The following is a 113,849-nucleotide window of genomic DNA, read 5'->3' as shown; positions in this document are numbered from 1 at the left end:
CTGGAGTACCGGGGGTTGTCGGTGTCGGGCACCGTGGTCGCGGCCAGACCCGTCAGGGCGCGCGCGGCGCTGATCTTCACGCCGGGAGCGGTGATGTCGGGGTGTACCAGCGTGTCGCCGGGCCGGCCACGCGAGCTGAAGTCCGCCAGGTAGCCCTTCTTGTCGCCGGCGGCCACGCTGATCACGCAGGGGCTGGCCGAGTAGGGGTTCAGGGTGTTGGCGTCCGGGCCCTCGTTCCCGGCGGCGAACACGACCACCATCCCGGCCTCGTAGGCGCGTTTGGAGGCGATGCTGATCGGGTTGTACGGCGCGAACTCGCCGCTGCTGCCCCACGAGTTGCTGATCACGCGGACGTTGTAGGTCTCGCGCACCTCGGGTTTCATCAGGTAGTCGAAGCCCTGCAGCGCGTACAGGATGCTCAGGCCGTCGCCGGCGCCCACGCCCACCAGGGTCGCGCCGGGCGCCACGCCGCGCCGCATCCGGCTGCCGGCCGAGGCCTCGCCGCTGCCGCCGATGGTGCTGGCCACGTGCGTCCCGTGCCCGCTGCTGGTGTCGGTGTTCGGCAGGTCCACGAACAGGTACCCGCCGGCCGGCGTGTCGGTGATCGGCCCCACCAGCTTGACGTTCTTGGCGGTGTGCGCCAGGTCCGGGTGGGTGGCGTCCACGCCCGAATCGATGATGCCCACGCCGATGCCCTTACCGGTCACGCCGTAGGAACTCTGGGCGGTGTCGGCCCCGATGAACTTCACGCTCTCGGCCAGCTTGTACTGCAGCGGCGCGTCCTGGTAGATCGAGGCGAGGCCCGGCAGGTTCGCCTGGAGGGTCTCGACCAGGGCGGGCGTGATCAGGGTCCTGAGCGCCACGATGGGCAGGTGTTCGAACGCACCCAGGCCGCTGCCCAGGTCCACGTCCAGCGTGGAGTCCATCCAGGTGATGGCGCGGCCCTTGCTGGTGTCGTCCAGGAAGGTCAGCAGCAGGGTGCCGGTCTCGCCGTACCGCAGCGAACCGTCCACCTGAACGCCCGTCGGTTCCTGGGCGTACAGGGCGCTGCACGCCGACAGTGTGGGCGTGCCCTGCGCCGTCAGGCCCTGCGGCGCCGCCGCCTGCAGGGAAGACTGCGGGGTGCTCTGACCGCACGCGGCGAGAAGGACCGTCAGACCCAGACCAATCGTGGACACTTTCTTCATCGTGAGCTCCTTGGTGTTACGTGGGGTGGAACCGGTGAGGCGTACCGTCATTGAAGCAGGCGCGCCTCAAAAAAATCGCAAACACCCCCGTCCGGGTCGGTCGCCGCCCCGGCACGGCCGTCCGGGGGAAGCCGCCCTGAAGGCCGCGCCCTATACTTCAGGGATGGCTCCACTGCCCCAGCGGCTGCTTTCCAGACTGGACCGGGCCAGCGGCGTGGTGGCCCCGGTGGACGTCGGGGCGAACCAGCCGGCCCTGCGCACCTGGGCGGCCGAGCGCGGCTGGAGTGTGCAGCGCACCCCGCCCGTCCCCGGTCAGCGAGACTGGCTGTGGTGCCCGGAGCGGCGCGGCGAGCTGGGCCAGCTGCCCGCCGACCAGACCGGCGCGCTGATCCTCAGCGGAGCAGACCTGCTGCTCGCTGAGGCCGACTGGAGCGCCGCGCTGCCGCAACTGAGCGCCGGACAGCACGAAGCGACCCTGGCGTACAGCGGCGGCTGGCCGGCCGCGCTGCCACTCGCCGCCCGGCTGCCCGACGACCCGGCCCCCCACCTGCACCCGCTGGCGACCGCGCTGCTCTGGCCGCTGCTGCCGCCCGAACCGCTTCTCGCCAGCGCCGCCCGGCTGGCCGTGTCCACCCTGATCACCCCCGCGACCGCCGCCCGGCTGAACGTGCCGCGCGCCGACCTGGACGCCCTGCACGGCGGCGGCTGGCTGTGGCCGGACCCGCACGGCTGGACCTTCCCGGAACCGCTGCGCCGCTTCCTCGCCCCGCATCCGGACCCGCATGACGCCCGGCAGGCCGCCCAGGCCCTGGCCGACACCCACCCGGACGCCGCGCTCGACACCCTGGCCCACGCGGCGCTGTGGGAGGAGCACCTGACCCTCCTGGCCCGCGTCGCCCGCGCCGGCCAGGGCGAGGCCAGCCTGCGCGCCGCGCTGCGCCGCCTTCCGGAACCCTGGCGGGCCGCGCCCCCGGCCCTGTACCTCGCCGGACTGCTGGCCCGCGCCGCCCACGACCCCCCGCACGCCGAGACGCTGTACACCCGCGCCCTCAGCGGCCCGCTGGACGCCCCACTGCGGGCGACCGTCCACAACGCCCGCGGGGTGGTGCGCGCCCTGCAGGGCGACACCGACGCCGCGCTGCGGGACTTCGGCCGCGCCGCGCAGGGCCAGGGCGTCACGGCCGGCGAGGCCGGGTACAACCGCGCCACGCTGCTCGTGCAACTCGGCCGGCACGCCGAGGCGGAACGCAGCCTGCAGGGCGCCGTCGCCGCCTTCCGCGAGGCGGGCGACCTGACCCGCGAGGCGCAGAGCCTCGAAACCCTCGGCGCGCTGCACTTCGGGCGCGGCCTGCTGCGCGAGGCCCTCGGCCCCTACCGCCGCGCCCTGCTGCTGTTCACGCCGGACCACCCGCACGACGCCGCCCTGACCCACCTGAACCTCGCCGAATGCCACGTGTACCTGGGAGAACTCACGCAGGTCGCCCACCACCTCGACGGGGCTGCCCGACTGCATGAACAGCACCCGTCGGCCCAGACCTTCGGGTGGCTGCGCCGCGTGCAGGCCGTCATGGCCCTCCAGACCGGCGATCCCGCGCAGGCTCTGGCGCTGCTGGGCCACGTCCAGCACGGCGACCGCAGCCTGCAGGCCGAAGCGGCGCTGCTGCGCGCCCGCGCCCACCGCGAACTGGGCCAGCCGGACGCCGCGCAGGCCGCGCTGCGCGGCGCCTCCCCACTGGGCCTGCGCGCCGAACTCGAAGGCGCCCTCCTGAGCGGCGACCTGGACCCGGTCATCACGGCCGCCCGCCACGAGGAGGCGCGACTGGAACTCGTGACCGCCCTGCTCAGCCGCGCCCACCCCGACGACCTGACCGAGGCCCTCGACCTGATCCGCACGCACGGGTACCTGTCGCTGCTCGGCAGCCGCGCCGCCGCGCCCCTCGCCAGCCTCGCGCAGGACCCCGCCACCCGCGCCCTGTTCCCGCTGCGGATCCAGACCCTCGGGCCGCTGCGGTTCACGCACGCCGGCCGGCAGGTGCAGCTCGGGGATTTCCCGACCCGCAAGAGCGCCGCGCTGCTGGTCGCCCTGGCCCTCAGCGACCACCCGCAATCCCGCGAGACGCTCGCCGACCGCTTCTGGCCCGGCGCCAAGAACCCGCTGGCCAGCCTCCAGACGGCCGTGTACCACCTGCGCGCCACCTTCGGCGTGCCGGTCGTCGGCACCGAACGCGGACTGCTGCACCTGCTGTTCCCGGTCATCAGCGACCTGGCCGAACTGCGCCGCGCGCTGCGCAGCCAGGACCTGACCGGACTGGCCGAACTGCTGCGCCCCCTGACCGCCCCGCTGAGCGTCCTGCCGGACCTCCCGGCCGAACTCGGTGAGGAACGCGCCCAGGCCGAGCGGCTGCTGCACGACGCCCTGCGCGTCCACGCCAGCGCCCAGCCGGACAGCGACGTGCGCCGGCGCGACGCCCTGCGAATCCTGATCGCCGCCGACCCGCTCGACACCGACAGCCGCGAGGACCTGATCCGCTGGCACGAACTGCACGGCGAACACGACCTCGCCGAGAGCGAACGCGCCCACCTGCGCGAAACGCGCGCCGCGCTGGGCCTGGACTGACCGCCGTCACCAGTCGCGGCCAGCGCGGGCCGGAGCGGAGTCCGGATCAGCTCTCGGCGGCGTAGGGGAACAGCAGGGTCGCCAGGATCACGGTCCCCAGGTCGAACGCCGCCAGGAAGGTCAGCCACGTGGCGACCTCGGCGCTCCAGCCGTCCGTGAGCAGCAGGGCGGTGGCCTTCACGGTGGCGATCACGGCCGGCACCAGGATCGGGAAGGCCAGGGCGGGCAGCAGCGCCTCGCGGGCGCGCAGGCTGACCGTCACGCTGCCGTAGAAGGTCGTGCCGGCCGCGAACCCCAGGATGCCCAGCGCGGTCGTCAGGACCAGCGCCGCCCAGGGAACGGCGCGCCCGGCGGCCGTGACCGCCTCGGCCGCGCCGAACAGGATCAGGCCGGCCGGCACCGTGAACGCCGCGACCAGCAGCAGGGGCGGCAGCACGCCCAGCAGCTTGCCCAGGTACAGCGCGCCGTGCGGGCCGGGGTACAGCAGCAGCTGTTCCAGCGCGCCCGCCTCCTGCTCCTGCGCGAAGGCCCGCTGCGCGCCCACGGCGGCCGCCAGGGCCAGCGCCGTCCAGATGGCCCCGGCCGCCAGCGCGGCCCCCTGGTCGGGCGTGCGGACCGAGTTGCTCAGCGCCAGCCCCAGCACCATCAGGACCAGCCCCGCGAAGAAGGCCGTGGCGAGCAGCGTGTCGCGGGTGCGGCCCGCCACGCGCAGGTCCTTGCCCGCCACCGCGCGGATGACCGCCCACGCGCCGCTGCGGGGGCCGGGGTTTCGGGGGCCGGGTCGGGACTGGCCGGTCACGCGGACTCCGGCGAGGCCGGCGTGAGCTGCCCGGCGTGCAGCCGCAGGGCGCGCGGCGCGACCTGACGGGCCAGCGCCGGTTCGTGCGCCGCGACGACCAGCGTGCCGCCCCCGGCGCGCAGCTCGCCCAGCAGGTTCAGGACCAGCTGCCGCCCCGCGTCGTCCAGGTTCGCGAACGGTTCGTCGACCAGCGTGACCGGCCGCGCCAGCAGGTGGGCGCGGGCCAGGGCCAGTCGCTTGCGCATCCCGGCCGACAGGAAGCGCGCGCGGCGGGTCGCGGCCCCGTGCAGGTCCACGCGCCGCAGCGCCGCGCCCACGTCACCCGGCTGGCCGTGCATGGTGAGCGCGAACCTCAGGTTCTCCTCGCAGGTCAGGTCCGGGTACAGGCCGCCGTCGACCGGCATCAGGTGCACGTTGTCCCGCACCGAGCGGCTGTCGCGCAGGTCGAAGCCCAGCACCCGCCCCTCGCCACGCGTGGGCCGCAGGCCCGACCCGAGCAGGCGCAGCAGCGTGGTTTTCCCCGCGCCGTTCTCGCCGAGCAGCGTCACGCCCTCACCGGCCGGCACGTCCAGCGTCACGCCGCGCAGGATGACCTCGCGGCCCAGGCGCAGCCACACGCCCCGCAGTTGCAACGCGAACAGATCAGGGGTGGCGGGCGTTCCCGGCGTGCCGGTCATACGGACTCCGATTGAATGGGCTTTACGGCCCGTTCAATCCGAGCGGATGCGAGTGAGAGAGAAACGGGTTCCGGACGTGGAGCCAGCAATCCGGTGACGTTCCGGATTGTTGGCGAAACAGACGGAATCCGTATCACACCTGCAGCCACTCGGGCATCACCTGATAGAAGAACGTCGCCAGCCGCGTGAACTGCCCGGTCAGCATCAGGATGCCTACCGCGACGAGGACCGCGCCGCCCACCCGCTCGAACACGCCGGAGAAACGGTTCAGGCGCCGCAGGTTCAGCCGGTGCCACAGCAGCGCCGCCAGCAGGAACGGCACGGCCAGTCCCAGCGTGTACGCGCCCAGCAGCGCCACCCCGCTGCTCAGACTGGCCGTGCTGGCCGCCAGTCCCAGGATGCTGCCCAGCGCCGGCCCCAGGCACGGCGACCAGCCGAACGCGAACGCCGCGCCCAGCGCGACCGGCCCGTACCCGCCGGCGTCGGCCAGCGCGCGGGTGTCGCGCATCAGCCATGGCAGGCGGATCACGCCCAGCATCACCAGTCCGAAGAACACGATCAGCACGGCCGACACCTGCCCCAGCAGCGCCTTGTGCGGCGCGAGCAGGCTGCCCAGGCTGCTGGCCGTCGCGCCCAGCGCCATGAACACCAGCCCGAACCCCAGGATGAATCCCAGCGCGCGCGGCAGTGGCGCCCGCGCGCCGCCGATCACTCCCAGGTAACTCGGGACCAGCGGCAGCACGCAGGGGCTCAGGAACGACACCAGCCCCGCCAGAAAGGCCACCGCGAACGTCGGAGAGGCAGTCATATGGCCGGCAGTCTAGCCTCCGGCACGCCCGGCGCGGCAGAGGCGCGCGTCCCGCCGACCCTGGACCGTCACTCGAGCTGACCGGCGAAGGTGCCCTCCCAGGCGTTCAGCACCCGGCCGTCCTGCACCAGCAGCACCGCCGGGTATGTCCCGACCCGCAGCGCCCGCGAGAACCGGGTGGCGCCCTCGCCCTGCCACGCCTTCAGGCCGCCCGGCGCGGGGGTGGTCACCCCCTCGGCGTTCACGGCCCGGACCGGCAGACCGCTGCCCAGCAGCGCCGTCCACAGGTCGCCCAGGTCGCCGCAGTCGTGTGTGTACACGACCACCACCTCCCGCCCGGCCGATACCCAGGGGTGCGCGGGCAGCGGCTCGCCCAGTCGCACGCGCGCCCCGGCCAGCGGGGCACCCAGAATCAGCAGCAGGGACAGCAGCGGCGCGCGGCGCAGAATCATGCCGCCCATCATGCCCCGGCCGGCGCGGCCCCGCATGACGCCCGCATGAGGAAGCGGCCACCGGCGACACGCGACGACCCCCAGCCGGTGGCCAGGGGTCGGTCGTGAACCGCTGCGGTGCGGAGAGGTCAGGGCGGAGAGGTCAGGGAGCGGCGGGCGTGGGCGTGGCCGGACCGGGCGTGGTGGGCTCTGGTGTGGCCGGCGCCGGCGTGGTCTGCGGCGCACCTCCCTGACTCTTCGCGGCCTTCAGCGCGTCCGGGTCCGGCGGCTCGTCCTTCAGCGGGGTGGGGGAGGGGTCCGGGGCGTAGGCGGGCAGCGCCCCGATCTCCACGCGGCGCTCCACGATGTTCTCGGGCGGCGTGAACTCGGTCGCCAGGCGGTTGGTGACACGGTCCAGGCTGACCAGCACGGTGCGGGGATCGCTGCCGCCCGGCGTGAAGTCCGACTCGCGGTACTGCACGGGGGCCGGCGCGTCCGCCTGAAGGTCCGTGTTCGCCGCGTCGCGGTAACGGGGGTCCAGGACGGCCAGTTTCACGCCCGGCAGGTACTGCTGGTCCGGGGCGTCCACGTACTGGATGCCCGGCGGTTCACTGAACTGCCGCAGCGGCTGCCCGGCGTGCGCGAGTTCCATCATGCGCCGCCAGATCGGGGCGCTCACGTAGCCCGAGTAGTAGTAGACGGGCATCTCGCCGCCCTGCTGCCGGCCCACCCACACGGACCCGGTGTACAGCGGCGTGGTGCCCACGAACCAGAAGTCCTTGGGGCCGTTACTCGTGCCGGTCTTCCCGGCGACCGGCCAGTCGCCGAAGCGGGCGCGGGTGGCCAGTCCGCCCTGGTTTTCGTTCAGGTCGTTCACGACGCCGCGGATCATGTCCAGACCCAGCCACGCCACCTGCGGCGTCCAGGCGCGCACGGGCCGCACGGCCTCGCTGGCGGCGTCGTACAGGATCTCGCCGCGCGCGGTCGTGACCTTGCTGAGGTACCGGGGCGCGCGGTACAGGCCGCCGTTCACGAACGGCGCGTACGCCGCCGCCATCCGGATCGGCGTGGTTTCCACGGCGCCCAGCGCGGCGGCCAGTCCGGTGCCGTCGTTCGTCTGCAGGCCCACCTCGCGCAGCTTCCCGAAGAAGGTCTGCAGGCCGATCCGGTCGGCCAGCCGCACGGTCACGAGGTTCAGCGAGCGGTCCAGCGCCTCGCGGATCGTCATGTCGCGGTACGTGGTGGCTCCCTCGAAGTTCTGCGGGGAGTACACGCCGTCGCGGCAGCCGGTGCAGGGGTAACTGACGGGCCGGTCCTCCTCGCGGTGCGACTGGTCCAGCCCGGTGGACAGCGCCGTGGTGTACAGCAGCGGCTTGATGGTCGACCCGATCTGCCGCTGGCCCTGCGCGGCGTTGTTCCAGGCGGCCGGGGGTTCGCTGCCGCGCAGTTTCTGCCCGATCATACCGACGACCTCACCGGTGTAGGGATCGAGGATCGTGGCGGCCAGCGTCGCGCCCGGCGGCAGGCCTCCCGCCTCGCGGCTGGCGGTCTCCACGGCGTTCTGCACGCGCGGGTCCAGCGTGGTGTACACGCGCAGGCCGCCCGAGCCGTACACCTTCTCCCGCCCGAAGCGGCGGATCAGTTCGTTCTCGACCTGCCCCATGAAGTGCGGCGCGCGGGTAGAGGTCACGGCCTTCAGTTCCTTCTGGGTGCGGTCCACCAGCCGGGCGCTCGTGATGTCCCCGGCGGCGTTGTAGGTGACCTTCCAGCCGCGCGGCTGCAGGTTCTCCTTCCAGGCGGCGTCCATCTGCGCCTGCGTGATCCAGCGGTCCTCGACCATGCGGCTCAGCAGGACGCGCATCAGCGGACGCATCTCCTTGTAGTTGAAGTACCGCCCGGCGCTGGGGACCAGCACGGTCAGGTACGCGCTCTGCGCCAGCGTCAGGTTCTTCGGGGTGGTCCGGAAGTACGCCTGCGCCGCCGAGTAGATGCCGTACAGCTCGACCGGGCCGCCGTCCCCCCAGTAGATGGCGTTCAGGTAGTTCTGGAGGATCTCTTCCTTGGTGAACGACCGCTCGACCTGCACGCTCAGGATCCACTCCTTGAACTTGCGGTCCGGGGCGCGCGACTGCTGGTACTCCTCGAGCAGCAGGGTGTTCTTGATCAGCTGGTTGGTCAGGGTGCTGCCGCCCTGCACGGAATCCCCGCGCGCGACCCGCTGGAACTGCCGGCCCAGGCCGTAGGGGTCCAGGCCGTAGTGCTCGAAGAAGCGGCGGTCCTCGTTACTGACCAGCGCCGCGACCATGAACGGACTGATCTCGTTCAGGTTCACGATGGTGCGGCTGATCGCCTGCTCGCCCACCTTGGGAATCAGGCTGCCCAACGGCGTGTTGTCACGCGCGTAGATTTTCGTCTCGGCCCCCAGGGACCGGGTCAGGTTGTCCAGTTCGCGGTAGTCGGGCAGTTCCCGGCCCCACTTGATCGCGAAGGTGGCCGCCACTCCCACCCCGGCCACCAGCGCGGCCAGCAGGAACGACGTCAGGAATTTCAGGAAACGGCCGATGAAGATCATACGGACCCCGGTCGTGCGGCGCGCTTCAACGGCGGCGCGCCTCGATCAGCTGATTGACGCGGCCGCGCAGGTTCTTGCCGGACAGCGGCTTGTACACGATGTCGTCCGCGCCGACCAGCTTGGCGTGGTCACGGGTCTGATCGTCGTCGAAGCCGGTCAGCAGCAGGACCGGCGTGTCCCGCAGCCGCTTGATGCGTTTGACGCGCGAGCAGATCTCGAATCCGTCCATGTGCGGCATCTTCACGTCCAGCAGCATCGCGTCCGGAGTGTGTTCACGCAGGTAATCCAGCGCCGATTTGCCATCAGAAACAGCCACGATGTCGTGCCCGTCCGCCGACAGAATGACCTCCAGCATGGTCCGGATGGCCGGTTCGTCGTCTGCGACGAGAATGGTATACGCCATGCGGCCCATGATAGTGCAGCGGCCATGAAAAGTCCCACACCCACCGGCCGCTCGCCCGGACCGCCCCCGCACGGCGTTCCTCGGCCGATCCGGGGGCGGCGTTCCTCAGCCGATCTGCGTGCGGCGCAGGTCCGCGAGGTGAACGTCGTTGCGGCCCTTTTCCTTGACGGTGTACATGGCCGAGTCCGCCCGGCCCAGCACCCGCTCCGGATCCTCGCCCGGCGTGGCGGTCGCCACCCCGAAACACGCGGTCACGCCACTGACCTTCCCATGCCGCTGGTGGCGCAGTTCCAGTCGCAACGCGTCCAGCATGCCGCGCACCTGCCGGTCACTCTGCTCGGGCAGGATCAGCAGGAACTCCTCGCCGCCCCAGCGGGTCGCCACGCCACCCGGCGGCAGGTGCCCCAGCGTCGCCTGCGCCACGCCCTTGAGCACCAGGTCGCCGGCCGCGTGACCGTGCATGTCGTTCACGCGCTTGAAGTGATCGAGGTCGAACAGTACCAGCGTGTACGGCTGCCCCGCCCGCGTCAGTTCCGCCAGCCGCTCCTCGGCGGCGCGGCGGTTCCCGATGCCGGTCAGGGTGTCGGTGTGTGCCGCCGCGTGCGACGCCAGCAGCTGCATGCGGTGCACGCCCAGCGTGGCCTGCATGACGGTCATGACCGTGCCCATCAGCAGGAACTGCACCGACGCGCCGGTCAGGTGCGTGCGGGTCAGCGGCGAGACCGTGAAGGTCAGGTGATACGCGCAGATCACCGACGACAGCGCCAGCAGCCCGGACGCCAGCCACGTCGCCTGCCGGGGCGGGAACACCAGGAAGGCCGCCGCGTACAGCACCGCGAACCAGTAGGTGTTCTCCATCAGGGTCCAGTTGGTGCGCGGCATCACGCCGAACTGATGGTTCAGCGCCAGCAGCACGTACACGGCCGCCCCCACGAACGCGCCGGTCACGGCCGCCTGAAGCGTGATGCGCTGCGCCGAGAGCAGCAGTTGCAGCCCGATCAGGTTCAGGCTGAGCAGCGGCAGCGCCCAGCGGTCCAGCGGATCGAGGTCCGGGTACTGTGCCAGCAGCGCCGCCCCGCAGGCCGCGCAGGCCAGCCACACCAGCAGCGTGAACATCCTCCGCTGCCCGGCATGCCAGGAGGCCGGTTCAGGCAGCACTTCGGGAGCGGAACGGAAAAAATGCAGGGTACGCAAGGGGTCTCCGTGGCAACACAGACGAACAGGTGGACATCCACGTGCCGGACGGCACACCAGCAGCTCAGGCGTGGCGGGCGCGGGCAGGAACCGGGAAGAGACGGACTGAAGACGGACTGAAGGTAAGGTGCGGGCGCAGGGACGGTGAACCGGGAAACTGTGGGCTGAGTCGCCTGAATTCTACCGGATCGTGCCCCCGGCTGCGGGGGGGCGCAGCTCGTGATGCACCCGGCAGCGCGCCTCGTAGCTTTCCAGCGCGCCGACCAGCACCACCGGGTCGTCCGCGCGGGCCGGCTGACCGCCGATCAGGCGCTGCGAGCGGGTGGCGGGCGCGCCGCAGACCGTGCAGATGGCCGTCAGTTTCTCCACGCTCTCGGCGCGGGCCAGCAGGTCCGGCATGAACCCGAACGGCTCGGCCCGGAAATCCAGGTCCAGTCCCGCCAGGATGACCCGCACGCCCGCGTCCGCGAGTTCCAGCACCAGCGGCACCAGATCCGGGTCCATGAACTGCACCTCGTCGATGCCGACCACGTCCGGCAGGTCTGCCGCGCCCGAGGGCAGCAGCGTCCCCTCGCCGCTCAGGTGCGCGCGGATGTCGGCCGCGCCGCGCACCGCCACCGCGTGAACGCTGCGGCCCGCGTGGCTGGCCACGGCCGACTCGTGGTACCGGTCGTCCAGGGCGGGCTTGAACACCTGCACGTTCTGCCGCGCGATCACCGCGCGGGTCAGGCGGCGGATCAGTTCCTCGCTCTTGCCGCTGAACATCGGGCCGACGATGACCTCCAGGTGACCGCCGTGGTAGGGGGACTTCAACACACGCGCGAGCATACCGCAGTCCGGCCCGCCGCCCCACAGCCCGCCGCCTCCCGGCCCGCAGGCCGCGCCGCTGCAGAAGAGCAAAAACCCCCGTCCACTGGGAACGGGGGCGAGCAGACCGGGAAAGGGTCTTACTTCTTCTTGAGGCGGTAGCTGTCGCCGAAGCGCTTGTTGAACTTGTCGACGCGGCCCTCGGTGTCGACGAAACGCTCCTCGCCGGTCCAGAAGGGGTGCACGCCGCTCCAGACGTCCACATGGATCTCGGGTTTGGTGCTCAGGGTCTCCATGACGACCTTGCCCTGGTAGATGATCTTGGTGGGAACGGCTTTCGGGTGGATGTCTTTCTTCATATGCGCCTCCTCCGCCACGTCTGCCACCACCGGGGTGGGTGTGCGTAGCGGGCAACCCTGGCAGTATACATGCCCGCGCCCCGGCTGAACAGTGCCGTGCCCGCCTGCACTCAGGACATGGGCGGCACCAGCGGCGGCAGGTGCTCCGCGCCGGGCCAGCCGCGCTCCCAGCCGGGCCAGGAGTGCCCCAGGCGCAGGTCCGGGCGCAACCCGGCCGGGACGGTCAGGCCGCGCGCCCCGATCAGCGCGCCCACCACGCAGGCGACCGTGTCGCTGTCGTCGCCCAGCAGCGCCGCCGGTTCCACGCACGCCAGCCAGTCCGCGCCGCGCGCATGCACCAGCGCGGCCTCCAGGGTGTCCAGCACGAACCCGCTCTGCGAACTCAGCTTCCCGGCCAGCCCCTGCCGGACCCGCGAGCGCACCTGCGCGCGCGCCTCCCGGTCCCGCTCGCGGAACGCGCGGTGCGCCGCCTGCGTCTCCAGCCCCAGCACCCCGGCCCCGACCAGCGCGGCGCGGGCGTCCAGGCCCTCCATGACCCGCAGGCCCGCCGCGGCCGCGTCCGGCAGGTCCTGACCGGCCGCCAGCGCCTCCAGGCAGCCGGTCAGGAACACCGAGGCGTGCACGCAGCGCGGGTCGGCGTGCGTCAGGGCCGTCACGACCGCCGCCTCTGTCGCCAGTGCCTCTCCCCGGAACCCGGCGATCCACACCGCCGCCACGCGCATCAACCCGCCGTTCCCGGCGCCGTCCAGGCCGCCCTGCTGCCACGCCAGCGCGCCCCCGTCCAGCCGCCGCGGGTCGTGGGCCGTGACCCGCAGCGCCAGGCGGGTCAGGTTCCCCACGTCCGGCGGGGCCGCCGACAGCCAGTCCCGCAGCGCCGCCAGCACCGCCCGGTGGCGGGACTCCGCGTCGGCCGGGCCGGCCTGCCGGTAGCCGAGCAGCGTGGCGACCGTCATCTGACTGTCGTCCGTCGCCTCGCCCGGCGCGAAGCCGAACACGCTGCCGGGCTGGTAGGTCAGGATCCGCTCGCCGTACTGCGCGCGGATCGCGGCCGGGGACTTGAACTCGGTCGCGGCGCCCAGCGCGTCGGCGGCGCACAGCGACAGCAGCGCCTCGGTGCGGCGGTCGGCTCCGGTGCGGCGGTCGGGGCCGGGCGCGGCCGGAACACGGGAAGGCGGGTCGGTCATGCCGTGATCCTGACACGGCGCCGCCCGCCGCCGCGCCGCAGGTCGCGCCCGACCACCGCTGGGGGGGGAGGGGAACCCGGGCGGGCCGGAGCGCGCTAGACTGAAGCGCATATGGTGCGTGGCGACCTGAACGTGTTCCCCTTCCTGTCCGTGATGCAGATGTTCCTGACCAGCGGACGCTCCGGACGGCTGAGCATCGACCACGTGCGCGGCGGGCAGCTGTGGATCGACCGGGGCGAGATCATTCACGCCGAGGTGGGCCGCCTGCGCGGCGACCCGGCCCTGCAACTCCTGTCCAGCCTGGACGGCGGGACCTTCACCTTCGAAGCCGACCAGCACCCCGCGCAGCGCACCCTGAGCCTGCGGCGCGACTCCGCGCTGCGGCGCATGCTCGAAGACAGCGAGGCCTGGACGCCACTGCTGCGCGCCTTCCCCGACTGGAACCAGCGCCTGCGGTTCACAGCCCGCTGGAACGAGGCGCAGCCCGTCACCCGCCCCCAGTACCGCATGCTGCACCTGATTTCCGACAGCACCAGCGTCCGCGCGCTGCTGGAACGCACCCAGGAACCGCCGCGCACCGCGCTGGACACCCTGCGACCCTTCCTGCTGGCGGGCCTGATCGAACTGGTCTGACCGGACCGATCCGAACGCCCGCCCGGCACCGCCACCAAAAGTGACTTCCGGTCAGGCATGATGGAAGGCGCAGCGGAGGACCCATGAGCGCGATCACGCGAACGAACAACAGAGGCACCACCCCCGACAGCGACACCGGACGGGACGCCCAGCCGCGCCATGAACAGCGCCACGACCCGGCGGCCCGCAGCGCCGCCACCCTCCCCACCCACCCCAGCTGGCGCTTTCAGGACCGCTTCGAACTGTGGGCCGACTGGCTCGAACGCGACTCCGGCGGCCACTGGAAACCCCACCAGAGCGTCCTGCAACGCAGCTTCCGCACCCGCGAGGACACCCTGCTGCACGCCGAACGCTTCATCAGCCGCGGTGACTTTCCCATGAGCGGCGGCAGCGCCACGCCCGTCACGCTGCTGCGCAACCGCCGCGACGCGCTCCTGGCCGCCTTCCGCGAGGCCGAAGGTGACGGCGTCACCCTGATCCGCGAGGTGATCTTCCCGGTCGGCGAGTACGCCCTGAGCCTGAAAGTCACCCGCGAACGCCTCGCCGACCCCATCCGTGCCACCTTCGGCAGCGCCGCCAACCCCCTGCGCAGCCTCGCCGGGCAACCCGTGAAACTCACGGTCCTGATCGAACACCCCTACGACGTCCTCGAACGCGCCAGCGGCCACCTCGACCTGGGCGACCGGGCCGCGCAGGTCGGCGCGCACACCCAGGAATTCGCGCCCGGCACGCCCGTCACGGGCGTACCGTACCGCCACGCGACCGTCAGCGTCCCGCGCGGCCTGCTGAAAAAACCCCTGCTGTACCGCTACGAGGTCGTGGAACCCGGCCCCGAAGACACCCAGGCCCCCACCGGCCCCTGAGCGTCAGGCGCGCAGTTCACCCAGCGCCCCCAGCGGCACCGACCCCCGGTACAGCACGTGCGGCACGTCCATCCACAGGATCAGCGGCGCGCCGGCCGGCAGAGCGTGCAGGCGCGCCAGCGTCCCGGCCGGGGGCACACGGACGGCCCGCAGCGTCCGGGTGTCCAGGGGCCGCTCGTCGGCCGGGTCGTGTTCCGGTTTCACCCCTCCCGGCCAGGGCCGGGGCAGATGCACGCAGGCCCGCGCCGGGTCCAGATCGGCCGCGTTCAGCGTCCAGAACCGCACGGGCGGCACCTCGCGTCCAGTGGCCCGCACGGCGTCCAGCAGTGGCCCCGGATGCACCGGGGAGAAGAACAGAACGTCGTTCCACAGGCAGTCCAGCCGCTCCACCCGCTCCTGCATCAGGGCCTCTCGGCCCACGTACTTGGCCGCCTCACGGGCGTACACGTCCGGGTGAAGCTCCCGCAGGACATTCAGGGGCTGCAGGGAGTCGCCGCGCACGTCCCGCACCGCCCGGTGGTACAGCGTGAACGGGCGCAGGGCCTCAGGGTCACTCGATTCCGGCATCGACCCATCATGCGGCTCAGCTGTCCCGGTGACCATGCGCCCTCTGGCAGATGCGCCGCCCCCCCGCCCGCCCTATACTGCGGGAGCAGTGACCGGGAAGAGTACCCGCGGAACGCGCCCACAGGAAGCCCGCCCCGAGACTGAGAGGGCGGCGCGGGAGGCACCCGGCGAACGTCGCCCGCGAGCAGGTCGGCAGAAATTCCCCACGCCGGGGGAGAGTAGATCCGTCCGGGTGCGCCCGACACAGCGCGAAGAGCGCCCCGCCCGCAGCGGGGAACAGCGGTGGTACCGCGGGACAGTCACTTGACGTCTCGTCCGCAGGAGGCCTGTTCAGCAGAGGCCCGGCGGACGGGACGTTTTTCTGATTCCCGCCGCCTCGTTCCCACCGGAGGTGCGTTCTCGTATGGTCACGTTCTACCCAACCCAGCCAGAAGCCCGCGCCGACGCCGCCGCGCGCGGCCTGCGCGAGAAGGTCGTGTGCTTCGTAATGCGCGGCGCGGCCCACCCGGAACTGCTGGTGTTCGATCACGTCCCGGACGACAGCGGCGTGCAACTCCCGGCAGGCGGCGTGGAACCCGGCGAGACGCCAGAGCAGGCCGCCCTGCGTGAACTGCGCGAAGAGTCCGGCCTGAACCTCACCGGCCCGGAGTTCCTGACCTCGTACCTGTGGGAGGCGCGACTGCCGCAGCGGTTCACGCGGCAGGTCTGCCACGCGTACGCCCTGACCGCGCCCACTGGCACGCCGGATACCTGGGATCACCTCGCCGAGGGCCGGTCACCTTCCGGTTCCGCTGGGCCTCCCTGCACGCGCCCGCGCTGGACTGGGAGATGGACGCCGCCCTGCCGTGGGCGCACGCGGCCCTGCGCCCCGCCCCATCGTCTGCCCCCCCGGATGGCGCGGAATCTGTCATCCTACCGAATTGACTGCCGACTGGCGCCCGACCTGCCGCCCCTGACCGCCCCCCGTTTCAAGGAGATCCGAGCATGACTGACCACACCCCCGATACCACCCCCGACCTGGACACCACCCCGGATCAGACGCCCGAGAACGACGCCGGTACGCTGGCGAAGGCCTTCGATCCGCAGGCCATCGAGCCCGCCTGGGCCGCCAAGTGGCGCAGCGAACCGTTCCGCGCGGACGCGACGAGCGGTAAGCCGCCGTTTACCATCGTGATCCCGCCGCCCAACGTGACGGGCAACCTGCACTTGGGGCACGCGCTGGACAACACGCTGATCGACACGCTGATCCGCTTCAAGCGCATGGCGGGGTTCGAGGCGCTGTACCTGCCGGGCATGGATCACGCGGGCATCAGCACGCAGGTGGTCGTGGAGCGGCAACTGCGCGATCAGGGCGTGAGCCGTCACGACCTGGGCCGCGAGGAGTTCCTGAAGCGCGTCTGGGACTGGAAGGCCGAGTCCGGCGGGATGATCCTGAACCAGCTCTCGCGCCTGGGTGTCAGTGCCGACTGGACCCGCGAGCGGTTCACCATGGACGAGGGCCTGAGCCGCGCCGTGCGCCACCAGTTCGTGCGGCTGTACCACGACGGCCTCGCGTACCGGGGCGAGCGGATCGTGAACTGGGACGTGGCGGCGCAGACGACGCTCTCGGAACTGGAAATCGACCGTGAGGTCCGCAAGGGCAAGATGACGACCCTGTCGTACAAACTGCGCGACCCACAGGCAGCGGCCAGCAACGGCGAGGCCGGCGAGATCCGCATCGCGACCGTGCGGCCCGAGACGATCTTCGCGGATCAGGCGATCGCCGTTCACCCCACCGACCCCCGGTTCGCGCATCTGGTGGGGCAGGAGGCCCGCATTCCCCTGACGGACCGCTGGGTGCCGATCATCGCCGACGAGGCCGTCGAGATGGAGTTTGGGGTGGGCGCGCTGAAGATCACGCCCGCGCACGACCCCACCGACTTCGAGGTCGGGGAACGCCACGGTCTGGCGCGGCCCAGCGTGATCGACCTGCATGGCAACCTGACGTCCGACGACCTCGTGCCCGAAGCCTTCCGGGGCCTGGAACGCTTCGCGGCCCGCAAGGCGGTCGTGAAGGCCCTCACCGAGAGCGGCGACCTGATCGAGGAGAAGGACCACGACACCGCCATCGGCCTGAGCGAACGCACCAAGGTGCCGGTCGAACCGATCATCAGCGAGCAGTGGTACGTGAAGACCAAACCCTTCGCCGAGCAGGTCCTGGCCGGACTGGAAAACGGCGACATGACGCTGGTTCCCGACCGCTACGGCAAGGTCAACCGCGACTGGCTGGAGAACATCCGTGACTGGAACATCAGCCGCCAGCTGTGGTGGGGTCACCAGATTCCCGCGTGGTACGACGAGGACGGCAACATCTACGTGCCGGACCCCGAGAACCCCGACCTGGACTGCGACCAGGACCCCCGCTACGCGCACCTGAACCTGCGCCGCGACCCCGACGTGTTCGACACGTGGTTCTCCAGCAACCTCTGGCCGTTCAGCACCCTCGGCTGGCCCGACACGGACAGCGAGGACTTCCGCAAGTTCTACCCCACCCAGGTCCTCGTGACCGGCTACGACATCCTGTTCTTCTGGGTGGCCCGCATGCAGATGGCCGCCTACGGCCTGACCGGACAGGCCCCCTTCGGCACGGTCATGCTGCACGGCCTGTACCTGGACGCCAAGGGCCAGAAGATGTCCAAGAGCAAGGGCAACGGCATCGACCCCCTGAACCTGTTCGATCAGTACGGCGTGGACGCCAGCCGCTTCGCCTTCGCGTACCTCTCGACCGGCGGGCAGGACATCCGCCACGACCCGCGCCGCTTCGAGCAGGGCCGCAACTTCGCGAACAAACTCTGGAACGCCGCCCGCTTCGCCCTGCTGCGCCTCGGCGAAGCCCTCCCCAACCTGGAAACCAGCGGCGCCGAGGGCGACACCGACCTGATCCGCTACGTGCAGAGCGCCCTGGACGACACGGCAGGCGAACCGGTCCGCAGCCGCGACGCCCTGAGCATGCTGCGCGCCCGGACGGACCTGAGCCTCGCCGACCGCTGGATCCTGTCCCGCCTGAACGCCGTGACCGCCGAGGCGACCGCGCAACTGAACGCCTTCGACATCGGCGCGGCCACCCGCACGCTGTACTCGTTCACCTGGGACGAATTCTGCGACTGGTACATCGAGGCCGCCAAACCCGCTTTGAGTGAAGGCAAACTGTCCACGCTGGTCACCCTGAAAGCCACGCTGGAGCACATCCTGAAGATGCTGCACCCCATCATGCCGTTCATCACCAGCGAACTGTACGCCGCGCTCGGCCACCGCCGCCAGCTGGCCGTGCACACCTGGCCGGAACCCGACGCCGCCCTGCACGACGCCGAAGCCACCCGCGCCTTCGACGCCCTGCGCGCCGCCGTCGCCGCCGCCCGCAACCTCAAGAACGAACTCGGCATGGCCCCCCAGGAACGCCTGAACATGGCCGTCGAGGGCGACCTGGCCCCCACCGTGCTGGAAAACGCCCGCGTGGTCGAGAGCATCGCCCGCGTCACCCTGACCACCCTGGAAGGCCGCACCCTGAGCGCCGTCGAGCAGGGCGTCACCCTGCGCGCCCCGCTGGAAGGCACCGTGGACATCGCCGACTGGCTGGGCAAACAGAAAAAACGCCTCGCGGAACTCGACAAGCAGATCGGGCAGGCGCAGAACAAACTCGGGAACGCCGGCTTCGTCGCCCGCGCCCCCGCCGAGGTCATCGAGGAAGAACGGCGCCGCGTGACCGACTTCAGCGCGCAGAAAGAGCGTCTGGAAGCCGTGCTGGCGCAGTTCCAGTAACCCCAAGGAGAGAAGGCCGGACCCTGCACCGGGGGTCTGGCCTTCCTGCTTGCCGTGACTCGGCGTGACTTCAGGTCAGGCGCGGCTCCAGGCGGCGGCCTGCGCCAGCGCGTGCACGGCGGCGTCCACGTCCTGCTCGGTGGTGGCCGCCCCGAAGGAGAAGCGCAGGGTGGCGCGGGCGTCAGCGTCGTTCAGGCCCACGGCGGTCAGGACGTGGCTGGGCTGCATGGTCCCGGCGCTGCATGCGCTCCCGGCGCTGGCGGCCACGCCCAGCATGTCGAGGTTCATCAGCAGGGCCTCGCCGTCCGCGCCGGGCAGGGTGACGCTGGCGACCTTGGGGCTGCCGTGCGGCGGGTGGTTCAGGCGCAGGTCCGGGATGGCCTGCGCGCCCGCCTCGAACCGGGCGCGCAGGGCGCTCAGGTGGGCGTGCGTGGTTTCGCGCGCCTGCTCGGCGTGGGTGAGGGCCACCCCGGCCGCGTACACCCCGGCGGTGTCCTGCGTGCCGGGGCGGGTGCCGCCCTCCTGCCCGCCGCCGAGCGTGACGGCGTTCAGGTGCGTGCCGCGCTGCACGTACAGGAAGCCCACGCCGCGCGGCCCGCCCCACTTGTGCGCGCTGAACGTGGCGAACGTGACGCCCCAGGTGCCCAGGTCTACCGGCAGGACGCCCGGGGCCTGCACGGCGTCCGTGTGGTACGGCACGCCCCGCGCGGCGGCCAGCGCGGCCAGGGCGGGGGTGTCCTGCACACTGCCGAGTTCGTTGTTGGCGTGGTGAATGGACACCAGCGCCGTGTCGCCCCGCAGCGCGCCCGCCAGTTCGGCCGGGTCGTACTGCCCGTGCCGGTCGGGGGTCAGGAACGTGACCTGCCAGCCCTGTGCGGCCAGGGCGCGTGCCGGGGCCAGCACCGCCGAGTGCTCGGTGGGGGTGGTGATCAGGTGACCGGGGCGGCCGTGCGCGTCCTGCCACGCGCGGGTCACGCTCAGCAGCACGTGGTTGTCGCCCTCGGTGCCGCCGCTGTTGGCGATCAGGGTGCGCGGATCGGTGTGCAGCGCGGCGGCCACGCGGGCGCGCCCTTCCTCCAGGCGTTCGCGGGCGGCCTGCCCGGCGGCGTGCACGCTGGCCGGGTTGCCGGGCAGGGCCGCCGCCTGCGCGTACGCGGCGAGCGCCTCGGGCGTCATGGGGTGCGTGGCGGCGTAATCGAGGTAGATCATCTCCGGTCAGCGTGTCACGCGGTTCAGGGCGTGACCGTGGCGTAATCCACGCCGTCACGGCGGATGATGAACACCGCGTCGCCGCGCACGGGAATGTCACCGGACGCCCGCTGGTTGGCCAGGGTGTCGGCGGGAGCGGCCGACCGGACCACCCGTTCGCCGTCGGCGTCCCGGACCAGGATGGCGTAGTTGCCGTCCGGCAGGTCGGCGGGGAACACGTACTCGAAAGTCACGGTGCGCGTGGCCGCGTTGCTGGGCGGAATTTCCGGTGTGGCCGGTGCTTCCGGAAGGGCGGGCACGCTGTCCGGCGTGACCGGCGTGCTGTCCGGCGTGGGGGCGGTCGGTTCGGGCGTGACCGGCTCGGCCGGCGCTTCCGGCTCTACCGGGACGGGCGGCACGTACGCGGGCGGCAGCGGCAGGTCCCCGGCGGGACGGCTGGGCGCGCTGTACCGCGCGGACGCGATCGTCAGTTTCACGGGGCTGCCCACGGTCACGCGCACGTACGGCGCGGGCGTCTGTTCCAGGACGCTGTTCTCGGCCTTGTCGCTGGGCTGGCGTTCCACCGACGTCACGACCAGTCCGGCGGCGCGGGCGTGGGCGCGCGCCTGCTCGTACGTCAGGCCGGTCAGGTTCGGCAGCCACGTTTCCTTGCCGCTGACGCCCGTGCTGATCAGCAGCTGCACGGCCTGACCACGCTGCGCGCTCGATCCGGCCTCGGGCAGTTGCGCGATCACGCGGCCCTCGGCGGTGTTCGACAGCGTGCCGTCCACTTTCAGGACCTTGCCGATCAGCATGTTGCGGTCTTTCAGGGCGTCGCGCGCCTGATCGAGGTTCATCTCCTCGAGGCGCGGCACCTCGATGGCCGGGGGGTTGTTCACGGTCAGGGTCACGAGGCGCCCCATCGGGAGTTTCGTGCCGCCCGCCGGGTCCTGCCGGATGATGCTGCCGATGGCCCGCCCGCCTGCCTGTCCCTGCGTGTACTCCACGCGGAACCCCGCGTCGGTCAGGGCGCGTGCGGCGACCTTGGCTTCCTGCCCGGTCACGCTGACCACATCCCGCACCGGGGGGTTCAGGTAGATGTTGACCGCCTGCGAGCCCAGGTACACCGCCCCGCCCAGCAGCAGCAGGCCCGGCACGAAGGTCAGCCACGCGCCCGGCTCCCGGCGGCGGCGCACCCGGCCCTTCTGGAGGGGAGCGAGGGTCTGCGCGTTGCGGGCCGCGATGTCCTCCGGGGTGCGCGGCGCGTTCAGTGGCGTCAGGTACGCGATCTGCGCGGTCTGATCCTCGACCACGATTTCCGCGTCTGCCAGGGCGTAGCCCTGCCCGGCCAGTCGCGCGGCGAGGGCCTGCACGGCGTCCACGGTCTCCTGCGGGCGGACCTTCTGCTCCAGCGCGGCCGCGAGCGGCTGCCCACCCACGGGTTTCCACACGGCGTAGTACGCGCCGGGCCGGGCGACCACGTCGGTCAGACCGGCGGGTTCCAGGGCGCGCAGCGCCGTGCGGTACGCGTGGAACACCTGCCGGTCGGCGGGAGTGGACACGGCAAACCACGCGACGTGCCGCGTGACACCCTCGGCCGCGCGCACCTCGGAGAGGGTCACCATGCCCCCTGCCGAGAGTTCACGAAGAACCTCGTACTTGCCGTCGATGATCCTGACCCTGCCCTCCTGACCCGTCATGCGCTGCCCAGCATAGCGCGGCCACGTGGGAACGCGGCGTCGCGCCCACCCAGACGACCGGGCCGGGGCGACCCCCACCTGAACGCCCCCTGACTGCCGCGGCTCTACAGGCCGGCCAGCCGCGCCGCCCAGTACGCTGCGAAGCCGCCCAGAATGCCCAGCGCGAGGTTGCGGCTGCGCCACATCAGCAGCCCGCCCGCCAGCGCCCCCACGATCCGCCGCGCCCACTCGGGGCTGCCCAGCACGTCCGGCACGACCAGCGCCGCGAACACGCTGACCGGCACGAAGCGCAGGAACGCCAGCCAGAACGGCGGCAGGTTCAGGCGGCCCAGGCTCAGGCCCAGCAGCCGCGCCGGGTACGTGACCGCCCACATCAGCACGATGACCAGCCAGCCGCTCACGCGTCCCCCGAACGCGCGGCGCGGCGGGTGGTGATCCACGCGCCCAGCAGCGCCCCGCCCACCCCGGCCAGCAGGATCACCAGTCCGCCCGGCAGCACCCGCCCCAGCCCCCACGCCCCGAGGCCCGACACCAGCGCCACCAGCAGCGTCACGCGGTCCACGAGCAGCGGCACCAGCAACCCCAGGAACGCCAGCGGGAAGATCACGCCCACCCCCAGCGCCTGCGGGTCCGGCAGCGCGGCGCCCGCCAGCGACCCCAGCAGCGTCGAGGCGTTCCACACGGCGTACAGACTGAGTTCCGCGCCCAGCAGGAACGCGACACTCAGGCCGCCCGGATCACGCGGCCCCGCCACGACCGTCACGCCGTACGCCTCGTCCGTCAGGAACTGCGCCGCCAGCAGGCGCTGGCCCCACGGCAGCGGGAGTGTGCGCGACAGGCTCAGGCCGTACAGCACGTGCCGGGCATTCAGCAGGAACGTGGTCGCCACCAGCCCCAGCGCACCCGCCACGGTCGGCAGGCCGCCGCCCACGAACTGCCCGGCCGCCGCGAACTGACTGGCCCCGGCGAACACGGTCAGGCTCATCAGTTGCGTCTCCCAGATGCTCAGGCCCCCGGCCCGCGCGGTCACGGCGTACGCGGCGGCAAACGGCACCATGCCCGGCCACAGCGGCAGCAGCGCCCGGAAGCCCCGCCAGAACGCCGGCCGGAACGTGGAACCAGGGGAGTGGGGGGCCGTCATCGCCGCGCAGTCTGGCACAGCGCCGCCCGGCCCGGAGTCCGTATTATCGGATTCCGTTTGTTTCGCCGACAATCCGGAACTTCACCGGATTGTCGGTTCCACGTCCGGAACCCGTTTTGCTCCCACTCGCTTCGCTCGGATTGAATGGGCTTTGCAGCCCATTCAATCGGAGTCCGTATTACTGGCCGGGCGTGGCGGGCCGGACCCGGCCGGCCTGCAGGTCGGCGCGGTAGTTCGCCAGTTCGCGTTTCACGACCGGAATCAGCAGGTACAGCCCGATGATGTTCGGGATGCTCATGGTGAACAGCATCGCGTCACTGAAGTCGATCACGGCGCCCAGGTCCATGCTTGCGCCGATCACGATGAACAGCAGGAACACGCCCTTGAAGACGTTCGTGACGAGTTCGTTCGGCCCGAACAGGTACCGCACGGCGCGGGTGCCGTAGTAGGCGTAACTGATCATGGTGGAGTACGCGAACATCAGGACCGCCAGCGTCAGCAGCCAGCTGAACCACGGTGCCACGGTTCGGAAGGCGGTGTCCGTGATGCCCACGCCGTCCAGGCCAGACACCGTGTAAGAGCCGGTCACGACGATGGCGAGGGCGGTCATGGTGCAGATGACGACCGTGTCGATGAACGGTTCGAGCAGGCCCACGAAACCTTCCGTGACGGGCCGCTGCGTCTTGACCGGACTGTGGGCGATGGACGCCGTGCCGATCCCGGCCTCGTTGCTGAACGTGGCACGCCGGATGCCCTGGATCATCACGCCGATCACGCCGCCCGCCACGCCCTGCGGCGAGAACGCCCCCTGCACGATGGCCGCGAGCGCTCCCGGAATGGCGCTGGCGTTCAGGATCAGGATCACGGTCACGGACCCTACGTACAGGACCGCCATGAGCGGCACGAGTTTCCCCGTGACGTTCGCGATCGAGCGGATGCCGCCCAGGATGACCGCGCCCACCAGCGCCGCCAGGACCAGACCGGCCATCCAGCCGTTGCCGGCCAGCGGGCTGGTCGCGCCGCCCGTGGCGTTCACGAGCTGCTGGAACGCCTGGTTGCTCTGGAACATGTTCCCGCCGCCCAGACTGGCGAACACCATGCACACCGCGAACACCGACGCCATGACGCGGCCCAGGCGGGCGCGGCCCAGTTCGGCCAGACCGTCGCGCAGGTAGAACATCGGGCCGCCGTCCACGCGGCCGTCCGGCTGGATCTGGCGGTACTTCACGCCCAGCGTGCACTCCACGAACTTGGTACTCATGCCCAGCAGGCCGGCCAGGATCATCCAGAAGGTCGCGCCCGGCCCGCCCAGGCTGATGGCGACCGCCACGCCCGCGATGTTCCCCAGCCCGACCGTGCCGGACACCGCCGTGGACAGCGCCTGAAAGTGAGTGATGGTGCCGGGCGTGTCGGCGGTGGGCGTGTCGAATCGCCCCCGGACGATCTGGATGGCGTGCCAGAACCCGGTCAGGTTCACGAAGCGGAACGCGACCGTACACACGATCGCCGCCACCAGCAGCCACACCACGATCAACGGCACCGGCACGCCGCCCACCGGCAGGCTCGCGAACACCACGCCGCTCAGGAAGGAACTGACCGGGGCCACCACTGCATTGATGCGGTCGTCGAAGCTGACCGGGTCGGTCGTGGGGCGGAGGCCAGGGCCGCGCTGGACAGGGCAGCGCCGGACAGGAACGGCAGGAAGGCCGCCCGGCGTCCGGCGGACGGGAAGAGGGTTGCGCTCATGTCCTCTCACCCTAAACAGACACGCGGTTCCAACATGAAAATCAGCTGAAGTGCGCGTCATCTGACCGCCGGGGCGGATGCCGTTTGCGCCGTGCCGGAGGTCACCGGGCCGGGTCAGCCCAACATGAAGGCCGCCGATCATACAGACTCCAGCCGTTTCGTTGACCACCCGGAACGGTGCCGGGTTCCCAACTCCACTCCCGAAGCCCGCCTTGCTCCCACTCTGCAGGGCAGCTCTACGAGGCGCATCCGCTCGGACCCAGCGGCTCTGCAGGCCATTCAATCGGAGTCCGTAGCAGACCGGGCGGGCACTCCGGCTTGACCCTCCCGTCACGTCAGGGCCTACTCTGGCCTTCAGGGGGGACGGATCCCCCCCGCAGGAGGATGCCACTGAACGCCCCGGAACAGCCCCGCTGGACGGTGGGCGAGGTCGCGGCCCTGACGGGCGTCAGCGTGCGCCTGCTCCACCACTACGACGCCATCGGGCTGTTGCGCCCCGCCGAGCGCAGCGACGGAAACTACCGCCTGTACACGCCGGACGACCTGACGCGGCTGCGGCGCGTGCTGACGTGGCGGGCGCTGGGCGTGCCGCTCGCCCAGGTGGCCGGGGTGCTGGACGCCCCGCCGGACCTGGAACGCGAAACTCTGCACGCGCACGCTGCCTGCCTGCGCGACGACCTGCGCCGCACCCGGCACACGCTGCGGCAGGTACAGGCCCGCCTGGACGCCCTGAACGGCAGGGCAGAGGAGAGCAGCATGAACAACGAGGACATCAGGGCCGCGTTCGACGGGTTCGACCCCGCCCCGTACGAGGAGGAAGTGAAGGAACGCTGGGGCGACAGCGACGCCTACCGCCAGAGCGCCGCCCGCACCGCCCGCTACACACGGGCCGACTGGGAGCGCATCCGCGCCGAGATGGACGGCCTCACCGCCGACTACGTGGCCCTGATGGCTGCGGGCGTGCCCGCCACGGACCCACGCGCGCAGGGGGTGGCGGCGCGGCACCGGGCGCACATCAGCGGCGCGTACTACGAGGCGTCGCCCGCCATGATGCGCGGACTGGCACAGATGTGGGTGACCGACGACCGCTTCCGGAGCAGCATCGACCGCGCCCGCCCCGGACTGGCCGACTACCAGAGCCGCGCCGTGACCGCCTGGGCCGACGCGCAGGACCACCTAAGCTGACTGGAGGGCCTGACTGGGTGGCCTGACCACGGGGGCATTCAGATCACGCGGCGGTCCGGCAGGGTCAGGCCCCGGCTCAGGCGGCGTTCCATCAGGCGCACCAGCCACGTCAGGGCGAAGGTCAGCCCGAAGTACACCAGCGCCAGCACCGCGTACACCTCGAACTGCCGGTACGTGGCGTTCGTGATGTACCGCCCCTGACTGAACAGTTCCTGCAGCGTCACGGCGCTCGCCAGACTGCTGCCCAGAATCAGGCTGATGAACTCGTTCCCCAGCGCGGGCAGCGCCACCCGCCACGCCTGCGGCATGACCACGAACCTCAGCGCCTGCCCGCGGCTCAGGCCCAGACTGCGCGCCGCCTGCGCCTGCCCGTCCGGCACGCTGCCCAGCCCCCCGCGCACGATCTCGCTGGTGTACGCCGCCGAGTACAGCCCCAGCGCCAGCACCGCCGCCGGGAACCCCTCCAGCGTCACGCCCAGCGCCGGCAGGCCGTAGTACACCACCGACAGCAGCACGATCAGCGGAATGCCGCGCACCACCGTCACGTACGCGTTGCCCAGCGCGCCCAGCAGCGGCACCCGCAGCACCCGCACCGCGCCCAGCGCCGTGCCGACCACCACCGACACCAGCAATGCGCACCCGCTGACCGCCAGCGTCAGGCCCAGCCCCGACAGCAGCAGACGCGGGTACTCGCCGGACAGCACCGTTCCGAACCCCGTCAGAATCTCGTTCAACACCCGCCTCGCCCGGAGGCCGTCAGGCCGCTCACCCTGGGAACCGTCACGCCCCCGAGGATAGCGCGCCCCTCACGCCGTGAACGGCCACCAGCCCGGAAGGCGCAGCGGGCCCTGACCTGCCAAAAGTGAATGCGCAGACGGTCACCTGACAGGAACCCGCTAGGCTGGAAGGCAGCGGGTCAACGTGACCTGCTCTTCAACCGGGCCCCCGCACGCAGCGGGCGCGGCCCGACGCCCGCCCCGACCGGCGGGCCACACGGGAAGAGTGAAACACCATGTCCATCACCTGGACGAACACGAGCGCCGCCACACAACTCAGCATCCGCCTGGACCGCCCGCCCCCCGGAGCCCCGAAGGCCAGCTGACCCGGCCCACGCCCCCACACCGGGGGCCGGCCGCGTCATCCCTGCACGCAGGGTCCGCACCACACGCGGACCGGCGTGACCCTTCAGCTCGCCCCGCCACGCGCGGGGAAGGAACGGTGTTGTTTCATGCGCGCCTGGACGGCGCTACTGTGCGCCATAGCCCTGGAAGTCACGGGCACCCTCAGTCTCAAGGTCTTCACCAGCGGGGCTGCCGGCCCCGGACTGGAACTGATTCTCACCTACGCCCTGCTGGCCGCCTCGTACGTGCTGCTGTCACGCGCGTTCCGGCAGATTCCGGTCGCCGTGGCCTTCGCCGTCTGGGAAGCCGCCGGCCTGATCCTCATCACGGGCCTGGGCGCCCTGATCCTCGGCGAGCACCTGACCCCCACGCAACTGGGCGCCCTGATCGCCCTGAGCCTCGGCGCGGCCCTGCTGCACCACGGCACCCAGTACGCCGCCCGGCCGGCCAGCCCGCCACCCGGCGTGACCGACCAGGCCCGCGCGCTTCCCGGCATCCGGCAGGAACCCGCATGAACCCGGCTGCCGTCCTGTTGATCCTGGGGGCCGTCACCCTGGACATCCTCGCCAACGTCCTGCTGAAACGCTCGGACGGCTTCCGGCACCGGCGACCCGGACTGGCCGCCATCGCCCTGATCCTGCTGGCCTTCACGCTGCTGGGCGTCGCCGTGCAGCACATGCCGGTCGCCGTCGCCTACGCCGCGTGGGGCGGGCTGGGCATCGTCACGACCGCCCTGCTCAGCCGCCGCATCGACGGAGCGCACCTGACGCCCACCGCCTGGGCCGGCCTGACCCTGATCGTCGGGAGCGTCATCGTCCTCAGCAGCAGCCACTGACCCCGAAGTCCGTTCTACTGCCACGCGCTTCGCTCAGATTGAACGGTGTTTGCAAACCGTTCAATCTGAGTGGCTTATGGATTCCGTCTGTTTCGCTGGCAACCCGGAACATCGCCGGGTTGCCAGCTCCACGCCCGGAATCCGTTTCTCTCCTGCTCGCTCTGCGGCGCAGCTCTACGAGTCTGCTCGGACTGGACGGCTTTGCAAGCCATTCAATCGGAGTGGGCCTTACTTCTGCACGATCCAGCGGTTCAGCAGTTTCTGGTACTCACCGCTGGCCTTCAGGCGCGCCAGCGTCTTATTCGCGGCGGCCGCCAGATCACTGCCCTTCTTGAAGACCATGCCGTAATCCTCGGCGGCCAGGTCCTTGCCGGCCTGCTCGAACTGCCCCGGCAGGCGCTTTTTCAGGTCCGCGACGGTGGGGGCGTCCCCGACCAGCGCCGCCACGCGGCCGGCGCGCACGTCGGCCAGTCCGGCCGCGAAATCGTCGTACACCTTCAGGGTCGCGCCCTTGGGTTTGAGCAGGTCGGTCGCCACGAACTGCCCGGTCGTGTTCGCCTGCACGCCGATCACCTTGCCCTTCACGCTGGCGGGCCACGCGAACTTGCCGGGGTTCCCGCCCCGCACGATGAACACCTGCGCGCTGCGGTAGTAGGGCTGGCTGAACGACACGACCTTCGCGCGTTCGTCCGTGATCGTGATGCCGCTCATGGCCATGTCCACCCGCCCGGACGTGACCGACTGCGGCATCAGCGACCCGAAGCCCACCGCGCGGATTTCCAGCCGCACGCCCAGGTCCTTCGCCACGGCCCGCGCGATGTCGATGTCGAAGCCCTGGATCTGCCCGTCGGCCCCCTTGAACTCGAACGGCGCGAACGTCGGGTCGGTGCCCAGCACCAGCACGCCCTTCTTCTTCACCTCGGCCACCGTCGTGGCGTGCGCCGCGCCCACCAGGGCCGAACCGAGGACTGCCGTAACGATCAGGAAACGCTTCATGCGCCCAGCATAGAACCCCGCGCGGCGCGGCGTACCCTGCCTGCATGGAATGGCCCGCCCCCACCGACTTCGTGCACGGCGACCCCCTCCCGGCCCCCGGCGACTGGACACGGCCGGGTCTGGTCATGACCTTCAACCTCGAATGCCCCGGCTGCGTGTCGCGCGGCATTCCGTTCCTGAAGCGCCTGCACGCCGAATTCGGCGACTCGGTGCACCTGCTGGCCGTGCACACCAGCCACGGCCACCGCCTGCTGCCCAGAGGGGAGGTCGTGCCCACCCTGCAGAAGTTCGCGCGGGACTACGCGAAACTGCCGTTCCCGGTCGCGCTGGACCTGAGCGGCGACCTGGCCAGAGGCTGGCAGACCGAGGGCACCCCGCACTGGCTGGCCTTCGCGCCGGGCGGCGAACTGATCCGCAGCGTGTACGGCAGTCAGGAGAACGCCCAGACCAGACTCCAGTACCTGCTGGAAGAATGGACCGGGCGCGCCGACCCTGCCGGGTCGTGACGGGGATTATCCCTGACGGGGCCGCAGGGGCAGGGTCCGCAGGCGCTCGCCGGTCAGGGTGAACACCGCGTTCGCCACGGCCGCCGCCGCCGGACCCATCACGGGTTCCCCCATGCCCTGCGGTTCGTCGCCACTCTCGACGAGCAGCACCTCGACCGGCGGCGCGTCCCGCATGGGCAGCAGGCGGTAGCGGTCGAAGTTCGACTCGACCACCCGCCCGTCCTGAACGGTCAGTTCCTCGTGCAGGGCGGAACTCAGGGCCATCATCACCGACCCCTGCACCTGCAGGCGCGCGCCGTCCGGATTGATGACCAGTCCGGGGTCGGCCGCGACCGTCACGCGGTGCACCTGCACCCGCCCGCCCTGCACCGAGACCTCGGCCACCAGCGCCGAGGCGGTGCCCAGGTCCAGGCAGCAGGCCACCCCGCGCGCCCGGCCCGCCGGAACGGGAGTGCCCCACCCGGCCGACTGCGCGGCGCGTTCCAGCACCGCGCGCAGCCGCCGCCCGTCCTCGCCGGGCCCCAGGTGCCGCAGCCGGAAGGCCAGCGGGTCCGCGCCCGCCGCGTGCGCCAGTTCATCCATGAAGCTCTCCAGCGCGAACGTGTTCGGCAGGACACCCAGCCCCCGCCAGTAGCCGGTCGGGACGGGCAGCGCCTCGCGGCGGTTCACGACCCGGTACGCCGGGAAGTCGTACGGCATGAACTGCCCCAGCAGGCCACCCGGATCGAAACCCAGCGCGTCCCGCACGAACTCCGGTATCCCCGTCTGTCCCCAGATGATGTCGCCGCCCGCCGTGAACTGCTCCACGCCCCGCAGCCGCCCGTCCGCGCCCACACTGCCCCGCAGAACGTGATGGGTGGGCGGCCGGTAGAAGGCGTGCTGGAGGTCCTCCTCGCGCGTCCAGCCGACATGCACGGGCTTCCCGACTGCCGCCGAGAGTCGCGCGGCCTCCAGCGCCGCGTGCTGCCCCGCCTTGCGCCCGAAGCCCCCGCCCAGCTGCGTCGGATGCACCAGCACCTCGCGGTCCTTGCCGAACACGTCACGCAGGTCGTCGATGACCATCTGCGGGTACTGCGTGGACGCCCAGACCTCGATCCGCCCGCCCACCTTCACGTCCGCCAGCGCCGCCAGTGGCTCCAGGTGCGCGTGTGCGGCCAGCGGCGTGCGGTACTCGCCCTGCACCACCGTCCCCCCCGAGAGGGCCGCGCGGACGTTCCCGCGCCGCCGCAGCACCGACCCCGACCCCGCCTGAATCTGCGCGTCCAGATCGGCGCTGCTGGCGGTCGTGCCGCCCTCCCAGCGCAGCTCCAGCGACGACAGCGCCGTGCGGGCCTGCGTGCGCGTCTGCGCCGCCACGCCCGCAAAGCCCGCCTTCAGGTCGATCACGACCCGCACCACGCCCGGCTGCCGCCCCGCCGCGCCCGCCGACGCCGACACCAGCCGCGCCCCGAACCTGGGCGGGCGGGCCACCGCGCCGAACAGCATGCCCGGCAGGCGCGCGTCGTACCCGTACGTGGCGGTGCCCAGCACCTTGTCCCGGAAGTCCGTGCGTGGCATGGCCCGCCCGATCCGCTTGAAGTCCCGCCGCGCCTTCAGCGTGGGCGTGGCCTCCGGAATCACCCACTCGCCCTGCTTGCCCGCCACGACCTGCGCGTACCCGATGCGCTCGCGCGAGCCCGCCACGAAGAACGAGCCGCCCGCCGCCGTCAGCCGCGCCGCCGGAACGCCCAGCTGCCGCGCCGCCTCCTCCCGCAGCAGTTCCCGCAGGGTCGCCGCCGCCTCGCGCAGCGGCCGGTACAATGCCTTCACGCTCGTCGAACCGAACGTGAACATCGTCCCACCCGCGTACCCGCGCGCCGTGTCCGCCTGCCGCACCGTCAGCTGCTCGGGCGTGACCTCCAGCTCCTCGGCCGCGATCTGCGCCAGCGCCGTGTGAATCCCCTGCCCCATCTCGATCTTCGGCACGAAGAACGTCACCCCGGCGGGCGTCACCTCGAACCACAGGTCCGGATTGCGGGGCGCGTCCTGCGGGCCCGTCCCGTTCTCCTCGATGTAGTTCACGATCGCCGGGCGGCCCGCGTTCAACGCCAGCGGCACCCCCACCACCAGCAGGCCCGCGCCGCTCCCCAGCCCGATCAGCACCCGGCGGCGCGTGACGGGCTTCATCCGTCCTCCCGCTTCAGTTCAGCGGCGCGGGCCACCGCCCGGCGGATCGCGTTGTACCCCCCGCAGCGGCACAGATTGATCCCCGCCGCCTCCTCGATCTGCGCGTCCGTGGGGTTAGGCGTGCGCTCCAGCAGCGCCGCCGCCGACATCAGATGCCCCGGCAGGCACCACCCGCACTGCAACGGATTCTCCAGGAACGCCCGCTGCACCGGATGCAACTGCTCCCCGCGCGCCAGTCCCTCCACGGTCGTCACCTCCCGCCCCGCCGCCGCCCGCGCCGGAGTCAGGCACGCCCGCGCCACCTGCCCGTCCAGCAGCACCGTGCAACTGCCGCACGCGCCAATCCCACACCCGTAATGCGTGCCAGTCAGGCCCAGCTCATCACGCAACACCCACACCAGCATCTCGTCCGGGTACGCCACCTCGCGCCGCCGCCCATTCACACTTACCTGCACGCCACCCGCCACACGAACCCGATCATGCCGCCATGATACGGACCCGCCAGAAACGAAACAGTCCGTGCGGGCGCAGATCGGGGAAACGCGCTGTCAGGGCGTCTGTTCTTGCACGTTCAGGGTGCTGCTATCGGTGTCCTCGCTGGTCACGTCGGGGGCGGCTTCGGTGTACGTGCCGGCCTGTTCGGCGGCGGCTTCGGCGTCGCCACGGTCGACGTAGCGGAACGTTTCGTCGTTCAGGCTGGTGACGGTGACGGTGTAGTCGCTCAGGCGCTGGGGGTCCAGGGTCACGACGCTGGCCTTGACGGTGGCGGCCATGTCGTCGCTCAGGGCGTAGTCGCCCAGCAGGGCCGAGGTGCAGGGCTGGCCGTTCAGTCCGGCGGGCAGTTGCTGGGGCGTGGCGGTCGCGCGGGCGCGTTCGAGGGCCGTGACGCACTGCGTCCGGAAGTACAGGGCGTTGTCGTGCCGGAGTTGCCGGGCGCGTTTCTCGTTGTGGGCTTCGAAGGTGCCGCTGCACGAGGCCAGCAGGACTGGGAAGGTCATGAGCAGCAGGGGAGACCGGGACATGACCCGAGTGTAGGGGCCGGGTCGGCGCGGCGTTGCGGCAGGTGCGGCCGGTAGGCCAGGGTGCGTAGCAGGGGCAGCGGGTACGTGAAAATCCCCCGGACCGCTGGGGCGCCGGGGGGAAGTATCAGAGACGGGTGATCAGTCGATGCTGACGCGCCAGCGCCATTCGCTCGCGCGTTTCATGACGTGGGCGATACCGCCGGTGATGGCGAGCTTCTGGTTCCAGGGGAGTTTCATCCAGCCGACGGCCATCAGGCCGCCCAGGCTGACGAATTCGCCCAGGGTGGTGGGTTCGTACGCTTCGAGTTCCTCACCCTTGGCGAGTCGCATGATGTTCTTCCCGGTCAGGCGGCCCTGCTGCCCGGCGTGCTGGGCGGTGGTGGGCACGGGCTTGCCTTCCTGGTTCAGGGCGAGGCCCATGTCACCGATGACGAACACTTCGGGGTAGCCCTTGGCGCGCAGTTTGTCGTCCACGGCGATGCGGCCGCCGGGGCCTTTTTCCAGTTTCTCGCCCTTGACGATGTCGCGGGCCTGAATGCCGCCGGTCCAGATGATCTTGCCGGCCCCGATGACTTTCTGTTCGCCCTCGGCGGTCTGAACGGTGACGGTGTCGGCGGTGGCCTGCATCAGGCGGTGCCCGACGAGGATGTGGATGCCGTATTCCTCGAGGGTCTTCTGGGCCTTGGCGCGCAGGGCGTCGTCGAGGATCGGGAGGATCTTGGGGCCGGCCTCGACGAGGTAGATGTTGAAGGGGGGCAGGCCGCGTTCCCTGGTCAGGAGCTGGGCGCGCTGCGCGAGTTCCGTGACGAGCTCCACGCCGGTCAGGCCGGCGCCGCCCACGACGATGTCGCGGTTGCCCTGGTACTCGGTGGTGTAGGCGCGGTTGACGAAGTTGAAGATCTCGTCGGCGTCGCTGAGCTGCTTGAGTTCGGCGGCGTTCTCGGCCAGGCCGGGAATGCGGTAGAAGTTGGTGACGCTGCCCAGGCCGACGACCAGGGTGTCGTAGGTCAGGACGCGGCCGTCTTTCAGGGTGACTTCGCGCTCGTCGAGGTTCACGCCTTCGACCTGGGCCTGTTCGAGGTTCACGCCGGTGCCGCGCAGCAGCGGGGCCAGGGGCAGGGTGACGGGGGTGTTGTGCGCGGCGGCCTCGTGGAGGCGGGTTTCGAAGGTGTGGTAGGCGTTCTGCTCGACCATCAGCGCTTCGAGTCCGGGCGCGGGTTTCATTTTCGTGGCGACAGCAAGGCCGGAGTAACCAGCACCGAGGATGAGGGTCTTCATGTCAATCTCCTGTGAACGAATTCACGAGTTCTGTGGGCGGTCGGCCTACTCCCCCGCAAACACCGTCGGAATCACACGCTTCCGAATCGGCAACAGTGTACATCTTACACCAAATCGGTCATGGGTGACCCGCTCACCCACAACACCACGAAGCGTACGTCCACAACGCAGGAACACCCACAATGCCCCCCACGCGCCTCACCGGGCGTCCAGCAGTGCCGCGCGCCGCGCCCGCACCACCTCCACGCGAGGATCACCCGCCGGCAACACCGACTCCAGCAGCGACAGCGCCTCCAGGTCATCGAAGCGCGCCACGTACTGCCACAGCAGCGCCGGGTCGCGCCCGGCACACACCGCGCGGCGCAGCGCCCCGTCCAGGTACGAGCGCCAGTACGACAGCAGCGGCGACTCGCTGAGCGGCAGCGGCGGCCCGCCGAACAGGTCCAGCGCGCCACTCACGTCCCCGGCCAGCAACCGCCGCTCCAGCCGCAGCAGATCCAGGTCCACCGCCACGCTCAGCCGGTACGGCCGCGACGCGATCTGCCCGCCCAGCAGCCCCCGCAGGGTGCTGACCTCGGACTTCAGGGTACTGGCCGTGATCGGCGCGTCCCCGTACATGTGCGCGTGCAGGGCGTCCAGCGTCAGGCCGTCCGGGTGCAGGGCCAGCACCGCCAGCAACTCCAGCTGCCGGGGCGTCAGGTGCAGCGCGCGGCCCCCCAGCGTCACCAGCGGCGACCCGCACAGCGTCACGCGCAGCGTCACCTGCGGCCCCGCCGCCAGCTGCGTCTCGATCCGCTGCGCGTAATGCTGCGCGCTCGCCAGACCCAGCGGCGTACTCTGGTGCCACACGGTACTCAGGTTCAGCACGCCCAGCAGCGTGCCCTGCGCGTCCCGCAGCGGCGCGCCGTAACACACCCAGTCATGCACCGCCTGCACGTAATGCTCGGCCGCGAACACCTGCACCGCGCGCCGTTCCCGCAGCGCCAGCGCCAGCGCGTTCGTGCCCACGCTCTGCTCGTCCCAGTGACCGCCCGGCACGAAATTCAGGGCGCGGCCCAGCCGCTGCATGCGCGCGCTCCCGGCCGTCCAGAGCAGCTGTCCGCGCGCGTCGGCCAGCGCCACCATCAGGTCGCCGTCCTGCGCCAGGGCGCTCAGTTCGGGGCGCAGGTCGCGCGTGGCGAACTCCAGCGGCGACCCCGCCCACGCGGGCGTCTGATCCGACACCGGGGCCGTCAGCCGGTCCGGCGCGACCGACGCGGCCGACCGCTCCCACGACGCCAGCACGCCCGCCGGGAGCGGGTGCGCCGCCCGGTCTGGCCCGGCGCGGGAAACGAAACGCTGCCACGCACGCACGCGCCGCTGCCTTTCCAGTACGAGTCGCTCGTTCATGCCTGCGCGCCACCCTCCCCGGTCCCGGTTCCTGCGGCCTGCGCCGCGCCCCACGCCCTGACTGCAACGTCCCGCCTGCACGCCCCGACTGCCCGGAGCGCCCCGGCGCCCTGATTTCCTGACTTCCTGACACCCCAGGCTACCACGCGCCGCTCCCCACCCCGGCGCCCGGTTGCGTGGGTACCGGCACCCTTTTCCAACCTTTTTTGTGTTTGAATGGACGGGTCACACAATCCAGTCCTGGCGGCCGGCCACAGAGCGGCCGCGCCCCACGAACCCCGCATTCCCACCGGAGGTCCGCATGAACGTCACCCTGACCGTGAACGGCAAGTCCTACACCCGCGACGTGGAGCCCAGAACGCTGCTCGTGCATTTCCTGCGCGAGGAACTCCTGCTGACCGGCACGCACGTCGGCTGCGACACCAGCCAGTGCGGCGCCTGCACCGTCCACGTGAACGGCGACGCGGTCAAGAGCTGCACGCTGCTCGCCGTGCAGGCCAGCGGCGCGGAGGTCACCACCATCGAGGGCATCGGCACGGTCGCGGATCTGCACGCCCTCCAGACCGGCTTCTGGGAGGAACACGGCCTGCAGTGCGGCTTCTGCACACCCGGCATGATCATGAGCGCCGCCGAACTGCTCAAGCACACCCCCAACCCCACCGAGCACCAGATCCGCCACCACCTGGAGGGGAACTACTGCCGCTGCACCGGCTACCACAACATCGTCCGGGCCGTGCAGCACGCGGCGGGTGCCATGCAGGGCAGCGCCGCCGCCGATGACTGACGCTGCTGACCCCGACGCCCGACGCTGACCACCCCCCGCAGGTTCCCAGGCCGGGCGCCGCCGCGCCCCCAGGTTCACCGCCCACTCCCAGGGAGGCATCACCCATGAGCGACACCAGAACCGAGAAGTACTTCGGGCAGGCCCTCAAACGCAAGGAAGACCCGCGGTTCATCACGGGCACCGGCAACTACACCGACGACATCGTCATTCCCGGCATGCTGCACGCCGCGATGGTCCGCAGCCCCTACGCGCACGCGAAGTTGGGCGGCATCAACCGCGACTCCGTGACCGGCATGCCGGGCGTCGTTCACGTCCTGACCGGACAGGACGTCGCGGACGCCGGGCTGGGCAGCATCCCGGTCGGCTGGCTGCTGCCGGACCTGAAAACCCCCGCGCACCCCGCCATCGCCCTGACCGAGGCGAACCACGTCGGGGACATCGTGGCGGTCGTGATCGCCGAGACGCGCGCGCAGGCCGAGGACGCCGCCGCCGCCCTGGAAGTCGACTACGAGGCGCTGCCCGCCGTGTCCACCGCCAGCGCCGCCATCGCGGACGGTGCGCCGCTGGTGCATGACGACGTGCCGGGCAACGTGGCCTTCAACTTCGAGATCGGGGACGAGGCCGCCACCAACGAGGCCTTCAGGGGCGCCGCCCGCCGCGTCAGCGTGAAACTGAAAAACCACCGGCTGGTCGCCAACCCCATCGAGCCGCGCTCCAGCCTCGCGCAGTTCACGCCCGCCAGCGGCGAGTACCTGCTGTACACCACCAGCCAGAACCCCCACATTCACCGCCTGATCCTCGCGGCGTTCGTGATGAGCATCCCCGAACACAAGCTGCGCGTCGTCTCGCCGGACGTGGGCGGCGGCTTCGGCACCAAGATCTTCCAGTATCAGGAGGAAGTCATCGTGCTGCTCGCCGCGAGGCTGCTGGGCCGCGCCGTCAAGTGGACCGCGCGCCGCTCCGAGGCCTTCGTCAGCGACGCACAGGGCCGCGACCACGAGACCGAGGCGGAACTCGCCCTGAGCGACGACGGCCTGATCCTGGGCTTCCGCGTGAACACCCTGGCGAACCTCGGCGCGTACCAGACACTGTTCGCGCCCGCCGTGCCCACGTACCTGTACGCCACGCTCCTGAACGGCGTGTACCGCATGCCCGCCATTCACGCGCGGGTCACGGGCGTCATGACGAACACCGTGCCCGTCGACGCCTACCGCGGCGCGGGCCGCCCGGAAGCCACGTACCTCGTCGAGCGGATCGTGGACATCGCCGCGCACGAACTGAACATGGACCCCGCCGAACTGCGCCGCAAGAACTTCATCGGGCCCGACGAATTCCCGTACCAGACGCCCGTGGCCCTCGTGTACGACAGCGGCAACTACGAACCAGCCCTCGACAAGGCCATGACCATGATGAACTACCCGGCCCTGCGTGAGGAACAGCAGCGCATGAAAGGCAGCAACAAGATCCTGGGCGTCGGCCTGATCTCGTTCCTCGAAGCCTGCGGACTGGCCCCCAGCGCCCTCGTCGGGCAGCTCGGCGCGCAGGCCGGACAGTGGGAATCGAGCCTCGTGCGCGTGTTCCCCACCGGGAAGGTCGAGCTGTACACCGGCAGCCACAGCCACGGCCAGGGCCACGAGACCGCCTTCCCGCAGATCGCCGCCGACGAACTCCAGATTCCCATCGAGGACATCGACCTGATCCACGGCGACACCGGCCGCATGCCCTACGGCTGGGGCACCTACGGCAGCCGCAGCGCGGCGGTGGGCGGCAGCGCCCTGAAAGTCGCCCTGCAGAAGATCACCACCAAGATGAAGAGGATCGCCGCGCACCTGCTGGAAGCCAGCGTGGACGACATCGAGCACGAGGACGGCGTGTTCCGCATCAAGGGCGCGCCCGAGAAGAGCAAGACCTTCTTCGACATCTCCCTGATGGCCCACCTCGCGCACAACTACCCGAGGATCTCGAACCCGGTCTGGAAGCGACCGCCTTCTACGACCCCAAGAACTTCGTGTACCCCTTCGGTACGCACATCGCCGTCGTCGAGATCGACACCGATACCGGCCACGTGAAACTGCGCAACTACGGCTGCATCGACGACTGCGGCCCCCTGATCAACCCCCTGATCGCCGAGGGACAGGTGCACGGCGGCATCGCCCAGGGCATGGGTCAGGCCCTGCTGGAAGACGCCGCGTACGACGAGGACGGCAACTTCCTGGCCGGCACGTACATGGAGTACGCCATGCCCCGCGCCGACGACGTGCCCACCTTCCAGATCGGGCACACCGTCACGCCCAGCCCCCACAACCCCCTGGGCGTCAAGGGCATCGGCGAGGCCGGCACCATCGCCAGCACCGCCGCCGTCGCCAACGCCGTCATGGACGCCCTGTGGCACGAGTGCGGCATCGCGCACCTCGACATGCCCTACACCGCCGAGAAGGTCTGGAAGGCCATACGCGACGCCCGCAACCAGCCGCAGGCCGCCGACGACTGAAGCGTTGACAGGTGAAGGTTGATGGTTGATAGAAACCGCCAACCCTCTCCGTCAACCCTCACCTTTCAACCATCAACCGCATCCCGGAGGGATTCATGTATCCAGCCAGCTTCGATTACCAGAAAGCCGACAGTGTCGATCAGGCCATCGCCGCGCTCGCCGCGAACCCGGACCTGAAACTCATCGCCGGGGGCCACAGCCTGCTGCCCGCCATGAAACTGCGGCTGGCGCAGCCGCCCGCCCTGCTGGACATCTGGGGCATTCAGGAGATGAAAGGCATCAAGCGCGACGGCGACTGGTTCGTGGTGGGCGCCATGACTACCCACGCCGAGGTGCTGCGCAGCGACCTGCCGCTGTTCCCCGAGGTGGCCGGCTGGGTCGGTGACCCGATGGTCCGCAACCGGGGCACCATCGGCGGCTCCCTGGCCCACGCCGACCCCAGCGCCGACTACCCCGCCGCCGCGCTGGCGCTGGGCGTGCAGTTCGTCATTCGCGGCCCCGACGGCGAACGCACCGTGGACGCCGACGACATGTTCGTCGGGATGTTCGAGAGTGCCGTGCAGCCGGGCGAACTCCTCACGCACATCCGCGTTCCCGCCACCATCCAGGCCAGCGCCTACGAGAAGTTCCGGCACCCCGCCAGCCACTACGCCGTCGTGGGGCTGGCCGTCGCCCGCCACGCCAGCGGCGAGGTCCGCGCCGCGTACACCGGCGCGGCCGAACGCGCCCACCGCCTCCCCGCGCTGGAAGAGGCCGTGAAGGGCGGCCACGCCGTTCCCACCGGTCTCGTCGAGGCGGGCGACCTGCTTGGCGACCGCTTCGCCAGCGCCGAGTACCGCGCGCACCTCGTGGATGTCCTGGCCGCGCGCGCCCTCGAACGCCTCGGCTGACGGAACCCCCACGCAGCGGTACCCGCGCATCCAGCCGGGTGCCGCTGCCCGTTCCAGGGTGTCTGCCGCTGCGGAGTCCGTCTCAGGGCAGAGTCTGTCTCAGCCCCCGCTCGCCAAGCGTTCATCACCCGTGGCTACCGTGAAGGGATGAAGCGACTGACCCTGGCCCTCGCCACCCTGATCCTCGGAACCGCGCAGGCCGCCACGCCGCCCGTGCAGGTGAACTACCGCGTCTACCAGTACACCTGCGCGGGCGGGCAGAACCTCAAAGTGTACTACGTGCAGTTCGGGGATCAGCCCATGTTCGCCATGCTCGACTGGAAGGGCCAGCGGCACGGACTGGCGCAGGCGATCAGCGCCAGCGGCGCCCGCTACGCCAGCCTCAGCGGCCCGGCCGGCGCACGCGGCGGGCTGCAATGGTGGGAGCATCAGGGCACGGCGACCCTCAGCACCTTTACCGGCAACAGCACCACCACCACCAAGACCCTCCTGACCGGCTGCAAGACCCCGGGGCGCTGAGGCTGGCCCTTCGCTAAGTCTTTTCGCTCTCTGTTTCCGGCGCGGGGGGCGCGTACACTCTTCCGGTGACTGTTGCTGCGCCGAACCTGTCGAAACTTCTGCCTGCCGCCCCGCCCGGTAATCTGCTGCTGCTGCCGCAGGTGGCGCGGGCGGCGCTGTTCGCGGCGTTCCCCGGCCCGGCCGTGCTGCTGACCACCCCGGACCGCCTGGGCAGTTACGTCACGGCGGGAGTGCTGGGCGCGCCGGTCAGCGTGAACCCCGGCCTGCGTGACTGGGACGCCCGCCACGAGCATGTGGTGCTGGACGTGAACACGGCGCTGGACCTGTTCCCGTCCCGCCCGGAGGATCACGCGCTGACGCTGCGGGTCGGGTCGAACTACCCGCGTGAGGAGTTGCTGTCGCGCCTGGAACGCCTGGGTTACGAGCGCGGGGAAGAGCCGGGGTTCGAGATTCAGGGGGACACGCTGGAACTGCGGCTCGCGCCGGGCCTGGGCCTGCCGGCCGAGGCGGAGGAGGGCGTGTGGGTGCGCGCCGAGTTCTTCGGGGACGAGCTGGACACCCTGCGCTTCCTGAAGCCGGGTGCGCTGACGGGCGAGAAGGCGCAGAGCTTCACGCTGGAACCCACCGCCGAGTACCTGACGGCAACGAAGTGGGACGCCACCCGCCTGGAACTGCTGCCGGGGCGGGTGTTCCTGGACTCGCCGGAGTTCTACGCCTCGGCGCTGGGCGTGCTGATCGACACGCTGTGGCCGAAACTCGCGGGGCGCGAGATCACCAGTTTCGGCCGCACGGCGCTGGCCCTGCCGGACCTGGATACCGGCCTGACCACGCTGCCGTTCTACCGCGCGCGCCTGGGCGACCTGGAACGCGACGTGAACGAGTGGCGGGGGGCGAACTACCGCGTGATGATCCTGGTGCGGCACGACCGCACCGCCGCGTACCTCGCGGATAAACTGCTCGGCACCCACGAGATTCCCTGGCTGAAGGTGCCGCGCGTGCCGCAGGGTGGCCTGGGCTTCCTGCGCGCGGCCGGTGAGGGCGGCTTCGTCATTCCCGAGCACAACACGGTGATCCTGACCGAGGACCTGATCTACGGTTTCCAGGGCGGCAGCGCCCTGCGCGGCAAGCGCCTGAACGGCAAGCCCGTCACGGACGCGCTGGGCCTGCACGTCGGCGATTACCTGATTCACCCCGAGCACGGCATCGGGCAGTTCGAGGGCCTGGAGACCCGCAAGGTGCTGGGCGTCACGCGCGACTACCTGAACCTGACCTACCGGGGCGGCGCCCGCCTGAGCGTGCCCATCGAGCAACTGCCCGTCCTGCGCCGCCACCCCGGTACCACCGACGACCCGCCCTCCCTGAGTTCCTTCGACAAGAAGGACTGGGCGAAAGCCAAGGAGAAGGCCCGCAAGAACGCCGAGGCGGTCGCCGCGAAACTGCTCGTGCAGTACGCGGCGCGGCAGGTCACGCCCGGCAACGCCTTCCCCGCGCAACCCGACTGGGACGACCAGATCGAGAAGAACTTCAGTTTCGAACTGACCGCCGATCAGAAAACCGCCCTGAAAGAAACCATGCGCGACCTGGAGAAAGCCAACCCCGCCGACCGCCTCATCTCGGGCGACGTGGGCTTCGGGAAGACCGAGGTGGCCCTGCGCGCCGCTCACCGCGTCGTCGGGCACGGCAAGCAGGTCGCGGTCCTCGTGCCCACCACGCTGCTGGCCGAGCAGCACACCAGCACCTTCGTGGAACGCTTCAAGGGCATGCCGGTGCGGGTGGAGGGCCTGTCGCGCTTCACGACGCCGCAACAGGCGCGCAGCATCCTCGCGGACGCCGCCGCCGGCAAGGTGGACATCCTGATCGGCACGCACCGCCTCCTGAGCGGCGACGTGCAGTTCCGCGACCTGGGCCTGATCATCGTCGACGAGGAACACCGCTTCGGCGTCGGCCAGAAGGAGAAACTCCGCGCGCTGCGGGGCCTGCCGCCCACCGCCAAGGACGGCAAGATCGACATCCCCGAGGACGCCCGCGCCGTGGACACCCTGGCGCTGTCCGCCACGCCCATCCCCCGCACGCTGTACATGAGCATGGTCGGCCTGCGCGACATGAGTTCCATCCAGACGCCGCCCAAGGGCCGCAAACCCATCCAGACGGTCCTCGCGCCCTTCGATCCCATCACGGTGCGCGACGCGATCCTCACGGAAATCGAGCGGGGTGGCAAGGTCTTCTACATCCACGACCGCATCGCCAGCATCGGCGCGCGCAGCCTCTACCTGCGCAACCTCGTGCCCGAAGCCCGCATCGGCGTGGCGCACGGCCGCATGAACGAGGAAGAACTCGAGGAGATCATGCTCGGCTTCGAGCAGGGCGCCTTCGACGTGCTGCTCGCCACCACCATCGTCGAAACCGGCCTGGACATCCCCGAAGCGAACACCATCCTGATCGAACGCAGCGACCGCCTCGGCCTCGCCCAGCTGTACCAGCTGCGTGGCCGCGTGGGCCGCCGCGCCCAGACCGCGTACGCGTACCTGTTCTACCCGCCCCGCATGACCGAGAACGCCCAGCGCCGCCTGTGGGCCATCGCGGACCTCCAGGACCTCGGCAGCGGGCACCTGCTGGCCGAGAAGGACATGGAGATCCGCGGCGTGGGCAACATCCTCGGCGAGGAACAGCACGGGCACGTGCAGGCCGTCAGTATCGACGTGTACACCGAACTGCTGGCCGAGGCCGTCGCCAAACTCAAGGGCGAGAAGATCGACGCCCCCACCACCATCAGCATCGACCTGCCCATCGACGCCCGCCTGTCGCCCGAGTACTTTCTTACCGCCGACGGCAAAAGCGACGAGGAAGCCCGCATCGCCACCTACGGCCGCCTCAGCGAGAGCCGCACCCTCCAGGCCATCAGCCGCGTCGAACGCGACCTCCGCAAAAAATACGGCCCCCCCACCCCCGAAGTGCAGAACTTCATCGACCTCGCCAAACTCCGCCTCACCGCCGCCGCCCGCCGCGTCCTGAGCATCGGCGAGACCATGACCCAGATCCAGATCACCTTCGCGTACAAGACCCTCGACTACGACGCACCCGGCCTGCGCGCCTTCCCCTTCAAGACCGAAGTCGTCACCTTCCCGCCCAGCGTGAAACTCGAAAAACGCGGCATCAAACCCAACGATTACGCCCGCACGCTGATCGACCTGCTCGGGTACTTCGGGTAGATGACCTGGAAGGTGGGCGCCTAGCGGCGGGGTTCCCGTGTGCTGCCCCACCCCCCAGCCCCCTACCCCAGAGGGGCAGGGGAGCCGTCGTTAGCACTGGGCAAGAGTTTCTACTCGTGCGGCGGAGTTGCAGTGGGCGGTGACGTGTCTGGCCTCGACGCCATCCTGCCGCCCCCCTGCTAGGCCCGCGCGCTGCGCGCACGACGGCCGGTGGTGATCTGCGGTGGCTGGCAGGGTGCCTTGCTGAACGCCGCTGATCTACTTTGAAAACCAAGCGTTTGCCGAGGCCAGAAAAGTAGAACCTTCTGACCCGCACCAAATTGCGTGGCCCCACAACCGTCGTAGCAGACGAGCCCGTCGTGCGCGCAGCGCGCGGGGCGAACGGCGCGAATGTGGAAGATGGCGTGTGAGGCGTGGCCGTCCCCGCCGATCAATCACCAGTAACCTCAGCGAAATACCTGCCCAGTGCCAACGTAAGCTCCCCCTGCCCCCCTGGGGTAGGGGGCTGGGGGGTGGGGAGGCCCGCCGCCAGGCGCCCACCTTCCACCGCCGGGGAAAAGCTGGCGATACCGCCTGCCTGCTCAGAGAACGGGCACGGCCCCCGGTACACTGGTGGCATGACCACCGTTTCGCCCCCAGTGGCGGAGGCTGCACCGGCCGACGCCGCGTACCGCGCCTCGACCCGGCAGAACCTGCTGACCATTGCGCTGGGCTGGTGGTTGCTGGGCGGGATCTTCGTGGACGGGTGGGCGCACAATCAGTTCGGGGAGTCGCTGGAGACGTTCTTCACGCCGTGGCACGCGTTGTTCTACAGCGGCTTCCTGGCCGTGGCGGGCTGGTGCCTGTTGCTGGCGTCGCGTGGGTGGCGGCAGGGGTGGCGCGGTCTGGCGGCGTTCCCGGAGGGGTACCATCTGGCGGCGCTGGGTGTGCCGCTGTTCGGGCTGGGTGGGTTGGGGGACATGGGGTGGCACACCGCGTTCGGGATCGAGGTGGGGATTGAGGCGCTGCTGTCGCCCACGCACCTGCTGCTGTTCGCCGGCGCGGCCCTGATCGTGGCGTCGCCCCTGAACGCGGCGTGGCGGTCCCCGGCGACGCGCACGGCGGCGGGAGGCGTGCGGTGGGTGGCGGCGCTGTCCGGCACGTCCCTGCTGGCGGCCACGGCGTTCATGCACATGTACCTGTGGGGCCTAATGACCGTTCCGCAGGGCCTGGGCTGGGTGCAGACGCGTGGCGAACTGAGCGCGATCCTGCTGACGGCGCTGATCATGACCGCGCCGGTCCTGCTGATCCTGCGCCGGTTTGCGCTGCCGTTCGGGGCAGTCAGCGTCATGTACTTCGTGACGAACCTGGGCATGAGCTTCATGCTCGCGCCGGGCGAGTGGCGCGTGCCGCTGCTCGCGGCGTTCAGTGGCCTGCTGGCCGACGCGCTGCACGCCCTGCTGCGCCCCAGCGCCGCGCGGGTGTGGCCGCTTCGGGCCTTTGCGTTCCTGCTGCCGCTGTGCGTGTGGGTGCCGTACCTGGGCGGCACCGTGCGCCTGGGCCTGAGTAACCTGAGCCTGGAACTGTGGCTGGGCGTGGCCGTCATGACCGGCCTGGGCGGCGTGGCCCTCAGCGCCCTGGTATTCCCCGCGCCGCTGCCCCCGCAGGCGCTGGAGGAGTAGCTCCGGGCAGCAGGTGGGCCGCTGACCGTCAGTGGTGGTGCGTGGGCGCCGGGCTGCCCGGCTCCAGTCCCGGCGGGGGCGGCAGCGGGGTCTGGGCGCGCCGCCGCAGCAGGGCGCTCAGGGTGGTGATCTCGCCGCGTTGCGTGCCCGTGATCTGCCGCGCCAGCAGGCCCACCTGCGGAAGCACGCCGGCCTCCAGCGCGGGCCGCGCCATGATCAGCGCTCCCTGGTGGTGGCGGATCATCAGTTGCACGAACAGCGTTTCGGCTTCCGGGACGGGCCGGGTGTTCAGGGCGGTCAGTTCGGTGGGTGACGCCATGCCCATCAGGCGGGCGTGCGCGGCGGGCAGGGGCGCGGCCGGGTCCACGGGCGGCAGGTTCCACAGGTGCAGCCAGCCCTGCATCTGCCGGATCTGTTCCTGCTGCCCCAGCTCGATGTCCAGCGCCAGTGAGCGCAGCGTGCGGTCCCCGGAGCGCCGCCGCAGGGCCTGCGCCATCGTGATCGCCTGGGCGTGGTGAGGGATCATGCCGCGCACGAATGTCGCTTCGGCGCTGTGCGGGGTGGGCGGTGCCTGCCGGGGCGTGAGGGCCAGCAGCGCCCCGCCGCCCAGCAGCAGCGCCGCCAGCACGCCCGCCGCCATGCGCCTCACGCGGCTGCCTTCACGGGGTGGCAGCCTGCCGGTCGAAGTGCCGTTGCCGCGCCCGGAACGCCGCCTTCTGCTCCGGCGTGGTCTGCGCGTGGCAGTGACGGCAGCTGACGCCCTCCTCGAACAGCGCGTCCGCGCGTTCCTGCGCGTCCAGCGGCCACCCGCACGAGTGGCACATCACGGCCCCGCCCTCACGCAGCCCGTGACCGACCGTCACGCGGCCGTCGAACACGAAGCACTCGCCGTCCCAGCGGCTGTCCTCCTCGGGCACGTCCTCCAGGTACTGCAGAATCCCGCCCTGCAGGTGGAACACGTCCGCGTACCCGCGCTGGCGCAGCAGGCTGGTGCTCTTCTCGCAGCGGATGCCGCCCGTGCAGAACATCGCCACGCGTTTGCCTTCCAGCTCGGCGGCGTGCGCGTCCAGCCACGCCGGGAACTCCCGGAACGAATCGATCCCAGGGTCCAGCGCGCCCCGGAACGTCCCGGCCTTCACCTCGTAGCGGTTGCGGGTGTCGATCACGACCACGTCCGGCGCGCTGATCAGGGCGTTCCAGTCCTGCGGGGCCACGTACTGCCCGGCCTCGCGCGTCGGTTCGACCGGTACGCCCATCGTCACGATTTCGGCCTTCACGCGCACCTTGAACCGCCGGAACGGCTGCTCGCTGGCCCCGGCTTCCTTGTACTCCAGGCCCGTGAAGCCCTCGGCCAGCAGCGCCCCGCGCAGCGCGTCGATGCCCGCGCGGCTCCCGGCGACCGTGCCGTTGATGCCCTCGGACGCCACGATCAGCGTGCCGCACAGGCCGTGCGCGGCCCCCAGCGGCAGCAGCCGTTCGCGCAGGCCCGCCGGGTCGGCCACCACCCGGAACTGGTACAGCGCCGCCACCACGAAGGCGGGCGCGGCGACCGGGTCGGAGGGAACGTCGGGCAGGGAAGGGGCAGGGTGGGGCGCAGACATCCCCCGCATGATACCGAGCGGCTGCATGATACCGAGTGGCTGCGGGCAGCCGGGGGCCGCGCCTCACGGTTCCCGTCACATCTTCGAGGCGTAGCGGAAGTAGGCGTTCACCTGCGGGACGAAGCACAGCGCGGCGGCGCCCAGCAGCGGCACGGCGCCCAGGACGGCGCTGAACGGATTCCCGGCGCTCAGCAGCAGCGCGGCGTTCACGATCAGCAGCAGCACCAGCAGCGCGCGCGCCCAGCCGCGCCCCCGGTACACGTTCCAGCACAGCGCCGCTTCCAGCAGCAGTCGGATCTGACCGCCGCCGCCCTGCCCGGAGAACAGGGCCGCGAGCACGCCGGCCAGCGAGGTCAGCAGCAGCGCACCCAGGATCAGGGTGGTGACGGTCCAGCCGTTCCGGATGGCGGCGGCCTCGGCCGGGGACTCGGCGGGCGTGTCGGTGTCCAGGAAGCGGTCGGTCATGCCCTGAGCGTACCGGGGCGCGGCGCGCGGCGTTGCCGCATGTGACCGGCCGTCATGCGGGTGCGGCTGCGTGTGGGAATGCGCGTTCTGGCGGAGTCGCGGGGGGCGGGCCTCTGCTAGCCTTGCGGGCGTGTCTGTGCCTTCCACCCTGATCACCGCGTCCGGCCTGAGCGTCCTGTACGGCGAGCGGGCCGTGCTGAGCGGCGTGGACCTGAGCGTGACGGCCGGTGAGCGCGTGGCGCTGCTGGGCCGCAACGGGGCGGGCAAGACGACGCTGCTGCGCGTTCTGACCGGCGAGCGCGCCCCGGATGACGGGGAGGTCTGGCGCGCGGAGGGGCTGCGGGTGGCGGTGCTGGCGCAGCATCACGCGCACCCGCCGGGCCTGAGCGTGCGCGCCCTGTTGGACGCCGCGCACCCCTACCGGGAGCTGGAGGCCGACCTGCTGGCGCTGGAGGCGGACCTGGGCGACCCGGACACCCTGGAACGCTGGACGGCGCTGCACGCCCGCCTGGACGACCTGGACGCCTTCCGCTGGCCGGCGCGGGCGGCGCGGGTGCTGGGCATGCTGGACCTCACGCGCTTCCTGGGGCGCGAGGCAGCCACCCTGTCCGGCGGGGAACGCACCCGACTGGCGCTGGCGCTGGCCCTGGCCAGGGAACCGGACCTGCTGGTGCTGGACGAACCCACCAACCACCTCGACATCCGCATGCGCGAGTGGCTGGAAGGCTGGTTGCGGGACTTCCGGGGCGGCGTGCTGCTCACCAGTCACGACCGCGACTTCCTGGATGGCGTGGCGACCCGCAGCGTGTGGCTGGACGCGGGCGAGGCGACCCCGTACGCGGGCGGGTACTCGCGGGCGCGGGCGCAGCGGGACCTGGAGCGGCGCACGCAGTCCCGCGCGGCCCGCCTGGGCGAACGGGAGGCCGGGCGGCTGGCGGGCAGCGTGGACACCCTGGACCGCTGGGGCCGCCGCTCGCGCGCCCTGAAGAGCCGCGCCGAGCGGGTCGCGGTGCCCGAGGCGCCCCTGCCGGAACGGCAGATCCGGATGCGTCTGCTGGCCGGCACGGCAAAAGCGCCGCTGGTCGCGTGGGGCGAGTACCTGAGCAAGGGGTACGCCGGGCAGCCCGTCCTGCACGGCGCGGCCTTCCGGCTGCGGCAGGGCGACCGCGTGGCCCTGATGGGCGCCAACGGCACCGGCAAGACCACCCTGATGCGCCTGCTATCCGGCGAACTGCACCCGGACCCGCCGGGCCGCGACCCGGACACCGGGCTGCCGCTGCCGGGGCCGCTGCTGCGCGTGGCGGGCGGCGTGACGGTCGCCAGTCTCGACCAGACCTGGCATGGCCTGACACCCGGCGAGGGCCTGCACGCGCAGTTCGAGCGGCGGTTCGGGCGGCAGGCGACCACGCTGCTGGGCCGCGCGGGCTTCAGCGCCGCCGACTGGCCCAAAACGCCCGAGGTGCTGTCCGGCGGGGAACGCGCCCGCGCCGGACTGGCGCTCGTCAGCGGCCTGCGCGCCGACCTGCTGCTGCTGGACGAACCCACCAACCACCTGGACGTGGACGCCCTGCTGGCCCTGGAGGGCGCGGTGCAGGCGTACGCGGGCGCGGTCGTGATCGTCACGCACGACCGCCGCTTCGCGCGGGAGGTCGCCACGAGGTTGTGGGTGATCGAGGACGCCACGCTGCGCGAGGTGGGCGGCTGGGGCAGCCGCGAGTACCGCGACCCGGCCGCCACCCTGCAGGGCGACCCGCCGCCCCCACCGCCCGCGCCCACGCCCCGGCAACGCCTCGCCCCGCTGGAGGCGCGGCTGGGCAGCCTGCGCGCCGAACTGGACCGCCCGCCCGGTACCCTGACCGGCCGCGAGGAAGCCCGCGTGCGCGCCCAGGCGCACGAACTGCAGCAGAGCCTGTACGCCCTGTACGCGCAGGTGTGGCACGAGGCGCAGTACGACACCCAGGTCCGCGAGCCGCCCCTGACCGTGCGCGCCCAGCGCCTCGGGGAGGAGGCGGGCGAGGGGGGTGGCATGTTCTGGGCCGCGCAGGACCCCACCTGCCCGCACCTCGCCTGGGACGGCCACACCCTGCGCTGGAACGGCACGCCGCCCGCCTGGTTCGGCGCGGCCCTGCTGGGCGGCACCCTGCGAATCCTGTTCGAACGCTGGAACGTGGGCCGCGTGCAGCTGGGCGACGGTGGCCCTGTCCTCACGCGCCGCGCGTACTTCGGGCGACTGGGCCTGATCGGCGGCACCTGACCGGGCGGTCCGGGCACGCCTCATGCCGGACCCCGCTATACTTCCGCGCATGGAAGACCTCATCAAGGGACGCCTCGGTGGCGCGGACGGGTACGACATCCGCTGCACCATCGACGGCGACACCATCAAGGGCCGCGCAGGTGGCAAGCTGCACGGTAAGGACATCAACCTCGAAATCACCGAACGTGGCGTGCAGGGCAGCGTCGGCGCGGATCCCGTCAAGATCGAACTTGACGACGGCGAACTGCGCGGCAACGTCGGCGCGCAGAAACTCACGCTGCGTGGCGTGGACCGCGTCACGGGCTTCATGGGCGAACCCATCATCGGCTGGAACGTCGTCGCGCAGCAGACCGGCGAGCGCCTGACCGGACAGCTGGGCAGCACCGTCCTGGGCCGCCCCTTCGACCTCGAACTGGGCAGCGCGCCCGGCTGGGTGGGCACGCTGGTCGCCATCGTGGCCTTCTACGCCCTGGAACCCCGCGCGAACATCACCACCAGCCGCTGATATGGACTCCGATTGAATGGGCTGCAAAGACCATTCAATCCGAGCGGACTCGGAGAGCTGCGAAGCAGAGCGAGTAGGAGCAAAGCGGGTTCCGGACGTGGAGCCGGCAATCCGGTGAAGTTCCGGATTGTTGGCGAAACAAACGGAATCCGTATGATTCGACGGCAACAGGAAGGGCCGCCCAGGTGTAGACCGGGCGGCCCTCCGCGCTGCCTGCCGCCCAGGGGTCAGCGGCCCCCGATGCGGTAGGTGACCCCGAAGCGGAACTTGGTGCCGCGGTCCGCGTCGCCGCTTTCCAGGCCCAGGCTGACGTTCGTGCGGGTGTTCACGTTGTACCCGGCCTTGAAGCTGGGGCGGATGGACTGCAGGTTCAGGCCGCTCAGCGGCGTCGTGACCCGGAACGTGAAGCGGTTGTCCGGGGTGCTGTACGCCGCGTCGATCAGACCGTTGCCGTTCAGGTCCACCTGATACTGCAGGTACAGGTCCCGCGTCAGGTACGACCCGAGCGTGATGGTGGCGCCCAGTGTGCCGTCCGCGTTCGACAGCTGCGGCGTCAGGCGGAACACGTCCAGCCCGAAGGCGGTGGCGATGGTGCGTTCCAGTTCGCCCAGGATGAACACGTTCAGGGTGGTCTGCAGGGCGCTGCTGCCCAGCGCACCCAGGTTCAGGTTGGTCAGGTTCGGCACACCCGTCGCCACCAGTGCGTACAGTTCCGCCTCGCTGTAGGTCGCGCCGGTGGTCGGGTCGGCGCAGTCCGGGCTGTCCTGCGTGCAGCGCAGCGTGGTCGTCAGGTTCAGGGCGCTGCTGCCGTCCGGGCGGGTCGTGAACTCGCCTTTCAGGTTCAGCGTGACCGGCACCCGCTGGCGCAGGCTGTCCGTGCCGGCTGTGGTGGCGGTCACGAGGCCCGAGGCGCCGATGTCGAACTTCGGGAACAGGTTCTCGCCGCCGAACGTGACGACACTGTCGTTCAGCGTGAACTCGTTCTCGCGCAGGTACACGAAGCCGCGCTGCGAGCGCAGCTCACCGTTCAGGCGCGGGCGGTCGCCGGTGCCCGACACGAGCAGGTTGCCGGTGAATTCGGCCCGCACGAGGTTCTCGTCGATGCGGATGCCGTTCGGCGCGCGGATGGGAATGTCGTCCAGCACCAGCCGCTGCAGGAAGGGCCGCGCCGGGCGTTCCTGCGCGTCCGTGACGGGCGCGGGGAAGGTCGTGAGGGCCTCGGGCAGCGGACTGACGAAATTGTCGGTGGTGCGCCCGCTGTCGTTCGCCGCGTCGGCACTGGTCTGACCGGGGGCGGGCAGGGTGGCCGCGGCGTTCACGCGGCCCAGGATCAGGCGCGTGAAGTCCGCCGCGCCGCTCACGCGGATGTTCGTGCCGTCGTCCACGGCGCGCAGGTCGGCGTTCACGGCACTCTCGCGGCCGTAGATGATCGCCAGCGGCAGGTTGTAGTTACGGGCCGCGAGCGTCAGGTCCCAGCGGGGCGAGAGGTCCCCGCTGAGCGTCAGGCTGCCGGCCCCGCTCACGGCGCTGCTGCTGCGGCTCAGGCCGCTGAGGGTCCAGCGGTCGTCCTGCTGCGCCAGCGTGACGGTCGTGTCGGGCAGCGCACCCAGCACCTGCGGGGCCAGCAGGCCCGTGAAGTCCACGCGCGTACTGCTCAGTCGGCCCAGCGTGAGCTGCCCGGCCAGCGTTACGCGGCCGTCCGAGCCGACCGTGCCGCCGGTCCGGACCGTGCCGCCCCCGCTGAACGCGCCGCTGTCCGGCAGGTCCCCGGCGAACTGCGGCACCTGCACGCTCAGGCCCGCCACGGCGCCCGTGATGTTCTGCGCGCGGAGCAGGCCGCGCGGCCGCTCGTACGTGCCGGCGGCGCTGAGGGTCAGGCTGCCCTTCAGGTTCGGGTCGAGCGCCGCGACGCTGGGAATCAGCACGAGTGCGGGCGTGAAGGTGGTGTTCGTGAACTGCGCGCTCAGGTCCACGCGCTCGCGGGTGTACTGGCCGCGCACGTCCCAGGTGCCGGCCCCGGCCAGCTGGATGTTCACGCCGCGCAGTTCGCGGGCCGCGTACTCGAGCGTGCCGGTTCCGGTCAGGGTTTCCGTGACGGCCGCCGCACCCTCGCCGCTCGTGGCGCTCACGCGGATGCGTTCGGCGACCACGCTGACCCGCCCGGCCAGCGGGTCCGCGAGCGGGAAGCGGAAACGGGCCGCGCCGGTCACGACGCCCTCGCCGGGACTGGTGCCCGCGAAGGCCCCCACGACCGCCCCGACCGGCAGGGCGCGCAGGGTGCCCTGCCCGAATACCTCGCCGCCGCTCAGGCCGGCCGTGAAGTCCGACTCGCCCAGGAAGCCGCGGATCCGCCAGTCGCCCGCCACCTGCGTGCCTTCCAGCCGCGCGGGCAGGACCTTCGGGCCGACCGTCAGGTTGTCGCTGCGGATCACGAAGGTGCCGCCCCCGTCACGCAGGTTCGCCTCGCCGCTGACCCGGCCGGACAGGTCCGGGGCGATTTTCAGGTTGCGGACCTCCACGTTGTCCAGCAGCGCCCGCACCGAGTATCCGTCCCCGGTGGGCCGCAGTGCCAGCGGTCCCTCCAGCGCGGGGAGCAGGTCCGCGAGGCCGCCGCTGGCGGTCACGGCCGCCTCGCCCATGGCGTTCGCGCCGCGCAGGTCCGCGCGGAACGTCTGCCCGTCCAGGCGCAGCGTGCCGCCGAGCGTCAGGGCCTGCCCGGCGACGTCCAGCGGGTACTGGTCCGCGCCCACCTGCCCGGTCAGGCCGGCCGCGTCCGCGCGGACATCCAGTCCGATGGAACCCTGTCCGGCGCGCAGCGTCCCGGCCAGCTGCCCGGTCCAGTCCTGCGGCCCCTGCGCGGCCGTGAAGTTCAGGGTGCCGGCCGGCAGGGCTGCCGCGCCGCTCAGTTGCGCCCGGCCGCCGCGCAGCGTCACGGTCGCGTTCAGGTTCCCGGCGAGCGGCAGGTCCAGGTACGGCACGCGGTACGGGCTGCTCAGGTCCGTCACGCGCAGCTGGGCCTGCCCGTCCAGCCCGCCGGTCTGCACCAGGCCGGAGGCGGTGAGCAGCCCGCCCACGCCGCGAACGCCCAGCCGGCCCAGGTTCAGGCCCGGCAGGTCCGCGCTGAGTTGCCCGGCCTGCCAGCGCAGCGTGCCGTCCTTCAGGCCGTCCGAGACGGTCAGGTCCGCCGCGTTCAGACCCAGCACGCCCGAGGCCCGCCACTCGCCGCGCCGGATGCTGAGCGTCGCCTGCGGGTCACTGAGCGGCCCGCTGGGCGTGACGCTCAGTGACAGCTCCGGGCGGGTCAGGCTGGCCGCGCCCAGCAGCGTCCACACGCCGCCGCGGGGCCGCAACTCGATGGCGCCGCTGGCCTGCGCGCCCGACCCGTTCACCAGTCTCAGCTGCGCGCCCTGCGCCGAGGCGACCACGCGTACCCCCGCGCCCAGCAGGCCACCCTCGCCCTGCACCAGCGGTGAGGCGAAGCGGCCCCCGGCCGTCAGGACCAGTGGACGGGTCAGCACCCCGGCCGGCCCCCCGGTCAGGCGGGCCGTGCCGTGCCAGCCGGTGGTGGGGTCGGCCCGCAGGTCCAGCGCCGCCCGCACCGACTGCGGGCCGCTCAGCGCGCCGCTGAGGGTCAGGGCCTGCGCCGCGTACGTGGCCTGCACCTGCCCGTCCAGGGTGCCAGTGGCCCTGACGGTGAGGTCCGCGCGGCCGTCCAGCCGGGCCGTTCCACTCACGTCCAGGTCGCTGCCGGCGGCCGAGGCGCGCAGGCCCGTCAGGGTCAGGGTGGACCCCTCCAGGGTGGCGATGGTGGCCGTGCCCGTGTCAGCCGCCTGAGTGAGTGTGCCGCGCAGCCCGTCCAGCGTGGCGCTCAGGGTGCCGCCCAGGTCGGCGAGGGTCACGCCGCCCACCGACGCGCCGCGCGACTGCACGGTCGCGGCGGCGGTGGGCGCAGCGACCGTGCCGCCCAGCGTGCCGCGCAGCGTCAGTTCGCCCGAGCCGCCCAGTAACGGCAGCGGCGTCAGGGCCAGCGTCCCGCGCAGCGCCGGGACGAAGCCGCTGCCGCCCGACAGGGTCAGGTCGGCGCGGCCGAGCCGGCCGGCACTCAGCGCGAACTCGCCGCGCCCGTTCCCGGTCAGGACCAGCGGGTCCGTCAGGCCTGCCACCCGCGCCTGCACGCGGCCCGACAGCTCCGGCCACACGCCGCTCAGGTCCAGGTCGGCGCGGCTCTCACCGGACGTCACCGTGCCGTACACCCGCGCCCGCACCTGCCCGGATGCGAGGTCCAGGTCGCGCGCCTCGGCGTACACGGTGCCCGAGACGCCGCCGCGCAGGCCCACACGGGCGTTCAGGGTGGGCGAGGCCACCCGGCCCGACAGGGTCACGCGCCCGTCGAGCGCGTCGGTCAGCAGGGTCAGGGTGCCCTGCACGGCCGGGTCGGTCACGGCCCCACGCAGCGTCAGGTCCGCGCCCAGCTCGCCCCGTCCCAGCGAGGCGGCGTTCAGGTACGCGGTGTCCACGTCCCGCGCCGTGACCCGCAGCCCGCCGGGCAGCGCCCCGCTGGCCCGCAGCACGCCGCCGCGCAGGCTGCCGCTCAGGTCCGCGTCCAGCTGCCCGCCGCCGGGCCGGTACGTGGCGCGGCCGTACAGGCTGAACGGCCCGCCCTGCGCCTGCTCGCCCCGCAACGCGAGATTCCGGGCCGTGACCTCGGCGGGGCCGCCGCTCAGGGTGCCGCTGGCCTCCAGGGTGCCGGCGGCCGTCAGGGCGTTCACGCCCAGACCGGGCGGTAGCAGCCGCGCCAGCCGCAGCGGAGCCTGGGTGGTCCCGGCGCGCAGCGTCACGCGGTACGCGCCGCCCTCCAGCACCGCGCCGCCCGACACGCGCTCGCCGTTCAGGCGCACGCTGCCGTTCCCGGCGCGGTACGTGACACCCAGCTCGCCGCTCAGGTCGCCGCCCGTGTCGAGCAGTTCGCCGTTCAGGGTCGCGGTCAGCGCCGACCAGGACGGGCCGCCCAGCGACGCGCGTCCCGTGACGCTCAGCTGATCCGCGCGGCCCCACAGCGCCCCCAGGTCCAGCGCCTGCAGGTCCAGGGTGCCGCCGGGTCGCAGCGGCAGGTCGGCGGGCAGCAGACCGTTCAGGCGCGCCTGCCGCGTCCCGGTGCCCAGCAGCGCCGTGATCCGCAGCTGTCCGGCGGCGTCGCCGTCCAGGAAGGCGTCCAGCGGGCCGCCCGGCACGTCCCCCTGCACGCGCAGCTTCCCGGTGAACCCCTGGCCGCTGCGCCAGCCGACCGGGCCGCTCAGGCGCACCTCGTTCGTGCCCGTCACGTAGGTGGTGTTCAGGGTCAGCGCGGCGTTCAGCAGGCCGCCCAGCGGGCCTCCCAGCCGCCCACGCAGGTCGCCCCGGATCGCGTTCCCGCTGAAGGACGCGCGGTAGTCCGGCCCGAACAGCCGCGCCTGCACCTGCGATCCGGCGGCGCGCAGGCCCGCCGCGTCCCCGCTCAGGCGGCCCTGCACGCGCAGGTCCGGTTTGCCCGGCGTGCCCAGCACCTGCGCGGTGTACGTGCCGGGCAACCAGTCGGTCAGGGTCGCCTTCGCGCTCAGGTTCAGGGTGGGCAGCAGCGTGCCGCCCAGACGGGCGCGGCCCTGCGCCAGCGTCAGGTCGGCCCCGCTGACGCTCAGGCGCCCCTGCGCGTAACGGGCCGGCACGCGGAAGGTCACGCCCGCCGCCTCGCCGTCCGCCTGCACGCGCAGGTCCGCCAGCGTGCCGTCCAGCGAGGCGCGCGCGCGTCCGTCCACGCCCGCCAGGGGTTGCAGGTCGGCGGCGCTCAGGCTGCCCGCCACGCGCCATGCATCCAGCCCCGCGCCGCTGCCCTGCTGGCCGCGCAGGTTCAGGGCCGCGCCGGACACCGTGCCGGTCACGGTCACGTTCGCCGCGCCGCGCAGGTCGCGGGCGGCGGCGAGCAGGTCCACCTCGCGCTCCTGGTACGCGCCGGTCACGCGCAGGTCCAGCGCCGTGTCGGCGCGGCCGGTCAGGGTGGCGCGCAGGTCGTCCAGGGTCAGGGTCGCGTTCGCCTGCGGGTACAGCGGGCCGCGCAGGGTCACGGCGTACCCGGCCAGCGAACTGCTGAGGTTCGTGGACAGCTGCCCGCGTGAGAAGGTCACGCGGCCCTGCGCGCGCTGATCGTTGCCCTGAACGCGCACGTTCACGTCGGCGCGGCCGGTGGCACGGGCCAGCGGGTCGGGGCCGGTCAGGTCCGGCAGGGTCAGGTTCAGGCTCACGCGGCCCGCTGCGCCCGCCAGCACGGGCGTCAGCACCCGCGCGTCCAGCGCCGCGCCACTCACGGTCAGCGCCCGGCCGTCGAAGCGCACCGGAATGCGCGTGCCGGGGTGCGTCAGGGTGCCGCTGGCCCGCAGGCCGCCCGCCCAGTCCACGCGGGCGTTCAGGCCCAGCGGGTCGCCCAGGTAACGGGTGCGGGTGGTGCCCAGCCGCGCGCCGGTGGGGGAGAGGGTGGCCACCAGTCGTCCCGCCACGACCTCCGGGCGCACGTTTGCGGGCAGGAGCGCCCGCACCGCCGTCAGGTCCGCACTGACTGTCCCGCCCAGCTCCGGGAGGACCGTCACTCGACCTGTCACCGGCCCGGTCGGGGCGACGGTCAGGCGCGTGTCCTCGCCCAGCACCCGCAGCGTGCCCGGCTGCCCGGACAGCGCGTACCGGGCGCCCAGCGCCCCGGACCACGCGCCGCCCCGGTAGGTCAGGCCGCCCACGCTCACGCGCGCCCCGGTCAGAGAGCCGGTCAGCGGGAACGACTGCGCCGGCACGCTCAGGGTCGCGGCCCCCGAGCCGTACGACTGGGCGTTCAGGGTCAGGGTGCCGCGCAGGTTCGCCACGCTCCCCCCGGCCTGCGCCGCAAAGTACGGCCCGGTCACACGCAGGTTCAGGTTCTCCAGGGTGGCGGGCAGCGTGACCTTCCCGGTCGCCAGCACCGTCTGCCCGGCCAGTTCCCCACTGACCCGCAACTGCCCGTTCACGGCACGGACATCCAGCGGCCCGGCCTTCAGGGCGCCGTTCAGCACGCCGTTCACGGCACTCAGGTTGCCGCGCAGGCTCTGGCCGCCCAGGGTCAGGCCCTGCGCCTGCACGCTCAGGTTCTCGAAGCCGCGCAGCGTCACCTGCGCGCGCCCGCCCTGCGCGTCGGTCACGGTCACGTTCCCGCGCGGTTCCAGGCCGGTGCCCTGCACGTTCCCGTCCACGAACAGGCCGCCGCCCAGCGGGCCGCTCACGTCCACGTCGTAGCGGCCTGCCGGGAGCGAGGCGGTGCCGCGGGCGCGCAGGCCCTCGCCGTCGGTCAGCAGCAGGTTCAGGTCGTCCCAGGGGCCGTTCAGGGTCACCGCGTACTGGTCGAGCACGCCGCTGGCCGCCACCGCTCCACGGAACGACCCGCCGGGGCCGGGCCCCCAGGTGGCGCGGCCCTGCACGCGCCCCGCCTGCCCGAAGGCCGTCAGCGCCTGGGCGCCAGTCACGCGGGCCAGTCCGGTCGCCGCGTCGTACGTGGCGTTCAGGTCGCCCCAGGTGCCGCTGGCCGTGAGGCGCGGCGTCAGGGTGCCGCTCAGGTTCACGCGCTGCGCGGGCAGCGTCACGCCGCCGAACGACAGCGGCCCGGTCTGCCCGGTCACGCGCGCCCGCAGGTCGCCGTACCCCCCGGCCACGCCGAGGTTCAGGGTCTGCCCCTGCGCGCTCAGGCGGCCCTGCGCCCGCACGTCCGGGTACACCCGGCCCGACAGCGCCGCCTGCACGCCCGCGTACGTGACCCGCAGGTCGGCGTTCAGCGGCCCGCCCGCGCGGGTCAGGGTGCCGGTCACGGCGGCGCCCAGCGCCCCGGCGTTCACGCGCGCCGAGCCGCCCTGCCCGGCCAGATTCAGGTCCAGCGTGCCGCCCAGGCCGTCTACGTTCACCAGGGGGCGCAGCGCCGCGAGGTTCACGCGGCCCGTCGCGTCCCAGCGGTCCCCGTCGATCACGCCGCGCGCCGTGTCACCGGCGGTGGTCAGCGTGAAGCGCACGCCGTCGTCCACGCTCAGGACACCCTGGATGTCTGCGCCCTGCACCCGCGCCGTCGTCAGGTAAGGGGCCTGAAGCTGCGTGTCTGCCAGCACGGTCACGCCGCCCGCCGAGCCGCGCAGACTGGCGGCCGTGCCGCGCGCCGTGGCGGTCAGGTTCACGCCCGCCCCGGTCGCCCGCAGCGTCCCGAAGGCCTTCAGGGCGGTGGTCACGGTCACGTCGCCGGTCACGTTCAGGCCACCCGCCACAGGCAGAGCGCGCGCCTGCACGCCGAAACTGTCGCCATTCCAGGTCAGGACCTGCGCGCCGCTGCGGAACGTGCCGCGCTGCCGGGTGTAGTTCAGGTCCAGCGGCCCGGCCAGCGTGTCACGCACGCCCGGCACGGTCGCCTCCAGCTGCCCGGTCACGTTGCCGCCCGTCAGGTCCAGCCGCCCGCGCCCACTCAGGATGATCCCGGAGCCGCTCAGGCCCTGCGCCTGCCACGTGCCCCGGAACTCGCGGTTCAGGTCGATCCGCGCCGCGCCCAGGTCCACCCTCAGACCCCGGTCGTCCAGGGCGCCGCTGCCGGACAGTCCGGTGAACGGCCCGGCCTGCGCGCCGCTGATGGACGCGCGCAGGTCGTCCGGCGTGCCGCTGACTGCCACGCGCGCCTGCACCGCCCCGTACGTGGGGTTCAGCACGGCGTTCAGTTTCACGCCACTCAGGGCCAGCGTGCCCGACAGCGGCCCGCCCAGCCCCTCGCCGCGCAGGGTCAGGACGTTCTGCGCGTCGATGGTGGCCTCCACGTTCAGGGGTTTCTGCCCGAACGCCCCGGCCAGCGCAGCGCGTCCCGCGCGGCCCAGCGCCCACTGCCCCTCCAGCCGCTGGTCCGACCCGGCCAGCGAGGTCACGGCGCTGAACGCGAGGTCGTTCGTCTGGGTCGCCACGTTCCCGTCCTCGCTGAGGAAGGTGTACTCGACGTTCGCGCCGCGGAACCCCACGCCCGCGACCTCGCCGGCTCCCTGCGCGTACGCCTTGACGCGCACGGTACTCCAGCCGCCGGCCGTGACCCGCAACTTCAGGCCCCCGCTGCCGGTCGTGCCGAGCGCCCCGGCCAGTCCGGCCACGGTCGGAGTCGCGTCGGCCGTGACCCGCCAGTTCTGCGCCTTCAGGTCCACGCCGCCCGACGCCGTGACCGGGCCGTTCCAGCCGCGTCCCGCCAGTTGCAGGCGCACGTCGTCGCCCCGGTGCGTGGCGGTCCCGGCAATGCCGGTCACGGTCACGAAGTCCGCCTCGGGCACGCGCAGGCTGGCGTCCGTGACCGTCAGGTCACCCCGGATGGGGCCGCTGCCGATCACGTACTGCCCGCCGATCCGGCCGCCCGTCACGCCCGGCCAGTAGTGGTTCAGGACCCGCGCGTCCGCGTCCAGGTCCACCGTGAACACGTTCCCGTCCGGCCCCTCGGTCACGCGCAGGTCGGCGTTCAGTTCGCCCTCCCCGGTCGCGCCGCGCAGCAGCGTCCGGCCGTCCTGACCCTGCGTGACCCGGAACCGGCCGTCCGGCACGTTGATGCCGCGCCCGTCCACCGACACCTGCGAGTCCTGCACGTCCAGCCCGGACAGCGCCACCTTCCAGCCGCCGCCCCCGCCCGCGCCGCCGCCCGTCCCGCCCAGCAGGTCCGCGAGCTTCAGGCGCACGTCCGCGCCGCTTGCCGACACGTTCAGGCGCACCGTCCGCGTGAACGGATTGACCGACGCGACCGTCACGCCCACCGACCCGGCCGACGCACTCACGCCCGGCAAAGTCACCTGCGCGCCGCCCAGCGTTGGCGCCCACAGCGGCCCACCCACCCGCTCCGCCGAGATCACGTCCCCACCAAAACGGGACAGCAGCGCCCCGCCCAGCAGGGTCGGCAGGAACGCCAGGACCAGTAGCAGCGCCGCCAGCACGCCCACCACCCACGGCCAGCGGCGGGTGCGAGCAGAACTCGCTTCCTGCTCCGGCTGGTCCGGCGTGCCCTTCAGTTCATCCGGCCGGTCCTCGCCCGTCACGGCCGGACCCGGCCACGTCCGCCGGAAGACGCACCCGCCCCCACCTTCACCCCGATCATCGCTTCCAGCCGCATTCCCCGCATTCTACGCAGCCCGGCGTGAACGCCGCACCCACCGCGTCCTCACGCAACCGTCAGGAAAGCACCCTGCCCGCACCGCGAAAGCCGCTACCATGACCGGCATGCGCCTGACCGCCCTTATCACCGGCACCGTGCAGGGCGTCGGCTACCGACGCTACGTGCAGCGCCACGCCCGCGACCTGAAACTCGCCGGGTACGCCGAGAACCTCAGCGACGGCCGCGTCGAGATCGTCGCCGAGGGCGCCCAGCCCGAACTGGACCGCCTGCTCCACTGGCTGCGCCTCGGGCCCCCCCACGCCCGCGTGCGCGACGTGCAGACGGCCTACAGCGAACTCACGGGCCTGAACGACTTCCACGTGTACTGAACGTGGGGGGGTGGGATGCGGGGTTCTGCCTTTCCCCCAGCCCACGCCCCACGTCCTATACGGATTCCGTTTGTTTCGCTAGCAATCCGGAACTTCACCCGATTGCCAGCTCCACGTCCGGAACCCGCCCTGCTCCCACTCGCATCCGCTCGGATTGAACGGGTTTTGCAACCCATTCAATCGGAGTCCGTATTACACCCCGCTCACCCCACGCGGCGGATGTCGCCGACCACGCGGTAGAACCCCCCGGCGTCCTCCAGACCGTCCACGAGGTAGGTCGCTCCGGCCTCGCGGAGGTTGCGGGGGAACTGCACGTTCCAGGCGTGGTAACCGGGATCTGTGGGCCGGACGCGCAGGCGGGTGCCGTCGCGCTCGCAGGTCAGGCGCACGCCCTCGCCGGTGTCGGCGGTAACGCTCAGCTGCGTCAGGGGCGCGCTGACCTGCGCGGCGGCGGCGAGCTTCACGTCCCTGGGGGCGGGGGCCTCGCCGCGCTGCGCGGCCTGGATGGCCCCGGCGCTGGCGTCCAGGGCGGCCAGGATGCCGCTGCTGGTCACGAGGTACAGCCGCCCGCCCGCGTACTGCATGCTGAGCGCCGCGCCCACGCCGCTCCCGAGTTTCCAGAGGCGCTCGCCGCTGCGGGTGAAGCAGTACACGGCGCTGCCGCTGTCCCCGGCGAACACGTACTCGCCGCCGGGGCTGGTGGCGCAGGACAGCACGGCGGCGTCGCAGGCGTAGTCCTGCACGTGCTCGCCCGCCTTCGTGAAGCGCTGGATCAGGTTCTGGGTGGTCCCGGCGTACAGGTCGCCTTCCTCCTGCCAGCCGAACAGCACGCCGCCGCGCGTCTTCGCCTGCCACAGCGGGAGGCCGCTGGTGCGGTCGTACATGCCCACGCCCGCCGAGTGCCCGTAGTACACGCCGCGTTCGTCCACGCGGACCATCCAGCCCATCTGGCCGCCGGTGGCGACGTTCGCCCACTGCTGGTCGCTCTCGGCGTCGAAGGCGAACACGTTGCCGTTCCAGTCGCTGGCGGCCAGGGTGCCGGCGTGGATGTCCAGCCACAGCAGCGCCGAGCTGCCCTCGACCTCATAGGCCACGAACGGGAGTTTGCCGCTCAGGTCGTACACGTTCCCGTCGTCACAGCCCGCGAAGGTCCAGTGGTCGTCGCGCACGAGGCATTTCACGCCGTCGGGCAGGGTAAACGAGCGCTGCACCTCGCCGTCCGGGCTCAGGGCGTGCACCTGTCCGTCCTGGTTGCCGACCCACACCTGATCGTCGCCCGCGAAGATGCCGAACGCGGTGGCTTTCGTGCTGAACTTCCACAGCAGCGGCGCGCCCCGGCGGGTGGTGGAGCGGGTCTCGGTGAAGGTGCGGCGCACGACCTCGCGTTTCTGCCGCACGCCCTGCACGGCTTCCTCGTAGCCCTTGCGGCGCTTTTCCTTCAGTTTCTTCTCGGCTTCTGCCTGGGCCTTTTCAGGGCTGGGGAAGGTCTTGCGCTGCGTCTGGCCGTCGGTGCCGATGCGGCCGTAGCGGACGGTGAGGTCGGCGCCGTCCACGGTCACCTCGTAGAATTTGTGCTCGGCCCCGTTCGGATCTGAATACTCCAGATATGTTGCAGACATAATTCTATTGTAACGGGGATCACGCTGAATTGGCAAGCGCGGATGAGATGAGGGACGCCTGGACGGCGGATGCACCCCGGGCAGGCGCGGCTGGAAGGCTCTAGGCCATTTTCAGAACCTCGGCTTTCAACTGAAAATCGAAGCTCGCACAATGGACCCATGCCCGCCACACCCACACCCGACCCCCTGCACCCACCCGAGGTCCTGCACCCACCCGAGGCCCTGCACCCACCCGAGGCCCTGCACGTCACGACCCCCGCCCAGGCCGACGCCCTGATGGACTTCGCGTACGGCGCGCGCCTGCTCGAACAGTTCCTGACCCCCACCACCGCCAGTCACGCCGCCCACGCCCTGAACGAACCCGCCAACCGTGTCACTTACCACGTCCGCAAGCTTCACGACTGCGGCCTGCTGCGCGTCGCCGGACACCACGGCAAACGCGTGCAGTACGTGGCGGCCGCCCGCACCTTCCATGTCCCGCGCAGCCTGGTCCAGCTGGATGAACCCCTGACCGTCATCGGCCCGGCCATGCGCGAGATCACCGCTGCCTACGCCCACGCCATCCTCGACTGGCAGACCCGCCAGGGCCACCCCGGCACCGGAGACGACCTCACCATCCACCTGGGCCGCTGCGCGCCCGATACCCACACCGACACCCGCACCGACATTGGGGCCTTCGCACCCGCCATGCGCCTGCGCACCGTGCAACTCAGCCCGCAGCAGTACCGCGCCGCGCAGGACGCCATGAACGCCATCCTCGACCGCCTGGAAACCGAAGAGACCGACAGCGCCCGCACGAGCACCTTCGTCCTCATGAGCTTCAGAGGTCAGCTGCACCTGAACTGACCACTCCCGGCCCACGCCACCCGCGACCGCCCCGGCGGACGACGGGAGACCCCTTCACGCCCATACCGGAGGCTCACCATGTTCCACGAACGCCACCAGCACGCCCTCGACCGTCAAGCCCAGCTGCTCCGCGAGGCTCAGGCCGACGGACTGGCCCGTACCCTGAGAGCCGCCCGACCGGCCCGCTGGCAGTTCCGGTGGCGCCTGATGCGCCTCACCCTGCACCTGCCCGTTCTACACGTCCGGGTCAGGCCGACCCGCTGACCGCCCCCGCGAACGCCACGATCCGCCGCGCCGCCTCGTGCGGGTCCAGGCGCGCCGTGTCCAGCACCAGCGCGTCCGCCGGGGCGTCCATCACCCCGCCGCGTTCCATCAGGCCGCGCAGGATCAGCGGGTCACGCAGTTTCAGGCGTTCCCGGCGCTCCGGTTGCTTCATCCGCGCCTCCAGCTCCGGCAGCGGACACTCCAGCCATACCGGCACGAACGCCGCGCCCCGCTCGCGCGCCAGGGCACGCAACTCGGCCACGACCTCCTCGCCCTCCTCCACGCGGCTCAGGTAGTTCGTCAGGATGTGTGACCGCGTGGGCGGGGCCAGCCGCAGCGCCCGCAGGCCCACCTGCCGCACCTCCTCGGCCAGATCGAACAGTTCTGGCGGCACCGGGCTCACGCCGTCCACGCCGAACGCCGTGAACACCGGATCGTTGAACAGGTGGTTGTCCAGCAGCGCCGCGCCCGTCAGCGCCGACAACTCTTTGCCGACCGTGCGTTTGCCGCTGCCGGGCGCGCCGACCAGATAGAACAGATGACTCATGCGCGCCAGCCTGTCACACGCGGGCCGGGCGCACATGCGCAGACTGGCCTGCCGCCATGGAAAACGGCGCCCCTGGTGATCGGGGGCGCCGCAGAACCCGGAACCTTATTCCAGGATGGCTTCGTGGGTGATCTCCACGTTGCCTTTCATGACCTGACTCATGGGGCACATGTCGGCCGCCTGCTTCACGTGTTCCTCGAAGTCCGCCTGATCGCTGCCGGTCACCTTGCCGCGCACCACGAGTTTCATGGCGCTGACCTTGAAGCCGGCGCCGTCCTTGACCATCTCGCAGGTGGCCTGGGTGTCGAGGGATTCGACCGTGTGGCCGTGGTTGGCGAGCAGTGCCGAGAGCTGCATGGTGAAGCACCCGGCGTGGGCGCTGGCCAGCAGTTCTTCGGGGTTGGTGCCCTTGCCGTTCTCGAAGCGGGTGCCGAACGAGTACTGCGCGCCGTCCAGCACGCCACTCTCGGTGCTCACGGTGCCCTTGCCGTGCTTGAGGTCGCCTTCCCAGTGGGCCGTTGCCTTACGTGCGATGTCTGCCATGCGGTTCAGTCTGCGCGGTCAGGCGGTGGGGATGCCGTGGGTGCGGTTGAGCGGAACTTCATGGTTGCGCTTTCCCCCAATCTAATCCTGACCTTGCAACTCGGATTTAAGTCTGGCAGAATCCTCGACACCAGCGCGGCGGCCTCCCACGGACCCCGGCGCACAAGGACACCCATGCCGAAACGAAGCACCCTCCTGACCCTGACCGCTGTCCTGGGCAGCGCCGCCCTGGCCGCCAGCGCCGCCACCTACCCCCAGACCGTCACGCACAGCGCCGGAACGACCACCATCCCCCGCCAGCCCCTGCGCGTCGTCGCACTCGGGCCGCACGCGCTGGACCTGCTGCTGTCCATCGGCGTGCAGCCCGTCGGCTACGGCGAGGCCTCCACGTTCCTGAAAACCCCGGCCTTCGGTTCGCCCATCCGCGACATCAAGTACCTGGGCAGTCGCGTGACCAGCGCGCCCGTGAACGTCGGGGACCGCTTCAACCCGAACCTCGAAATCCTGACGTCCCTGCGCCCGGACCTGATCGTCGGTGAAACCTACGCCTCGCCCGTGTACCCGCAGCTCAGCCGGATCGCGCCCACCCTGCTGCTGGACGGCATCGACCGTAACGCGTGGCAGAAGACCCTGCCCACCCTGGCCCGCGCCCTGAACCGCGAGGCCGCGTACCGCAGCGCCCTGAACACCTACAACAAAGGCGTGCAGAGTACCCGCGCGCAGCTGACCGCGTTCGGCAGGAAACGCGTGCTGGTCGTCTGGACGACCGGCGGCGACGCCCGCAACACCTTCACCATCAGCGGCAGCGACGACTGGACCGGCGGCCTGCTGCGCGACGCCGGCCTGAACGTCATCGACGGCGAGAAGAAGGACGCCGTGGTCAGCGTGGAAGGGCTGGCCGCCATCAACCCGGACGCCGTGATCGTCCTGGCCGCCGGGACCAGCACGCCCACCCGCGCCCGCGCCGAGTGGAACGCAGGGGCCATCACCAGCCGCCTGCGCGCCAGTCAGGCCGGACAGGTGTACTTCTTCGACTACCACCTGTTCCGCCGCATCCGTGGACCGATCGCCGCGCAACTCGTCGAGCGCGAACTGATCCGGGCACTGCGCTGATCCGGACGCAGCGCTGATCTGGATGCAGCGCTGCGTCCGGATCAGCGCCGCTTGCCCTACACTCGGGCCATGCAAAGTCAGGACTGGACGGCGCCCGGCGCTCCCGTAAGAGGTTACGTGTGGCACGCGCAGACCCCGCGCGGGAACGTGCTGCTCACCCACGGCTTCGGGGAGTACGCCGCGCGGTACGTGGACCGCTACCACGCCCTGATTCCCACGCTGGTCGCCGCAGGGTTCACGGTGTACGCCGCCGACCAGCGCGGACACGGCGCGTCCGGGGGCGCGCGGGCCGTGGTGGACGTCCGCGATCTGGTGCAGGACCACTTCGCGGCGCGTGAGGCCCTGCGCGCCGACCCCCGCCCGCTGTTCCTGCTGGGGCACTCCATGGGCGGGCTCGTCACGGCCGCCAGCGCCGCCCGCGACCCACGCGGGATCAGCGGCGTGATCCTGTCCAGTCCGGCCCTGCTGGTCGGCGAGAACGAACCCGCGCTGGTGAAACGGCTCGCCCCGTTCATCGCGCGCCTCGCGCCGGGCCTGCCCACCACCGACCTGGGCACCGGCGGCCTGTCGCGCCTGCCCGAGGAGGTCGCCGCGTACGAGGCCGACCCGCGCATGTACCACGGGAAGGTCCCGGCCCTGACCGGCGCGAGCATGCTGTCGCTCAGCGCGTCGCTGTGGCCGCTGTACGCCCGCTGGACGCTGCCCACGCTGGTCGTGCACGGCACCGCCGACCGTCTGACCGACCCGCGCGGCAGCCAGCGCTTCATGCAGGCCATCGCCTCGGGTGACCGCGAGCTGCACGTCGAGGACGGCGGCTACCACGAACTTCTGAACGACGAGCCGCGTGAACGGGTGCGAGCGCGGATCGTGGACTGGCTGCGCGCCCACATCAGCTGATTCCTGAGGGCCGGTGCCTGTCGCGTTGCCGCTGACCGGGCGACTGGACACGGCTCTAATTTTCCTCTAATCTCTGGGCATCCCACAACCGAGGTGCCCTGCCATGCGTAAAGTCACACCTGTTCTGCTGCTGTCCCTGCTGCTCGCCGCCTGCTCCACGTCCCAGCCCTCCCCGCAGCAGGACGGCCCGTCCGCCCGCACGGCTCCGAACACCCGGCCCGCCACGCTGATCCTCCCCGACGGCACCCGCCAGCAGGTCACGGGCTTCGAGCAGGACGGCTACCTGATGCTCGAGGACGACATCATCCTCGCGGACCTGAGCAGCGTCACGCCGCAGGGCACCTACGTCGTGGACACCCGCTACCGCTGGACGGGCCGCACCATCCCGTACACCTTCGCCGCGAACGTCCCGCAGGCCATCCGGGACCGCGTGGCCGCCGCCGCGTCCACCATCCGCTCGACCACCAACGTGGTCGTCACGCCCCGCACCAGCACCACCCAGCGCAACTACGTGGAAATCACGTACAACACCGGCACCAGCTGCGCCTCCAGCCTGGGCATGGTGGGCGGCAAGCAGACCATCACCCTCGCCGACCGCTGCACGACCGGCACGATCATCCACGAGTTCGGGCACGCCATGGGCCTGTTCCACGAGCAGACCCGCCCGGACCGCGACAAGCACGTGCAGATCGTCTGGGCGAACATTCCCGCCGACTGGCAGAGCCAGTACCAGATCCGCAGCGGCAGCGCCGGCTACGGCGCGTACGACTTCGACTCGATCATGCACTACCCCGCCTTCTTCGACGGCAAGATCGCCATCCAGCCCCTGAGCTCCAGCGTGGACCTGAACCGCATGGGCCAGCGCAACGGCTTCTCGACGACCGACAGGAGCACCGTCAACGCCATGTACCCCCGCTGATACGGACTCCGGTTGAATGGTTTGCCAGAACCGTTCAACCCGAGCGGATGCGAGAGGGAGTCAAGCGGGTTCCGGGCGTGGAGTTGGCGGATCGGTGGTGTTCCGATCTGTCAACGCAACAGACGGAACCCGTACAAGAAAGCAGAGGAGAGGGGCCGCCACACCGGTTCAGGTGGCGGCCCCTCTCCTCCGTCGTGTGCCGGATCAGTCGGCGGCGCTCTCCGCGGTGGCAGTGTCCTGCGTGGCAGGCACGCCGTCACGGATGCTGGGGTGAATCCCGAAGTCCTCTGCGATCAGTCGGGCGGTCATCTTGGCGCTCATCATGACGCTGGGCGTCCCGCCGCCCGGTTGCGCGCCCGCGCCGACCATGTAGAGGTTGCCCACGTCCTCGCTGCGGTTGTGCGGGCGGAAGAACGCACTCTGGATCAGCGTCGGCTCGGGGCCGAAGGCGTTGCCCAGGTAGCTGTCCAGCGTGCCTTCAAAGTAGTCGGGCGTGATGAACTCGCTGTGCGTCAGTCGGGCGCGCAGGTCCGGGATGTACCCGCGTTCCTCCAGGAAGGCGTACACGCGCTCCACCAGTTTCGGGCCTTCCACCGCCCAGTCCAGGCCGCTGGCGTTGTGCGGCACCGGCACCAGCGTGTACGCCGCGTGGTGCCCTTCCGGCGCGAGGCTGGGGTCGGTCAGGGTGGGGACGTGCAGGTACTGGCTGAAGTCGCGGCCCAGTACCTTCTTCCCGAAGATCTCGGTCAGCAGTTCCTGGTAGCGCGGCCCCAGGATGATGTTGTGGTGACGCAACTTCAGGTCCGTGTCGGTCTTGCGGAACCCGAAGTAGATGACCAGCAGACTCATGCTCTGGCGGGCGGCCTTCACGCGCACGTCGCTGTTCACGAGGCGCGCGGCGGCCGGCAGGCGCTTGAGGTACGTGTTCGCCCAGTCGCCGTTACTGACCACGATGTCCGCATGGCGTTCCTGCCCGCTCTCCAGCCGCACGCCGCGCGCCACGCGCCGCCCCAGCGGGTGCCGGACCGGGCGGCCCCGGTCATCCGTGACCAGGATTTCCTGCACGCCCTGCCCGTACTCGATGCGCCCCCCGAGTTCCTCGAACTTGCGAACGAAGCCCTGCACCAGCGCGCCCGTGCCACCCATGGCGTAGTGGATGCCCCAGGTCTTCTCTACAAAATGGATCATGGCGTAGATGGCGGGCACGCTCAGGGGGTTGCCGCCCACCAGCAGCGTCTCGAACGAGAACACCTGCTGCATCTTGGGATTACTGAAGTACTTGCCGGTGAAGCTGAACAGGGTGCGCACGGCGTCCAGGCGCATCAGGTCCGGCACGACCTTCAGCATGGTCGCCACGTCCCCGAAGTGCGTGTACCCCAGTTCCAGGAAGCCGCGCTCGAAGATGGCGCGGGCGTCGTCATGAAAACGCTCGTACCCGGCGAGGTCCTCGGGGGCCAGTTCGCCGATCTGGCGGCGGGTGCTGACCGGGTCGCCGTCGTAGTCGAAGAAGGTGCCGTCATCGAAGTAGATGCGGTAGAACGGCAGGATCGGCACGAGCTTCACGTACTCGCGGGTGCGCGGGCCGCCGCTCTCTCCCTCGCGCACGCGGGCGTCCGGGGCCAGCACCGCCGGAGGGTAATCCGCCCCGGCCAGCATCCCGGCGTCGCGTTCCAGCGCGAACAGTTCCTCGATGAAGTGCGGCACCGTGATCACGGTCGGCCCCATGTCGAACACGTACCCGTCCTCGGTGCGTTTCTGGTACGCGCGTCCGCCCGCCTTGTCCAGGCGTTCGAGGATGGTCGTGTCGAAGCCCAGCGATTGCAGGCGAATGCCGAGACTCAGGCCGCCGATGCCGGACCCGATGATCAGCGCGGTCTTGCGTTTGGAAGCGGAAAGAGCAGGGGTGTCAGAAGCAGTCATGCAGGAACCTCCGCCGCGCAGGGCGGCGTGAACAGGGAAGGGGAGCAGCAGGCGGGCCGGGGCGGCGGGCCAGGGAACAGAAAGAAAAGCGGAGCGGGACTCAGCCGGCCGGGGTGGGCGCGGACCGCAGTTCCCACCACGCCTGCGGCAGCATCATCAGTTTGCGGGTGCCGCTCACGTGCGCCCGCCGGCCGAAGTTATCGAAGTCGTTGCGGGCCAGATCGTCCAGGATGCCCTCGTAGGCGCGCGCGGCGGTCGCCACGGCCAGCCGCGCGCTGCCGTGCAGGCAGGGAATCCCGGCGCGGCCCTGCACGTACCAGTCGCGCGCCAGCCCCGAGAGGTGCTCCATGAGGGCGCGGTACTCGGGCGTGACCACCCCGCGTTCCAGGTCGCCCAGGGTCACGCCGTACTCGGTCAGCAGCGTCTGCGGCAGGTACACGCGGCCGCGCCTCAGGTCCTCGCCCACGTCCCGCAGGATGTTCGTCAGTTGCATGGCCTGTCCCAGCATCAGCGCGGCGTGCAGGGTGCGTTCGCCGCCGCTGTACCCGCTGACCGGCGCGATCATGAACCCCACCACGCCCGCCACGCGCCGGCAGTACAGCATCAGGTCGTCCATGGTCCGGTACTCGTGCCCGGCGAGGTCCATGCGCAGCCCGTCGTGCAGCTCGGCAAAGGCCGACAGCGGAATCGAGTAGGTGCGGGCCGCCCACGACAGCGCCGTGTCGATGGGGTGCGGGCCGGGCCGGCCCTCGAAGGCCGCCTGCGTGCGCGCCCACCAGTCGTCCAGTCCGGCGCGGGCCGCCTCGCCGCTGCGCTCGTCGACGATATCGTCCCCATCGCGGCAGGCGGCGTACACGGCCCACACGGCCTGACGCTGCTGCGCCGGGAAGAACCGCGAGCCCAGGTAGAAGGTCTTGCTGTGCTCCCGCGTCATGTCCTGGCAGTGCGCCACGGCCTGCGCCAGGGCGCTCTTGGATGGGGGAGGGAAGGTCACGTCAGTCACGGTTGGGTTCCTTTCCACCGAGTGTAGGGGGCGCGTAGGGGGGAAACGTCACGCATTCTTACAGAGTTTCCCGCGCGCCGTCGTCAGGGCGCCCGTCCCGCACGTACCGCTCGAACTGCACGGCGCCCACGCCCAGGCCGTCCGTGCGGGTCAGGCCCGGCAGGTGCCGCGCCACCCACGCGGGGTCCGGGAAGTTCAGGCCGCCCGCCGCCGGCCGCTCGAACAGCGATTGCAGTGGCCCGCCGGTGCGGCGCAGGTACATCAGCCACAGCTGACCGCCGGGCCGCAGTACCCGCGCGCACTCGGCCAGCAGCGCCGCCGGGCCGCGCGTCTCGTTCAGGGTCGCGCCGACCGTCACCCCATCGAACGCCGCAGGCGGCAGGTCGCTGCGTTCCATGTTCAGCTGCGCCCAGTCGATTCGGGCGTCAGGCTCGCGCCGCGCTCCCTCACGCAGCATCGGGGCGCTCAGGTCCACGGCCAGCACCCGGCAGTCCGCGCGGGCCAGCACACCCGCGTAGAAGCCGGCGCTGGTGCCCACGTCCAGCCAGTCCTGACCCGCCTGCGGGCGGCACAGCGCCCGGAACAGCGCCGCCTCTCGTTCCAGCGTGAAATCCGCGCCCAGCGCCCGCAGGGACCGCTCACGCCACCACGCATACCCGGCGGCCGTCAGGGGAAAGAGGTTGCTCCGCTGCGCGGCACTCAGGGCCGGCTCGGGATTCAGATTTTCTTGGCTCTGGGCAGAAGGCGGCACAGGGTTCATTATGCTGATGAACATTGAGACCCGCCGTTCACGGTTTCGTGAGGGTCCCCGGAGGAACGCATGGAAGAACGCAAGAGTATGGGAGGAGCGCTGGTGGACGTCTTCGACGCCGGCCTGACCCTCGTGAAATCCGAGATCAACGCCGTCGCCCGCAAGGCCGGCCAGATCGCCAAGGCCAAGGGCATCGGCGCGGTGCTGCTGCTGGCCGCGACCGGCCCGCTGATCCTGGGACTGGTGTTCATCATCCTGGCCGTGTTCTACGGTCTGATGCGCCTGGGCCTGGGCGCCTGGGCCGCCGCGCTGATCATCGCCCTGCTCAGCTTCGCTGTGACCGGCGCGCTGATCTTCATCGGCATCCGCAAACTGGGTGCAGAGGTCCGCATGGATGAACCCCGCTACCGCCGCCCCGACGACCTGGGTGACCGCGCCGAACAGACCGACACCCGGCCTGTGGGCAGCGCCGCCTCCCGCCCCGCCACCGGCAGCAACACCGAACGCGACGCCCACAACTCCAGCGGCCCCCGCGTCGAGATCGGCCGTGACGCCGGCCAGTACGCCGCCGGCGAGAACCGCGTGACCCGCGAGGGCGGCGGCACCGCCACCGTCCGCATCGAGGGCGGCGAGACCACCGTTCCCGTGTACGAGAGCAAACCCGGCGGTGAACCCGCCAACTACGGCAGCGGCCTGAACAAGCAGATCGACGGCAGCGAGGTCGGCAAGGGCCACCGCGGCGACGAGCACCACGCCCACGACCCCAACCTGCAGGAACCCGTCGTGCTCAAGGACGCCCCCGGCATTCCCGTCAGCACCGCCCCGACCTTCCGGGACGACATGAAAAAAGGAGGACAGTCCTGATGGCCGAGTACCTGACGGAACGCGAGGAAGCCCGCGAACGCCTCAAGAACAGCGTGGACGCCCTGACCCAGCAGGCCAGCCTGCAGGTCAACCTGCAGAAAGACCCCCTGAAGATGCTGGGCGGCGCGTCCGCCGTGGGCGCCGTGATCGGCATGGTCGTGGGCCGCCAGTTCAAGCGCAGCAAGAAGATCTACGTGGACGCCGCCAGCCCCGCCAAGCACCAGAAGGCCCTGATCAAGGCCCAGAAGTCCGGCAAGGGCGGCGGCGTGGGCGGCGCCCTCGTCGCCACGCTCGGCACGCTGGCCGTCAAGACCGTGATGGACCGCGTGGTCACGCCGCGCCTGGAACAGCTGGCAGACAACCTGCTGGAGAAATCCGGACAGCCGGCCGGCACGGCAGCCCGCGCCACCGCCCAGACCGGCCGCACCCCGGCCGCGCGTCCGACGGCGACCGGCGGCACCGCCAGCTTCGTCAAGACGCCTGCCGCCCAGACGACCGCCGCCCAGACGACCGCGCAGAGCCCCGTGCAGAGTTACGCCCAGCAGGCCCCGGCCGAGGGCAGCGTCCCGCCCGCCCCGACCCCCGCGCACCCCGGCGTGAAACCCGCCCCGGCCAGCCACGTGGACGCCAAGGCGGTGGGCAGCCCCATCGCGCCCGACGAGATGGGCAACCCCAACCGCCGCTGACCGCCTGTCCCTGCCAGCAGTCCACCCGTCAAAGGTGGGCTGCTTTTTGATACGCCCCGATCAGGAGTGCTAGCCTGCGGCCATGACCGCCACCCGCAGCACCCGCCAGCGCGATGTGATCACCCGCATCATGCAGGCCGCCCAGGGACCACTGGCCGTTGCCGACGTGCTCGACCGCGCGCGGAGCGACCTGCCGGGCCTGGGCATCGCCACCGTGTACCGCACCCTGAAACTCCTGACCGAGCAGGGCCGCATCCACCCCGTTACGCTCGACGGCGAGACCCTCTACGAGGCCAGCGGCCAGGGCCACCACCACCACTTCTCCTGCCAGGACTGCGGCCGCGTCTTCACGCTGCACACCTGCCCGGTCGCGCTGCCCAGCGGCACCGTCTACCCCGGCGGATTCATCGTGCGCGCCCACGAGGTCACGCTGTACGGCCAGTGCCCGGACTGCGCCGCGCAGCCCGGCTGACCCACAAACCACACAGCGGCCTGCCGCTTTTACCCCGCGCTCCCAGTCTCCACGCCCTTGACCCTGGGCGGGCCGGGACGCTAGGCTGCGCGGTAGCTCCTGCGTGGAGCGACCCACTTCAGAGCGCCCGAGAGAACTGGCTCGTAGACGGCGCGGCAACCGGACCTCATCGCGTCACGGTGCCAAGGCCAGCCCACCCGCCGCGGGTCAACGATGACCGCCGGGAGGGACCAAGAGGGAAGGTCACGCGGTTGATACCCATCAGCGCCCCTTCTCGATCCCTACGAGCAGGGGCGCTGTCCTGATTCCAGGCGGCGTCCCACGGTCCCCACCGAGGAGGCGCACGTCATGGCGCACAAATTCGAAACGTTGCAGGTTCACGCCGGTCAGCAGCCCGACCCGACCACCGGGGCGCAGCAGACGCCCATCTACGCCACGAACAGTTACGTGTTCCAGTCCCCCGAGCACGCCGCCGACCTGTTCGGCCTGCGGGCGTTCGGGAACATCTACAGCCGCATCATGAACCCCACGAACGCCGTGTTCGAGGCGCGGGTCGCGGCGCTGGAGGGCGGCGTGGGCGCGCTGGCGGTCGCCAGTGGGCACGCCGCGCAGTTCCTGGCGATCACGAACGTCGCGCAGGCCGGGGACAACATCGTGTCCAGCCCGAACCTGTACGGCGGGACCGTCAACCAGTTCCGCGTGACCCTGAAACGGCTGGGCATCGAGGTGCGCTTCACCAGCCGCGAGGAACGCCCGGAGGAATTCACGGCCCTGATCGACGACCGCACCCGCGCCGTGTACCTGGAAACCATCGGGAACCCGGCGCTGAACATCCCGGATTTCGAGGCGATCGCGGCCGCCGCGCACGCCCAGGGCGTCGCGGTGTTCGTGGACAACACCTTCGGCGCGGGCGGGTACTACTGCCAGCCGCTGCGGCACGGCGCGGACGTGGTGCTGCACTCGGCCAGCAAGTGGATCGGCGGGCACGGCAACGGCATCGGCGGCGTGATCGTGGACGGCGGCACCTTCGACTGGGGCAACGGCCGTTACCCCCTGATGACCGAGGCCAGCCCCAGCTACCACGGCCTGAACTTCTGGGAGACGTTCGGGGAGGGTAACGCGCTGGGCCTGCCGAACGTGGCGTTCATCACCCGCGCCCGCACCGAGGGCCTGCGCGACCTGGGCCCCACCCTGGCTCCGCAGCAGGCGTGGCAGTTCATTCAGGGCCTGGAAACCCTGAGCCTGCGCGCCGAGCGGCACGCGCAGAACACCCTGGCGCTCGCGTCGTGGCTGGCGGCCCACCCGGACGTGGCGCGCGTCACGTACCCCGGCCTGAGTAATCACCCGCACTACGACCGCGCGCAGCACTACCTGCCGCGCGGGGCGGGCGCGGTCCTGACCTTCGAACTGCGCGGCGGGCGCGCGGCGGGCGAGGCGTTCATCCGCGCCGTGAACCTCGCGCAGCACGTGGCGAACGTCGGGGATACCCGCACGCTGGTCATCCACCCGGCCAGCACCACCCACAGCCAGCTGAGCGCCGAGGCGCAGGCGGCGGCGGGCGTCACACCGGGACTGGTGCGTGTGTCGGTTGGCATCGAACACATCGACGACATCCGCGACGACTTCGCGCAGGCGCTGGCCGCCGCGCTGACCGAAGCGGAAGCCGTCCAGCCGGAAGCCGTACAACCAGGAGTGGCGCAACCCGGAGTGGTGCAGTGACCGCCCAGACGCACCCGGCCCAGGTCCACCTCCCGCCCCCCGCGAGCACCGAGGCGGATGACGGGACGGCCGCCACGGACCGATGTCAGGCGGGCCAGCCTGACCTGACCCCCACCGCCCAGACGCCTGCCGCGCAGACCGCCCGTCTGTTCCGGCACGCGCCCCTGCTGCTCGACTGCGGACAGCCCGTGAACGACGTGACCGTCACGTACCACACGTACGGCACGCCGCAACCCACCGCCACCCTCGTCCTGCACGCCCTGACCGGCACGAGTGCCGTGCACGAGTGGTGGCCGGACTTCCTGGGCGAGGGCCGCCCGCTGGACCCCACGCGCGACTACGTGATCTGCGCGAACGTGCTGGGCGGTTGCGCCGGCACGACCGGCCCCGCCGACCTGCCCCGCGTGGCCGGCGCCGACGCGCCCCTGACCCTGCGCGACATGGCCCGCACCGGCCGCGCCCTGCTCGAACACCTGGGCGTGAACCGCGTGCGGATCGTGGGCGCCAGCATGGGCGGCATGCTCGCCTACGCCTGGCTGCTCGAATGCCCGGACCTCGTGGAACGCGCCGTGATCATCGGCGCCCCGGCGCGCCACTCACCGTGGGCGATCGGCCTGAACACCGCTGCCCGAAGCGCCATCCGCGCCGCACCCGGCGGGGAAGGCCTGAAGGTCGCGCGGCAGATCGCCATGCTCTCGTACCGCAGCCCCGAGAGTTTCGCCGTCACGCAGACCGGCCAGCGCGTGCCCGGCGTGCCCGCCATCACCAGTTACCTGCACCACCACGGTGAGAAGCTCCAGGCGCGCTTCTGCGAACGCAGCTACGTGGCCCTGACCGGCGCCATGGACGCCTTCCAGCCCACCGACCAGGAACTGCGCACCATCCAGACGCCCACCCTGGTCGTCGGGATCCGCAGCGACGTCCTGTACCCCCCCACCGAGGTTCGGGCCGGCGCGGCCCTGCTACCCCGCGCCCACTACCACGAACTGGACTCCATTCACGGCCACGACGCCTTCCTGATGGACCCCGGCCCCCTGCCCACCCTGGTCAGCGCCTTCCTGAGCGCCTGAAGAGGACGTGATACGGATTCCGTTTGTTTCGCCGACAATCCGGACCTTCACCGGATTGCCGGCTCCATGTCCGGAACCCGTTTCTCTCCCACTCGCTTCGCTCGGACCCAGCGGGCTTTACAGCCCATTCAATCGGAGTCCGTATGAGGCCAGCGCCGGCTGCTGCTCACAGATGACCCCCGGTACCTCATCAGGTCAGTAGGACTTCTGAGCGGAAATCAGGCATAGTTGCAGAGTTGCAACGGCAGCCTGCCGTCTTACAGGAGTGAGACTTGACAGAAGTACTGAAAATCATCGACGTGATCGGCCTGCTGCTGTTCTGCCTGTACATCGTGCAGCAAACGGCGGCGGCCCTGCAGAGAAAACCCCGCGTGCGGGTCGAGAGCAGCGGAGCGCAGCTGAACTTCCTGATTCCGGCGCTGAACGAGGCCCAGGTGATCGGAGCGACCCTGGAAAACCTGCGCCGCACGGTGCCGAGTGCCCGGATCGTCGTCATCGACGACGCGAGTGACGATCAGACGGCCCAGATCGTCCTGCGGGCGGCTCAGGGCGACCCGGCCATCACGCTGCTGCAACGGCAGCACCCGGAAGCCCGCCAGAACAAGGGCCGCGCCATGAACTGGGCCGTGCGCGGATTGCTGCGCGACGGGTTCTTCGGTGACTGCCCCGACCAGCAGGTCATCGTGGTGCTCGACGCCGACGGCCGCGTTCAGGAGGACTTCGCGGGGCAGGTCTGGGGGGCGTTCGCCGACCCGAACGTCATGGCCGCGCAGGGCTGGATGCGCTTCCGGCAGACCGGTGCGCGGCCGGGACCGGCCGGCCTGGTCTCACGGATGCTGCTGTTCCAGCAGGATCTCGAAGCGTTCATCACGGGCCATATCCAGCGCTACCGGGTGCGCGGCGGAACGGCGTCCCTGACCGGCAACGGCCAGTGCATGCGCGTCAGTTACGTGGCGCAGCAACTGGACGCCGGCACCGATCCCTGGCCCGAAGTGCTGCTGGAGGATTTCGCGAGCGCCGTCGAGATTCGCCTGCATTCGCCAGAACACCGGATCGCCTACCTGCCCACGCACATCAGCCAGCAGGGCATGGTGGAACTCTCCGGGTTCATCCGGCAGCGGGTCCGCTGGACGCAGGGAGCCATGGAGTGCCTGCCGTACCTCCGCAGACTGTGGCGAACCCGCGCCAGCTGGATCACGCGCTTGGACTTCAGTTACTTCATCCTGGGACCCTGGTTGAACCTGCTGCTGATCATCAGTTTCGCCAGCCAGGGGCTGCGCCGGGTCTTCGGAGGACAGGGACTGACGATCACGCCCGAGGTCGGGCTGCTCCTGACCGTGCTGCCGCTGATCATGCAGCTGAACTGGGTGCTGCGGTACATCCGCGAGCGGCGGCTGCCACTCCGCTACCTGCCATTTGCCATGGTCAGCCTGCCCGTCTACTCGTTCGCGCTGCTGTCCAGCCTGCCGAAAGCGTACTTCAACCACTTCACCGGACGCCGGGGCTGGTACAAGAGCGTCCGGCATGACGACGCCACGCTGGAGCTTCCGGAACGGCACGCGGAACCCGCGAGGTCCAACGTGACCGCTCCGGCCGCTTCGGACTGAGCGACTGCACCCCACCGAGAGCCCCGCATCAGACGCTGCTCTGATGCGGGGCTCTCCGTTATCCGGGCAGGCTCAGTTCACTCGACGGGCTCGCCGCGCTGGAGTTTCACGGCGCGCACGAGGTTCTGGTACATCAGGGCGCTGGTGAGCGGGCCGACCCCCCCGGGGACGGGGGTCTGCGCGCGGACCGGCAGTTCCGGGGTGGCGTCGCCGACCACGCCGCCGGGCTGCACGTTGATCCCGGCGTCGATGACGACGTGGTGCGGTTGCACGTGGTCCGGGCGCAGCAGTGCGGCGCGGCCCACGGCGACCACGATGGCGTCCATGGGGGCCAGCACGCGGCGCAGGTCGCGGGTGTGTTCGTTGCAGAGGGTGACGGTCGCGCCCCGGTTGTTCAGCATGAAGGTCAGGGGGCGGCCCACGGTGCGTCCGGGGCCGATCACGGCGATGTTCAGGCCGCGCAGGTCGTCGCCGAGGGCGGCGCGCAGCAGGAAGCGGACAGAGCGTGGGGTGGGTGGCAGCAGCGCCTCGGTTTCACGTCCGGCGGCGATCAGGGCGAGGTTGGCGGGGCTGAGGCCCTCGACGTCCTTGCGGGGCGCGAGTCGCAGCAGGGCGGCGTCGGCGTCCAGGCCGGGTGCGAGCGGCAGTTCGAGCATGATGCCGTGCACGCCGGGGTCGGCGGAGAGTTCGTCGAGGGCGGCGTGCAGGGCGGCGTCGGTCAGGGTGTCGCCCAGGTCGCGGGCGGTGAACTGCACGCCGAGGCGTTCGGCGCGGCGTGCCTTGCTGTCCACGTACACGCGGGAGGCCGGGTCGCCGCTGGCGAGCACGCTGACGAGGTGCGGGCGGAAGTTCCAGGCGCGCAGGTCGGCTTTCACGCCGCGCGTGACCTGATCGGCCAGGGCCTTGCCGGTCAGGGGGCCGCTGGGAAGCGCAGTTTCGGTGGGGGTGGGGTCCGGTGTGGTCATGGGGGTGTCCAGTCTGGGTCGGGAGCGGGGGGGGTAGGGGCGGTCGGGGGCGGCCCCCGGCGGCGGGGGCGGGCTCGTTCCGGCACAGCATACCGAGTTCCGCCGGACTGGGCGGCAGCGCGTGTGGACGTGTCGGGTCTGCTTTCCGTTCGGCGTGAAATGGTTTCACGTGTGCTGGCGTTAATCCCCTGGGGGGGGGTACGTGAAGACCTTCACAGCGGCGCGCGCCGCGCACCCCTATCTTCTGAACAGATGGTCACCGACACGCCCCGCCCCGCCCGCGCCCGCAGCGCCGAAGAAAAGAACCGTCGCCGCGACGACATCCTCCGCGCCGCCGAGCGCCTCTGGACCACCACGACCTACGCCGACCTCAGCATGAATCAGGTGGCCCGCGAGGCCCGCCTTGCCAAGGGCACCCTGTACCTGTACTTCGACACCAAGGAAGAACTGTTCCTGGCACTGCTCAGCGAGCACCTGCACGCCTGGATCACCCGCACCGCCGAGCTGTTGCAGGAGCGCCGGCCCCGCACGCCCACCGAGGTCAGCGACGCCCTGCTGGACTCCAGCGAGACCCTGACGCCCCTGCGCCGCCTGCTGGTGCTGCTGGGCACCGTGCTGGAACGCAACGTGCGCCCGGAACTCGCCACCGAATTCCGCCGCGACCTGGACGCCCAGCTGGGCCGACTGGTCGAGCACATGCCGTACTCGCCCGCCACCACGCTGCGCATCCTGCGGCACCTGTACGCGGTCGCCATCGGCTGGCAGCAGTTCAGCGAGTCCCTGCCCGGCCTGGACCCCAACACCGGGGAGCCCCGGCAGGACGCCCAGTGGACCTTCCAGAGCGAGTTCGAACTGGTGCTGCGCGCCGTCGTGGACCGCCTGGCCGCCGCCGACAGCTGACCCTCACCCCGGCAGAACGCCGCGCGACTGCCCCCAGGGGCGATCGCGCGGCGTGTTTCTGTCCAGGCGTGTTTCTGTCTACCGGCGGAACTTCCCGACGCTGGGTGTCCAGTTCAGGCGCAGGGGCCGCGTGGCGGTCGTCATGTTCACGCCGGCCGACTCGCACCGCTGCTGCGCGGCGGCCGGGACGAGCGGCAGGGCATGCAGCGCCGTGCCCTGGCGGGCCGGGACGTACTGCACGCCCAGCGTCACGCCCCGCAGGCAGGCCGGGACGGACCCCGCCGCGAAATCGGCGTCGCGGATCAGCGGAATGACGCTGCCCTCCGGCACGGACTTCCAGCCGCCCGGCCCCTGCCACGCGAAGGTCGTGCGGGACTCGCAGCGGCCGGCCGCGCACCACTCGCGGGTCAGGACCAGCAGCGCCTGACCGGAGCGCAGGAACGTCGCGGCCCGCACGACCGTGAAGGTCTGCCCGGCCGGATCGAGCCCGCTGTGTCCCCGCCACTCCAGGTAGTGGTTCGGGGCGTCGTGAACCTGCGCCGCGAACAGGTTCTGCGTGGCCGCCCAGTCCAGCCGTTCGCGGCGGGCGTAGGCCAGCAGGGACCGCTCGGCCGGGTCGGGCGTGAAGGTCGCCATGAACTGCCGCACGCCCTCCAGCGGCCCCAGCGGGTCCGGCGCGGCGGCCTGCGCCACCCCACCCAGCAGCAGGCACGGCAGCAGGGCGCGGCGGCACCTGAACTCCGTGAATTCCAGAAACGGAAAGTGAAACGTGAACACTTCACCTGTGATAGCGCGCCCACTCTGACCGGAACCTGACGGCCCATCCTGCCCCGCGCTGCCGGCGCGCCCCTGTCTGCCTGTGTACGTGCGGGACCGCCCGGCGCGGCGCGTATCCTGCGCTGGTATGCGCGTAGTCCTGAAACTCGGCACCAGTGTCCTGACCGGCGGCACGGACCGCCTGCACCGCCCCCGTCTGGTGGACCTGATGCGCGGCCTGTCTGCCGTGCGCGCCGCCGGGCACGAGGCCGTCCTGGTCACCAGCGGCGCCGTCCTGGCCGGCTGGGAGGCACTGGGCTTCCCGCCGCGCGACCGCACCCTGGCAGAGAAACAGCTGCTGGCCGCCGTCGGCCAGGGCCGCCTGATGCACATGTACGCGCAACTGGCCGACCTGTATGGTCTGCCGGTCGCGCAGGTGCTGCTGACCGCCGACGACTTCCGGGACCGCACCCGCTACCTGAACGCCCGCACCACCCTGGACGCCTGCCTGGCGCGCGGGGTCATGCCGATCATCAACGAGAACGACGCCGTGGCCCTCGAACAGATCAAGGTCGGGGACAACGACACCCTCTCGGCGTTCGTGGCGAACCTGACCGAGGCGGACCTGCTGGTCATCCTGACCGACGCGCCCGGCCTGTACACCTCCGACCCGCGCAGCGACCCCACGGCCACGCTGATCCCGGTCGTGGAGCGCGTCACGCCGGAAGTCTGGGCGCGTGCCGGTGGGGCCGGATCGCACCGGGGCACGGGCGGCATGCACACCAAGATCCAGGCAGCCGAGATCGCCACCCGCGCCGGAACGCCCGTCGTGATCGCGCCCGGCGACGCCCCGGACGCCCTGGTCCGCATCGTGGGCGGCGAGGCCCTCGGTACGCGCTTCCTGGCCGCCGGGACCCGCCTGGAAGCCCGCAAACGCTGGATCCTGGCCGAGATCGCCGCCGGGCGCGTCCTGCTGGACGCCGGGGCCGCCAGCGCCGTCCGCGAACGCGGCGGGAGCCTGCTGCCCGCCGGGATCACGCAGGTCGAGGGCACGTTCCGCCGGGGGCACACCATCCGCCTGATCGACCCCGGCGGCCACGAGATCGCGCGCGGCCTGACCCGCTACGACGCGGCCGACCTGACCCGCATCGCCGGGCGGCACTCGCGTGACATCGAGGGCCTGCTGGGCTTCACGTACGGCCCGGAAGCCGTGCACCGCGACGACCTCGTGCGGTTGTAGCCTCCGCCCGCCAGCCCCGGCAGAGCGCAGGCCGGCCCACACGCAGCGCCCGCAGCGCCGCCTATACTGCCGTGCGTGCTGTTGCCCATGCTTTCCATTCCGCTGCTGGCCGCCCAGATCACCGTGACCGACCCGGCCGGTGACGCGCGCGGCGACGGCGGGTACGTGCTGCCCACCCGCCCGGCCATCACCGCCGAGATGCTCGACCTGCGCGCCTTCACGGCCGACAGCACCGGCGAGACCATGCGCTTTACCGTCAGTTTCGGGCAGATGGGCAACCCCTGGAACGCGCCGGGCGGGTTCAGTGCCGGCGTGACCGACATCTTCGTGAAGGGCGCGCTGGGCGGCCAGCAGGTCCTGGCCGACACCGGCCTGCGCGTGCGCGGTCAGGGCGGCTGGCAGTACCACCTGCGCGTCACGGGGGTCGGCGCGACCCTGACCGAGGCGAACACGCTGGGCCGCCTGACCGTCCGGCCCGCCCCGACCGTCCGAGTCCAGGGAACCAGTCTGGTCATCGACACCGACCTGCCCGCCGGGAAGTACGGGTACTGGGTGACCAGCAGCGTGTACACGCCCCTGTCCACCAGCGGCCTGCTGCGCCCCGGCCCGGACGTCCGCCCGGACGCCCTGCAGGCCGGCCGCGCCGACGCCCCCACCCCGGTGGACGTGCTCGCGCCGGCCGGCGACACGCAGGCCTTCACGAACGACACGCTGGCCGCCGTCGGTGAGACGCGAGACTGGGTCAGCATCGCCCTGATCGTCCTGGGCGGCGTGGGCCTGCTGGTCACCGTGATCGCCACCGTGTTCGTGTGGCGCCGCCTGTCCCGCCCATGAGCGCCCGGATTCCCGCTCCGCTGCTGATCCTGACCGCCGCCGTCCTGTGGGGCCTGCTGGGCATCCTGGGCAAGCAGGCGCAGGCCGCCGGGATCGCGCCGCTGGAAGTCGCATTCTGGCGCGCCGCCCTGGCCGGGGGGCTGTACGCGCTGCACACGGCCGTGATCCGCGCGCCCCTGCCACGCGGCCGGGACCTGCTCGTCACGGCCGCGTTCGGCGTGGCGGGCGTCAGCGTGTTCTACGGCAGTTACCAGCTGGCCGTCCGGGCCGGCGGGGCGAGCCTCGCCAGCGTGCTGCTGTACACCGCGCCCGCCTTCGTCGCCCTGATCGGCTGGGCGGCGTGGCGCGAACGCCTGGGCCGGCGCGAGGCCCTCGCCATCGGCGGCACGCTGGGCGGCATCGGCCTGATCAGCCTGGGCGGCGGGCAGGGCGTGACCGTCAGCCCGGCCGCGCTGGGCCTGGGCCTGACGGCCGGATTCACGTACTCGCTGTACTACATCTACGGCCGCGCCTTCTTCGACCGCTACGCGCCGCCCGCGCTGCTGGCCGTCGCGCTGCCCGTGGGCGCCGCGTGCCTGCTGCCGTTCGTGACGTTCAGTGCCAAGACCGCGCCCGCCTGGGGCAGCCTGATCGCCCTGTCGTTCTTCAGCACGTACCTGGCGTACCTGGCGTACAGCGCGGGCCTGCGCCGCCTGAACGCCACGCGCGCCAGCGTGATCGCCAGCCTGGAACCCGTCGTGGCCGCCGCGCTGGCCGCCGCACTGTTCGGCGAGCGCCCCGCGCCACTGGCTCTGCTGGGCGCCACCCTGGTCATCGGGGCCGCCCTGCTGCTCAGCCTGCAACCCGCCGAGAAGCACCCCCCCGTGGAGTAGCTGGTGCGGGGCGGGAAGCGACCAGCCCCGTTATGCCAGCGCGGCGTTCAGTTCGTCGCGGAAGGTGCGGGCGGCCTGCACGCTGGCTGGCACGTCCAGGCCGCGTGCGTACTGCACGCCCCGGCTGGCGCTGGCCAGCGCCCCGGTTCCGCCCGCATCGAAGGCGGGGGCCAGTTGCGCCGCCGTGGCGCCCTGCGCGCCCAGGCCCGGCAGCAGCAGCAGGGCGCGCGGCATCCGGGCGCGGAACGCGGCGAGGTCCTGCGGGTGCGTGGCGCCCACGACCGCGCCGACGCTGGCGTACTCGCCGTCCTCGGCGGCGTTCAGGCGGGTGATCTCGTCGGCCACGCGTTCGCTGACGCCGTGCCCCTGAAGGTCCGCCTGTCCGGGATTGCTGGTCTTCACGAGCACGAATACCGCGCCGCCACTGGCGCGGGCCGTCTCCACGAACGGGGTCAGGGTCTCGAAGCCCAGGAAGGGATTGACGGTCAGGGCGGCGCCCGCGTGCCGTCCGGTCAGCCAGCCCTGCGCGTACGCCTGCGCGGTGCTGCCGATATCGCCGCGTTTGGCATCCAGCAGTACCGGCAGGCCCAGGGTGCGGGCGGCCGCGCACACGTCCTCCAGAATGTGCATTCCTTCCAGGCCCAGCGCCTCGTAGAACGCCAGTTGCGGCTTGACGCACGCCGCGTACGGCGCGGTCGCCTCCAGCACGTCCAGGGTGTGGGCGCGCAGGTGCGCGGCGTCCCGGTACGCGTCCAGGCGGGGGTCCAGGCCCACGCACAGGCGGGTGTTCAGGCGGCGGGTTCGGTCGGTGACGGCCTGCGCGAAGTTCATCGGGTCCGAGGCTACCGCATTTCCGTTCCCCCGCTGGTCCCCCACCGACCGGCCCATTTCTGTAGTTCAGGCGTTACCCTGGCACGCATGACCTTTTCCATCGTGGGCCGCGACGCCCGCACGGGTGACCTGGGCGTGGCGGTCGCCAGCAAATTCCTGGCCGTGGGCGCCCTGGTGCCCTTCGTGCGCGGCGGTGTGGGCGCCGTTGCCACGCAGAGTTACGTGAACCCCACCTTCGGCCCGGAAGGGCTGCGGCTCCTGGGGGGCGGCCTGAGCGCCGAGGTGATCAGCGCGCACTTTCAGGTGACCGACCCCGGTATCGCGCAGCGGCAGTTCGGGATGGTCGGTGCCAGCGGCGACAGCGTGACCTTCACCGGGCCCGACTGTCACGCCTGGGCGGGCGGGTACGCCGGGCCGGACGTGGCGATTCAGGGCAACATCCTGGCCGGGCCGGGCGTCGTGACCGCCATGCGCGCCGCCTGGGAGGCCGGAACGGACCTGCCGCTGCCGCGCCGCCTGCTGGCCGCCCTGATGGCCGGCGACGCGGCGGGCGGGGACCGCCGGGGCCGGCAGTCGGCCGCGCTGCTGTGCGCCGGACCGGGGCGCGGCTACGGCGGCCTGACCGACGACTGGGTGAACCTGCGTGCCGACGACCACGCCGCCCCCTGCGCGGAATTGGCCCGCCTGCTCGACGTCCATGACCTGCTGTTCACCCGCCCCGAAACCACCCGCCCCCTCACGCCGGAGCAGCTGGACTGGCTGCGCGCCCTGCTGATCCGCCAGGGGTACGCCGCCGCCCTGCCCGCCGGCGCCTGGGACGCCGACACCGAGGCGGCCGCCTGGGCGCTGTTCGGCACCGAGAACCTGGAGGAACGCTGGGTGCCCGGCGGTCAGGTGGACCCCGTCGCGCTGGCGTACCTTCAGCAGCGCTACGGCGCGGAGAGTTGATGCGGGCCTGAGGTCCCCACCACCCACTCCCCTCAACCTCATACCCTGGGGCGGTGTGGGCGGCGCGGCGCGGTACACTGCCTGCCATGCGGCTTTCAGCCACCGACGTGTACGCCTTTCAGGCGCTGGGATTCCTGGGTACCCAGGACCCGGCCCGCTGGGTGTCCAGCGAGGAAATCAGTGAATCGACCGGCGTTCACCGCCCCTACCTGGTGCGGATCCTGGCGGCCCTGACCGCCAAGGGCGTCGTGAAAAGCAAGAAAGGCATCGGCGGCGGGTACGCGCTGGCCCGGCGGCCCCAGCTGATCAGCCTGTGCGAGGTCGTGCGCGCCATCGACGGGCCGGTCGCGCCGCTGTCGTGCATCAGCCTCAACTGGCACGAGCACTGCCCCGAGGAGGACCGCTGCCACGCCCGCACCACCATCTACACCCGCATGCGCGACGCCATGCTGGGCGTGCTGCAGGAGTTCAGCGTGCAGGACCTCGTGATCGACGCGCAGCAGGGCGTCAGTTACGGCCACTGCCTCGGCCACCTCCTGAAACCCAACGCGTAGGAGCAGGTGAACGGTTGAAAGTCGATGGTTGATGGAAGGAACGCCCCTCTATCAACCATCGACTTTCAACCATCAACCTACTTCAGGTACGGTTCGAAGCGGTTGCGGTCGCTGCTGTCGGGGTCCTCGGTGGCGCGCACGACCGAGCGGGCGCTGAACACCAGCAGCAGGCGCCCGGCGGGGGCGGTCGTGTCGGCGCGCAGGGTGCCCTGGTTCACGCGGTACGGGCCGGACAGCATCGCCTGCATGGTGCTGGGGTCGAAGGCCAGTGCGGCGCCGGTCATGGCGGGCTTGGCGGCCTTCACGCCGCCACGCGCGGTCACGAACCCGCTCTTCACGTTCAGGGTCATGCTGGGCGCGCTGAGGTTCGTGAAGCGGGTGTCGTTGTACGTGACGCCGCCCGTGGCGGTGACCGTCCCGGCCTTCAGGTCGTACGTGACCTGGGCGGCCTTCAGTGTGCCGCCCTGCCGGGTGGTGATGGTCGCGTCCTGCGCGCTCAGCCGCTGCCCCGGCTGCAGTTGCATGCGGGCCGCCGTGAGTTTCACGCCGCCGCGACTGTCGGTGGCGGTGCCGCCCTGCGGCAGGTCGGTCGCGCCGGTCTCGAGGTTCAGGTTCTGCGGGCCGCGCGGTGTGACGTTCAGGCCGCCGAAGTTGACGGCCTGGGCGCTGCCGGCAGCCAGGGTCAGGGCCGTCAGCAGGCCGGTCAGCCGGCGGGCCAGGGTGGGGGAGGGGGTGGGCTTCATGAGGCCCACCGTAGCGGGCCGCGCACTGAGCGGCGTGAGGAGAGCCGTCAGGTTCGGTTCAGTCTCCTGCCTCCTCCTGCCTTTCTCCGGCCTCTGCGCCGGTTTCTCATGCAGGAACCACCCGCCTCATGCGCTCCTATCCGCTGCTGCGCGTGGCGGCGCTACACTCCGCAGCAGTGAAGCTGTCATCTCTCCTGTCTGCCGGTTCCCGAACCACCCTGTTCCGGACGCCCCTGTCCCGTGCGGGCGTGACGGCCCTGACCCTGGCCTCCCTGCTGGGCGGCCTGACGCTGCCGGCTCACGCGGCGCCCCGCGTGGGCACCCATGACGGGTACACCCGGCTGGTGTTCGATCTGCCCGGCCAGAACGCCGTGACTAGCACGGCGAAAGTCGCCTCGCAGTCCGTCACCGTGAAGCTCGGCACGACACTGAAAAGCGAGCAGGGCGCCCTGAAAGCGCCGGGCGTCACCGCGTACGCCGTGTCGGGCGGAACGGTCACCGTGACCCTGGCCGCCGGGCACTCCAGGGCCAGCGCCAGCGTCCTGCCGGCGTCCGGCGGTCAGCCGGCGCGGCTGGTCATCGACGTGCCGACCGGCGGCGCGGCCCGGCCAGCCGCGACGACCGCGGCGGCGCGTCCGGCGGCGGTGGTGCGACCGGCGACTGCCTCGGCCACCACCCGGCCGCGCGTGGTCCTTGATCCCGGTCACGGCGGCACGGATCCCGGCATGGTCAGCCGCTGGGTGACCGAGGAGGACGTGACCCTGGACGTGGCCCTGCGTACCCGCGCCGAACTGCTGCGGCACGGCGTGGAGGTCGTCATGACCCGCGACTCGGACCGGCACCTGAGCGCCAACAAGACCCAGGACCTGGACGCCCGCGCCCGCATGGCGAACAACGGCACGGTCAGCGCCTTCGTGAGCATTCACGTGAACGCGGCGGGAGCTTCGGCGCAGGGAATCGAGACGTTCTACTTCGGGCAGCCGCTGGCCGGCAGCAGCCGCAGCCTCGCCGTGCGTGAGAACGGCGGCGGCAGCCTCGGCGAGGAACTGACCCGCAAGGCGTCCAGCACCGCCCAGAACCTGCTGGGCGACATTCTGGCGCAGGCGAAGATCGCGTTCAGCCGGCAGCTGGCGCAGAAGGTGCAGTCTCAGCTGGTGGCCGGGACGGGCGCCGTGAGCCGGGGCGTGCGGACCGACGCGTTCTACGTGATCCGCAACCCGACCACGCCCGCCATTCTGGTCGAACTGGGATTCGGCACGAACCCGTCCGAGGGGCCGAAACTGGCGACCGCCGCGTACCGGGAGCGGCTGGCGCAGTCGCTGGCCCGCGCGATCCTGGACTTCCTGCACACCAAGTAGCGGCGCATCACAGCAGGGGCGGGCAGCGGCCGCTTCTGATACGAACTCCGATTGAATGGGCTGCACAGCCCGTTCAATCCGAGCGAAGCGAGTGGGAGCAACACGGGTTCCGGACGTGGAGCCGGCAATCCGGTGAAGTTCCGGATTGTTGGCGAAACAAACGGAATCCGCTGGGAGCCTGACACAAATGATGAGAATGCCCCCGACGGGGCATTCTTGAATGGCCATGAAACAAGAACAGCACACTGACGGGGACGCCTCCATCCTATTCCACCGCATCTTCGACCTCCTGCGAACTGCCCCATGGTCGGATCAGCGACATGCCCGAACGTTCGCCTGGATGGTTGCCGGCCTCCTCCTGACCTGCATTCCTCACCCAGCCGCGTGGTGCTCCTTTCGTGGTCTCCCGAGCCCGATACGCCCAGAGTCATGAACGACGATTCCTCCGCGCACTGACGTCTTCCACCGTCCCCTGGCGCGCGGTCTACCAGCACCTCATGCAGGTCGCACTGCGTGACTGGGGTGATGCCCGCATCACCCTCGCCCTGGACACCACTCTCCTGTTCAAACGCTGGTGCGTGATCTGCGTCTCCCTCCTCTACCGGGGGCGTGCCGTGCCGCTGTCCTGGCGTGTCATCCGTCATGGCAGTTCTACGGTGGGGAATCAGGAGATTTACCCTGTGCTGGCCAGTGTCCAGTGTCTGCTCGTTCACCTGCCACAGGTCGAAGAGGTCTGCATCTATGCAGACCGGGGCTTCCTGGATCACACGTTGATGGACGACTTCACCACCTTCAGATGGCGGTGGATGATGCGCGGCAAGGGTCCCATCCACCTCTTTGATCAGAACGGAGCGTCCTTGGGGCAATTTCAGTCACAGCTCAGCCAACACGGTCAGTTGGTCGTGCGGCATGGGGTGTACGTCACGGGGCAGAAGTACGGGCCCGTGAACATCGCGGCAGTGCGGCCCTTTGGGCAGCGTGATCCGTGGTTCATCGTGAGTAATCAGCCCTGCAACAGGCGAACATTTGCGGAGTATCACCAACGTACTCAGGTCGAGGAATCCTTCCTCGACCTGAAGAGCGGGGCATTCAACCTGGAGGATACACGCCTGGATCAGGCGCACCAACTGGAGAAACTCTGGTGCGTGCTGGGAATGGCGTACCTGATGGTCTTGAGCGAGGGAACTGCCGTCACGGAGGAGGGGAAACGACGGGAGGTCGATCCACACTGGACACGGGGCTTGAGTTATGCGCAGATAGGGTTGCGTGCCATTCGCCAGGCATTGACACGTCGAACGCCAGTCCTGGAGAGGCTGCGCCTCTCCCAGGCCTGTGATCCTGAACCGTCACGTCGTCGACGATCGCCATTCGGCTGGAACGTCGTTCAGGGTTTCTCATGATTTATGTCAGGCTCCCAGCGGAATCCGTATGATTTCCTTACGCAGGATGACGGAAGCTGTGGGACACGCTACTATCGGTGACAGTCAACTTGGAATCACTTCCATTGCGTTTCATCCGGTCAGTCCGCAGTCCCTCAAGCACGACCCGCCGCTTTCCCGCCGCACTTCTGCTGCACTTCTGCCGGCACTGCCGCCGCGCGGCCCGGCCCAGGAGGTTTTCCCGCATGACCATCACACGCTCCAGCGGCGTTCTGCTGCACCCCACCAGCCTCCCCGGCCCCTACGGCATCGGCGAACTCGGCGCGCACGCCCGCGCGTTCGTGGACTGGCTCGCACGCGCCGGTCAGAAGTACTGGCAGGTCATGCCGCTGGGCCCCACCGGCTACGGCGACAGCCCCTACCAGGCGTTCAGCGCCTTCGCCGGGAATCCCTACCTGATCGACCTGACCGCCCTGCGCGAACACGGCCTGCTCGAAGACACCGACTTCAACGCCCTGCCGGACTTCAACGCCGATAAGGTCGACTTCGGACAGCAGTACGTGTGGCGTAACCAGATGCTGGGCCGCGCCCACGCCCACTACGCCTTCGGCGGCGCGCAGCACCTGAAAGCCGACTTCGAGGACTTCAAGCAGCAGGAAGCCGCGTGGCTCGACGACTACGCGCTGTTCATGGCCCTCAAGGACGCGCACGGCGGCCTGCCCTGGAACGCCTGGGAGCCCGCCACCCGCGACCGCCACCCCGAAGCCCTCGCCGCCGCCCGCGAGCAGCTGACCGGCACCACCGAACGCGTGAAGTTCATTCAGTTCCTGTTCTTCCGCCAGTGGACCGTGCTGCGCCGCTACGCCGCCGAGAAGGGCATCCAGATCATCGGGGACATCCCCATCTTCGTCGCCATGGACAGCAGCGACGTCTGGGCCAACCGCGAACAGTTCTACTTCGACGACCAGGGCCAGCCGACCGTCGTGGCCGGCGTGCCCCCGGACTACTTCAGCGAGACCGGCCAGCTGTGGGGCAACCCGCTGTACAACTGGAAAGTCATGCAGGACACCGGCTTCCAGTGGTGGATCGACCGCTTCCGGGGCAGCCTGAGCCTCTTCGACCTGATCCGCATCGACCACTTCCGGGGATTCGCGGCCAGCTGGGAGATTCCCTTCCCTGCCGAGACCGCCATCCACGGCCAGTGGGTGCCCGCCATGGGCCACGAGATGTTCACGGCCGTCCGCGAGGCCCTGGGTGTCCTGCCCATCATCGCCGAGGACCTGGGCGTCATCACGCCTGACGTCGAGAAACTCCGCGACGACTTCGGCTTCCCCGGCATGGCTGTCCTGCAGTTCGCGTTCGGCGGCGGCGACTTCAGCGTGAACGACTTCCTGCCGCACAACCTCCGCGAGAATCAGGTCGTGTACTCCGGCACGCACGACAACGACACCACCCGCGGCTGGTGGGTGCACGCCAGCGAACAGGAAAAACACAACTTCCGCGTGTACACCAGCAGCGACCCCACCGAGGACACCTTCGCCGCGCAGCTGACCCGCATGGCCTTCGAGAGCCGCGCCGCGCTGGCCGTCGTGCCCCTCCAGGACCTCCTGAACCTCGGCACCGCCGCCCGCATGAACCTGCCCGGCACGACCGGCAACCACAACTGGACGTGGCGGTACCGCGCCGCCGACCTGCGCCCCGACGTCGCCACGACCCTGCGCGAACTGACCGAGGCCACCGGACGGTAAAGACCGGGGAAAGTTGAAGGTCGATGGTTGATAGAGGGTCGCCGGACCTTCCATCAACCATCAGCCGTTCACCATCCACTACCCTGTGGGGTATGAAGCTCTACACCAAGACCGGCGACGGCGGCACCACGGGACTGTACGGCGCGGACCGCGTCAGCAAGGCGAACATCCGCGTGGAAGCATACGGCACCGTCGACGAACTCAACAGCGCCATCGGACTGGCCCGCGCGCACAACACCCGCAGCCACAAACCCGACCCGGCGCTGGACGCCGACCTGGAGTACCTCCAGAACGCCCTGTTCGACGTCGGCGCCGACCTCGCCACCCGCAGCGGCACCACGTACGAGAAGAAGATCACCCGCATGGACGAACAGGACACCGCGTTCATCGAGGCCATGATCGACCGCTACCAGGAGGCCGCGCCGCCCTTCACGGGCTTCGTGCACCCCGGCGGCACGCCCGCCGCCGCCAGCCTGCACGTGGCCCGCACCGTCGCCCGCCGCGCCGAACGTGAGGTGATCCGCCTGCTGCACGAGGAGGACGCCAACACGCACGTGCAGGTGTACCTGAATCGCCTGTCAGATCTGCTGTTCGTCATGGCCCGCGCCGCCAACCAGTCTGCCGGCATCGAGGAACACGCGTGGCTGGTCAAGGGCCGCCGCTGAGCGAATGAATGACGGGGGGCGACGGTCATCTGCCGTCGCCCCCATTCGTTGTGCCGTTACTCCAGCGCCTTGCCGCAGTGCGGGCAGCAGGCCGCCGCGGTCTCCTGCTGGCGCAGCCGCGCGAGTTCCTCGGCGAACCCGCTGGCGATCATGCCCGCCGGGAGGGCCACCATGCCCACCCCGAACAGCATGATCAGCCCGGCCGCCGCCTTGCCCAGGGGCGTGGCGGGGTACACGTCGCCGTACCCGGTGGTGGTGAGGGTCACGACCGCCCACCACAGTGCCTGCGGGATGCTCTCGAACCCCTTGGTGCCGGCGCTGGATTCCACCTGATACAGCAGGCTGGCGGCGATGAAGACCAGCACCAGCACGATCAGGACCGTGGACAGCAGCTCGCCTGCGCGCTGGCTGATGACCCGCCCGATCAGTTGCAGCGAGTCCGAGTAACGGCCCAGCTTGAGCAGGCTCAGGAGTTTCAGCAGGCGCAGGCCGCGCAGGCTGGCCAGGGCGGTCGTGGCGGGCACCAGCAGCGAGACGAGTACCAGCAGGTCGATCAGCGGCAGCGGCGACGTCGCGTAGCGCAGGTATGAGCGCGCGCTGCCGTCGTAACCGGGCCGCAGCGGCGTGACGTACAGCCGCCCCAGGTACTCCAGACCGAACACGAACGCGCACACGTAGTCGAAGACACGGATGACCGGGCCGTACTCGCGCTGCACCTCGGGAACGGTGCCCGCGATCGTCACGGCGATCGTCAGGAGGATCAGCGTGACGAGCAGCGCGTTGAACAGCCGCTCGGCGCGGCCCGCCCCGTCACTGGGATCCAGGAACGAGTACAGCCGCTCGCGGAAGGTGGTGGGCGCGCTCATGCGGGCAGCACCACGTGCGGGGCGAAGGTCGCGCGGTTGTCGGTCACGCGCGAGCGGCCCTCGCGGATGCCCAGGCCGCACACCTCGTCCCCGGCGACCCACACGCCCAGCACCGGGTAGCGGGGGCCGTCCGGAGCCTGCGCGGTGGGCAGTTCGGTGTACGCCTGCTCGACCACGGGCAGGTCGCCGTACGCGCCGGGCGTGCTGGCCTCGCCGGGCAGTTGCACGTTCTGCCCCTCGCGGGAGAACAGCGGCTTGCGCACCACGTCCGGCCCCAGCGCGCCGGGCGTCAGGGTGGCGGGCAGCAGGTGCGGGTGCCCGGGATTCAGTTCGTGCAGCAGCGCCAGCAGGCCCTTGCTGCCGGTCACGGCTTTCCACAGCGGCTCGATGAAGCGCGTGCCGGTGCTCGCCAGGAACGCCGAGTCGCGGGATTCCCACGCGAACTCGAACGGCCACAGCCACATCAGCTGCCGGATGGGCAGGCTCCAGGTGTCCAGCAGGTACGCCTCCGTGGGGCTGGTGCCCAGGTCCTCGGTGAAGATGAACGACGTACGCAGACCCGCCGCCCCGGCCAGTTCGCGCAGGTACGTGACGGTCGCCGCGTCCTCTTCCACGCGGGCGGAGCTGAACGCCACCTCGGTCAGCCCCCGCGCCGCTTTCAGGTGCGCCCACTGCTCGGTCAGGCCCTCGTGAATGGTGTTCCACTGCGTCGCCCCGGCCGGCAGCTCGCCCCGCGCCTGCTGGTCCTCGAGCCACTGCCACTGACTGACGGCCGCCTCCAGCAGACTGGTGGGCGTCTGGGCGTTCACCTCCAGCAGCTTCACGCTCCCCTGCCCGTCGAAGGCGAGGTCCAGGCGCATGTACACGGTGGGGTCGTCCCGTTCCCACGAGTCCCGCACGGCGCTGTGCAGGAACGCCGGGATGCCCAGCTCGGCCAGCCGCCCGCGCTCGATGGCGTGCCCGGTGGCCTCCAGCACCAGCTTCGTGAGTTCCTGACTGGCGACGCGGATGTGCCCGATCTGCGCGGGCGTGAAGGCGTAGTACCCGTCCTCGCTCCAGTACGGCACCGGGTGTTCGGGCGTGGGGGCGAACCACGTGAAGCCCACCTCGCGCAGCCGCGACTCCCAGTCCGGGCGGGGCGAAAGGGTGCGCCGGATCATCCGCCGGACCCGCTGCCGGTGCTGGCCGCGCGGCTGCCCGTCCGGGCGGCCACGCCCGCCGCATCCGGCCGGTTCATCTGCTGCGCGGGCTGGTTCGCGCAGGACGCGGTCAGCGTGGGAAGGACGGCGGTCATCAGGGGCCACTTGAATTCTCTGGACATGGGGACTCCGGCGCGCGCCGGTGGCGGCGAGCGGCAAGGTGCGGGTGGGACGAGGTCGGGGAGAGACGCGGGCTCAGCCGCCGAAGCTGCCCGAGCGGCTGCTGGACGTGAAACCGCCCCGGCTGACCGGCGCCTTGAAGCTGCCGTACGAGCCGCGCTTGCTGTCGAAGGTCAGGCCTGCGCCCGACACCTTGCCCAGATTGTCGTACCCGACGTAGCGGGTGGTGCCGCCCGCGATCAGCACGTACGGGCCGTAGAACCCGCTGCCCGTTCGGGAGACACAGGGGTTTCTCAGGCCCTGCTGGATCAGGACGCGGTTGGCGATGATGCACTGCTCGTAGCTGCCGTACGTGGTGCGGGAGTACCGGTCGAGGTCGTTTCCGCAGGAGGCCAGCAGGGCGGGCAGCGCCGCCATCAGTGGCAGGGTGAAGGACTTGCTCATGCGTCAGAGTACGGCGCGAGTCCCGCGCGGGTTGCACAACTCCGCACGACCCCCGCGATCACGCGCCCGCCCGCGCCGGCCTGCGCCGCGCTGAGGCCCCCGTGACCCAGCAGCAGCGCGTTCGGCGCCTCGCCCAGCGTGTACGTGTCCAGCGTGGTCACCTGCACGCCCTGCCCGGCCAGTTCGGCCGCCACGTCCCGTGCAGGGATCGCCGGGTGCAGATGCAGGCACAGGTGCAGGCCCGCCTCGATCCCACCCAGCTGCGCCAGTCCGTCCAGCCCGTCCAGCGCGCCGGTCAGCGCCGCGCGGACCTGCGCGTGCCAGCGGCGCGAGCGGCGGATGTGCCGGTCCACGTGCCCGCCGCCCAGCAGGTGCGTCAGGGCCGACTGCACCTGAATGGGCGGCCCGAAGTCCAGCAGCGTCCGCGCCCGCACCAGCCGCGAGAGCAGGGCGGGCGCGGCCACCACGAACCCCGTCCGCACCGAGGGGGTCAGGACCTTGCTCAGGGTGCCCAGGTACAGCACCCGGCCCGCCGCGCCCGTCTGCGCCGCCAGGGCCGCCAGCGGCGGCAGGGGAGGGGCGCCGTACCGGAACTCGCCGTCGTAGTCGTCCTCGACGATCAGCGCGTCGTGGCGCGCCGCCCAGTCCAGCAGTTCCAGGCGGCGGGGCAGGCACATCCGGCCCCCCAGCGGAAACTGATGGCTGGGCGTCACGTACACCAGCCGCGCCGGGGGCGTGTCCGCGTTCACCACCAGTCCGTCCACGTCCACCGGCACGGGAATGACCTCATGCCCGGCGTCCAGCAGCACCTGCCGGGCGGCGCGGTAGCCCGGATTCTCCATCAGTACCCGCGACCCCGGCGGCAGCAGCGCCCGTACGATCAGGTTCAGGGCGTGCAGCGTGCCGCCCGTGACCAGCACGTCCTCGGCCTGCGCGCCCAGCCCGCGTTGCCGTCCCACGAACGCTGCCAGCGCCGCCCGCAGCGCTGGGGTGCCTGCCGGGTCGCCGTAATCCCCGCTGAGCTCCTCGCGCGCCGCGTCCGCCCAGGCCTGTCGCCACGCGCGGCGGTCCAGGGTGGCGGTGCCGGTCACGCCCACCCGGAAGTCGATGCCGGGGCGCACGCCCGCCCGGTCCACCGGCAGGGGAGGGATCTCCGGCAGCCACGCCGGCACGGCGCACGCAGTCGCCGCGCTGTCCGGAACGGGGGCGGGCGTCTCGTCACGCACCCGCGTGCCGCGCCCCACCTGCGCCTGCGCCGTGCCGTCCGCGAGCAGCTGGGCGTACGCGGCCTCCACGACGCCACGCGTGACCCCCAGCGTGCGGGCCAGCGTGCGCGTTCCGGGCAGCGGCGTGCCGCCCGGCAGCAGACCCGAGAGGACCGCCTCGCGGATCTGGCGGGCCAGCTGGGCGTGCAGCGCCCCGGTCTGGTCGCGGCGCAGATCCAGCGGGAACGGCAGCTCGTCCGTCCGGGCAGGCAGTGGCCCCCTGGTCTGGACGGGAAGTGGAGCTTTCATGGGGGCCACCATGCCCCGTAGTGTACGCCCATGACTGATCCCGCCACCGTCCCGTCCCGCCCTCCCCTGACCCGCACGGTCGGCATCCTGATCTTCGACGGGATCGAGGTGCTGGACCTAGGCGGCCCCTTCGAGGTCCTGAGTGTCGCCACGCGGCTGGCCGGGCGGGACGGCGAGGCGGCTCCGTTCCAGCCGGTCCTGATCGGCGCGTCGGACGCCCCGGCGGTCGGGCGCGGAGGGTTCCGGGTCCTTCCGCACGCCACGCTGGACGACCACCCGCCGCTGGATGTGCTGATCGTGCCGGGCGGCGTGATGGACGCGCCCCTGGCCGACCCGCGCGTGCGCGACTGGGTGCGCTCGCAGGCCGCGCGGGTGGATGTGCTGGCGTCGATCTGCACCGGCGCGTTCCTGCTCGCAGATGTCGGCCTGCTGGACGGGCGGCGCGTCACCACCCACTGGGAGGATCAGGCAGACCTTCAGGCGCAGTTCCCGGCGCTGACGGTCATGCCGGACGTCGCCTGGGTAGACACGGGCGCGGTCGTCACATCCGGCGGGATCAGCGCGGGCATCGACATGACCCTGCACCTCGTCGAGCGGCTGCACTCGCGCGCGCTGGCCGAACGCACCGCCCGGCAGATGGAATTCCGCCCGACGGGCCAGGGGCTGCTGGACGGGGTGACCCCGTGACCGGTTTCTACGACCCCGCGCAGCGCGACCCCAGCGTGGGCCGCCGCCCGCAGAACCGCCGGGACGACGCCTGGATCGAGGGGCTGCTGCTGCGCGTACCGCTGGGCCGCGTGGCGACCGTGTACCGGGGCGAGGACGGGCGCGTCTGGCCGTTCGTGACCCCGCTGGCCTTCGCGTACCGCCCGGAATGGTGTGACCTCGTGTACCACACGAACGTCGTGGGCCGCCTGCGGGCCAACACCGAGCAGGGCGAGGTGCAGGGCCACCCCGCCACGTTCGAGGTCACCGAGACCGGCGCGCTGCTGCCCAGCAACTCCCCGCTGGAACTGAGCGTGCAGTACCGCAGCGTGATCGTGTTCGGCACCGCCCGCGTCCTGCATGGCGAGGATGCCCGCGCGGCCCTGACCACCCTCAGCGAGCGGGTCTTTCCGGGCCTGCGCGTGGGCATGCACACCCGGCCCATCACGGACGCCGACCTGGCCCGCACCGGCGTCTATTCCCTGAGCATCGAACGCTGGAGCGGCAAGGAGAACTGGGCGGGCGGTGCCGCGCAGGAGGAAGGCTGGCCCGCCCTGCCCGCGCACCTCGCCGCGCCGTTCGTGCTGGGGGGCCGCGCATGACCCGCCGCGACGCGCTGGAGATGTTCCTGCTGTCCGCCTTCTGGGGCGTGTCGTTCCTGCTGATCCGCCTGAGCGGCGAGGTGTTCCCGCCCGTGTGGGTGGCGCTGCTGCGGTCGGTGTTCGGGGCGCTGGTCCTGATCGGGGCGTTGCGGCTGGGCCGTCACGCGCTGCCGCCCGCGCGCCTGTGGAAACCGCTGCTGCTGGTCGCGCTGTTCAACAACGTGATTCCCTGGTCGTTCTTCGCGTGGGGCGAACAGACCGTCAGCAGCAACATCGCGGCGATCATCAACGCGACCACGCCGCTGTTCGCGCTGCTGATCGGCCTGACCCTGCGCGACACCCGCCTGCACGGGCTGACGCTGGGCGGCGTGCTGCTGGGCATGGCGGGCGTGGCCCTCACGGTGTCCGGCGGGCTGGGCGGCGGGCACGCCACGCTGCACGGGGTGATCATCCTGCTGCTCGCCAGCCTGGGCTACGCGGTCGCCACGACCATCGCCAAGCGCACCCTGGGCGGCCTGAACCCGGTCGGACTGGCGACCACGCAACTGGGCCTCAGCAGCGTCATCCTGCTGCCGGTCGCGCTGATCGGCCCGGCGCCCGCCCCGCTCACCCTGAGTGCCGTGGGCGCGGTGGCGTTCCTGGGCGTGGTGGGCAGCGGCCTGGCGTACCTGCTGTACTACGGCCTGCTGGCGCGCGTGTCACCCACCCAGGTCACGGCCGTCACGTACGCGCTGCCGGTGTGGGGCCTGGGCTGGGCGGCCCTGGCCGGGGAACCGGTGGGGGCGCTGTCGGTGGCGGGCGTGCTGGTGGTGCTGGCGGGGCTGGGGTTGATCAACCTGCCGCCGCGCCCCAGACCTCTACCAGCCTGAGAAGCGGGAACGCAGCGATTGAAAAGAAAATGTCTGTTTGGCCTATCATATGACATGATCGTGTGGGCTGGACACCTACAGTCCACCGGGCCTCACAGGGCCTACACTGTCGCATCAACCGCGCCCCGGCCGGGCGCGCACCCCACGGAGGACACAGAGCATGACTGGAGCACCCACCCACCCGCAGAGCAAGTGGCTTGAAGCCGAACTGAAGTACGACAGCCGCGTCGTCGGCAAGCACGAGGTCGTCATGACGCGCGGTCTGGGCGCGACCGTCTGGGACGAATCGGGCCGCTCGTACATCGACTGCGTGGCCGGGTACGGCGTCGCGAACGTCGGCCACAGCCACCCGGACGTCGTGCGCGCCGTCAAGGACCAGGTGGACCGCCTGATGGTCATGCCGCAGAGCCTCCCCAACGACAAGCGCGCCGAATTCCTGACCGAACTGGTCGGCGTGACGCCCGCCGGACTGGACCGCGTGTTCCTGTGCAACAGCGGCACCGAGGCCATGGAGGCCGCCAAGAAGTTCGCCATCACCGGCACGGGCCGTAAGCGCTTCGTGAGCATGAAACGCGGCTTCTCGGGCCGCAGCCTGGGCGCGCTGGCGTTCACCTGGGAACCCAAGTACCGCGAGCCCTTCGGGGACGCCGTGGACAACCGCAACGTGGACTTCGTGACCTTCGGGAACATCGAGGAACTCCGCGCCGCCGTCACCGAGGAGACGGCCGCCGTGATCCTGGAAGCCGTGCAGGGCGAGGGCGGCGTGCGACCCGCCACCCTGGAATTCATGCAGGAAGCCCGCCGCATCACGCAGGAGAAGGGCGCGCTGCTGATCCTCGACGAGATCCAGACCGGCTTCTGCCGCACCGGGAAGTTCTTCGCCGCTGAGCATTACGGCATCGTCCCCGACGGCATGACGCTGGCCAAGGCCATGGGCGGCGGCATTCCCATCGGCGCGTTCGTCATGACCCAGGACGTCGCGGACCGCATGCCGGCCGGCGGGCACGGCGGCACCTTCGGCGGCAACCCCATCGCCATGGCGGCGGGCGTGGCGACCATCCGCGCCATGAAACGCGAGGGCATGGCCGAACAGGCCCGCGAGAAGGGCGAGTACTTCATGGAACGCCTGCGCGCCATCCAGAGCCCCAAGATCCGCGAGGTGCGCGGCCTGGGCCTGATGATCGGCGTGGAACTCAAGGAGAAGAGCGCGCCGTACATTCACGCGCTGGAACACGACGAGGGTGTGCTGGCCCTCCAGGCCACCCCGCTGGTCGTGCGTTTCCTGCCGCCCATCACCATCAGCCGCGAGCAGATCGACGCGGTCGTGGCCGCCTTCGAGCGCGTACTGAGCAGCGTGAACCCCCGCGCCGAACGGCAGGCCCAGCTGGCCGCGCAGGCCGCCGCCGGCGAGACCGCGCAGGGCGAGGCCATCCAGACCGAGTAGGCACCGCGTCCCTGAAGACATCACCCCTGGCAGGTCTGGCGGGTGGTGTCTTCACGTCTGGTGCCGGACGGCCCGGCGGGGGTGTACACTTCCTCACAACGTCAGGAACTTAATGAACGTGGGTGTGCCGGGGGGGAAGGTGATTTCCCTCAAGCACAGCGGCGTGAATTTCTTTACACTGTGCAGCGATGAAGTACTGGGTAGCAGGGATAACGGCCGTCGCACTCCTCGGAGGGGCGCTCGCCATGGGTGTCGCGACCCAGTCGAGTGACACCATCGCGCCGGGCCTGAGGATCGCGGGAGTGGATGTGGGCGGCCTGACCAGCGAACAGGCCCTCGCCGCGCTGGGCAACCGGGTGGCCGACGCGCCGCAGGTGACGGTCAGCGCCGGTAAGAACACCTGGACGGTCAGTGCCACGAAACTCGGCTGGCGGGCCGACGCTGAAACCAGCGTGCAGGCCGCGCTGAAGATCACCGCCGAACGTGGCGTCCTGGAGCGCCTGCAGGGCATGGTCGGCGCCGCGCCCGAGCAGGACATTCCCCTGACGGCCGCCGTGGACGCCGCGCAGGCCCGCGCCGCCCTGAATACCCTGACCGCCGGTCTGAACACCGCGCCCAGAAACGCCAGCGTGTACTTCGACAAGGCCAGCAAGAGGTACGCCGTGAAACCCGGCGTGACCGGCGTGAAAGTCAACGTGAGCGGCGCCGTCACCGCGTACGTCGCCAATCCCGCCCTGACCAGTCTGGCTGTCACGGTGGCTGAACAGGCTCCCCAGTACACCACCGAGGCCCTGAACGCCCACGTGAAGCAGGGCAACGCGCTGGCCCGCCCGTTCACCGTGAAACTGGGCACCACCGGCCGTACCGGCACCCTGAGCGCCCTGCAGGTCGCGGACCTGTACTGGGTCCGCGAGACCGGCATCGTCCCGGACGAGAAGACCCTGAAAGCCGCGTTCGGCCGCCTGACCACCTTCATTGACCAGCCCGCCCAGAACGCCCGTTACGCCCTGAAAGGCACGCAGCTCGTGAAGGTCCCCGAGAAGGCCGGGGTGGTCACGGACCGCGCCGCCGCGTACGCCATCTTCCGCAAGAGCGTGCTGGACGCCGCGCAGAAGTCGGCGGTGTTCCCCAGCCGCGTGGATAAACCCACCCTGACCGTGGCGAACCTGCCGGCCGCCAGCCAGCTGCAGCTGATCTCGGTCGGCAAGAGCACGTACTACGGCAGCAGCGCCGCGCGGCGCACGAACGTCATGAACGCCGCCGCCAAGATCAACGGCGTGGTCGTCCCGGCCGGGCAGGACTTCTCGTTCCTGAACGCCCTGGGCGGCATCAGCGAGCAGAACGGCTTCGTGGGCGGCCTGATCATCAGCGGGGGCCGCACCGTGGACGGCCTGGGCGGCGGCGTGTGCCAGGTCAGCACCACCGCCTTCCGCGCGCTGTACCAGGCGGGCCTGCCGGTCGTGGAACGCCACCAGCACTCGTACCGCGTCGGGTACTACGAGCCGCAGGTGGGCTTCGAGGCGGCCGTGTACGATCCGGGCCTCGACCTGAAACTGAAGAACGACACGGGCGCCCCCATCCTGATCAAGACCGTGAACAACGACGCCGCCAGCACCCTGACGGTCGAGGTCTGGGGCATCAAACCGAAGCGGACCGTGACGGTCAGCCCGGCCGTCATCACGGCCCGCGTGGCTCACCCCGGCCCCAAGTACGTCGTGAACCCCGGCCTGCGCCCCGGCACGGTGCGGCAGGTGGACTGGGCCTCCGACGGGTACAGCCTGTACATCACCCGCACCATCAAGGACACCGCGGGCACCCGCAGCGACCGGGTCAGCACCGTGTACAAACCCTGGCAGGCGGTGTACGAGACCGGACCCAGGAGTTGATGGTCAAAGGGTGATGGTTGATGGATGTGAAGTCCATCAACCATCACCTTTTGACCTTCAACCCCACGCACGAACGTCCGTTTGTTCCCGGCGCCGGAACGCCCGGCGGTCTAGACGCTGCTTGCACCCGGTTCAGGCCGCGGCCTATGGTGTAGGCATGAGTGCGCAGATCGTGGTGGTACTTCTTAGCATCGGGGGTTTCCGAGGCTAGGCGTCCGCGCCACTTCGCACACCCCCGCCCACCAGCGGGGGTTTTTCATTCTCAGCAGGGCACGGCAGTTCAGCAGGTTCAGCAGGCAGGTCCAGCAGGCAGGTAAGGAGGAGTCATGAGTTCAGACAGCGCGCACGACCAGACGAAGCAGGAGCCCGGCCAACCCGGGCGGGGCGACATGAACGGCGCCAAGGCCCTGTGGGCCACGCTGGCCAGCCACGGCATCAGCACCGTGTTCGGCTACCCCGGCGGGGCGATCATGCCCGTGTACGACGCCCTGACCTACTACCCGGAAGTCCGGCACGTCCTGGCCCGCCACGAGCAGGGCGCCGCGCACGCCGCAGAAGGGTGGGCCAAGGCGACCGGCGAGATCGGCGTGTGCATGGCCACCAGCGGTCCCGGCGCCACCAACCTCGTGACCGGACTGGCCGACGCCATGCTCGACAGCGTGCCGCTGCTGGCCATCACCGGGAACGTCGCCTCGCACCTGATGGGCACCGACGCGTTCCAGGAGGCCGACATCACCGGCATCACGCTGCCCATCACCAAGCACAACTACGTGGTCCGTGACGTGCAGGACCTGCCGCGCATCGTGGCCGAGGCGATCCGCATCGCCCGTTCGGGCCGACCGGGACCGGTGCTGGTGGACATTCCCAAGGACATCCAGCTGGCCCCGTACCACGGCGAGATTCCCGTCCCGCACGCCCGCCCGGAAATCCCGGCCCCCAGCCAGGACGCCGTTGACCGCGCCCTGGAACTGATCCGCGCGGCGCAGCAGCCCGTGATCATGGTGGGCGGCGGCAGCCTGGACGCCGCCGCCGAGGTCACCGCCCTGGCCCGCGCGTGGGACATTCCGGTCATCACGACCCTGATGGGCCTGGGCGCCTTCCCCAGCAGCGATCCCCTGTGGCTGGGCATGCCCGGCATGCACGGCAGCGTCGCCGCGAACCGCGCGATCAGCGAGGCGGACGTGCTGATCGGCATCGGCCTGCGCTTCGATGACCGCGTGACGGGCCGCGTGAACGGCTTCGCGCCGAAAGCCAGCATCATTCACGTGGAACTCGATGCGGCCGAGATCGGCAAGATCATCCGCACGCACGTCCCGGTGCGCGGCGACGCGAAAGTGGCCGCGCAGATGCTTATGCAGGGCGCCCACCCCCTGGACCGCCCCGAGTGGAAAGCGCAGGTCGAGGAGTGGAAGTCCCGCACCCAGATGCCCGAACACTGGGGCGCCGGGTACGCCGTGAAAGCCGTCGTGGACCGCCTCGGCCCGGACGACATCCTGAGTTCCGACGTGGGCCAGCACCAGATGCTCGCCGCGCAACTCGCCCGCTTCGAGAAACCCCGCCGCTGGATCAACTCCGGCGGGCTGGGTACCATGGGCTTCGGTTTCCCCGCCGCGATCGGTGCCGGCATGGCCGAACCCGGCGTGCGCAGCGTCGTCATCGCCGGGGACGGCGGGTTCCAGATGACCGCGCAGGAACTCGCGACCCTCAAGATGTACGACGTACGGAACGTCAAGATCTGCATCATCAACAACTCGTTCCTGGGCATGGTCCGCCAGTGGCAGGAGATGTTCCATGGCAAACGCTACTCCGAGGTCTGGCTGGGCGACAGCAACCCGGACTTCATCAAACTGGCCGACGCGTACGGCGTGCCCGGCTACCGCGCCAGCAGCGCCGAGGAACTCCCGGCCGCCATCGACGCGTGGCTGGCCGACCCGAAGAGTGCCCTGCTGGAAGTCGTCGTGCCGCACGAACACGCCGTGTTCCCCATGGTCCCGGCCGGCGCGGCGCTGTACGAGATGCTGGAAACCGAACCCGCCCGCACCCCCCAGCCTGAGATGGCCGAGGTGGCCGAGGAGGCCCGCAACGCATGACACAGGCAACCATTCCCCACCAGTACGAACCCAACCCCGAGCAACTGCTGTCCATCCTGGTCCGCGACGAACCCCGCGTCCTGACCCGCATCACGGCCCTGTTCGGCCGGCGTGGGTACAACATCAAGAGCCTGTCGGTCGGCAGCACCGAGCACCCCGGCGTGTCCCGCATGACCATCGTCGTCAGCGGTGACCGGGGCGTGGTCGAGCAGGCCATCCGGCAACTGGAGAAACTGCACGACGTGGTCCGCATCATCGACCACAGCCTCGAGAAGTACGTGGACCGCGAACTGGTCCTCGTGAAGGTCGCCATCACGCCCGAGAACCGCGTCGAGGTCCGCCAGATCGCCGAGGACTTCCGCAGCCGCATCGTGGACGTGGGCCGCCACGCCCTGACCTTCGAGGTCACGGGCGACGAGGGCAAACTGACCGCCTTCATCGAGCAGATGCGTCCCTTCGGCATCCTGGAAACCATGCGTACCGGCCGCATCGCCCTGACACGCGGCAGCAACGCCGACATTCCCGGCCACGTGTACCACGGCGAGACGCAGGCCCTCAAGCCTGCCGTGCAGATCGAACAGCCCCGCGAGGAACGCGCCCGCGAAGTCCCCAACCTGTTCTAGGTCGATGGTCGATGGTCGATGGTCGAAAGAAAACCCGTCAACCTTCAACTATCAACCATCCACCCCATGAACCCGCCTAGCCCACACCCTGCCCCCACTCACTTTCTGTAGGAGAATCCCCAACATGGCTGCAAAAATGTACTACGACCGCGACGTGAGCACCGCCCCCATCGAGAACCGGCTGATCGCCATCATCGGCTACGGCAGCCAGGCGCACGCGCACGCGCAGAACCTCCGCGACAGCGGCTTCAACGTCGTCGTGGGCCTGCGTGAAGGCAGCGCCAGCCGCGCCAAGGCCGAGCAGGCCGGACTGCGCGTCGCCAGCATCGAGGATGCCACGAAGGAAGCGGACGTGGTCATGCTCCTGATCCCCGACGAGCAGCAGCCCGCCGTGTACGAGCAGAGCATCGCCCCGAACCTCGCGGACGGCAAGGCGCTGGCCTTCGGTCACGGCTTCAACGTGCACTTCGGCCGCATCACGCCGTCCGCTGGCGTGGACGTGTTTCTCGTAGCGCCCAAGGGCCCCGGTCACATGCTGCGCCGCGTCTACGCCGACGGGGCGGGCATGCCCGGCATCTTTGCCGTGCAGCAGGACGCCACCGGCAAGGCGCGCGACATCGCCCTGGCGTACGCCAGCGGCATCGGCTGCACCCGCGCCGGCGTGCTGGAAACCACCTTCAAGGAAGAAACCGAGACCGACCTGTTCGGCGAGCAGGCCGTGCTGTGCGGCGGCGTGACCCACCTGATCCAGGCGGGCTTCGAGACGCTGGTCGAGGCCGGCTACCAGCCCGAGATCGCGTACTTCGAGACGCTGCACGAGGTGAAACTGATCGTGGACCTGATCTACGAGAAGGGCTTCGAGGGCATGCGCCACAGCATTTCCAACACCGCCGAGTTCGGTGACTACGTGACCGGGCCGCGCGTCGTGACCGCCGAGACGAAAGCCGAGATGGGCCGCGTCCTGAGCGACATCCAGACCGGCAAGTTCGCCGAGCGATTCATCGCCGACGCCGAGGCCGGCTTCCCCTTCATGGAAGAGCAGCGCGGCAAGATGCGCGGCCACACCCTGGAAGTCGTCGGGAAGGAACTGCGCGACCAGATGCCGTTCATCACCAAGAAAGCACTCGAAGTTTAAGCACCCGAAGTTCAGGGGCCGGGCATTCCGTGAAGGGAGGCCCGGCCTCTGTGCTGTACCTCGGCGCCCCCGGTGGGGGAGTGCGCAGATGTGAGGAAATCGACATGCGCCGGGGCTTAAGGTGAGAGGCACCATGCGCCTGCCCCCATACCCCCTGCAGATTCCGACACTCCTGTTGGGAACGCTGCTGACCCTCCTGGCGCTGCTGGGAAGCGCGTCGGCACAGCAGGCGTTCGGCACCCGCTACAGCAATCAGGCCACGAACGGCGACATCGTGCTGATCGGGAACGTGAACTTCCACTGTCTGACGACCTCCCCCGCCACCGCCGCGCAGATCACGGCCTGCAACACCGCCCGGTCTGGTGGGACCGCCACCAACAACGGCGTGTACATGCAGGCCGTGGATACCGACACGGACCCCCTGACCACCAACTCCAGCTCCGCCACCCTGACGCTGGGCAGCGGCAGCAGCGTCCTGTTCGCCGGACTGTACTGGTCGGGCGTCAGCAGCAGCGCCGCCAACCGCGCCGCCGTGCGTCTCGCCACGCCCGCCACCGCCGGCAGCAGCGTCGCGCTGACCGCCACGCGCACCAGTGCCATCGGGAGCAACTACCAGTCGTTCGTGGACGTCACGGCCCTCGTGCAGGCCGGCGGCAGCGGCCGGTACACCGCCGGGAACGTGGCCAGTACGGCCGGCAGCAACAACTGGGCCAGTTGGACGCTGGTCGTCGCGTACCGCAACCCGGCCCAGCCGACCCGGAACCTCGCGGTGTTCGACGGTTTCCTCCAGGCGAACAACGCCGCCGTTCCGGTGGACATCTCGGTCAGTGGGTTCATCACGCCCAGCGTGGGCACGGTCAGGAGCACCATCGGCGTCGTCGCGTACGACGGTGACCGTGGCTCCCAGGAGGGCGCGTCCGCCAACCCGCAGGGCAGCCTGCGCTTCGGGCCGACCACCGCCACCCTGAACACCGTGTCGAACACCGTCAACCCGGTCAACGACGTGTTCAACTCGACCATCTCGGTCACGACGGGCGCGGCGGGCGGCGGCACGGACGTCACCGGGGGCCGCGCCCCCACCTTCACGAACACCCTGGGCGTGGACATGGACACCTTCACGCCGAACACGCCCCTCCCGAACGGCAGCACCTCCGCCGTGGTGCGCGTGATCGGCACGAACAGCGACGTGATCTTCCCCGGCGTGATCACCCTGGCCACCGAGATCTTCGTCCCGAACATCAAGGACGCCCTGACCAAGACCGTCACCGACCTGAACGGCGGCGTGCTGCTGCCCGGCGACACCCTGGAATACGAACTGGTGATCCGCAACCAGGGGAACGACGGCGCCCTGAACGTCGTCCTGACCGACCCCATCCCGGCCGGCACCACCTACCTGCCGAGCTCCATGACCATCACCGGCGCGAACGCCGGCCCGAAAACGGACCTGGCCGGCGACGACCAGGCGGAATTCGACGCGGCCGGCAACCGCGTGGTGTTCCGGGTGGGCACCGGCGCGACCGCCGCCACAGGCGGATCGGTCCTGCCCAACGAGGAAAGCCGGGTGCGGTTCCGGGTCACCGTGAATGCCGGAACGCCCGGCGGCACCGTCATCGACAACACCGGCACGGTCAACTACCGTCAGCAGACCCTGGGCACGGCCGTCTCGGACACCAGCGACAGCGACCCCGTGACCGCCGGAGATCAACCGGCCCGCGTGACCGTCGCCGGCCCGGACCTCAGCGTCACGAAAACCCACACCAGCAGCTTCCGCACCGGCGTGCCCGGCACGTTCACGCTGCGCGTCTCGAACGCCGGACCCGCCCCCACGACCGGTACCGTCACCCTGACCGACACCCTGCCCGCCGGGATGACCGCGCAGAGCATCAGCGGGCCCGGCTGGACCTGTACCGTGTCGCCGCTGCGCTGCACCCGCGCCGACCCCCTGAACCCCGGCGGCAGCTACCCGGACGTGACGCTGACCGTCCTCGTCAGCCCGGACGGTACGTACACCAACACCGCCAGCGTGAGCGGAGGAGGGGAAGCGGCCGCGCAGACCGGCAACAACGCCGCCAGCGATACCGTCACCGTGGCTGCCCAGCCGCCCGTCGTGATCCTGACCAAGAGCGTGCGCAACGTCACGCGCGGCGGCGCGGCCAGCACCACGTCCATCGCGATGCCCGGCGAGATTCTCGAGTACTGCATCGCATACCGGGTCAGTGGCGGTGACGCCGCGAACTTCGTGCTGCGCGACACCTCGCCCCCGCAGACCCTCCCGCAGCCCGGCGCGTTCGGCGCGGGCCTGGGCCTGCTCGTCACGCGCCCCGCAGGGACCGTGAGCCTCACCTCGGCCGCCGACGCCGACACCGGCAGCATCAGCGGGCAGGACATCAGCGTGCGCCTGGGAGCCGTTCCCGTCGGTGAAACCGGTAGCGTCTGTTTCCGCGCCAGCGTCCGCTGAGAGGCGCAGCCGGTACGCTGGGCAGGTGACCGGATTTACCCTCCAGAAAGCAGCGGCCCTCTCGTACGCCGGAGAGCGCGAGTGGCATAAAGGCCAGCCGTACGTGTCGTCCCTCACTGGCCTGAGTGCCCAGCCGGACGGCCCGGCGATCACGCTGCGCGGCTCCGCACACGGGCAGGAGCGGTACAGCGTCACCGTCACCATTGACCGGGGTCAGGTTCAGGACGCCGTGTGTTCCTGTCCGGTCGGGGGTGACGGTCGGTGCAAGCACGTGGCGGCGCTCCTGGCCCGCGCGGTCACCGCCCCGGACGACTTCCGGGAATTTCCGCCGCTGGACGCCGCGCTGGACGCACTGGACGCACCGGCCCTGCGCGCCGTCATCCGCCGCATGCTGTCACGCGAGCCGGACCTGCTGAGCGTGCTCCTGACCCAGCCCACCACCCAGTCCAGTGCCCAGCCGACCACCGCGCAGGTTCAACCGGACGGCGCGGGCGCCACCAGCGACCTGCCCGGACGAATCCGGGTGGCTTTCGACCTTCTGGAGCTCCCGGACGAGGATCACTGGCACTGGGAGAACGACTGGGACGGCCCGGACTTCAGCGAACTGACCCCCATGCTGGAAGAACTCCAGGAACTGGTCGCGGCGGCCCTCACCGGAGATCACGCTGCGCAACGCAGCGCCCTCGCGGCCATTCAGGCGACACTGGACGGCTGTCACGGCCTGAACGCACAGCAGCCCGACCTTGCGCTCGACGACCTGTCCACCCTGGTCGAACCCGCCCGCGCGGCCCTGTTGTCCCTGCTGGCCCGGCCCCTGCCCGCCGAACTGCAGGGCGCAGCCCTCGGCACCCTGCACGAATCCGTAGCGAACCTCGGCTGGCCGGGTCATGAAATCGACGGGCAACTGGATCTGTTCACTGAACTGCCTGCAGAGGACCGCGCCCGGACCGTGGCGTTGGTGCGCGGCCTGCACGACGGTGAAACCGGGGAGTATGCCCGCCAGCGACGGGCGCGGACGCTGTACGCTCTGGCCTCGACCGGTGACCTGAGTGCTCACGAGAACCTCGCGCTGGCCCGCGCCACGGGCGATTCCTTCATGATCACGGCGGCCCTGCTGGACAGCGGCCAGCCCGAAGAGGCGACCGCGCTGCTCGCGGAACACCCCGAACTCAGTCTCAGTGTGGTGGCCGGACTGTTTCAGGACAGCGGAGCGCTCGCCCACCTGGAAGCGTTCGCGCGGACCCGGCCGGACCCCTGGGCGCGCCGCTGGCTGTTCACGCACCTGAACGAACAGAACCGACGCGCCGAGGCGCACGCCGTTGCCCGCGACGCCCTGATGCAACTCCCGCCCGCCCACGCTGACGCCCCGTTCTGGATCACGCAGCTGAAGACCGTCAGCCCCGACTGGCCCGCCGACCGCGAAACCCTGATCACGCACTGGGCCGCGCGGCCGGACGGTCCGCACCTGCCGCCCCTGGTCCGGCTGCTGCTGCGCGAACAGCAGCCGGAACGCGCCGCGAAACTCCTGCATGGCGTGCCAGATCCCGTCGGCGTTCTCGGCCTGGACCTCGCCCGGCAACTCGCGCTGCAACTCCCGGCAGAGCAGGCGCTGGCACTGATCATTCAGGTCGCGGCCGCCCACATCGCAGGACGCAGCCGCGCGCACTACCAGTCGGCCGCCCGGACCCTGCGGGACGCAGCTCCCCTCATCGGCCGGGCCGAGGCTCAGTCCGCCGCGCGACTGCTGACGCAGGAATACCCGACCCTGCGCGCCCTGAAAGAAGAACTGCAGGCCGCGCAACTTCTGTAAGCTGCCTCCTCCGGGAGATCAGGTGCGCGCGGCGCTCCCCGCCCGCCGTGCCTGCATTCCAGACAACTCTTGCACGCGGTCCCGGACTGCGCTTACACTCCGGGTCATGAACGCGTTCGGTCTGCTTCTTCTTACCCGTCCTCCGGTGGAGTGAACGGCAGCGAAGCGCATGCCTGGAACGCCCCCGGAGGACTCCCCTCCGGGGTTTTTTCATGCCCATCCCCCTCACGCGCCCACCCTACAGGAGCCCCGCCATGACCCAGACAACCGCGACCCAGACGACCGATTCCAACCGCATCATCATCTTCGACACCACCCTGCGTGACGGCGAGCAGAGCCCCGGCGTGGCCCTGAACCACTCGCAGAAACTGGAAATCGCGCATCAGCTGGCCCGCCTGGGCGTGGACGTCATCGAGGCCGGGTTCCCCATCGCCAGCCCCGGCGACCTGGAAGGCGTGAGTCGCATCGCCCGCGAGGTGCGCGGCCCCGTCATCACTGGACTGGCCCGCGCCGCCCGCCCGGACATCGAGGCCGCCGCGAAAGCCGTCGAGGCCGCCGCGAAACCCCGCATTCACACGTTCATCGCGACCAGCCCCATTCACATGCAGAAGAAACTGCAACTGGAACCCGACGCGGTCGTCGAGCGCGCCGTGCAGGCCGTCACTTACGCCCGCACCTTCGTGGACGACGTGGAATTCAGCGCCGAGGATGCCACCCGCAGCGACATTCCCTTCCTGATCCGCATCTTCCAGGCGGCCGTGGAGGCCGGCGCAACCACCCTGAACATCCCCGACACGGTCGGGTACACCACGCCCCAGGAGATCCGCGCGATGTTCAGCGAGATCCGCGCCGCCATTCCCGCGCACATCATCCTGAGCGCCCACTGCCACGACGACCTGGGCATGGCCGTCGCGAACTCCATCGCGGCGGCCGAGGGCGGCGCGCGGCAGATCGAATGCACCATCAACGGCATCGGTGAGCGCGCCGGGAACGCCAGCCTGGAAGAACTGGTCATGGCCTTCCACACCCGCCGCGACCACTACGGCCTGGAAACCGGCATCCGCACCCGCGAACTGTACCGGGCCAGCCGACTGGTCAGCCGCCTGAGCGGCATGCCCGTGCAGCCCAACAAGGCCATCGTCGGGGACAACGCGTTCGCGCACGAGAGCGGCATCCACCAGGACGGCGTGATCAAGGCCCGCGAGACGTACGAGATCATGAACGCCGAACTGGTCGGCCGCGAGGCCGCCGTGCTGGTCATGGGCAAGCACTCGGGCCGCGCCGCGTTCCGCAAGGCCCTGAACGACCTGGGCTACGCGGACCTGCCCGACGACAAGGTCCAGCATCTGTTCACGCGCTTCAAGGACCTCGCCGACCGCAAGGGCCAGATCTTCGCCGATGACCTGCGCGCCCTGGTGGATGCCCGCACCGACGTGCCGCAGACCTTCACGCTGGAAGCCTTCCAGATCACCAGCGGCATGAACATGACGCCCGTCGCCTTCGTCCGCCTGACCACCCCCGACGGGTCCGTGGAGGCCACCGCGCACGGCGACGGTCCGGTCGAGGCGGCCGTGCAGGCCATCAACCGCATCACGGGCATCGCCCCCACCATGGAAAGCTACCGGATTCAGGCCGTCACGGGCGGCGGCGACGCGCTGGGCGAGGTCAGCATCAGCGCCCGCCACGGCGAGACCCTGCTGCACGGCAGCGGCGTCTCCACCGACGTGGTCGAATCCAGCGCCCGCGCCTGGATCCGCATCCAGAACATGATCGTCGCCGGCATGGGCGCCGAACGCCGCCAGGGCGAATTCGCCCCCGGCCGCATCTGAAACGGACTCCGATTGAATGGGCTGCAAAGCCATTCAAGCCGAGCAGAGCGAGTGGGAGCAAAACGGGTTCCGGACGTGGAGCTGGCAATCCGGTGAAGTTCCGGATTGTCAGCGAAACAAACGGAATCCGTATGAGGTGAGGGTAGAAAGGTGATGGGTCCGCCGCTTCGCGGCTGAAGGACGGGGAGGCCGGGTGCACTGGTCTCCCCGTGGTATGCAGGAGGGCAGATGATTCTGGAAATCGCGACGCTTCAGATCCGCCCCGGCCAGAGCCCTGCGTTCGAGGTCGCCTTCGCGCAGGCGCAGCGCATCGTCGCGGGCATGGGCGGGTACGTGCGGCACGAGCTTCAGCGTTGCGTGGAGGACCGTCACCGGTACGCGCTACTGATCTGGTGGGAGACGCTGGAGGACCACACGGTCGGCTTCCGGGGCAGCCCCGGGTACCAGGAATGGCGTTCGCTGCTGCATCACTTCTACGATCCGTTCCCGACGGTCGAGCATTTCGTGAGGGTCACCCTGTGAACCCAGGTGTTGTGAACCCCGGTACTGTGGTCTGCCCGCTGCGGTTGGAGGCGATCCGGCCGCGCCCGGCGGGTGGCGGTGACGGGGAAGGCTGATTCAGGTGTCTTCATGCGGGCAGGTCGTTTGATGGGACGCTTCGTGGCAGCATGGTGGGCGTGACGAACCCGTTTCTGAGGACTGCCCTGATCACCGGCGCTGTGATTGCCGTCGTGAATATCGTTTTCGCCTCGCTGGAGTACGGACTGCCGAACCTGCCGTGGTGGTTCTACGCCGCGCAGTTGCTGCTGCTGCCCGCCATGCTGCTGCCCATGCGGTACTTTCCGCAGGCGAGCGTTACCCCGGATTACCTGCGGCGCGCGGGTCTGTTCGCGCTGGGCTGGGCGGTGCCCTACGCCATCTACAAGTTCGCGCATGACGTCCTGAGCCCGGTGTTCAGTCCCGGCGCGTCCCTGGTCGGGTACGTGGTGACGGTGGCGCTGTTCTCGCTGATCTTCGCGGCGGTGCGGCGTCCCGGCGCGGGCGGTCGGCGCTGAGAATCGCCGTCCTGTCGGACGTGCATGGCAACGCCTTCGCGCTGCGGGCCGTGCTGGACGACATCCGCGCGGCCGCTCCGGACCTGATCCTGAACCTGGGGGATACGGTATGGGGGGCCGCCGACCCGGCTGCCGCGTGGGCGTTGCAGGCTGAGTTCGCGCCGCCCAGCGTGCGCGGCAACACCGACGAGCGCGTGGCGGGGCTGCGGGACGGGCGGGAGGGCATGCGCGAGTGGCTGCGTTCGCAACTGCCCCCGGACCTCCCCGCGCGACTGGCCGACCTGCCCGTACGAGTGGACGTGGCCGGAGGAGAGGTGCGTGCCGCACACGGCAGCCCCCGCAATCCCTGGGAGGATCTGATGTTGACCGGGACGCCTGCGGGCCGCACCCGCCCGGCGCGGTTCGCGGAGTTGCGCGAGCGACTGGACGGTTTCACGGCGGACGGGGGAGGGCAGGTCTGCGTGGTGGGTCACACGCACCGCGAGATGCTGGCCGTCGTGGACGGCGTGACGGTCATGAATGTCGGCCCGGTGTCCCGCCAGAAGGACAGGCTGCCGCTGGCCCGCTGGGGTCTGCTGACCCGCCGCGCCGGTCACTGGACTCCTGAGTTTCGCCGCACCGTATACGACGTGGCCGGGGCGGCCGCCTGGGCGCGGGAGCACGCTCCGCCCCAGGCCGCCGCGTTCGAGGCCCGCTGGATGACGGACGGCCGGGAACCCTGAACACCGCTGTCAGGCGGGCTGGCCAGTCAGGGAGTCTGGACCGTCATGCGGCGGATGTTCAGCATGCCGGCCCCGGTGTCGAGGGTCAGGCTGTCCTGCACACGCGTGGCGGTCAGGGTGCGGCCGGAGAGGGCCTTGAGCAGCGCCTGTTCCTGGGCGGCAACGGCTGCTGGGCAGGCCATGCGGGTGGTGTTGATGGCGCTGAAGGTGACGCTGTTGCCGTTCAGGCGCAGTGTGCCGTTCAGTCGGTTACAGCCGGTGGTGCCGGTCAGGCGGTCGCCCTGGATGTTCAGCTGCGGCAGGCGGTTCTTCACGGGGACGGCGTCGGGGAGGGTCCAGCCGACGATCTTCCAGCTGCCGTTGAGGTCCGGGCTGAGGGCGATCTGCGCCGTACCGGTCCCGAGCAGCAGAAGTGCGAGTGTGAATTTCTTCATGTTCTGATTGTCCTGCTCTCACCCCGGACGAAAGTGGCTGCCATCACTTTTATAGGTGGCAGGCGGCCGGCAGCTGAAAAAGCCCCCGTTCCTCACTGTGAGGGACGGGGGCTTTCAGATTCAGGTCTTCAGGTGCAGGTCAGTGGAGTTCAGCGACCGGCAGGAACGAATTCACGGTCCGCGAAGTCCTCGCGGGGACGGCCGCCACGGTCGTCACGGCTCCAGCGACCCTGACCGCCTCCGCCGCCCTGACCGCCACGGTTGCCGCCGCCCTGGCCCTGGTACCCGCCGCGGCTTCCGCCGCCCTGACCCTGGTACCCGCCACGGCTGCCGCCGCCACGGTAGCCACCCTCGTCACGGCCACTGCGGCCGCCGCCCTGGTAGCCGCCTTCACGGCGCTCACGGGTGGGCTGCTCGAACAGTTCCGGCAGTTCCTGCGCGATCTCGACGGTCACTTCGCCTTCCAGCGGGCTAGCGCTCATCAGCTTCTGAACGAGTTCGCTGGGCACGTCGGCCACCGCGCCACCACGCCACTGACGGATCTTGCCGAGCCTGCGGGTGTCGATGTCGGCGTTGCGGGCCAGCAGCGCCACGGCGCGGGCCACGCTCATGCGCTCGGCGTGCAGGATGATGGTCGTCTGACCTTCCTCACCGCTGAGCAGGCTGGCGGCCTTGACGGGCTCGGTCACGCCGCTGATCTTGGCCAGCGCGCGGGCCAGGGCTTCCAGGCCCAGTTCGCTGAACAGACGCTCGGCTTCCGCCTGGAAGGTCTGCGCGACGCCGCTGTCCACCTTGCGGACCATCTCGGCGCTCGTGCGGGCGCTGGCACCCTGCACTTCCTTGGGGGTGGGCAGGGGACGCTCGATGAAGCGCACGCCGGTCACGCGTTCCAGGCCCATCACTTCGCGCTGCTCGCGGTCGCCGTACATGATGATGGCGGTGCCGGTGCGGCCCGCGCGGCCGGTGCGGCCGGAACGGTGCACGTAGCTCTCGGGGTCCTGCGGCAGGTGGTACTGGACCACCAGATCGACCTCTGGGATGTCCAGACCGCGGGCGGCCACGTCGGTGGCGACCAGCACGTTGGCGCGGCCGTTGCGGAAGGCACCCAGGGCGCGTTCACGCTGGCTCTGCGCGAGGTCGCCGTGCAGCGCCTCGGACTCGATGCCGCGGTGGATCAGTTCGTTGGCCAGTTCGTCGGCTTCACGCTTGGTGCGGGTGAAGACGATGGCCTTTTCCGGGTTGTAGATGGTGAGCAGGTCGGCCAGCACGCGGGTACGGGCGCGGCCCACGCGGATCTTCAGGTGCTCGACGGTCTGCGCAGCCTGGCTCTTGC

The 113,849-nt window shown here is 70.9% G+C and carries 99 protein-coding genes (2 of these 99 running past the window's edge); 54 read left to right on the top strand and 45 right to left on the bottom strand.

What is annotated here, in order from left to right:
* On the bottom strand, positions 1-1,187 hold the 5' portion of the coding sequence (locus BXU09_RS01525) for a S8 family serine peptidase (protein WP_078300126.1). 622 nt of this gene lie to the left of the window's left edge; only the first 1,187 of its 1,809 coding nucleotides appear in the window; its start codon is at positions 1,185-1,187; the stop codon falls past the left edge of the window.
* A gap of 163 nt (positions 1,188-1,350) precedes the next feature.
* On the opposite strand from BXU09_RS01525, the gene BXU09_RS01520 reads away from it, so the two are divergent.
* Positions 1,351-3,804, top strand: coding sequence for a tetratricopeptide repeat protein (locus tag BXU09_RS01520; protein WP_144011923.1), 2,454 nt, complete (start codon positions 1,351-1,353; stop codon positions 3,802-3,804).
* A 46-nt stretch (positions 3,805-3,850) separates the two neighbouring features.
* Here BXU09_RS01520 and BXU09_RS01515 read toward each other — a convergent pair whose 3' ends face one another.
* The 10 genes from BXU09_RS01515 to BXU09_RS01470 all read right to left on the bottom strand — a co-directional run bounded on the left by BXU09_RS01515 (position 3,851) and on the right by BXU09_RS01470 (position 13,038).
* Positions 3,851-4,540, bottom strand: a complete 690-nt coding sequence (locus BXU09_RS01515; protein ID WP_221590026.1) for a heme exporter protein CcmB — start codon at positions 4,538-4,540, stop codon at positions 3,851-3,853.
* Between the two features lie 59 nt (positions 4,541-4,599).
* Positions 4,600-5,280, bottom strand: a complete 681-nt coding sequence (locus BXU09_RS01510; RefSeq protein ID WP_078300123.1) for an ATP-binding cassette domain-containing protein — start codon at positions 5,278-5,280, stop codon at positions 4,600-4,602.
* 133 nt (positions 5,281-5,413) lie between these two features.
* Positions 5,414-6,088, bottom strand: a complete 675-nt coding sequence (locus BXU09_RS01505) for a cytochrome c biogenesis CcdA family protein (RefSeq protein WP_078300122.1) — start codon at positions 6,086-6,088, stop codon at positions 5,414-5,416.
* 68 nt (positions 6,089-6,156) lie between these two features.
* The gene (locus tag BXU09_RS01500) at positions 6,157-6,576 is read right to left on the bottom strand and encodes a penicillin-binding protein (RefSeq protein WP_240500910.1); all 420 of its coding nucleotides are present in this window, start codon (positions 6,574-6,576) and stop codon (positions 6,157-6,159) included.
* A gap of 106 nt (positions 6,577-6,682) precedes the next feature.
* Positions 6,683-9,091, bottom strand: coding sequence for a transglycosylase domain-containing protein (locus BXU09_RS01495; RefSeq protein WP_078300120.1), 2,409 nt, complete (start codon positions 9,089-9,091; stop codon positions 6,683-6,685).
* 25 nt (positions 9,092-9,116) lie between these two features.
* Positions 9,117-9,503 (bottom strand): response regulator, encoded by a 387-nt coding sequence (locus tag BXU09_RS01490; RefSeq protein WP_055362428.1) that lies wholly within the window; start codon positions 9,501-9,503, stop codon positions 9,117-9,119.
* A 96-nt stretch (positions 9,504-9,599) separates the two neighbouring features.
* A complete protein-coding gene (locus BXU09_RS01485; RefSeq protein WP_078300118.1) occupies positions 9,600-10,610 on the bottom strand; it encodes a GGDEF domain-containing protein in 1,011 nt (336 codons plus the stop codon).
* 258 nt (positions 10,611-10,868) lie between these two features.
* Positions 10,869-11,504, bottom strand: a complete 636-nt coding sequence (locus BXU09_RS01480; protein WP_078304546.1) for a thymidine kinase — start codon at positions 11,502-11,504, stop codon at positions 10,869-10,871.
* A gap of 131 nt (positions 11,505-11,635) precedes the next feature.
* On the bottom strand, positions 11,636-11,854 hold the full coding sequence (rpmE, locus tag BXU09_RS01475; protein WP_078300117.1) for a 50S ribosomal protein L31: 219 nt from the start codon (positions 11,852-11,854) through the stop codon (positions 11,636-11,638).
* A gap of 110 nt (positions 11,855-11,964) precedes the next feature.
* Complete coding sequence (locus tag BXU09_RS01470; RefSeq protein ID WP_078300116.1) at positions 11,965-13,038, bottom strand: ADP-ribosylglycohydrolase family protein; 1,074 nt, start codon at positions 13,036-13,038, stop codon at positions 11,965-11,967.
* Between the two features lie 111 nt (positions 13,039-13,149).
* Between BXU09_RS01470 and BXU09_RS01465 the strand changes: the two genes are divergently transcribed.
* Together BXU09_RS01465 and BXU09_RS01460 are read left to right on the top strand one after the other, a co-directional pair.
* Positions 13,150-13,671: a DUF4388 domain-containing protein gene (locus tag BXU09_RS01465; protein WP_055363133.1), complete on the top strand. Its 522-nt coding sequence runs from the start codon at positions 13,150-13,152 to the stop codon at positions 13,669-13,671.
* An 83-nt stretch (positions 13,672-13,754) separates the two neighbouring features.
* On the top strand, positions 13,755-14,534 hold the full coding sequence (locus tag BXU09_RS01460) for a hypothetical protein (protein WP_240500907.1): 780 nt from the start codon (positions 13,755-13,757) through the stop codon (positions 14,532-14,534).
* A 3-nt stretch (positions 14,535-14,537) separates the two neighbouring features.
* On the opposite strand, the gene BXU09_RS01455 is transcribed toward BXU09_RS01460, so the two are convergent.
* Positions 14,538-15,101 (bottom strand): hypothetical protein, encoded by a 564-nt coding sequence (locus tag BXU09_RS01455; RefSeq protein WP_078300114.1) that lies wholly within the window; start codon positions 15,099-15,101, stop codon positions 14,538-14,540.
* A gap of 403 nt (positions 15,102-15,504) precedes the next feature.
* Here BXU09_RS01455 and BXU09_RS01450 point away from each other — a divergent pair, with 403 nt between their 5' ends.
* Positions 15,505-16,089: an NUDIX domain-containing protein gene (locus BXU09_RS01450; protein ID WP_240500905.1), complete on the top strand. Its 585-nt coding sequence runs from the start codon at positions 15,505-15,507 to the stop codon at positions 16,087-16,089.
* On the top strand, positions 16,086-18,899 hold the full coding sequence (locus BXU09_RS01445) for a valine--tRNA ligase (RefSeq protein ID WP_078300112.1): 2,814 nt from the start codon (positions 16,086-16,088) through the stop codon (positions 18,897-18,899). Before BXU09_RS01450 ends, BXU09_RS01445 begins: the two co-directional genes overlap by 4 nt.
* A gap of 75 nt (positions 18,900-18,974) precedes the next feature.
* Here BXU09_RS01445 and BXU09_RS01440 read toward each other — a convergent pair whose 3' ends face one another.
* The 5 genes from BXU09_RS01440 to BXU09_RS01420 all read right to left on the bottom strand — a co-directional run bounded on the left by BXU09_RS01440 (position 18,975) and on the right by BXU09_RS01420 (position 24,537).
* On the bottom strand, positions 18,975-20,108 hold the full coding sequence (locus BXU09_RS01440) for a cysteine desulfurase family protein (RefSeq protein ID WP_078300110.1): 1,134 nt from the start codon (positions 20,106-20,108) through the stop codon (positions 18,975-18,977).
* A 23-nt stretch (positions 20,109-20,131) separates the two neighbouring features.
* Positions 20,132-21,787: a PASTA domain-containing protein gene (locus tag BXU09_RS01435; protein ID WP_078300103.1), complete on the bottom strand. Its 1,656-nt coding sequence runs from the start codon at positions 21,785-21,787 to the stop codon at positions 20,132-20,134.
* Positions 21,788-21,891: 104 nt separating this feature from the next.
* Complete coding sequence (locus BXU09_RS01430; RefSeq protein ID WP_078304542.1) at positions 21,892-22,188, bottom strand: AzlD domain-containing protein; 297 nt, start codon at positions 22,186-22,188, stop codon at positions 21,892-21,894.
* Positions 22,185-22,928 (bottom strand): AzlC family ABC transporter permease, encoded by a 744-nt coding sequence (locus BXU09_RS01425; RefSeq protein WP_078300087.1) that lies wholly within the window; start codon positions 22,926-22,928, stop codon positions 22,185-22,187. The genes BXU09_RS01430 and BXU09_RS01425 overlap by 4 nt, the downstream gene beginning before the upstream one ends.
* 178 nt (positions 22,929-23,106) lie before the next feature.
* Complete coding sequence (locus BXU09_RS01420; protein ID WP_205684129.1) at positions 23,107-24,537, bottom strand: alanine/glycine:cation symporter family protein; 1,431 nt, start codon at positions 24,535-24,537, stop codon at positions 23,107-23,109.
* A 521-nt stretch (positions 24,538-25,058) separates the two neighbouring features.
* Here BXU09_RS01420 and BXU09_RS01415 point away from each other — a divergent pair.
* Positions 25,059-25,859 (top strand): MerR family transcriptional regulator, encoded by an 801-nt coding sequence (locus BXU09_RS01415; RefSeq protein WP_078300076.1) that lies wholly within the window; start codon positions 25,059-25,061, stop codon positions 25,857-25,859.
* 38 nt (positions 25,860-25,897) lie between these two features.
* Here the strand turns inward: BXU09_RS01415 and BXU09_RS01410 are convergent, their stop codons facing one another.
* Positions 25,898-26,596, bottom strand: a complete 699-nt coding sequence (locus BXU09_RS01410) for an amino acid ABC transporter permease (RefSeq protein ID WP_240500903.1) — start codon at positions 26,594-26,596, stop codon at positions 25,898-25,900.
* Between the two features lie 491 nt (positions 26,597-27,087).
* On the opposite strand from BXU09_RS01410, the gene BXU09_RS01405 reads away from it, so the two are divergent.
* Together BXU09_RS01405 and BXU09_RS01400 are read left to right on the top strand one after the other, a co-directional pair.
* Entirely contained in the window at positions 27,088-27,495 is a 408-nt protein-coding gene (locus BXU09_RS01405; protein WP_078300072.1) for an SMR family transporter, read from the top strand.
* Positions 27,492-27,815 carry an SMR family transporter gene (locus BXU09_RS01400; RefSeq protein WP_078300069.1) on the top strand — a complete coding sequence of 108 codons (324 nt, stop codon included), beginning with the start codon at positions 27,492-27,494 and terminating at the stop codon, positions 27,813-27,815. The genes BXU09_RS01405 and BXU09_RS01400 overlap by 4 nt, the downstream gene beginning before the upstream one ends.
* 228 nt (positions 27,816-28,043) lie before the next feature.
* Here the strand turns inward: BXU09_RS01400 and BXU09_RS01395 are convergent, their stop codons facing one another.
* Complete coding sequence (locus tag BXU09_RS01395) at positions 28,044-28,811, bottom strand: ABC transporter substrate-binding protein (protein WP_078300065.1); 768 nt, start codon at positions 28,809-28,811, stop codon at positions 28,044-28,046.
* Positions 28,812-28,855: 44 nt separating this feature from the next.
* Between BXU09_RS01395 and BXU09_RS01390 the strand changes: the two genes are divergently transcribed.
* A complete protein-coding gene (locus BXU09_RS01390; RefSeq protein WP_078300061.1) occupies positions 28,856-29,317 on the top strand; it encodes an alkyl hydroperoxide reductase in 462 nt (153 codons plus the stop codon).
* A gap of 6 nt (positions 29,318-29,323) precedes the next feature.
* On the opposite strand, the gene BXU09_RS01385 is transcribed toward BXU09_RS01390, so the two are convergent.
* The 5 genes from BXU09_RS01385 to BXU09_RS01365 all read right to left on the bottom strand — a co-directional run bounded on the left by BXU09_RS01385 (position 29,324) and on the right by BXU09_RS01365 (position 35,172).
* Positions 29,324-31,483 carry a molybdopterin cofactor-binding domain-containing protein gene (locus BXU09_RS01385; RefSeq protein WP_078300059.1) on the bottom strand — a complete coding sequence of 720 codons (2,160 nt, stop codon included), beginning with the start codon at positions 31,481-31,483 and terminating at the stop codon, positions 29,324-29,326.
* Positions 31,480-31,938 carry a (2Fe-2S)-binding protein gene (locus BXU09_RS21830; RefSeq protein WP_078304537.1) on the bottom strand — a complete coding sequence of 153 codons (459 nt, stop codon included), beginning with the start codon at positions 31,936-31,938 and terminating at the stop codon, positions 31,480-31,482. The genes BXU09_RS01385 and BXU09_RS21830 overlap by 4 nt, the downstream gene beginning before the upstream one ends.
* Positions 31,939-32,031: 93 nt before the next feature.
* A complete protein-coding gene (locus BXU09_RS01375) occupies positions 32,032-32,505 on the bottom strand; it encodes a hypothetical protein (protein ID WP_144011921.1) in 474 nt (157 codons plus the stop codon).
* 138 nt (positions 32,506-32,643) lie between these two features.
* Positions 32,644-33,783 carry an NAD(P)/FAD-dependent oxidoreductase gene (locus BXU09_RS01370; protein WP_078300052.1) on the bottom strand — a complete coding sequence of 380 codons (1,140 nt, stop codon included), beginning with the start codon at positions 33,781-33,783 and terminating at the stop codon, positions 32,644-32,646.
* Between the two features lie 198 nt (positions 33,784-33,981).
* Positions 33,982-35,172 carry a helix-turn-helix domain-containing protein gene (locus BXU09_RS01365; RefSeq protein ID WP_144011920.1) on the bottom strand — a complete coding sequence of 397 codons (1,191 nt, stop codon included), beginning with the start codon at positions 35,170-35,172 and terminating at the stop codon, positions 33,982-33,984.
* 301 nt (positions 35,173-35,473) lie between these two features.
* Here BXU09_RS01365 and BXU09_RS01360 point away from each other — a divergent pair, with 301 nt between their 5' ends.
* The 7 genes from BXU09_RS01360 to BXU09_RS01335 all read left to right on the top strand — a co-directional run bounded on the left by BXU09_RS01360 (position 35,474) and on the right by BXU09_RS01335 (position 44,726).
* Positions 35,474-35,956: a (2Fe-2S)-binding protein gene (locus BXU09_RS01360; RefSeq protein WP_078300046.1), complete on the top strand. Its 483-nt coding sequence runs from the start codon at positions 35,474-35,476 to the stop codon at positions 35,954-35,956.
* Between the two features lie 104 nt (positions 35,957-36,060).
* Complete coding sequence (locus tag BXU09_RS01355) at positions 36,061-38,025, top strand: xanthine dehydrogenase family protein molybdopterin-binding subunit (protein ID WP_276205825.1); 1,965 nt, start codon at positions 36,061-36,063, stop codon at positions 38,023-38,025.
* Complete coding sequence (locus tag BXU09_RS21825; RefSeq protein WP_276205824.1) at positions 37,965-38,447, top strand: molybdopterin cofactor-binding domain-containing protein; 483 nt, start codon at positions 37,965-37,967, stop codon at positions 38,445-38,447. Before BXU09_RS01355 ends, BXU09_RS21825 begins: the two co-directional genes overlap by 61 nt.
* A gap of 95 nt (positions 38,448-38,542) precedes the next feature.
* Positions 38,543-39,337 carry a xanthine dehydrogenase family protein subunit M gene (locus BXU09_RS01350; protein ID WP_078300043.1) on the top strand — a complete coding sequence of 265 codons (795 nt, stop codon included), beginning with the start codon at positions 38,543-38,545 and terminating at the stop codon, positions 39,335-39,337.
* A gap of 147 nt (positions 39,338-39,484) precedes the next feature.
* Positions 39,485-39,856 carry an MliC family protein gene (locus BXU09_RS01345; protein WP_078300039.1) on the top strand — a complete coding sequence of 124 codons (372 nt, stop codon included), beginning with the start codon at positions 39,485-39,487 and terminating at the stop codon, positions 39,854-39,856.
* Positions 39,857-39,921: 65 nt separating this feature from the next.
* Positions 39,922-43,065 carry a transcription-repair coupling factor gene (locus BXU09_RS01340; protein WP_078300035.1) on the top strand — a complete coding sequence of 1,048 codons (3,144 nt, stop codon included), beginning with the start codon at positions 39,922-39,924 and terminating at the stop codon, positions 43,063-43,065.
* Positions 43,066-43,682: 617 nt separating this feature from the next.
* Positions 43,683-44,726: a hypothetical protein gene (locus BXU09_RS01335; RefSeq protein WP_078300031.1), complete on the top strand. Its 1,044-nt coding sequence runs from the start codon at positions 43,683-43,685 to the stop codon at positions 44,724-44,726.
* A 28-nt stretch (positions 44,727-44,754) separates the two neighbouring features.
* Here BXU09_RS01335 and BXU09_RS01330 read toward each other — a convergent pair whose 3' ends face one another.
* The 3 genes from BXU09_RS01330 to BXU09_RS01320 all read right to left on the bottom strand — a co-directional run bounded on the left by BXU09_RS01330 (position 44,755) and on the right by BXU09_RS01320 (position 46,792).
* On the bottom strand, positions 44,755-45,366 hold the full coding sequence (locus BXU09_RS01330) for a DUF305 domain-containing protein (RefSeq protein WP_078300027.1): 612 nt from the start codon (positions 45,364-45,366) through the stop codon (positions 44,755-44,757).
* Positions 45,367-45,385: 19 nt separating this feature from the next.
* Entirely contained in the window at positions 45,386-46,327 is a 942-nt protein-coding gene (locus BXU09_RS01325; RefSeq protein ID WP_240500900.1) for a rhodanese-related sulfurtransferase, read from the bottom strand.
* Positions 46,328-46,402: 75 nt separating this feature from the next.
* Complete coding sequence (locus tag BXU09_RS01320; protein WP_078300020.1) at positions 46,403-46,792, bottom strand: hypothetical protein; 390 nt, start codon at positions 46,790-46,792, stop codon at positions 46,403-46,405.
* Between the two features lie 130 nt (positions 46,793-46,922).
* Here BXU09_RS01320 and BXU09_RS01315 point away from each other — a divergent pair, with 130 nt between their 5' ends.
* Together BXU09_RS01315 and BXU09_RS01310 are read left to right on the top strand one after the other, a co-directional pair.
* Complete coding sequence (locus BXU09_RS01315) at positions 46,923-49,046, top strand: ABC-F family ATP-binding cassette domain-containing protein (RefSeq protein WP_240500898.1); 2,124 nt, start codon at positions 46,923-46,925, stop codon at positions 49,044-49,046.
* 49 nt (positions 49,047-49,095) lie between these two features.
* On the top strand, positions 49,096-49,551 hold the full coding sequence (locus BXU09_RS01310; RefSeq protein WP_078300012.1) for a hypothetical protein: 456 nt from the start codon (positions 49,096-49,098) through the stop codon (positions 49,549-49,551).
* Positions 49,552-49,778: 227 nt separating this feature from the next.
* Here BXU09_RS01310 and BXU09_RS01305 read toward each other — a convergent pair whose 3' ends face one another.
* Positions 49,779-59,633 (bottom strand): translocation/assembly module TamB domain-containing protein, encoded by a 9,855-nt coding sequence (locus BXU09_RS01305; RefSeq protein WP_240500896.1) that lies wholly within the window; start codon positions 59,631-59,633, stop codon positions 49,779-49,781.
* A 181-nt stretch (positions 59,634-59,814) separates the two neighbouring features.
* Between BXU09_RS01305 and BXU09_RS01300 the strand changes: the two genes are divergently transcribed.
* Positions 59,815-60,078 (top strand): acylphosphatase, encoded by a 264-nt coding sequence (locus BXU09_RS01300; protein WP_078304533.1) that lies wholly within the window; start codon positions 59,815-59,817, stop codon positions 60,076-60,078.
* A 203-nt stretch (positions 60,079-60,281) separates the two neighbouring features.
* Here the strand turns inward: BXU09_RS01300 and BXU09_RS01295 are convergent, their stop codons facing one another.
* Positions 60,282-61,697 (bottom strand): WGR domain-containing protein, encoded by a 1,416-nt coding sequence (locus BXU09_RS01295; RefSeq protein ID WP_078300008.1) that lies wholly within the window; start codon positions 61,695-61,697, stop codon positions 60,282-60,284.
* A gap of 159 nt (positions 61,698-61,856) precedes the next feature.
* On the opposite strand from BXU09_RS01295, the gene BXU09_RS01290 reads away from it, so the two are divergent.
* Both BXU09_RS01290 and BXU09_RS01285 read left to right on the top strand, forming a co-directional pair.
* Positions 61,857-62,543, top strand: a complete 687-nt coding sequence (locus BXU09_RS01290) for a hypothetical protein (RefSeq protein ID WP_078300005.1) — start codon at positions 61,857-61,859, stop codon at positions 62,541-62,543.
* 78 nt (positions 62,544-62,621) lie between these two features.
* Positions 62,622-62,807 carry a hypothetical protein gene (locus BXU09_RS01285; RefSeq protein ID WP_078300001.1) on the top strand — a complete coding sequence of 62 codons (186 nt, stop codon included), beginning with the start codon at positions 62,622-62,624 and terminating at the stop codon, positions 62,805-62,807.
* Here BXU09_RS01285 and BXU09_RS01280 read toward each other — a convergent pair.
* Positions 62,791-63,354, bottom strand: coding sequence for an AAA family ATPase (locus tag BXU09_RS01280; protein ID WP_078299997.1), 564 nt, complete (start codon positions 63,352-63,354; stop codon positions 62,791-62,793). The genes BXU09_RS01285 and BXU09_RS01280 overlap by 17 nt on opposite strands.
* Before the next feature lie 105 nt (positions 63,355-63,459).
* Positions 63,460-63,897, bottom strand: coding sequence for an OsmC family protein (locus BXU09_RS01275; protein ID WP_055363264.1), 438 nt, complete (start codon positions 63,895-63,897; stop codon positions 63,460-63,462).
* Positions 63,898-64,071: 174 nt separating this feature from the next.
* Here BXU09_RS01275 and BXU09_RS01270 point away from each other — a divergent pair, with 174 nt between their 5' ends.
* The 3 genes from BXU09_RS01270 to BXU09_RS01260 all read left to right on the top strand — a co-directional run bounded on the left by BXU09_RS01270 (position 64,072) and on the right by BXU09_RS01260 (position 66,826).
* Entirely contained in the window at positions 64,072-65,010 is a 939-nt protein-coding gene (locus tag BXU09_RS01270) for an iron-siderophore ABC transporter substrate-binding protein (RefSeq protein WP_078299993.1), read from the top strand.
* 69 nt (positions 65,011-65,079) lie between these two features.
* Positions 65,080-65,907, top strand: a complete 828-nt coding sequence (locus BXU09_RS01265; protein WP_078299990.1) for an alpha/beta hydrolase — start codon at positions 65,080-65,082, stop codon at positions 65,905-65,907.
* 103 nt (positions 65,908-66,010) lie between these two features.
* A complete protein-coding gene (locus tag BXU09_RS01260; protein WP_055363261.1) occupies positions 66,011-66,826 on the top strand; it encodes a M12 family metallopeptidase in 816 nt (271 codons plus the stop codon).
* A 204-nt stretch (positions 66,827-67,030) separates the two neighbouring features.
* Here the strand turns inward: BXU09_RS01260 and crtI are convergent, their stop codons facing one another.
* The 3 genes from crtI to BXU09_RS01245 all read right to left on the bottom strand — a co-directional run bounded on the left by crtI (position 67,031) and on the right by BXU09_RS01245 (position 70,509).
* Entirely contained in the window at positions 67,031-68,746 is a 1,716-nt protein-coding gene (gene crtI, locus BXU09_RS01255) for a phytoene desaturase family protein (RefSeq protein WP_078299987.1), read from the bottom strand.
* A gap of 100 nt (positions 68,747-68,846) precedes the next feature.
* Positions 68,847-69,680, bottom strand: coding sequence for a phytoene/squalene synthase family protein (locus BXU09_RS01250; RefSeq protein WP_078304531.1), 834 nt, complete (start codon positions 69,678-69,680; stop codon positions 68,847-68,849).
* 127 nt (positions 69,681-69,807) lie between these two features.
* Positions 69,808-70,509 (bottom strand): class I SAM-dependent methyltransferase, encoded by a 702-nt coding sequence (locus BXU09_RS01245; RefSeq protein ID WP_078304529.1) that lies wholly within the window; start codon positions 70,507-70,509, stop codon positions 69,808-69,810.
* A gap of 60 nt (positions 70,510-70,569) precedes the next feature.
* Here BXU09_RS01245 and BXU09_RS01240 point away from each other — a divergent pair, with 60 nt between their 5' ends.
* The 6 genes from BXU09_RS01240 (at position 70,570) to BXU09_RS01215 (ending at position 76,918) form a co-directional block, all read left to right on the top strand.
* Positions 70,570-71,364 (top strand): phage holin family protein, encoded by a 795-nt coding sequence (locus tag BXU09_RS01240; RefSeq protein ID WP_078299984.1) that lies wholly within the window; start codon positions 70,570-70,572, stop codon positions 71,362-71,364.
* Complete coding sequence (locus BXU09_RS01235) at positions 71,364-72,050, top strand: hypothetical protein (protein WP_078299979.1); 687 nt, start codon at positions 71,364-71,366, stop codon at positions 72,048-72,050. Before BXU09_RS01240 ends, BXU09_RS01235 begins: the two co-directional genes overlap by 1 nt.
* Before the next feature lie 82 nt (positions 72,051-72,132).
* On the top strand, positions 72,133-72,522 hold the full coding sequence (locus BXU09_RS01230; RefSeq protein ID WP_078299956.1) for a Fur family transcriptional regulator: 390 nt from the start codon (positions 72,133-72,135) through the stop codon (positions 72,520-72,522).
* A 348-nt stretch (positions 72,523-72,870) separates the two neighbouring features.
* Positions 72,871-74,241 (top strand): aminotransferase class V-fold PLP-dependent enzyme, encoded by a 1,371-nt coding sequence (locus BXU09_RS01225; RefSeq protein WP_078299951.1) that lies wholly within the window; start codon positions 72,871-72,873, stop codon positions 74,239-74,241.
* A 104-nt stretch (positions 74,242-74,345) separates the two neighbouring features.
* Entirely contained in the window at positions 74,346-75,311 is a 966-nt protein-coding gene (locus BXU09_RS01220) for an alpha/beta fold hydrolase family protein (RefSeq protein ID WP_144012144.1), read from the top strand.
* 272 nt (positions 75,312-75,583) lie between these two features.
* The gene (locus tag BXU09_RS01215; protein WP_078299946.1) at positions 75,584-76,918 is read left to right on the top strand and encodes a glycosyltransferase; all 1,335 of its coding nucleotides are present in this window, start codon (positions 75,584-75,586) and stop codon (positions 76,916-76,918) included.
* Positions 76,919-76,995: 77 nt separating this feature from the next.
* Here BXU09_RS01215 and BXU09_RS01210 read toward each other — a convergent pair whose 3' ends face one another.
* Positions 76,996-77,883, bottom strand: a complete 888-nt coding sequence (locus tag BXU09_RS01210) for a bifunctional 5,10-methylenetetrahydrofolate dehydrogenase/5,10-methenyltetrahydrofolate cyclohydrolase (RefSeq protein WP_078299943.1) — start codon at positions 77,881-77,883, stop codon at positions 76,996-76,998.
* A 252-nt stretch (positions 77,884-78,135) separates the two neighbouring features.
* Between BXU09_RS01210 and BXU09_RS01205 the strand changes: the two genes are divergently transcribed.
* On the top strand, positions 78,136-78,783 hold the full coding sequence (locus tag BXU09_RS01205) for a TetR/AcrR family transcriptional regulator (RefSeq protein WP_055363308.1): 648 nt from the start codon (positions 78,136-78,138) through the stop codon (positions 78,781-78,783).
* A gap of 78 nt (positions 78,784-78,861) precedes the next feature.
* On the opposite strand, the gene BXU09_RS01200 is transcribed toward BXU09_RS01205, so the two are convergent.
* Complete coding sequence (locus BXU09_RS01200; protein WP_078299941.1) at positions 78,862-79,560, bottom strand: hypothetical protein; 699 nt, start codon at positions 79,558-79,560, stop codon at positions 78,862-78,864.
* Between the two features lie 127 nt (positions 79,561-79,687).
* On the opposite strand from BXU09_RS01200, the gene proB reads away from it, so the two are divergent.
* The 3 genes from proB (at position 79,688) to BXU09_RS01185 (ending at position 82,485) form a co-directional block, all read left to right on the top strand.
* Positions 79,688-80,779, top strand: coding sequence for a glutamate 5-kinase (proB, locus tag BXU09_RS01195; protein WP_078299939.1), 1,092 nt, complete (start codon positions 79,688-79,690; stop codon positions 80,777-80,779).
* A 75-nt stretch (positions 80,780-80,854) separates the two neighbouring features.
* Entirely contained in the window at positions 80,855-81,613 is a 759-nt protein-coding gene (locus BXU09_RS01190; protein WP_240500894.1) for a glucodextranase DOMON-like domain-containing protein, read from the top strand.
* Positions 81,610-82,485, top strand: a complete 876-nt coding sequence (locus BXU09_RS01185) for an EamA family transporter (RefSeq protein WP_078299936.1) — start codon at positions 81,610-81,612, stop codon at positions 82,483-82,485. The genes BXU09_RS01190 and BXU09_RS01185 overlap by 4 nt, the downstream gene beginning before the upstream one ends.
* Positions 82,486-82,515: 30 nt before the next feature.
* On the opposite strand, the gene pyrF is transcribed toward BXU09_RS01185, so the two are convergent.
* Positions 82,516-83,316 (bottom strand): orotidine-5'-phosphate decarboxylase, encoded by an 801-nt coding sequence (pyrF, locus tag BXU09_RS01180; protein WP_078299933.1) that lies wholly within the window; start codon positions 83,314-83,316, stop codon positions 82,516-82,518.
* Between the two features lie 87 nt (positions 83,317-83,403).
* Here pyrF and BXU09_RS01175 point away from each other — a divergent pair, with 87 nt between their 5' ends.
* Both BXU09_RS01175 and BXU09_RS01170 read left to right on the top strand, forming a co-directional pair.
* Entirely contained in the window at positions 83,404-84,264 is an 861-nt protein-coding gene (locus tag BXU09_RS01175) for a DUF1028 domain-containing protein (RefSeq protein ID WP_078299931.1), read from the top strand.
* Positions 84,265-84,350: 86 nt separating this feature from the next.
* Entirely contained in the window at positions 84,351-84,818 is a 468-nt protein-coding gene (locus tag BXU09_RS01170) for an RrF2 family transcriptional regulator (protein WP_055362277.1), read from the top strand.
* Positions 84,819-84,895: 77 nt separating this feature from the next.
* On the opposite strand, the gene BXU09_RS01165 is transcribed toward BXU09_RS01170, so the two are convergent.
* A complete protein-coding gene (locus tag BXU09_RS01165) occupies positions 84,896-85,561 on the bottom strand; it encodes a hypothetical protein (protein ID WP_078299928.1) in 666 nt (221 codons plus the stop codon).
* A gap of 176 nt (positions 85,562-85,737) precedes the next feature.
* Between BXU09_RS01165 and BXU09_RS01160 the strand changes: the two genes are divergently transcribed.
* The 4 genes from BXU09_RS01160 (at position 85,738) to BXU09_RS01145 (ending at position 90,711) form a co-directional block, all read left to right on the top strand.
* Positions 85,738-86,919, top strand: coding sequence for an N-acetylmuramoyl-L-alanine amidase (locus tag BXU09_RS01160; protein WP_240500892.1), 1,182 nt, complete (start codon positions 85,738-85,740; stop codon positions 86,917-86,919).
* 497 nt (positions 86,920-87,416) lie between these two features.
* On the top strand, positions 87,417-88,319 hold the full coding sequence (locus tag BXU09_RS01155) for a transposase (RefSeq protein ID WP_078299924.1): 903 nt from the start codon (positions 87,417-87,419) through the stop codon (positions 88,317-88,319).
* Between the two features lie 224 nt (positions 88,320-88,543).
* The gene (gene malQ, locus BXU09_RS01150) at positions 88,544-90,046 is read left to right on the top strand and encodes a 4-alpha-glucanotransferase (protein ID WP_078299922.1); all 1,503 of its coding nucleotides are present in this window, start codon (positions 88,544-88,546) and stop codon (positions 90,044-90,046) included.
* 92 nt (positions 90,047-90,138) lie between these two features.
* Complete coding sequence (locus BXU09_RS01145; RefSeq protein ID WP_078299919.1) at positions 90,139-90,711, top strand: cob(I)yrinic acid a,c-diamide adenosyltransferase; 573 nt, start codon at positions 90,139-90,141, stop codon at positions 90,709-90,711.
* Positions 90,712-90,767: 56 nt separating this feature from the next.
* Here BXU09_RS01145 and BXU09_RS01140 read toward each other — a convergent pair whose 3' ends face one another.
* The 5 genes from BXU09_RS01140 to BXU09_RS01125 form a co-directional block, all read right to left on the bottom strand.
* A complete protein-coding gene (locus BXU09_RS01140; protein WP_078299916.1) occupies positions 90,768-91,577 on the bottom strand; it encodes an ion transporter in 810 nt (269 codons plus the stop codon).
* A complete protein-coding gene (locus tag BXU09_RS01135) occupies positions 91,574-92,737 on the bottom strand; it encodes a glutathionylspermidine synthase family protein (protein ID WP_078299914.1) in 1,164 nt (387 codons plus the stop codon). Before BXU09_RS01135 ends, BXU09_RS01140 begins: the two co-directional genes overlap by 4 nt.
* Positions 92,734-92,898, bottom strand: a complete 165-nt coding sequence (locus BXU09_RS20810; RefSeq protein WP_168174536.1) for a hypothetical protein — start codon at positions 92,896-92,898, stop codon at positions 92,734-92,736. Before BXU09_RS20810 ends, BXU09_RS01135 begins: the two co-directional genes overlap by 4 nt.
* A 73-nt stretch (positions 92,899-92,971) precedes the next feature.
* Positions 92,972-93,340: a hypothetical protein gene (locus tag BXU09_RS01130; protein WP_078299913.1), complete on the bottom strand. Its 369-nt coding sequence runs from the start codon at positions 93,338-93,340 to the stop codon at positions 92,972-92,974.
* Entirely contained in the window at positions 93,337-94,866 is a 1,530-nt protein-coding gene (locus BXU09_RS01125; protein ID WP_240500889.1) for a PLP-dependent aminotransferase family protein, read from the bottom strand. Before BXU09_RS01125 ends, BXU09_RS01130 begins: the two co-directional genes overlap by 4 nt.
* A gap of 18 nt (positions 94,867-94,884) precedes the next feature.
* On the opposite strand from BXU09_RS01125, the gene BXU09_RS01120 reads away from it, so the two are divergent.
* The 14 genes from BXU09_RS01120 (at position 94,885) to BXU09_RS01055 (ending at position 112,082) form a co-directional block, all read left to right on the top strand.
* Entirely contained in the window at positions 94,885-95,541 is a 657-nt protein-coding gene (locus BXU09_RS01120; RefSeq protein WP_240500888.1) for a DJ-1/PfpI family protein, read from the top strand.
* Complete coding sequence (locus BXU09_RS01115; RefSeq protein WP_078299911.1) at positions 95,538-96,161, top strand: pyridoxamine 5'-phosphate oxidase family protein; 624 nt, start codon at positions 95,538-95,540, stop codon at positions 96,159-96,161. The genes BXU09_RS01120 and BXU09_RS01115 overlap by 4 nt, the downstream gene beginning before the upstream one ends.
* Entirely contained in the window at positions 96,158-97,030 is an 873-nt protein-coding gene (locus BXU09_RS01110) for a DMT family transporter (RefSeq protein WP_078299910.1), read from the top strand. The genes BXU09_RS01115 and BXU09_RS01110 overlap by 4 nt, the downstream gene beginning before the upstream one ends.
* A 160-nt stretch (positions 97,031-97,190) precedes the next feature.
* Positions 97,191-98,474, top strand: a complete 1,284-nt coding sequence (locus BXU09_RS01105; protein WP_078299908.1) for an acetylornithine/succinylornithine family transaminase — start codon at positions 97,191-97,193, stop codon at positions 98,472-98,474.
* A 245-nt stretch (positions 98,475-98,719) separates the two neighbouring features.
* On the top strand, positions 98,720-100,360 hold the full coding sequence (locus tag BXU09_RS01100; protein WP_240500877.1) for a VanW family protein: 1,641 nt from the start codon (positions 98,720-98,722) through the stop codon (positions 100,358-100,360).
* A gap of 389 nt (positions 100,361-100,749) precedes the next feature.
* Positions 100,750-102,450 carry a biosynthetic-type acetolactate synthase large subunit gene (gene ilvB / locus BXU09_RS01095; protein WP_205684149.1) on the top strand — a complete coding sequence of 567 codons (1,701 nt, stop codon included), beginning with the start codon at positions 100,750-100,752 and terminating at the stop codon, positions 102,448-102,450.
* Positions 102,447-103,073: an acetolactate synthase small subunit gene (ilvN, locus tag BXU09_RS01090; RefSeq protein WP_078299903.1), complete on the top strand. Its 627-nt coding sequence runs from the start codon at positions 102,447-102,449 to the stop codon at positions 103,071-103,073. The genes ilvB and ilvN overlap by 4 nt, the downstream gene beginning before the upstream one ends.
* Positions 103,074-103,197: 124 nt before the next feature.
* Positions 103,198-104,208 (top strand): ketol-acid reductoisomerase, encoded by a 1,011-nt coding sequence (ilvC, locus tag BXU09_RS01085; RefSeq protein WP_078299901.1) that lies wholly within the window; start codon positions 103,198-103,200, stop codon positions 104,206-104,208.
* Positions 104,209-104,341: 133 nt separating this feature from the next.
* A complete protein-coding gene (locus BXU09_RS01080; RefSeq protein WP_078299900.1) occupies positions 104,342-106,666 on the top strand; it encodes a DUF11 domain-containing protein in 2,325 nt (774 codons plus the stop codon).
* Positions 106,667-106,691: 25 nt separating this feature from the next.
* The gene (locus BXU09_RS01075; protein WP_144011918.1) at positions 106,692-108,476 is read left to right on the top strand and encodes a hypothetical protein; all 1,785 of its coding nucleotides are present in this window, start codon (positions 106,692-106,694) and stop codon (positions 108,474-108,476) included.
* Between the two features lie 254 nt (positions 108,477-108,730).
* The gene (locus tag BXU09_RS01070) at positions 108,731-110,305 is read left to right on the top strand and encodes a 2-isopropylmalate synthase (RefSeq protein WP_078299896.1); all 1,575 of its coding nucleotides are present in this window, start codon (positions 108,731-108,733) and stop codon (positions 110,303-110,305) included.
* 228 nt (positions 110,306-110,533) lie between these two features.
* Complete coding sequence (locus BXU09_RS01065) at positions 110,534-110,827, top strand: antibiotic biosynthesis monooxygenase (RefSeq protein WP_078299894.1); 294 nt, start codon at positions 110,534-110,536, stop codon at positions 110,825-110,827.
* A gap of 155 nt (positions 110,828-110,982) precedes the next feature.
* Positions 110,983-111,360, top strand: coding sequence for a hypothetical protein (locus BXU09_RS01060; protein WP_055363887.1), 378 nt, complete (start codon positions 110,983-110,985; stop codon positions 111,358-111,360).
* 20 nt (positions 111,361-111,380) lie between these two features.
* Positions 111,381-112,082, top strand: a complete 702-nt coding sequence (locus BXU09_RS01055; protein ID WP_346417547.1) for a metallophosphoesterase family protein — start codon at positions 111,381-111,383, stop codon at positions 112,080-112,082.
* Positions 112,083-112,108: 26 nt separating this feature from the next.
* On the opposite strand, the gene BXU09_RS01050 is transcribed toward BXU09_RS01055, so the two are convergent.
* On the bottom strand, positions 112,109-112,516 hold the full coding sequence (locus BXU09_RS01050) for an META domain-containing protein (protein ID WP_078299891.1): 408 nt from the start codon (positions 112,514-112,516) through the stop codon (positions 112,109-112,111).
* Positions 112,517-112,665: 149 nt separating this feature from the next.
* Positions 112,666-113,849, bottom strand: the 3' portion of a protein-coding gene (locus tag BXU09_RS01045) for a DEAD/DEAH box helicase (RefSeq protein ID WP_078299888.1). Its footprint extends 622 nt past the window's final position; 1,184 of the gene's 1,806 nt are visible here — the last part of the coding sequence; its start codon lies off the right edge, out of view — the gene reads right to left on this strand; it ends in the stop codon at positions 112,666-112,668.

The sequence above is a fragment of the Deinococcus sp. LM3 genome (assembly GCF_002017875.1).
GTDB lineage: Bacteria > Deinococcota > Deinococci > Deinococcales > Deinococcaceae > Deinococcus.
Note: the sequence above shows the minus strand (reverse complement) of the source record. Positions and strands in the feature narration are given on the sequence as shown.

What these genes read in the sequence shown, in the direction of transcription:
- BXU09_RS01520 (WP_144011923.1), top strand. Translation starts at nt 1,351, where the DNA reads ATGGCTCCACTGCCCCAGCGGCTGCTTTCCAGACTGGACCGGGCCAGC.
- BXU09_RS01510 (WP_078300123.1), bottom strand. Translation starts at nt 5,280, where the DNA reads ATGACCGGCACGCCGGGAACGCCCGCCACCCCTGATCTGTTCGCGTTG.
- BXU09_RS01505 (WP_078300122.1), bottom strand. Translation starts at nt 6,088, where the DNA reads ATGACTGCCTCTCCGACGTTCGCGGTGGCCTTTCTGGCGGGGCTGGTG.
- BXU09_RS01500 (WP_240500910.1), bottom strand. Translation starts at nt 6,576, where the DNA reads ATGCGGGGCCGCGCCGGCCGGGGCATGATGGGCGGCATGATTCTGCGC.
- BXU09_RS01495 (WP_078300120.1), bottom strand. Translation starts at nt 9,091, where the DNA reads ATGATCTTCATCGGCCGTTTCCTGAAATTCCTGACGTCGTTCCTGCTG.
- BXU09_RS01490 (WP_055362428.1), bottom strand. Translation starts at nt 9,503, where the DNA reads ATGGGCCGCATGGCGTATACCATTCTCGTCGCAGACGACGAACCGGCC.
- BXU09_RS01485 (WP_078300118.1), bottom strand. Translation starts at nt 10,610, where the DNA reads ATGTTCACGCTGCTGGTGTGGCTGGCCTGCGCGGCCTGCGGGGCGGCG.
- rpmE (WP_078300117.1), bottom strand. Translation starts at nt 11,854, where the DNA reads ATGAAGAAAGACATCCACCCGAAAGCCGTTCCCACCAAGATCATCTAC.
- BXU09_RS01470 (WP_078300116.1), bottom strand. Translation starts at nt 13,038, where the DNA reads ATGACCGACCCGCCTTCCCGTGTTCCGGCCGCGCCCGGCCCCGACCGC.
- BXU09_RS01465 (WP_055363133.1), top strand. Translation starts at nt 13,150, where the DNA reads ATGGTGCGTGGCGACCTGAACGTGTTCCCCTTCCTGTCCGTGATGCAG.
- BXU09_RS01460 (WP_240500907.1), top strand. Translation starts at nt 13,755, where the DNA reads ATGAGCGCGATCACGCGAACGAACAACAGAGGCACCACCCCCGACAGC.
- BXU09_RS01455 (WP_078300114.1), bottom strand. Translation starts at nt 15,101, where the DNA reads ATGCCGGAATCGAGTGACCCTGAGGCCCTGCGCCCGTTCACGCTGTAC.
- BXU09_RS01450 (WP_240500905.1), top strand. Translation starts at nt 15,505, where the DNA reads ATGGTCACGTTCTACCCAACCCAGCCAGAAGCCCGCGCCGACGCCGCC.
- BXU09_RS01445 (WP_078300112.1), top strand. Translation starts at nt 16,086, where the DNA reads ATGACTGACCACACCCCCGATACCACCCCCGACCTGGACACCACCCCG.
- BXU09_RS01440 (WP_078300110.1), bottom strand. Translation starts at nt 20,108, where the DNA reads ATGATCTACCTCGATTACGCCGCCACGCACCCCATGACGCCCGAGGCG.
- BXU09_RS01435 (WP_078300103.1), bottom strand. Translation starts at nt 21,787, where the DNA reads ATGACGGGTCAGGAGGGCAGGGTCAGGATCATCGACGGCAAGTACGAG.
- BXU09_RS01425 (WP_078300087.1), bottom strand. Translation starts at nt 22,928, where the DNA reads ATGACGGCCCCCCACTCCCCTGGTTCCACGTTCCGGCCGGCGTTCTGG.
- BXU09_RS01415 (WP_078300076.1), top strand. Translation starts at nt 25,059, where the DNA reads ATGCCACTGAACGCCCCGGAACAGCCCCGCTGGACGGTGGGCGAGGTC.
- BXU09_RS01405 (WP_078300072.1), top strand. Translation starts at nt 27,088, where the DNA reads ATGCGCGCCTGGACGGCGCTACTGTGCGCCATAGCCCTGGAAGTCACG.
- BXU09_RS01400 (WP_078300069.1), top strand. Translation starts at nt 27,492, where the DNA reads ATGAACCCGGCTGCCGTCCTGTTGATCCTGGGGGCCGTCACCCTGGAC.
- BXU09_RS01395 (WP_078300065.1), bottom strand. Translation starts at nt 28,811, where the DNA reads ATGAAGCGTTTCCTGATCGTTACGGCAGTCCTCGGTTCGGCCCTGGTG.
- BXU09_RS01390 (WP_078300061.1), top strand. Translation starts at nt 28,856, where the DNA reads ATGGAATGGCCCGCCCCCACCGACTTCGTGCACGGCGACCCCCTCCCG.
- BXU09_RS01385 (WP_078300059.1), bottom strand. Translation starts at nt 31,483, where the DNA reads ATGAAGCCCGTCACGCGCCGCCGGGTGCTGATCGGGCTGGGGAGCGGC.
- BXU09_RS01375 (WP_144011921.1), bottom strand. Translation starts at nt 32,505, where the DNA reads ATGTCCCGGTCTCCCCTGCTGCTCATGACCTTCCCAGTCCTGCTGGCC.
- BXU09_RS01370 (WP_078300052.1), bottom strand. Translation starts at nt 33,783, where the DNA reads ATGAAGACCCTCATCCTCGGTGCTGGTTACTCCGGCCTTGCTGTCGCC.
- BXU09_RS01365 (WP_144011920.1), bottom strand. Translation starts at nt 35,172, where the DNA reads ATGAACGAGCGACTCGTACTGGAAAGGCAGCGGCGCGTGCGTGCGTGG.
- BXU09_RS01360 (WP_078300046.1), top strand. Translation starts at nt 35,474, where the DNA reads ATGAACGTCACCCTGACCGTGAACGGCAAGTCCTACACCCGCGACGTG.
- BXU09_RS01355 (WP_276205825.1), top strand. Translation starts at nt 36,061, where the DNA reads ATGAGCGACACCAGAACCGAGAAGTACTTCGGGCAGGCCCTCAAACGC.
- BXU09_RS01350 (WP_078300043.1), top strand. Translation starts at nt 38,543, where the DNA reads ATGTATCCAGCCAGCTTCGATTACCAGAAAGCCGACAGTGTCGATCAG.
- BXU09_RS01345 (WP_078300039.1), top strand. Translation starts at nt 39,485, where the DNA reads ATGAAGCGACTGACCCTGGCCCTCGCCACCCTGATCCTCGGAACCGCG.
- BXU09_RS01335 (WP_078300031.1), top strand. Translation starts at nt 43,683, where the DNA reads ATGACCACCGTTTCGCCCCCAGTGGCGGAGGCTGCACCGGCCGACGCC.
- BXU09_RS01330 (WP_078300027.1), bottom strand. Translation starts at nt 45,366, where the DNA reads ATGGCGGCGGGCGTGCTGGCGGCGCTGCTGCTGGGCGGCGGGGCGCTG.
- BXU09_RS01325 (WP_240500900.1), bottom strand. Translation starts at nt 46,327, where the DNA reads ATGTCTGCGCCCCACCCTGCCCCTTCCCTGCCCGACGTTCCCTCCGAC.
- BXU09_RS01320 (WP_078300020.1), bottom strand. Translation starts at nt 46,792, where the DNA reads ATGACCGACCGCTTCCTGGACACCGACACGCCCGCCGAGTCCCCGGCC.
- BXU09_RS01310 (WP_078300012.1), top strand. Translation starts at nt 49,096, where the DNA reads ATGGAAGACCTCATCAAGGGACGCCTCGGTGGCGCGGACGGGTACGAC.
- BXU09_RS01300 (WP_078304533.1), top strand. Translation starts at nt 59,815, where the DNA reads ATGCGCCTGACCGCCCTTATCACCGGCACCGTGCAGGGCGTCGGCTAC.
- BXU09_RS01295 (WP_078300008.1), bottom strand. Translation starts at nt 61,697, where the DNA reads ATGTCTGCAACATATCTGGAGTATTCAGATCCGAACGGGGCCGAGCAC.
- BXU09_RS01290 (WP_078300005.1), top strand. Translation starts at nt 61,857, where the DNA reads ATGCCCGCCACACCCACACCCGACCCCCTGCACCCACCCGAGGTCCTG.
- BXU09_RS01285 (WP_078300001.1), top strand. Translation starts at nt 62,622, where the DNA reads ATGTTCCACGAACGCCACCAGCACGCCCTCGACCGTCAAGCCCAGCTG.
- BXU09_RS01280 (WP_078299997.1), bottom strand. Translation starts at nt 63,354, where the DNA reads ATGAGTCATCTGTTCTATCTGGTCGGCGCGCCCGGCAGCGGCAAACGC.
- BXU09_RS01275 (WP_055363264.1), bottom strand. Translation starts at nt 63,897, where the DNA reads ATGGCAGACATCGCACGTAAGGCAACGGCCCACTGGGAAGGCGACCTC.
- BXU09_RS01270 (WP_078299993.1), top strand. Translation starts at nt 64,072, where the DNA reads ATGCCGAAACGAAGCACCCTCCTGACCCTGACCGCTGTCCTGGGCAGC.
- BXU09_RS01265 (WP_078299990.1), top strand. Translation starts at nt 65,080, where the DNA reads ATGCAAAGTCAGGACTGGACGGCGCCCGGCGCTCCCGTAAGAGGTTAC.
- BXU09_RS01260 (WP_055363261.1), top strand. Translation starts at nt 66,011, where the DNA reads ATGCGTAAAGTCACACCTGTTCTGCTGCTGTCCCTGCTGCTCGCCGCC.
- crtI (WP_078299987.1), bottom strand. Translation starts at nt 68,746, where the DNA reads ATGACTGCTTCTGACACCCCTGCTCTTTCCGCTTCCAAACGCAAGACC.
- BXU09_RS01250 (WP_078304531.1), bottom strand. Translation starts at nt 69,680, where the DNA reads ATGACGCGGGAGCACAGCAAGACCTTCTACCTGGGCTCGCGGTTCTTC.
- BXU09_RS01245 (WP_078304529.1), bottom strand. Translation starts at nt 70,509, where the DNA reads ATGAACCCTGTGCCGCCTTCTGCCCAGAGCCAAGAAAATCTGAATCCC.
- BXU09_RS01240 (WP_078299984.1), top strand. Translation starts at nt 70,570, where the DNA reads ATGGAAGAACGCAAGAGTATGGGAGGAGCGCTGGTGGACGTCTTCGAC.
- BXU09_RS01235 (WP_078299979.1), top strand. Translation starts at nt 71,364, where the DNA reads ATGGCCGAGTACCTGACGGAACGCGAGGAAGCCCGCGAACGCCTCAAG.
- BXU09_RS01230 (WP_078299956.1), top strand. Translation starts at nt 72,133, where the DNA reads ATGACCGCCACCCGCAGCACCCGCCAGCGCGATGTGATCACCCGCATC.
- BXU09_RS01225 (WP_078299951.1), top strand. Translation starts at nt 72,871, where the DNA reads ATGGCGCACAAATTCGAAACGTTGCAGGTTCACGCCGGTCAGCAGCCC.
- BXU09_RS01210 (WP_078299943.1), bottom strand. Translation starts at nt 77,883, where the DNA reads ATGACCACACCGGACCCCACCCCCACCGAAACTGCGCTTCCCAGCGGC.
- BXU09_RS01205 (WP_055363308.1), top strand. Translation starts at nt 78,136, where the DNA reads ATGGTCACCGACACGCCCCGCCCCGCCCGCGCCCGCAGCGCCGAAGAA.
- proB (WP_078299939.1), top strand. Translation starts at nt 79,688, where the DNA reads ATGCGCGTAGTCCTGAAACTCGGCACCAGTGTCCTGACCGGCGGCACG.
- BXU09_RS01185 (WP_078299936.1), top strand. Translation starts at nt 81,610, where the DNA reads ATGAGCGCCCGGATTCCCGCTCCGCTGCTGATCCTGACCGCCGCCGTC.
- pyrF (WP_078299933.1), bottom strand. Translation starts at nt 83,316, where the DNA reads ATGAACTTCGCGCAGGCCGTCACCGACCGAACCCGCCGCCTGAACACC.
- BXU09_RS01175 (WP_078299931.1), top strand. Translation starts at nt 83,404, where the DNA reads ATGACCTTTTCCATCGTGGGCCGCGACGCCCGCACGGGTGACCTGGGC.
- BXU09_RS01170 (WP_055362277.1), top strand. Translation starts at nt 84,351, where the DNA reads ATGCGGCTTTCAGCCACCGACGTGTACGCCTTTCAGGCGCTGGGATTC.
- BXU09_RS01165 (WP_078299928.1), bottom strand. Translation starts at nt 85,561, where the DNA reads ATGAAGCCCACCCCCTCCCCCACCCTGGCCCGCCGGCTGACCGGCCTG.
- BXU09_RS01155 (WP_078299924.1), top strand. Translation starts at nt 87,417, where the DNA reads ATGCAGGTCGCACTGCGTGACTGGGGTGATGCCCGCATCACCCTCGCC.
- malQ (WP_078299922.1), top strand. Translation starts at nt 88,544, where the DNA reads ATGACCATCACACGCTCCAGCGGCGTTCTGCTGCACCCCACCAGCCTC.
- BXU09_RS01145 (WP_078299919.1), top strand. Translation starts at nt 90,139, where the DNA reads ATGAAGCTCTACACCAAGACCGGCGACGGCGGCACCACGGGACTGTAC.
- BXU09_RS01140 (WP_078299916.1), bottom strand. Translation starts at nt 91,577, where the DNA reads ATGAGCGCGCCCACCACCTTCCGCGAGCGGCTGTACTCGTTCCTGGAT.
- BXU09_RS01135 (WP_078299914.1), bottom strand. Translation starts at nt 92,737, where the DNA reads ATGATCCGGCGCACCCTTTCGCCCCGCCCGGACTGGGAGTCGCGGCTG.
- BXU09_RS20810 (WP_168174536.1), bottom strand. Translation starts at nt 92,898, where the DNA reads ATGTCCAGAGAATTCAAGTGGCCCCTGATGACCGCCGTCCTTCCCACG.
- BXU09_RS01130 (WP_078299913.1), bottom strand. Translation starts at nt 93,340, where the DNA reads ATGAGCAAGTCCTTCACCCTGCCACTGATGGCGGCGCTGCCCGCCCTG.
- BXU09_RS01125 (WP_240500889.1), bottom strand. Translation starts at nt 94,866, where the DNA reads ATGGTGGCCCCCATGAAAGCTCCACTTCCCGTCCAGACCAGGGGGCCA.
- BXU09_RS01120 (WP_240500888.1), top strand. Translation starts at nt 94,885, where the DNA reads ATGACTGATCCCGCCACCGTCCCGTCCCGCCCTCCCCTGACCCGCACG.
- BXU09_RS01110 (WP_078299910.1), top strand. Translation starts at nt 96,158, where the DNA reads ATGACCCGCCGCGACGCGCTGGAGATGTTCCTGCTGTCCGCCTTCTGG.
- BXU09_RS01105 (WP_078299908.1), top strand. Translation starts at nt 97,191, where the DNA reads ATGACTGGAGCACCCACCCACCCGCAGAGCAAGTGGCTTGAAGCCGAA.
- BXU09_RS01100 (WP_240500877.1), top strand. Translation starts at nt 98,720, where the DNA reads ATGGGTGTCGCGACCCAGTCGAGTGACACCATCGCGCCGGGCCTGAGG.
- ilvB (WP_205684149.1), top strand. Translation starts at nt 100,750, where the DNA reads ATGAACGGCGCCAAGGCCCTGTGGGCCACGCTGGCCAGCCACGGCATC.
- ilvN (WP_078299903.1), top strand. Translation starts at nt 102,447, where the DNA reads ATGACACAGGCAACCATTCCCCACCAGTACGAACCCAACCCCGAGCAA.
- ilvC (WP_078299901.1), top strand. Translation starts at nt 103,198, where the DNA reads ATGGCTGCAAAAATGTACTACGACCGCGACGTGAGCACCGCCCCCATC.
- BXU09_RS01080 (WP_078299900.1), top strand. Translation starts at nt 104,342, where the DNA reads ATGCGCCTGCCCCCATACCCCCTGCAGATTCCGACACTCCTGTTGGGA.
- BXU09_RS01070 (WP_078299896.1), top strand. Translation starts at nt 108,731, where the DNA reads ATGACCCAGACAACCGCGACCCAGACGACCGATTCCAACCGCATCATC.
- BXU09_RS01065 (WP_078299894.1), top strand. Translation starts at nt 110,534, where the DNA reads ATGATTCTGGAAATCGCGACGCTTCAGATCCGCCCCGGCCAGAGCCCT.
- BXU09_RS01050 (WP_078299891.1), bottom strand. Translation starts at nt 112,516, where the DNA reads ATGAAGAAATTCACACTCGCACTTCTGCTGCTCGGGACCGGTACGGCG.